This window comes from Weissella sp. LMG 11983, from assembly GCF_025908495.1.
In the GTDB taxonomy this organism is placed as follows: Bacteria; Bacillota; Bacilli; order Lactobacillales; family Lactobacillaceae; genus Weissella; species Weissella fermenti.
In genome coordinates this window covers 227,892-343,234 of the sequence record NZ_JAOZFD010000001.1, presented here as the reverse complement: position 1 = coordinate 343,234, position 115,343 = coordinate 227,892, and the positions used below count along the sequence as shown (strand labels likewise).

At 44.9% G+C, this 115,343-nt stretch carries 109 protein-coding genes, 5 tRNA genes and 4 pseudogenes (1 of these 118 only partly in view); 96 read left to right on the top strand and 22 right to left on the bottom strand.

Features of this window, described 5'->3' with window-relative positions; all coding sequences use genetic code 11:
• Positions 1 to 89 precede the first annotated feature (89 nt).
• The 35 genes and pseudogenes from OIT45_RS01835 to OIT45_RS01665 all read left to right on the top strand — a co-directional run bounded on the left by OIT45_RS01835 (position 90) and on the right by OIT45_RS01665 (position 35,897).
• Positions 90 to 752, top strand: a complete 663-nt coding sequence (locus tag OIT45_RS01835; protein ID WP_135797448.1) for a histidine phosphatase family protein — start codon at positions 90 to 92, stop codon at positions 750 to 752.
• 20 nt (positions 753 to 772) lie between these two features.
• Positions 773 to 1,441, top strand: a complete 669-nt coding sequence (locus OIT45_RS01830) for a tetratricopeptide repeat protein (protein ID WP_199404116.1) — start codon at positions 773 to 775, stop codon at positions 1,439 to 1,441.
• Entirely contained in the window at positions 1,422 to 3,959 is a 2,538-nt protein-coding gene (locus OIT45_RS01825) for an ATP-dependent RecD-like DNA helicase (protein WP_199404117.1), read from the top strand. Before OIT45_RS01830 ends, OIT45_RS01825 begins: the two co-directional genes overlap by 20 nt.
• Before the next feature lie 113 nt (positions 3,960 to 4,072).
• Positions 4,073 to 4,795, top strand: coding sequence for a YebC/PmpR family DNA-binding transcriptional regulator (locus OIT45_RS01820; protein ID WP_199404118.1), 723 nt, complete (start codon positions 4,073 to 4,075; stop codon positions 4,793 to 4,795).
• A gap of 272 nt (positions 4,796 to 5,067) precedes the next feature.
• Positions 5,068 to 6,522: an NCS2 family permease gene (locus OIT45_RS01815; RefSeq protein ID WP_135797451.1), complete on the top strand. Its 1,455-nt coding sequence runs from the start codon at positions 5,068 to 5,070 to the stop codon at positions 6,520 to 6,522.
• Positions 6,523 to 6,661: 139 nt separating this feature from the next.
• A complete protein-coding gene (gene comGA / locus OIT45_RS01810; protein ID WP_199404119.1) occupies positions 6,662 to 7,558 on the top strand; it encodes a competence type IV pilus ATPase ComGA in 897 nt (298 codons plus the stop codon).
• Positions 7,548 to 8,546 (top strand): type II secretion system F family protein, encoded by a 999-nt coding sequence (locus tag OIT45_RS01805; protein ID WP_199404120.1) that lies wholly within the window; start codon positions 7,548 to 7,550, stop codon positions 8,544 to 8,546. Before comGA ends, OIT45_RS01805 begins: the two co-directional genes overlap by 11 nt.
• Positions 8,540 to 8,854, top strand: coding sequence for a competence type IV pilus major pilin ComGC (locus tag OIT45_RS01800; RefSeq protein ID WP_199404121.1), 315 nt, complete (start codon positions 8,540 to 8,542; stop codon positions 8,852 to 8,854). Before OIT45_RS01805 ends, OIT45_RS01800 begins: the two co-directional genes overlap by 7 nt.
• Positions 8,838 to 9,233, top strand: coding sequence for a type II secretion system protein (locus OIT45_RS01795; RefSeq protein ID WP_161690344.1), 396 nt, complete (start codon positions 8,838 to 8,840; stop codon positions 9,231 to 9,233). The genes OIT45_RS01800 and OIT45_RS01795 overlap by 17 nt, the downstream gene beginning before the upstream one ends.
• Entirely contained in the window at positions 9,220 to 9,417 is a 198-nt protein-coding gene (locus OIT45_RS01790) for a hypothetical protein (RefSeq protein WP_199404122.1), read from the top strand. The genes OIT45_RS01795 and OIT45_RS01790 overlap by 14 nt, the downstream gene beginning before the upstream one ends.
• Positions 9,390 to 9,830 (top strand): type II secretion system protein, encoded by a 441-nt coding sequence (locus OIT45_RS01785; RefSeq protein ID WP_135797457.1) that lies wholly within the window; start codon positions 9,390 to 9,392, stop codon positions 9,828 to 9,830. Before OIT45_RS01790 ends, OIT45_RS01785 begins: the two co-directional genes overlap by 28 nt.
• Positions 9,811 to 10,116: a hypothetical protein gene (locus OIT45_RS01780; RefSeq protein ID WP_199404123.1), complete on the top strand. Its 306-nt coding sequence runs from the start codon at positions 9,811 to 9,813 to the stop codon at positions 10,114 to 10,116. Before OIT45_RS01785 ends, OIT45_RS01780 begins: the two co-directional genes overlap by 20 nt.
• A 62-nt stretch (positions 10,117 to 10,178) precedes the next feature.
• Entirely contained in the window at positions 10,179 to 11,186 is a 1,008-nt protein-coding gene (locus OIT45_RS01775; RefSeq protein WP_199404124.1) for a class I SAM-dependent methyltransferase, read from the top strand.
• A 112-nt stretch (positions 11,187 to 11,298) separates the two neighbouring features.
• The gene (locus OIT45_RS01770) at positions 11,299 to 12,489 is read left to right on the top strand and encodes an acetate/propionate family kinase (RefSeq protein WP_199404125.1); all 1,191 of its coding nucleotides are present in this window, start codon (positions 11,299 to 11,301) and stop codon (positions 12,487 to 12,489) included.
• A 267-nt stretch (positions 12,490 to 12,756) separates the two neighbouring features.
• On the top strand, positions 12,757 to 13,821 hold the full coding sequence (locus tag OIT45_RS01765) for a DUF916 and DUF3324 domain-containing protein (RefSeq protein ID WP_199404126.1): 1,065 nt from the start codon (positions 12,757 to 12,759) through the stop codon (positions 13,819 to 13,821).
• Positions 13,808 to 14,662, top strand: coding sequence for a hypothetical protein (locus tag OIT45_RS01760; protein WP_199404127.1), 855 nt, complete (start codon positions 13,808 to 13,810; stop codon positions 14,660 to 14,662). The genes OIT45_RS01765 and OIT45_RS01760 overlap by 14 nt, the downstream gene beginning before the upstream one ends.
• Entirely contained in the window at positions 14,643 to 15,116 is a 474-nt protein-coding gene (locus OIT45_RS01755; RefSeq protein WP_264339791.1) for a hypothetical protein, read from the top strand. The genes OIT45_RS01760 and OIT45_RS01755 overlap by 20 nt, the downstream gene beginning before the upstream one ends.
• A gap of 174 nt (positions 15,117 to 15,290) precedes the next feature.
• Complete coding sequence (locus tag OIT45_RS01750; RefSeq protein WP_264339790.1) at positions 15,291 to 15,971, top strand: hypothetical protein; 681 nt, start codon at positions 15,291 to 15,293, stop codon at positions 15,969 to 15,971.
• Positions 15,972 to 16,061: 90 nt separating this feature from the next.
• Positions 16,062 to 16,820 carry a WxL domain-containing protein gene (locus tag OIT45_RS01745; RefSeq protein ID WP_199404129.1) on the top strand — a complete coding sequence of 253 codons (759 nt, stop codon included), beginning with the start codon at positions 16,062 to 16,064 and terminating at the stop codon, positions 16,818 to 16,820.
• A 26-nt stretch (positions 16,821 to 16,846) separates the two neighbouring features.
• The gene (locus tag OIT45_RS01740; protein ID WP_199404130.1) at positions 16,847 to 17,659 is read left to right on the top strand and encodes a WxL domain-containing protein; all 813 of its coding nucleotides are present in this window, start codon (positions 16,847 to 16,849) and stop codon (positions 17,657 to 17,659) included.
• A gap of 259 nt (positions 17,660 to 17,918) precedes the next feature.
• The gene (locus OIT45_RS01735; protein WP_199404131.1) at positions 17,919 to 18,989 is read left to right on the top strand and encodes a DUF916 and DUF3324 domain-containing protein; all 1,071 of its coding nucleotides are present in this window, start codon (positions 17,919 to 17,921) and stop codon (positions 18,987 to 18,989) included.
• Positions 18,970 to 21,006, top strand: coding sequence for a mucin-binding protein (locus OIT45_RS01730; RefSeq protein WP_199404132.1), 2,037 nt, complete (start codon positions 18,970 to 18,972; stop codon positions 21,004 to 21,006). Before OIT45_RS01735 ends, OIT45_RS01730 begins: the two co-directional genes overlap by 20 nt.
• A 102-nt stretch (positions 21,007 to 21,108) precedes the next feature.
• On the top strand, positions 21,109 to 21,834 hold the full coding sequence (locus OIT45_RS01725; protein WP_199404133.1) for a WxL domain-containing protein: 726 nt from the start codon (positions 21,109 to 21,111) through the stop codon (positions 21,832 to 21,834).
• Positions 21,835 to 21,965: 131 nt separating this feature from the next.
• A complete protein-coding gene (locus OIT45_RS01720) occupies positions 21,966 to 23,459 on the top strand; it encodes a helix-turn-helix domain-containing protein (RefSeq protein WP_199404134.1) in 1,494 nt (497 codons plus the stop codon).
• A 166-nt stretch (positions 23,460 to 23,625) separates the two neighbouring features.
• Positions 23,626 to 26,046 (top strand): primosomal protein N', encoded by a 2,421-nt coding sequence (gene priA, locus OIT45_RS01715; RefSeq protein WP_199404143.1) that lies wholly within the window; start codon positions 23,626 to 23,628, stop codon positions 26,044 to 26,046.
• 55 nt (positions 26,047 to 26,101) lie between these two features.
• Positions 26,102 to 27,065 (top strand): annotated as a pseudogene (gene fmt, locus OIT45_RS01710) (methionyl-tRNA formyltransferase).
• A complete protein-coding gene (gene rsmB / locus OIT45_RS01705; protein WP_264330208.1) occupies positions 27,049 to 28,425 on the top strand; it encodes a 16S rRNA (cytosine(967)-C(5))-methyltransferase RsmB in 1,377 nt (458 codons plus the stop codon). Before fmt ends, rsmB begins: the two are co-directional and overlap by 17 nt.
• A 35-nt stretch (positions 28,426 to 28,460) precedes the next feature.
• Positions 28,461 to 29,201, top strand: a complete 741-nt coding sequence (locus OIT45_RS01700; RefSeq protein ID WP_135797472.1) for a Stp1/IreP family PP2C-type Ser/Thr phosphatase — start codon at positions 28,461 to 28,463, stop codon at positions 29,199 to 29,201.
• 1 nt (position 29,202) lies between these two features.
• Positions 29,203 to 31,053, top strand: coding sequence for a Stk1 family PASTA domain-containing Ser/Thr kinase (pknB, locus tag OIT45_RS01695; RefSeq protein WP_199404136.1), 1,851 nt, complete (start codon positions 29,203 to 29,205; stop codon positions 31,051 to 31,053).
• Positions 31,054 to 31,076: 23 nt separating this feature from the next.
• On the top strand, positions 31,077 to 31,991 hold the full coding sequence (gene rsgA / locus OIT45_RS01690; RefSeq protein ID WP_003609115.1) for a ribosome small subunit-dependent GTPase A: 915 nt from the start codon (positions 31,077 to 31,079) through the stop codon (positions 31,989 to 31,991).
• A 21-nt stretch (positions 31,992 to 32,012) separates the two neighbouring features.
• The gene (gene rpe, locus OIT45_RS01685; protein WP_199404137.1) at positions 32,013 to 32,672 is read left to right on the top strand and encodes a ribulose-phosphate 3-epimerase; all 660 of its coding nucleotides are present in this window, start codon (positions 32,013 to 32,015) and stop codon (positions 32,670 to 32,672) included.
• On the top strand, positions 32,672 to 33,337 hold the full coding sequence (locus OIT45_RS01680; protein ID WP_199404138.1) for a thiamine diphosphokinase: 666 nt from the start codon (positions 32,672 to 32,674) through the stop codon (positions 33,335 to 33,337). The genes rpe and OIT45_RS01680 overlap by 1 nt, the downstream gene beginning before the upstream one ends.
• Positions 33,338 to 33,478: 141 nt before the next feature.
• Positions 33,479 to 33,679 carry a 50S ribosomal protein L28 gene (rpmB, locus tag OIT45_RS01675; RefSeq protein WP_003609111.1) on the top strand — a complete coding sequence of 67 codons (201 nt, stop codon included), beginning with the start codon at positions 33,479 to 33,481 and terminating at the stop codon, positions 33,677 to 33,679.
• Between the two features lie 139 nt (positions 33,680 to 33,818).
• Positions 33,819 to 34,181, top strand: coding sequence for an Asp23/Gls24 family envelope stress response protein (locus tag OIT45_RS01670; RefSeq protein WP_003609109.1), 363 nt, complete (start codon positions 33,819 to 33,821; stop codon positions 34,179 to 34,181).
• Between the two features lie 27 nt (positions 34,182 to 34,208).
• Positions 34,209 to 35,897, top strand: coding sequence for a DAK2 domain-containing protein (locus OIT45_RS01665; protein WP_264339789.1), 1,689 nt, complete (start codon positions 34,209 to 34,211; stop codon positions 35,895 to 35,897).
• Positions 35,898 to 36,279: 382 nt separating this feature from the next.
• Here the strand turns inward: OIT45_RS01665 and OIT45_RS01660 are convergent, their stop codons facing one another.
• Positions 36,280 to 38,052: an oleate hydratase gene (locus OIT45_RS01660; RefSeq protein WP_264339788.1), complete on the bottom strand. Its 1,773-nt coding sequence runs from the start codon at positions 38,050 to 38,052 to the stop codon at positions 36,280 to 36,282.
• Positions 38,053 to 38,150: 98 nt separating this feature from the next.
• Between OIT45_RS01660 and OIT45_RS01655 the strand changes: the two genes are divergently transcribed.
• The 17 genes and pseudogenes from OIT45_RS01655 (at position 38,151) to OIT45_RS01575 (ending at position 53,293) form a co-directional block, all read left to right on the top strand.
• On the top strand, positions 38,151 to 38,288 hold the full coding sequence (locus tag OIT45_RS01655) for a hypothetical protein (protein WP_199404141.1): 138 nt from the start codon (positions 38,151 to 38,153) through the stop codon (positions 38,286 to 38,288).
• Positions 38,289 to 38,329: 41 nt separating this feature from the next.
• Positions 38,330 to 40,366: pseudogene (gene recG / locus OIT45_RS01650) on the top strand (ATP-dependent DNA helicase RecG).
• A 101-nt stretch (positions 40,367 to 40,467) separates the two neighbouring features.
• The gene (plsX, locus tag OIT45_RS01645) at positions 40,468 to 41,526 is read left to right on the top strand and encodes a phosphate acyltransferase PlsX (RefSeq protein WP_003609094.1); all 1,059 of its coding nucleotides are present in this window, start codon (positions 40,468 to 40,470) and stop codon (positions 41,524 to 41,526) included.
• A gap of 44 nt (positions 41,527 to 41,570) precedes the next feature.
• A complete protein-coding gene (acpP, locus tag OIT45_RS01640; protein ID WP_264339787.1) occupies positions 41,571 to 41,810 on the top strand; it encodes an acyl carrier protein in 240 nt (79 codons plus the stop codon).
• Between the two features lie 88 nt (positions 41,811 to 41,898).
• Complete coding sequence (locus OIT45_RS01635) at positions 41,899 to 42,384, top strand: helix-turn-helix domain-containing protein (RefSeq protein WP_264329904.1); 486 nt, start codon at positions 41,899 to 41,901, stop codon at positions 42,382 to 42,384.
• A gap of 8 nt (positions 42,385 to 42,392) precedes the next feature.
• Positions 42,393 to 43,253 carry an IS3 family transposase gene (locus tag OIT45_RS01630; RefSeq protein WP_264329905.1) on the top strand — a complete coding sequence of 287 codons (861 nt, stop codon included), beginning with the start codon at positions 42,393 to 42,395 and terminating at the stop codon, positions 43,251 to 43,253.
• Positions 43,254 to 43,379: 126 nt separating this feature from the next.
• Entirely contained in the window at positions 43,380 to 44,078 is a 699-nt protein-coding gene (gene rnc / locus OIT45_RS01625) for a ribonuclease III (RefSeq protein WP_199404942.1), read from the top strand.
• Between the two features lie 9 nt (positions 44,079 to 44,087).
• Positions 44,088 to 47,645: a chromosome segregation protein SMC gene (gene smc / locus OIT45_RS01620; RefSeq protein ID WP_199404941.1), complete on the top strand. Its 3,558-nt coding sequence runs from the start codon at positions 44,088 to 44,090 to the stop codon at positions 47,643 to 47,645.
• Positions 47,646 to 47,659: 14 nt separating this feature from the next.
• Entirely contained in the window at positions 47,660 to 48,883 is a 1,224-nt protein-coding gene (gene ftsY, locus OIT45_RS01615; protein ID WP_199404940.1) for a signal recognition particle-docking protein FtsY, read from the top strand.
• A complete protein-coding gene (locus tag OIT45_RS01610; RefSeq protein WP_135797482.1) occupies positions 48,883 to 49,224 on the top strand; it encodes a putative DNA-binding protein in 342 nt (113 codons plus the stop codon). The genes ftsY and OIT45_RS01610 overlap by 1 nt, the downstream gene beginning before the upstream one ends.
• A gap of 3 nt (positions 49,225 to 49,227) precedes the next feature.
• Positions 49,228 to 50,691: a signal recognition particle protein gene (gene ffh / locus OIT45_RS01605; protein WP_135797483.1), complete on the top strand. Its 1,464-nt coding sequence runs from the start codon at positions 49,228 to 49,230 to the stop codon at positions 50,689 to 50,691.
• Between the two features lie 2 nt (positions 50,692 to 50,693).
• Positions 50,694 to 50,831 carry a hypothetical protein gene (locus OIT45_RS01600; protein WP_003609076.1) on the top strand — a complete coding sequence of 46 codons (138 nt, stop codon included), beginning with the start codon at positions 50,694 to 50,696 and terminating at the stop codon, positions 50,829 to 50,831.
• A gap of 354 nt (positions 50,832 to 51,185) precedes the next feature.
• The gene (locus OIT45_RS01595; protein ID WP_135797486.1) at positions 51,186 to 51,395 is read left to right on the top strand and encodes a hypothetical protein; all 210 of its coding nucleotides are present in this window, start codon (positions 51,186 to 51,188) and stop codon (positions 51,393 to 51,395) included.
• A 51-nt stretch (positions 51,396 to 51,446) separates the two neighbouring features.
• Positions 51,447 to 51,962, top strand: a complete 516-nt coding sequence (locus OIT45_RS01590; RefSeq protein ID WP_199404939.1) for a hypothetical protein — start codon at positions 51,447 to 51,449, stop codon at positions 51,960 to 51,962.
• A 202-nt stretch (positions 51,963 to 52,164) separates the two neighbouring features.
• A complete protein-coding gene (rpsP, locus tag OIT45_RS01585; protein WP_264340012.1) occupies positions 52,165 to 52,434 on the top strand; it encodes a 30S ribosomal protein S16 in 270 nt (89 codons plus the stop codon).
• A gap of 248 nt (positions 52,435 to 52,682) precedes the next feature.
• Positions 52,683 to 52,955: a HipA family kinase gene (locus OIT45_RS01580; protein WP_264339786.1), complete on the top strand. Its 273-nt coding sequence runs from the start codon at positions 52,683 to 52,685 to the stop codon at positions 52,953 to 52,955.
• 41 nt (positions 52,956 to 52,996) lie between these two features.
• Positions 52,997 to 53,293, top strand: a complete 297-nt coding sequence (locus tag OIT45_RS01575) for a transposase (RefSeq protein WP_264330211.1) — start codon at positions 52,997 to 52,999, stop codon at positions 53,291 to 53,293.
• Between the two features lie 205 nt (positions 53,294 to 53,498).
• Here OIT45_RS01575 and OIT45_RS01570 read toward each other — a convergent pair whose 3' ends face one another.
• From OIT45_RS01570 to OIT45_RS12610, 7 genes and pseudogenes are all read right to left on the bottom strand, one after another.
• Positions 53,499 to 54,413, bottom strand: a complete 915-nt coding sequence (locus OIT45_RS01570; RefSeq protein WP_264339785.1) for an IS3 family transposase — start codon at positions 54,411 to 54,413, stop codon at positions 53,499 to 53,501.
• A gap of 234 nt (positions 54,414 to 54,647) precedes the next feature.
• Positions 54,648 to 55,406, bottom strand: a complete 759-nt coding sequence (locus OIT45_RS01565; protein WP_199405047.1) for a DUF6977 family protein — start codon at positions 55,404 to 55,406, stop codon at positions 54,648 to 54,650.
• A 270-nt stretch (positions 55,407 to 55,676) separates the two neighbouring features.
• Entirely contained in the window at positions 55,677 to 56,474 is a 798-nt protein-coding gene (locus OIT45_RS01560; protein ID WP_199405046.1) for a DUF3037 domain-containing protein, read from the bottom strand.
• Positions 56,475 to 56,478: 4 nt separating this feature from the next.
• On the bottom strand, positions 56,479 to 57,024 hold the full coding sequence (locus OIT45_RS01555; protein WP_319606978.1) for a HipA family kinase: 546 nt from the start codon (positions 57,022 to 57,024) through the stop codon (positions 56,479 to 56,481).
• A gap of 11 nt (positions 57,025 to 57,035) precedes the next feature.
• Complete coding sequence (locus OIT45_RS01550) at positions 57,036 to 57,896, bottom strand: IS3 family transposase (protein ID WP_264329911.1); 861 nt, start codon at positions 57,894 to 57,896, stop codon at positions 57,036 to 57,038.
• Between the two features lie 8 nt (positions 57,897 to 57,904).
• The gene (locus OIT45_RS01545) at positions 57,905 to 58,042 is read right to left on the bottom strand and encodes a hypothetical protein (RefSeq protein WP_003610940.1); all 138 of its coding nucleotides are present in this window, start codon (positions 58,040 to 58,042) and stop codon (positions 57,905 to 57,907) included.
• Positions 58,043 to 58,060: 18 nt separating this feature from the next.
• A pseudogene (locus tag OIT45_RS12610) lies at positions 58,061 to 58,195 on the bottom strand (helix-turn-helix domain-containing protein); the annotation flags it as partial.
• Between the two features lie 80 nt (positions 58,196 to 58,275).
• Between OIT45_RS12610 and OIT45_RS01540 the strand changes: the two are divergent.
• The 3 genes from OIT45_RS01540 to OIT45_RS01530 all read left to right on the top strand — a co-directional run bounded on the left by OIT45_RS01540 (position 58,276) and on the right by OIT45_RS01530 (position 59,964).
• Entirely contained in the window at positions 58,276 to 58,536 is a 261-nt protein-coding gene (locus tag OIT45_RS01540; RefSeq protein WP_199404344.1) for a transposase, read from the top strand.
• A gap of 2 nt (positions 58,537 to 58,538) precedes the next feature.
• Positions 58,539 to 59,366 (top strand): IS3 family transposase, encoded by an 828-nt coding sequence (locus tag OIT45_RS01535; RefSeq protein WP_264329899.1) that lies wholly within the window; start codon positions 58,539 to 58,541, stop codon positions 59,364 to 59,366.
• A gap of 391 nt (positions 59,367 to 59,757) precedes the next feature.
• Entirely contained in the window at positions 59,758 to 59,964 is a 207-nt protein-coding gene (locus OIT45_RS01530; RefSeq protein ID WP_242458288.1) for a hypothetical protein, read from the top strand.
• 174 nt (positions 59,965 to 60,138) lie between these two features.
• On the opposite strand, the gene OIT45_RS01525 is transcribed toward OIT45_RS01530, so the two are convergent.
• Complete coding sequence (locus OIT45_RS01525) at positions 60,139 to 60,807, bottom strand: histidine phosphatase family protein (RefSeq protein WP_199404639.1); 669 nt, start codon at positions 60,805 to 60,807, stop codon at positions 60,139 to 60,141.
• A gap of 162 nt (positions 60,808 to 60,969) precedes the next feature.
• Between OIT45_RS01525 and rimM the strand changes: the two genes are divergently transcribed.
• From rimM to OIT45_RS01485, 8 genes are all read left to right on the top strand, one after another.
• Complete coding sequence (rimM, locus tag OIT45_RS01520) at positions 60,970 to 61,473, top strand: ribosome maturation factor RimM (RefSeq protein WP_003609063.1); 504 nt, start codon at positions 60,970 to 60,972, stop codon at positions 61,471 to 61,473.
• Positions 61,474 to 61,475: 2 nt separating this feature from the next.
• Positions 61,476 to 62,213 carry a tRNA (guanosine(37)-N1)-methyltransferase TrmD gene (gene trmD, locus OIT45_RS01515; RefSeq protein ID WP_264339784.1) on the top strand — a complete coding sequence of 246 codons (738 nt, stop codon included), beginning with the start codon at positions 61,476 to 61,478 and terminating at the stop codon, positions 62,211 to 62,213.
• Between the two features lie 124 nt (positions 62,214 to 62,337).
• Entirely contained in the window at positions 62,338 to 62,694 is a 357-nt protein-coding gene (rplS, locus tag OIT45_RS01510) for a 50S ribosomal protein L19 (protein WP_003609058.1), read from the top strand.
• Positions 62,695 to 62,900: 206 nt separating this feature from the next.
• The gene (locus OIT45_RS01505) at positions 62,901 to 64,187 is read left to right on the top strand and encodes a dicarboxylate/amino acid:cation symporter (protein WP_199404641.1); all 1,287 of its coding nucleotides are present in this window, start codon (positions 62,901 to 62,903) and stop codon (positions 64,185 to 64,187) included.
• Positions 64,188 to 64,341: 154 nt separating this feature from the next.
• Positions 64,342 to 65,298, top strand: coding sequence for a YitT family protein (locus tag OIT45_RS01500; RefSeq protein ID WP_199404642.1), 957 nt, complete (start codon positions 64,342 to 64,344; stop codon positions 65,296 to 65,298).
• A 20-nt stretch (positions 65,299 to 65,318) separates the two neighbouring features.
• Positions 65,319 to 65,504: a 2-hydroxymuconate tautomerase gene (locus OIT45_RS01495; protein WP_135797494.1), complete on the top strand. Its 186-nt coding sequence runs from the start codon at positions 65,319 to 65,321 to the stop codon at positions 65,502 to 65,504.
• Between the two features lie 93 nt (positions 65,505 to 65,597).
• On the top strand, positions 65,598 to 67,103 hold the full coding sequence (gene glpK, locus OIT45_RS01490) for a glycerol kinase GlpK (protein ID WP_199404643.1): 1,506 nt from the start codon (positions 65,598 to 65,600) through the stop codon (positions 67,101 to 67,103).
• Between the two features lie 437 nt (positions 67,104 to 67,540).
• Complete coding sequence (locus OIT45_RS01485; RefSeq protein WP_199404644.1) at positions 67,541 to 68,878, top strand: C40 family peptidase; 1,338 nt, start codon at positions 67,541 to 67,543, stop codon at positions 68,876 to 68,878.
• An 87-nt stretch (positions 68,879 to 68,965) separates the two neighbouring features.
• On the opposite strand, the gene OIT45_RS01480 is transcribed toward OIT45_RS01485, so the two are convergent.
• Both OIT45_RS01480 and mscL read right to left on the bottom strand, forming a co-directional pair.
• A complete protein-coding gene (locus OIT45_RS01480; protein ID WP_135797497.1) occupies positions 68,966 to 69,610 on the bottom strand; it encodes a deoxynucleoside kinase in 645 nt (214 codons plus the stop codon).
• A 217-nt stretch (positions 69,611 to 69,827) separates the two neighbouring features.
• Complete coding sequence (mscL, locus tag OIT45_RS01475; RefSeq protein ID WP_003609043.1) at positions 69,828 to 70,223, bottom strand: large conductance mechanosensitive channel protein MscL; 396 nt, start codon at positions 70,221 to 70,223, stop codon at positions 69,828 to 69,830.
• Between the two features lie 175 nt (positions 70,224 to 70,398).
• On the opposite strand from mscL, the gene OIT45_RS01470 reads away from it, so the two are divergent.
• The 7 genes from OIT45_RS01470 (at position 70,399) to OIT45_RS01440 (ending at position 73,974) form a co-directional block, all read left to right on the top strand.
• The gene (locus tag OIT45_RS01470; RefSeq protein ID WP_135797498.1) at positions 70,399 to 71,226 is read left to right on the top strand and encodes a Cof-type HAD-IIB family hydrolase; all 828 of its coding nucleotides are present in this window, start codon (positions 70,399 to 70,401) and stop codon (positions 71,224 to 71,226) included.
• A 13-nt stretch (positions 71,227 to 71,239) separates the two neighbouring features.
• On the top strand, positions 71,240 to 71,452 hold the full coding sequence (locus OIT45_RS01465) for a hypothetical protein (protein WP_135797499.1): 213 nt from the start codon (positions 71,240 to 71,242) through the stop codon (positions 71,450 to 71,452).
• Entirely contained in the window at positions 71,445 to 72,173 is a 729-nt protein-coding gene (locus tag OIT45_RS01460) for a CPBP family intramembrane glutamic endopeptidase (protein WP_199404645.1), read from the top strand. Before OIT45_RS01465 ends, OIT45_RS01460 begins: the two co-directional genes overlap by 8 nt.
• Positions 72,174 to 72,321: 148 nt before the next feature.
• On the top strand, positions 72,322 to 72,741 hold the full coding sequence (locus OIT45_RS01455) for a hypothetical protein (RefSeq protein ID WP_199404646.1): 420 nt from the start codon (positions 72,322 to 72,324) through the stop codon (positions 72,739 to 72,741).
• Between the two features lie 91 nt (positions 72,742 to 72,832).
• The gene (locus tag OIT45_RS01450) at positions 72,833 to 73,240 is read left to right on the top strand and encodes an iron-sulfur cluster biosynthesis family protein (RefSeq protein ID WP_071707099.1); all 408 of its coding nucleotides are present in this window, start codon (positions 72,833 to 72,835) and stop codon (positions 73,238 to 73,240) included.
• A gap of 85 nt (positions 73,241 to 73,325) precedes the next feature.
• Positions 73,326 to 73,838 carry an antibiotic biosynthesis monooxygenase gene (locus OIT45_RS01445; protein ID WP_135797502.1) on the top strand — a complete coding sequence of 171 codons (513 nt, stop codon included), beginning with the start codon at positions 73,326 to 73,328 and terminating at the stop codon, positions 73,836 to 73,838.
• A gap of 52 nt (positions 73,839 to 73,890) precedes the next feature.
• Positions 73,891 to 73,974 (top strand) — tRNA-Leu (locus tag OIT45_RS01440).
• Positions 73,975 to 74,021: 47 nt separating this feature from the next.
• On the opposite strand, the gene OIT45_RS01435 is transcribed toward OIT45_RS01440, so the two are convergent.
• A complete protein-coding gene (locus tag OIT45_RS01435) occupies positions 74,022 to 74,588 on the bottom strand; it encodes a hypothetical protein (protein ID WP_199404647.1) in 567 nt (188 codons plus the stop codon).
• 151 nt (positions 74,589 to 74,739) lie between these two features.
• Here OIT45_RS01435 and OIT45_RS01430 point away from each other — a divergent pair, with 151 nt between their 5' ends.
• The 16 genes from OIT45_RS01430 to pepF all read left to right on the top strand — a co-directional run bounded on the left by OIT45_RS01430 (position 74,740) and on the right by pepF (position 89,158).
• Positions 74,740 to 75,198, top strand: coding sequence for a phosphate-starvation-inducible PsiE family protein (locus tag OIT45_RS01430; RefSeq protein ID WP_199404648.1), 459 nt, complete (start codon positions 74,740 to 74,742; stop codon positions 75,196 to 75,198).
• Positions 75,199 to 75,282: 84 nt separating this feature from the next.
• Positions 75,283 to 76,065 (top strand): 5-bromo-4-chloroindolyl phosphate hydrolysis family protein, encoded by a 783-nt coding sequence (locus tag OIT45_RS01425; protein ID WP_135797543.1) that lies wholly within the window; start codon positions 75,283 to 75,285, stop codon positions 76,063 to 76,065.
• Positions 76,062 to 77,102, top strand: coding sequence for a toxic anion resistance protein (locus OIT45_RS01420; RefSeq protein ID WP_264339783.1), 1,041 nt, complete (start codon positions 76,062 to 76,064; stop codon positions 77,100 to 77,102). Before OIT45_RS01425 ends, OIT45_RS01420 begins: the two co-directional genes overlap by 4 nt.
• Positions 77,042 to 77,170: a toxic anion resistance protein gene (locus OIT45_RS01415; protein ID WP_264339782.1), complete on the top strand. Its 129-nt coding sequence runs from the start codon at positions 77,042 to 77,044 to the stop codon at positions 77,168 to 77,170. Before OIT45_RS01420 ends, OIT45_RS01415 begins: the two co-directional genes overlap by 61 nt.
• 335 nt (positions 77,171 to 77,505) lie before the next feature.
• A complete protein-coding gene (gene spxA, locus OIT45_RS01410; RefSeq protein ID WP_003610170.1) occupies positions 77,506 to 77,904 on the top strand; it encodes a transcriptional regulator SpxA in 399 nt (132 codons plus the stop codon).
• Positions 77,905 to 78,067: 163 nt separating this feature from the next.
• Positions 78,068 to 78,811 (top strand): adaptor protein MecA, encoded by a 744-nt coding sequence (locus OIT45_RS01405; RefSeq protein WP_264339781.1) that lies wholly within the window; start codon positions 78,068 to 78,070, stop codon positions 78,809 to 78,811.
• Between the two features lie 673 nt (positions 78,812 to 79,484).
• Positions 79,485 to 80,942, top strand: a complete 1,458-nt coding sequence (locus OIT45_RS01400; RefSeq protein ID WP_199404650.1) for a 6-phospho-beta-glucosidase — start codon at positions 79,485 to 79,487, stop codon at positions 80,940 to 80,942.
• Between the two features lie 48 nt (positions 80,943 to 80,990).
• Complete coding sequence (locus OIT45_RS01395) at positions 80,991 to 81,308, top strand: PTS sugar transporter subunit IIB (protein WP_003610163.1); 318 nt, start codon at positions 80,991 to 80,993, stop codon at positions 81,306 to 81,308.
• An 83-nt stretch (positions 81,309 to 81,391) separates the two neighbouring features.
• Positions 81,392 to 81,718, top strand: a complete 327-nt coding sequence (locus tag OIT45_RS01390) for a PTS lactose/cellobiose transporter subunit IIA (RefSeq protein ID WP_003610161.1) — start codon at positions 81,392 to 81,394, stop codon at positions 81,716 to 81,718.
• Positions 81,718 to 83,169: a 6-phospho-beta-glucosidase gene (locus OIT45_RS01385; RefSeq protein ID WP_199404651.1), complete on the top strand. Its 1,452-nt coding sequence runs from the start codon at positions 81,718 to 81,720 to the stop codon at positions 83,167 to 83,169. Before OIT45_RS01390 ends, OIT45_RS01385 begins: the two co-directional genes overlap by 1 nt.
• Before the next feature lie 74 nt (positions 83,170 to 83,243).
• Positions 83,244 to 84,605, top strand: a complete 1,362-nt coding sequence (locus tag OIT45_RS01380) for a PTS sugar transporter subunit IIC (RefSeq protein ID WP_199404652.1) — start codon at positions 83,244 to 83,246, stop codon at positions 84,603 to 84,605.
• A gap of 119 nt (positions 84,606 to 84,724) precedes the next feature.
• The gene (locus OIT45_RS01375) at positions 84,725 to 84,850 is read left to right on the top strand and encodes a hypothetical protein (RefSeq protein ID WP_264330217.1); all 126 of its coding nucleotides are present in this window, start codon (positions 84,725 to 84,727) and stop codon (positions 84,848 to 84,850) included.
• Between the two features lie 60 nt (positions 84,851 to 84,910).
• Positions 84,911 to 85,171: a transposase gene (locus OIT45_RS01370; protein ID WP_264329950.1), complete on the top strand. Its 261-nt coding sequence runs from the start codon at positions 84,911 to 84,913 to the stop codon at positions 85,169 to 85,171.
• A gap of 2 nt (positions 85,172 to 85,173) precedes the next feature.
• Entirely contained in the window at positions 85,174 to 86,001 is an 828-nt protein-coding gene (locus OIT45_RS01365) for an IS3 family transposase (RefSeq protein ID WP_264330218.1), read from the top strand.
• A 319-nt stretch (positions 86,002 to 86,320) separates the two neighbouring features.
• Positions 86,321 to 87,214: a competence protein CoiA gene (locus tag OIT45_RS01360; protein ID WP_264330258.1), complete on the top strand. Its 894-nt coding sequence runs from the start codon at positions 86,321 to 86,323 to the stop codon at positions 87,212 to 87,214.
• A 135-nt stretch (positions 87,215 to 87,349) separates the two neighbouring features.
• A complete protein-coding gene (gene pepF / locus OIT45_RS01355) occupies positions 87,350 to 89,158 on the top strand; it encodes an oligoendopeptidase F (protein WP_199404997.1) in 1,809 nt (602 codons plus the stop codon).
• 59 nt (positions 89,159 to 89,217) lie between these two features.
• Here pepF and OIT45_RS01350 read toward each other — a convergent pair whose 3' ends face one another.
• Positions 89,218 to 89,937, bottom strand: coding sequence for an MIP/aquaporin family protein (locus OIT45_RS01350; protein ID WP_135797551.1), 720 nt, complete (start codon positions 89,935 to 89,937; stop codon positions 89,218 to 89,220).
• A 310-nt stretch (positions 89,938 to 90,247) separates the two neighbouring features.
• Here OIT45_RS01350 and OIT45_RS01345 point away from each other — a divergent pair, with 310 nt between their 5' ends.
• Complete coding sequence (locus OIT45_RS01345) at positions 90,248 to 90,637, top strand: DUF948 domain-containing protein (protein WP_199404998.1); 390 nt, start codon at positions 90,248 to 90,250, stop codon at positions 90,635 to 90,637.
• A gap of 28 nt (positions 90,638 to 90,665) precedes the next feature.
• Positions 90,666 to 91,223, top strand: a complete 558-nt coding sequence (locus tag OIT45_RS01340; protein ID WP_264339780.1) for a hypothetical protein — start codon at positions 90,666 to 90,668, stop codon at positions 91,221 to 91,223.
• Between the two features lie 122 nt (positions 91,224 to 91,345).
• Here the strand turns inward: OIT45_RS01340 and OIT45_RS01335 are convergent, their stop codons facing one another.
• The 3 genes from OIT45_RS01335 to ccpA all read right to left on the bottom strand — a co-directional run bounded on the left by OIT45_RS01335 (position 91,346) and on the right by ccpA (position 93,788).
• Entirely contained in the window at positions 91,346 to 92,206 is an 861-nt protein-coding gene (locus OIT45_RS01335; RefSeq protein WP_264329911.1) for an IS3 family transposase, read from the bottom strand.
• An 8-nt stretch (positions 92,207 to 92,214) separates the two neighbouring features.
• Positions 92,215 to 92,700, bottom strand: coding sequence for a helix-turn-helix domain-containing protein (locus tag OIT45_RS01330; RefSeq protein ID WP_264330220.1), 486 nt, complete (start codon positions 92,698 to 92,700; stop codon positions 92,215 to 92,217).
• 83 nt (positions 92,701 to 92,783) lie between these two features.
• Complete coding sequence (gene ccpA / locus OIT45_RS01325) at positions 92,784 to 93,788, bottom strand: catabolite control protein A (protein WP_135797553.1); 1,005 nt, start codon at positions 93,786 to 93,788, stop codon at positions 92,784 to 92,786.
• A 244-nt stretch (positions 93,789 to 94,032) separates the two neighbouring features.
• Between ccpA and OIT45_RS12605 the strand changes: the two are divergent.
• Positions 94,033 to 94,376, top strand: a pseudogene (locus OIT45_RS12605) (aminopeptidase P family N-terminal domain-containing protein); the annotation flags it as partial.
• Complete coding sequence (locus tag OIT45_RS01320; RefSeq protein WP_413743295.1) at positions 94,353 to 95,132, top strand: M24 family metallopeptidase; 780 nt, start codon at positions 94,353 to 94,355, stop codon at positions 95,130 to 95,132. The pseudogene OIT45_RS12605 and the gene OIT45_RS01320, both read left to right, overlap by 24 nt.
• 47 nt (positions 95,133 to 95,179) lie before the next feature.
• Here OIT45_RS01320 and OIT45_RS01315 read toward each other — a convergent pair whose 3' ends face one another.
• Together OIT45_RS01315 and OIT45_RS01310 are read right to left on the bottom strand one after the other, a co-directional pair.
• Positions 95,180 to 95,575, bottom strand: coding sequence for a hypothetical protein (locus tag OIT45_RS01315; protein ID WP_199404177.1), 396 nt, complete (start codon positions 95,573 to 95,575; stop codon positions 95,180 to 95,182).
• Positions 95,576 to 95,619: 44 nt separating this feature from the next.
• A complete protein-coding gene (locus OIT45_RS01310; protein ID WP_199404176.1) occupies positions 95,620 to 95,970 on the bottom strand; it encodes a hypothetical protein in 351 nt (116 codons plus the stop codon).
• A 194-nt stretch (positions 95,971 to 96,164) separates the two neighbouring features.
• On the opposite strand from OIT45_RS01310, the gene OIT45_RS01305 reads away from it, so the two are divergent.
• From OIT45_RS01305 to OIT45_RS01290, 4 genes are all read left to right on the top strand, one after another.
• Positions 96,165 to 97,352: an MFS transporter gene (locus OIT45_RS01305; protein ID WP_199404175.1), complete on the top strand. Its 1,188-nt coding sequence runs from the start codon at positions 96,165 to 96,167 to the stop codon at positions 97,350 to 97,352.
• A gap of 261 nt (positions 97,353 to 97,613) precedes the next feature.
• Positions 97,614 to 99,155: a hypothetical protein gene (locus tag OIT45_RS01300; protein WP_199404174.1), complete on the top strand. Its 1,542-nt coding sequence runs from the start codon at positions 97,614 to 97,616 to the stop codon at positions 99,153 to 99,155.
• A 196-nt stretch (positions 99,156 to 99,351) separates the two neighbouring features.
• A complete protein-coding gene (locus OIT45_RS01295) occupies positions 99,352 to 101,895 on the top strand; it encodes a hypothetical protein (RefSeq protein ID WP_264339779.1) in 2,544 nt (847 codons plus the stop codon).
• Positions 101,852 to 108,994: a MucBP domain-containing protein gene (locus tag OIT45_RS01290; RefSeq protein WP_264339778.1), complete on the top strand. Its 7,143-nt coding sequence runs from the start codon at positions 101,852 to 101,854 to the stop codon at positions 108,992 to 108,994. The genes OIT45_RS01295 and OIT45_RS01290 overlap by 44 nt, the downstream gene beginning before the upstream one ends.
• Before the next feature lie 3,020 nt (positions 108,995 to 112,014).
• On the opposite strand, the gene OIT45_RS01285 is transcribed toward OIT45_RS01290, so the two are convergent.
• The 4 genes from OIT45_RS01285 to OIT45_RS01270 all read right to left on the bottom strand — a co-directional run bounded on the left by OIT45_RS01285 (position 112,015) and on the right by OIT45_RS01270 (position 112,484).
• Positions 112,015 to 112,103: transfer RNA gene (locus OIT45_RS01285), tRNA-Ser, on the bottom strand.
• A 96-nt stretch (positions 112,104 to 112,199) separates the two neighbouring features.
• Positions 112,200 to 112,271 (bottom strand) — tRNA-Glu (locus OIT45_RS01280).
• 34 nt (positions 112,272 to 112,305) lie between these two features.
• Positions 112,306 to 112,377, bottom strand: a tRNA-Glu gene (locus OIT45_RS01275).
• 35 nt (positions 112,378 to 112,412) lie between these two features.
• Positions 112,413 to 112,484 (bottom strand) — tRNA-Glu (locus OIT45_RS01270).
• A 174-nt stretch (positions 112,485 to 112,658) separates the two neighbouring features.
• Here OIT45_RS01270 and OIT45_RS01265 point away from each other — a divergent pair.
• A complete protein-coding gene (locus tag OIT45_RS01265; RefSeq protein ID WP_199404172.1) occupies positions 112,659 to 114,146 on the top strand; it encodes a helix-turn-helix domain-containing protein in 1,488 nt (495 codons plus the stop codon).
• Between the two features lie 202 nt (positions 114,147 to 114,348).
• On the top strand, positions 114,349 to 115,343 hold the 5' portion of the coding sequence (locus OIT45_RS01260; RefSeq protein WP_264339777.1) for a hypothetical protein. 508 nt of this gene lie beyond the right edge of the window; only the first 995 of its 1,503 coding nucleotides appear in the window; its start codon is at positions 114,349 to 114,351; its stop codon lies beyond the right edge, outside the window.

The window sequence follows — 115,343 nt, the reverse complement described above, 5'->3', positions numbered from 1 at the left end:
CTAAAGAAGGGGCCAAGCACTCCGGCCGTCAGGACGGACACTCACCACTACATAAATACATAACCAATCAAAGAGAAGGAGACCAACGCATGACGAAGCTATACTTCATCCGCCACGGTAAAACAGAATGGAACGCAGAAGGCCGTTTTCAAGGAGCGGGTGGTGATTCACCATTGTTGCCTGAATCATACGACCAAATTAAGATGCTCGGCAACCACTTGAAGGATATTGAATTTGCACACGCCTTTTCAAGTCCGATCAAGCGTGCCCGCATCACAGCCGAAGAAACGTTGGCAATGCTTAACAAGCGCCCTGAATTGACGTTTATGGACGGCTTGAAGGAGTTTTCATTCGGTGTTTGGGAAGGCATGAGCTTCGGTGAAGTGCAAGAGGGTTGGTATGACATGTACGATGCTTCTCGTAACCACCCAGAGAAGTTCGATGCAAGTCAAGTTGAAGGAGCTGAGTCATTCGAAAGTGTTCAAAAGCGTTTCCGTGAGGCGGTTGAAGAAGCTGTCGCAACATATGGCGGTGAAGATGTGAATTTGGTCTTCTTTAGCCACGGCGCTGCGTTGACGACGGGAATGGGTGGTCTAACTGGCATTCCATTGGCTGATTTACGTGCACGAGGTGGCTTGGGTAACACAAGTACATCTATCCTAGAAACGCATGATGGTCACACGTTTACGGAAATTTCACGAAATGATACAAGTTATTTGGGCGTCGCAAGTGATGCCTCAAATACAATTTAAAGAGAAGAAGGATTTTTAAGATGACGCAACCAGAAAATGCAGCACAAGCAGATATCGCTCGCTTGGTAAGTGAGATTAACGCTAACCCAGACAACTGGCAAGCCTATGCAGACTTGGTGGCTGTTTTGGTTGCCACGGAAAATCTTGTGGAAGCTGAAGAATTGGCTTTGAAGAGTTTGGGATTGTTCCAAGCTAACGATGAAGCCTTGCAAAATTTACTTTACGCGGCTGGAAATGTTTACTACGTTGCCGGTGACTACGCGCGTGCGAATGAGTTTTTCGCTAAGATTACTGATTTGGATATTTTGCATGATGCAACGGTTATGCAAGCCCAAGCATGGTATGCACAAAATCAATTCCAAAAGGCATTGGTATTTGCGTTGACGGCAGTAGAGCAACAACCAGAAGACGTTGCCGCCCAAGTGCTACTGGGTAACATTTGGCTTGGTTTGCAAAACATGGATAAGGCAACGGCTGCATTTAATGACGCTATCCATGTGGACCCAATGAGTTTTGATGCTAATTTCGGTCGTGGGATTATCGCAATCGTTGATGGTGACCGTGAAAATCAATGGTCAGCTACGGCTGAAATGATTGATATGGAACGATATCGCGCTCAAGCCCAACGATTGGATGAAATCGTACAACTACTATCAGGGAGTCGTGTAGATGAGTCAGAGTCAAACTAGTTTGTTCGATGGCCCAGCGGCATCGGATGAAACGCCGACTGTCACTGGGCAAGTGAAGAATATTCTGTTTGCTGCCCAAGATTCTTTTTATAAAGTCATGATTATCGAAGTAGCCGAACAAAACTTCGATTATGATGATACTGAATTAACGGTGACTGGTAGTTTTGGTGATATACAAATTGGGGCTAGTTATGAGTTTAAGGGTCGGTTAACGACGCACGCACGTTATGGGGTCCAGTTCGCGGCTCAAAACTATCAACGTCAGGCGGCAAGTACAACGTCTGGTTTGGTTGCTTATTTATCAGGTGACCAATTTCCAGGGGTTGGAAAGGCGACAGCCACGAAAATTGTTGACGACCTTGGGATTGAAGCGATTGATAAGATCTTGGAATCGCCAGACATCTTGATTGAAACCGGTATTTCAACCAAATTGCAAGAAGTCATCGTGAAGCAGTTGCAACAATCGGACGGTATGGAACGCGCTATCATCGCGCTTAACGATTACGGTTTTGGCTCAGCCCTTGCAACTGTGATTTACCAAAAGTATCAGCAGCAAACTTTACAGATTTTAAAAACAAACCCTTATCAAATGGTCATCGATATTGAGGGCGTTTCATTTGCTCGTATCGATCGATTAGCAGCCCAGCAGGGAATTGATGCGTTAGATGCACGTCGCATTCAAGCGGGTGTTATTTCCGCAATCAACCAGGCAACATTTGAGTCTGGTGATACCTTTATGCAAGTTGAAGCGTTGCTACAAACCACGCAACAAATTCTTGAACGTTCTCAAAATGCACGCATTGATCCAGCGCTGATTAAGCGAGCGCTATTAACTTTGACGTCAGATGGTATCGTGATTGCTGACGGGCAGAACTTGTACATTAAGGCGTTGTTTGAGGCTGAACGTGAAATCGCGCAACGCATGGTGCGCTTAAGCAAAACGAAGAATAGTGAATACAAGCGCGCTGATGTTGTTAAACAACTGGCTGAAGTTGAGGAAGAGAATCCATTTCCGTATGACGATGTGCAGCGTGATGCGATGATTGCGGCTTTGATGAGTAATCTCTTTATCCTGACGGGTGGACCCGGTACAGGAAAGACGACCATTATTAATGGTGTTGTGGCGACCTTGAAAAAGTTGTTGCAAGACGAAGGAATGAAGTGGGATGAAATTAGTGAGAGTATTCGTTTAGCGGCGCCAACTGGTCGTGCAGCCAAGCGACTTTCTGAATCTACCGGTATGCCGGCTTCGACAATTCACCGTTTGCTAGGCATCACTGGTCGTGAGAACACGGACGACATTGATATTGAGGAACTAAGCGGTCGTCTGCTGGTGATTGATGAGATGTCGATGGTGGATACGCAACTATTCGATTTATTGTTACGTGCGATTCCAAATGGCATGCAAGTTATTTTGGTTGGCGATAAGGATCAGTTGCCTTCTGTCGGTCCTGGTCGTGTTTTCTACGACTTGTTGGCTAGTGGACTGTTGAATTATCGTGAGTTGGAAACGATTCACCGTCAAGGTAAGGGATCAACAATTATTGAGCTGGCGAGCTCAGTGAAGAGTGGTGTCTTGCCAGTGAACTTTACCGAGCGCCAGCCTGACCGATCATTTTTCCCAGCGCAAACAAATCAAGTGCCACGAATGGTTGAACAGATTGCCACGAGTTGGAAGGAACGCGGGAATTCGGTTGCTGATATGCAAATTCTAGCGCCAATGTATCGCACGCCAGCTGGTGTACACAATCTAAATGCCGTGGCACAAGAAATCTTCAATCCAATGACGGCCAAGAAGCGTGAAATTCATATGAAGCTGGGCGAGTTGGAATTTAACTTCCGCGTTGGTGACAAGGTTATGCAGACGGCTAATGATCCGGAGCATAATGTGTTTAATGGTGACATTGGTTATATCACGTCAATTATGCTGGCGAAGGACAAAAGCAACGAAGATAACACGGACAACATCACAGTGGCGTTTGATACCGGCGAGGTTGAATACACCCGCCAGAATTGGAATCAGTTGACGTTAGCGTACGCAACGACGATTCACAAGGCGCAAGGTGCTGAGTATAAGTTGGTTATCATGCCACTCGTGAATGCGTTTAGTCGTATGCTACAACGTAATTTGCTATATACCGGGTTAACACGTGCTAGTGAATCGTTGGTCCTGATTGGCGATGTGAGCGCTTATCAACGCGCAGCCGAAACTGAGGGTGTTAATCGACACACGACGTTGCAAGAACGACTACAACAAGCACAAGATGGACAGTTGCCAGATGTGCCGGACGATGACAAATCATTGGCAGCCGTAAATGCGATTAATCAAAAACCAGTAGCAGTTGTACCGTTAGATGAAGAAAATGCGACCATCGATGACGCACCAGTGGTTGATGAAATCGTGCAAGCAGTCGCAGAAGATGATGACGATTTGCTAACGATTGCGAAGATTATGGACGAATCCATCGACCCAAATGTGGGGATGGCAGACATGACGCCATACGACTTCATGCCTTAATAAGGATGTAACGGTAGCGCGTCACTAACATTGTGCTATAATCTACTAGTCAAGCACTAGTGAATTGTGCTAAAATTAAGCGATAAATTTTCGAATGAAAAGGGGTTTCTGAAATGTCAGGACACAGTAAGTGGCATAACATTCAAGGACGTAAGAACGCCCAAGACGCAAAGCGTGGTAAGATCTTCCAAAAGCTTGCCCGCGATTTGTACACGGCAGCTAAGGCTGGCGGTGTAGATCCAGACTCAAACGCTTCATTGCGTTTGGTTATCGACAAGGCTAAGGCAGCTAACATGCCTAAGGATAACATCCAACGTGCCTTGGATAAGGCTTCTGGTGCCGGTGGCGCTAACTACCAAGAGTTGACGTACGAAGGTTACGGACCAGCTGGTGTAGCCGTTTTGGTTCAAGCTTTGACTGATAACATCAACCGTACGGCTGCTTCAGTTCGTTCAACGTTTAAGCACTTCGGTGGTGAATTGGGAACGACTGGATCAGTTTCATTCCAATTCGACCGTAAGGGTTACATTGAAATCGAGCGTACTGAAGACAACGATATCGATGAAGATCAATTGTTTGAGGACATGTTGGAGGCTGGTGCCGAAGATATGAAGACTTACGATGACCAATTCGAAATCTACACGGACCCTAAGTCATTCCCAGAAGTACGTGATGCTTTGGAAGCAAAGGGTTACACTTTGGTCAACGACGAAGTTACGATGGTTGCACAAAACCCAATGGCAGTGCCTGAGGATAAGCAAGCATCATTGGTTAGCTTGGTTGATGAACTTGAAGAAAACGATGACGTACAAGCTGTCTTCACGACTGCTGAGTAATCATCTCATGAAAAACCGACCAATTATTGGTCGGTTTTTTTGTAGGCGCAAAAGTTGACGATGTGAACAAAAAGCGATAAAGTAGTAAACAATTATTAATAACTTGAGTCGTTAACGTGTTTCGCCACAGACTCGGAACAAAACGTGCCTGGTATAGCTATATGCCTGACACGGTTAACGACGCCGAGAGTAGTTACTTTTGGCGTCGTTTTCTTTTCCTGTATCATTTGGCGAACCGTAATGATACGGGATTTTTTTTAGGAGAGATAAGCATGTTAGAACGCTTTTTTAAGCTGTCAGAGAACAATACGACAGTTCGAACAGAAGTGATTGCCGGTATTACAACATTCGTTGCGATGGCGTACATCATTTTCTTGAATCCGTCAGTATTGTCTATGACGGGAATGCCAAGTCAAGGAGTTTTCTTGGCAACTATTTTGACGGCCGTTGTGGGAACCCTTATCACGGGACTTTTTGCTAACTTGCCATATGCCTTGGCACCATCAATTGGTATGCAAGCCATGTTCACGTACACGATTGTTTTCGGACTCGGGTACACGTGGAAGCAAGCATTGGGAATGGTGTTCTTGGTCGGCTTGGTTGACGTGATTATCACGTTGACGAAGGTTCGATCAATGATTGTTAAGGCTATTCCTGATCAATTGAAGCACGCTATTGCGGCTGGTATCGGTTTGTTTATCGCCTACATTGGGTTGAAGAACGCAGGATTCTTGAACTTCTTGGTCGATCCACAAAACATCATGACATTGAACAATAAGCCATTTACTGAAGGTGGTGGTGCTAAGGTTATTGAGAGCATTACAGCGAATGGTGGGACGACGCCATCAATCTCAACGTTCTCAGAGCCAGCAGTATTGTTGGGCTTGATTGGTTTGATTATTTTGGTATTGTTGGTTGTCGCTAACGTACCAGGTGCCTTCTTGCTTTCTGTTTTGATTACGACCGTTATTGGTATCCCAATGGGTGTGACAAACACGCACATTGATGCTATGGCGTCATTCTCATCAACATTCCACGACTTTGGTTCAATCTTCGGCCAAGCCCTTGGACCTGATGGATTGTGGTCAATGTTCACGTCACCAAAGCACGTTCTGATTGTCGTTTTGACGGTCTTCTCAATGGGATTGTCAGGTTTGTTTGATGCCATCGGAACATTTATTGGAACTGGTATGACGACTGGTATCTTCTCTGAAGCTGACCAAAAGGAGTTCTACGAAGGTAAGGGCTTCAAGTCAAAGATGGATCGTGGTTTGGTTGCTGATACGTTTGCAACGATGTTTGCGGGTATCTTTGGAACATCAAACACGACGACATTTATTGAAGCGTCAGCCGGAATCAAGGCTGGTGGACGTACTGGTTTGACATCAGTCGTCATTTCAATTGGTTTCTTGCTTGCTATTATTGCAGCGCCATTGGTTAATGTGATTCCATCTGCTGCAACGGCACCAATTTTGGTTGTGGTTGGTATTATGATGATGAATGAGTTTAAGTTGATTACATGGGATGATATTGAAATTGCCATTCCGGCATTCTTCACATCAGCCTTCATGGCCTTCTCATACTCAATCTCATACGGTATTGCTGCCGGATTTATTTTCTACGTTTTGATCAAGAGTGTGAAGCGTAAGTTCAACCAAATTAGCCCAATTTTGTGGGTTGTCACTATTCTGTTCTTGCTTAACTTCATTTCGTTGGCAATTAATTAATAAACAATATTTAACGCGTGATGCCTTGTGTATCACGCGTTTTTTGTTTTCATCGAATTTATGAAATAAAACAAGTCGGAAAATAATTGGAAAAATGGGTCGTTTTTCACTCTTTCTTTTCGAAGGAGGTGAATGAGACATGAGCGTTCAAAAACAATTTGCTTCGTTGGTACAAACTGCTGCTCAGGTACGCGCTAGTGACTTATACGTTATGCCGGGTGAAGATGGCTATCGAGTGTTTTGTTACACGGCAACCGGTATTCAACCATTAGCATCTCTAACCTTGGCTAATGGTGAAGCTTTGATTCGCCACATTAAATTCGAAGCCCGGATGGATATTAGTGAAACACGACGTCCGCAGCTTGGTCGATGGCGTTATTTGCTGGACCAAGAACAATTGTATTTACGAATATCTAGTGTGGGCGATTTTTTGAATCGGGAATCTATTGTTGTGCGGTTGATTTTTGCTGTTGATGACCAGCATATTCAGTTAACGTCCCAAAGTGATGTAGTCGCCGTTGGTGAGGCAATGACGAGTGGTGCTGGTCTGATTTTGTTGGCCGGCCAGATGGGGTCAGGAAAAACAACGACGCTCCATTATTTAGCCTATCGATATTTGACTGAGAAAATGGTGCTGACGATTGAGGATCCAGTTGAAGTGGTGCAACCAAACTTTTTGCAATTGCAGGTGAACAAGGCAGCTCAGATGGATTATCCGGATTTGTTGAAGCTGGCCTTACGCCATCATCCGGATGTGATGATTATTGGTGAAATCCGAGACGCCCAAACGGCGCAAATTGTGGTTGAAGCAGCTCTGAGTGGCCATTTAGTTATCAGTACGATTCATGCGATGTCGCATCTGGGCATTTGGCATCGATTACGTGATTTTGGTGTACCAACCGGGACGTTGCGCCAAGTGTTAGCCGGGCTGGTTTATCAAAAGTTGGTTTTGACTGACGAAGGAGTTGCCGCCGACTTAGCGGTATTAACGGGTGATGTATTGCAAGAAAGGGTGGCTGAGTGGCATGCAGAATAAGCGGTGGCCTAAATCAGCCCAGGTTGATTTTTTTGAGACGCTGGCACAATTGATTGCTGTTGGGTATGACTTGGAAAAGGCACTGGTATCACTGCAATCCTTGTTGCCTAAGTTGCGTCAGGATTTGCAAGTTATCGTCGGCGGTTTGCGAGAAGGCCGCCATTTTTATCGGTTAATTACCCCCTACGTTCGGTCGGAAATTCGTCGTGAACTAGCTTTTGCGGTAGTACACGGTAATTTGATGGACATATTAGCTGAAATCGGCAGCCGTGAACGCCGCCGGATGCAACAAATTCAAAAGTTACGCCAACTATTGTTGTATCCGGTTATGCTATTCGGTTTGTTGGCTGTGATATTTGCAGTTTTTATTCAGTTCCTTTTGCCGGAGTTTACGAATATGGGGATGGCGTTGCCGACGTTTCCTGGACTGCCAGTTGTGATATTTGCAATGACGTTTGTGCTAATTGTCGTAGGTGTTGCGGGCTTATCCTGGTGGCGGCGCCATTCTTGGCTGCAGAGATTAGTTGCGATTAGGCGTTTGCCCTTAATTGGTCCGGTCATGCGTTTGAGTTTGGATTACCAAATTTCATTACAGTTGGGATTGCTGTTGACGAGTGGTGTGAGCTTTTCGGTAATCGTGAAGCGCTTTGCAAGTTTAGATGAAGGTGGCGTTCTGAAAGATGTCAGTCGGCTGGCCGAAAAGTCACTCACGGCTGGAGAAAGCATTGCTGAATTTGTCAGGAAAGTACCACTGTTGCCTCGTGAGAGCGAACTGCTATTTTCAAAAGGCAAGCAGCAGCATGAAATCGGTCAAGAGTTTCAACTACTGGCTGAGCGGAAATTTGAATTATTAGAACGGCAAATTAGTCGTTATTTATTGATTATTCAGCCATTATGTTTTGGCGTAATCGGCTTAGTTGTCGTCGGCTTATATTTATTGATGTTAATGCCGATGTATCAAAATATGGGGGAATTAATGACATGGTAAAGCAAAGCAAGCGTAAAGGGTTTACATTGATCGAAGTTGTCACGACTGTTTTTATCATTGGTCTGTTGGTATTGATAGTCTTACCAAATGTTAACCATGTGCGTGCATTCGCGGAACGTAAGCAACAAACAGCGTTGGTACAAACTGTCCAAACACAAGTTGACTTATATCGTAATGAAAACGGCAGTGCGCCAGCAAGCTTGAAGGATTTAGCGGATAAGGAATATTTATCTGAGGGTCAATTGGCACAAGTTGATAAGGCCGCCATTACATTGAAGGGAGATCGAGTTGTTGCTGGTAAGAAGTAGACCCGCATTTACTTTAATCGAAAGTATTGTTGTGTTGGGAATTATCAGTGCATTAGTAACCGGCTTTTCAGTATTGAAAAGGCCTGAAACACAGACCTGGTCAAAATTTGAACGTGAATTCAGCGAAGCATTCATGCTTGCTCGGCAAAAGCAGGTTGGCTTAAATGAGACGTTCTACATCAAAGTGCGAGAGAACTATATAGATGTTGATGGCCAAGTTGTCCGGACACCAACAAATTGGATTGGTGGTAGAAAGACGGTTCGCTGCCAAGTTTTCACGATGGCACCGGGGAGCTTTTCGTTTTATAACAAAGAAACGATGCGTCGACGGAACGTGGTCTTTCAACTAGGAGGTGGCACTTTTCATGTTCAGACTTAAGGGAACGTTACTGTCAGAAGCGCTCGTATCGTTACTGCTGGTGACGATGACAACTTGGTTAATCGTGACAACTATGCAGTACTTCAACAGCCTACAGACTAAGGAAGAAGCCCAAATGAAAGCGGCACGACGACAATACTATGAGGAACAGCGCCGATGGCTCGACGACACGGATTCACCATAGCTGAAACGCTTGTGGCGTTACTTGTGTTCAGTTTGGTATTAAGTATATTAAGCTTAGTAGCGACAAATTTAACGCGTTACTATCAGAGTAGTCAAAATCAGCAACGTGAAGCGCAAGTCGCCCGGGCGATTATGTCGTTGGAAGTGCCAGACACGAGGCTGACGCTAACAGAATGTTTCAAACGTCAATTGGTTCTGTACAGTAAAACGAGGGATACCAAATATTATTTGGACGTCAGGCATAAGGCGCTTGGCCTGTATACGCGTCAAGGTGGCAACATGAAGTACATCAATCAGGTCAAACGGGTTAATTTTGTGCAACTGTCCAGGCAACGTGTGCAAGCGATGATTGAATTTGAAGAAGGAACTACCGTGACACAGGAGATAACGTTTTATGAAGGAGCGGCGGGGTAGTTTATTAGCCCACACGTTGATGATGATGCTACTTTTCTTGAGTGGGTTTACGGTTTGGGTGATGGGACAAACTCGGCAACAGCAAGCACGTCATTTGGTGATTATGAATTGGACGAGGCGGCAAGAAGCGTTGCGTTTCTTGATGGAAAACCCGGAAGCCCCTGTAGAGCCACAAAATACGATAAACTATCCAGCGGTGATTGAACGAGATGATTGCAAAGAAGTGGTGCTGGTGGCCGAAAATCATCGGGTTGTGATGCCAAGATATCGTCCTGTAAAGCCCTAGAATTGTTGAGAAACAGCTAAAACCTGCTACACTGTTATTTAGTATAAAAAAGAGGTGAGCGCATGTTTGAGACAATCGAAAACGCAGTAAAGCATTTACAGGCAGCACAAAAGGAAATTGCTGATGCCTTGGATATGGCATCAATTGAAGCTTTGGTTGTGATGATTGAAGTGATGTTGAACCAAGAGGATGAAGAGTGGGCAACGTTGTCAGAAGAACGACGCACGGCGATTGTGGCGATGATTGATGATGCAGCATTTGATAGCATGACAGTAGAATTGAAGCGCCAAGTGTTGCAATTGCTTTTGGTTGCGACGATGCGTGAAGATGGTTTGCAAGCGAACTATCAAGTGACACCAGATGCGATCGGTATGTGGGTTGGTTTCTTGGCTGAGCAATTTACGGCGAAGAACGCGGCAACAAAGCTACTTGATTTGACGGTTGGAACTGGAAACTTGTTGGCAACAGTGCAACAAGTCCTTGTCCAACAAGGGAATGCGTTGACAATTAATGGTGTCGAAAATGACGATACGATGTTGACCGTTGCCAGCGGTATGGCAGCTTTGCTTGGCTTTGACTGGCAACTAACATTGGCTGACGCGGTGGCAAGTGAGCTACCAACTAATCAAGATGTTGTTGTGGCCGACTTACCAGTCGGTTACTATCCAGCTGAAGTGCCAAGTCACTTTGCGACGACGGCTGAGGATGGCTTGACTTATGTTCACCATTTGTTGATTGAACAAGCCGTTAATGCTTTGCGCCCCGGTGGATTGGCAGCCATCATTGTGCCAGCAAATCTATTTGAGACCGAACAAGCACAATCATTGCTGAAGTACTTGCAATCAGAAAACGTGTACTTCCAAGCTTTGTTGCAATTCCCAGACAAGTTGTTTGCGAACAAGGCGGCTGCAAAGGCGATCCTTGTTTTGCAACGTGCGGGTGGGGATGCTATCCAAGCAACGCCAGTTATGTTGGCAAAGACACCTGAATTGGCTAACGTTGCAGAGAACAAAGATTTCGTGACAGAGATGACTGCGTGGATGACTGCGAACCACATGCTACATGCGTAGTCGTACGACTGACACACGTCCGAAATAGTTGACAAGATATTCATAAGAAATTGTGATATACTAATCTGCAGATATTGAACAATTCCGTTTGGAAAAGAGGAGACAAGTACACATGGCTAAGACTATGGCGATTAATGCCGGTTCATCATCATTGAAGTTTCAATTGATTGAGATGCCAGCAGAAAAGGTAATTGCAAAGGGACAAGTTGAACGAATTGGTTTGAGCGATTCAATTTTCACGTTGAAGTTCAACGGTGAGAAGTTTGAGTTGATTCAAGACATCGACAACCACGAGGCTGCCATTAACTTGCTATTGGAACAACTTAAGGAACACGAAGTCATTGCTGACTTGAACGAAATCACAGGTGTTGGACACCGTGTCGTTGCCGGTGGTGAGTGGTTTAACCACTCAGTTATCGTTGATGACGAAGTGTTGAACAAGATTGATCGTTTGGCTGCTTATGCACCATTGCACAACCCAGCCAACGCTATGGGAATCCGTGTATTCCAAAAGTTGTTGCCAAACGCCACGTCAGTAGCTGTATTTGACACTGCATTCCACCAAACGATGCCACGTAAGAACTACTTGTACGCATTGCCATACGAGTACTACACGAAGTATGGTGCACGTAAGTACGGTGCTCACGGAACATCACACCGTTACGTTGCAGCTCGCACTGCCGAAATCTTGGGTAAGCCATTGGAAGACTTGAAGATTGTGACATTGCACTTGGGTGCTGGTGCCTCAATTACGGCTATCAAGGATGGTAAGTCATTGGATACGTCAATGGGATTCACGCCATTGGCTGGTGTTATGATGGCTACGCGTTCAGGTGATGTTGATCCTTCATTGGTTTACTACATCCAAGAGCGCGAAGGTTTGACTAACGACGAAATGCTTAACATCTTGAACAAGAAGTCAGGTTTGTTGGGTGTGTCAACGTTGTCAGCTGACATGCGTGACTTGAAGGCTGTTCGTGATACTAACGAGCACGCTGAATTGGCTATCCAAATGTTCGTTGACCGTGTTGTTCGCTACATCGGTCAATACTACATGGAGCTTGAAGGACTTGATGCTATCGTCTTTACGGCTGGTATCGGTGAAAATGCCGATGACTTGCGTTCAGAAATCATCAAGCGCTTGAACTTCATGGGTATCAAGATGAACGAAGAGCAAAACAAGCAACGAGATGACGAGATGATTATCTCAACGGACGACTCTTCAGTTAAGGTTTTGAAGGTCGCAACCGACGAAGAAATCATGATTGCTCGCGACGTTGAAACGTTGAAGAACGAACAATAATAAGAATGTAAAAGGTGAGTCTGACATTTGTGTCGGACTCACCTTTTTGCATGCACTAAAAATCAAACGGCATAGCGTGCTCTAATGAGGATGCTATGCCGTTTTTGTTTACTCCGTGAAAAGGATATTAAAAATATTGGTGATTGTATTTTTAGATAAATTAAAAAGAGTTAAAAGGCGTTATTCACAACGCCCTTTAAAGCGGTTATGAACAGAGAATACAATCCACTTGTTATTGTATGAGGAAGGAAACAGGAGGATGTCAGAATGAAAAGAAAACTACAACTTGCATTAGCAGTCGCGCTAGCTATTGGTGTCAGCCAAGTCGGTACGACGGCTTTTGCAGACAATAGTGCCCTTGGAGTCGATCCAATTTTTCCAGAGAGTCAAATTGATCCTAAGACAGGTTACTATGATTTGAACGTGCAGCCTGGTCAACAACAAGATTTGCAAATGACTTTGATGAACGGTGGCTCAAAACCACTACGTGTTCACATCAGTGCTAATCCTGCTTCGACCAATGATAACGGGGTTATTGAATACGGCAAGAATAAGATTAAGGTTGATTCTTCGTTAAAAGCTAATGTCGGCAAGATGATTACGCTTCCCAAAGAAGTAACTATTCCAGCTAATTCAACAACAACAGTTACCGCTAAGTTGGCGGTCCAACCCGAACACTTTGATGGTATTGCTGTTGGTGGTCTTTCATTTGTAACAGATCCAGATAAGGGGCAGCAAAAAGCGACTGGTGTACAAATTCGTAACCGTTATGCCTATAACATTGGTGTTGTGTTGCATGAGTCACCTGATACAGTAAAACCAAACTTGCACATTCACCAAGTGCGTGCGGCGTTGGTTAACTATCACACAGCCGTCTTGGCAAGGTTGCAAAATGATAAGCCTTCATTTATCACTGGCATGAATTCACATGCAATTGTTTACAACGCTAAGACACATAAGCGTATCTTGACTGAAGACAAAAAAGATCAAAAGGTAGCACCAAATTCACACTTTGACTACACGATGATGTTCGCAGATGGTCAAAAATTAGCGCCAGGTAAATATGTGGCTGACATTAATTTGAAGGCTAATGAAGGTCACTGGCACTTTAAGCAAAGCTTTGATGTCTCAGGACAAAAGGCACACGCCATTAATAAGCAAAACGTAACGGTTAGTCATTTTGCTTGGTGGCAAACACTTCTACTCTTGTTGGCATTCTTGTTATTAGTATTGTTGATTACCTACTTAGTACGACGTAATCGAAAGCAAGCCGCTGAACTACGCCGTCTAAAGAATGGTGTACGTGAGGTGAGTGATAATGAAAAAAATTAAGACATTAAGTTCGATTAGTTTGGTTACGACGTTATTAGGATTAGGCATGCCGTTGTTAAATCCTATTTCTACAATTAATGCGAATGAGATGGGGGAAATGCAAATGGGCGCTCCGATTGATCTAGATGTTCCAACACCGAACGTTGAAGATTTCAATAATGAGAACGCTACTGCAAAAACAAATAATACGATGAGCATTCAGGCATGGCCAACGCCAACTTATAACAGTACAGACCATAGTTGGCACTTTTTGAATGGAGAGGGTTCAGTATATGGTTCTGCATCGGCTGCATTTAAACGTGCGATAAGTACAAAAGAAAACTTTACTATTGAAGCAGATTCGTTCATAACTTCTGATTCACAGTGGAAATACTCTACAGACACTATTGGCATAGTACTGTCAACAGCGTCATCAGATAAATTAGCTGAGTCTCAAACTGACGGTCAAAAAAGTAAAGCTGGATATGCAAATCCTGATGTGGCATGGCAAACTATGATTGGTTCGCAACCATTTGTTGATTGGACAGACAATTGGTTGTTAAAGAAATCATCCCACCGAGAATTCATACGTCGAACCATTAAGGGAGCACAAAGGCAGCTAGATGGGAAAGATTTTGGTCAAGATCCCAGCACAGCCGGACCGCTTGATTCAACTTACTCTGTAACCTATGATGCTGGTACACGAGAACTGACGTACAAGACGAAGCGAGGTGCACAGGCAACTGATACATTGCCAGATGGTATTAATGAATTATATGTGGGATTTTTGTCTGATATTCAAGGATCTGGTGAGCACGATGTCACAAGAATGCAGTTAAAAAATGTCAGCATCTTATGTTAAAACGCACACGACTGTTCATTTTGTGAATAAAGATGATTCCACTAAATCCCTTGGTAAGGATACAACAATTAATGGAATTGTTGGTCAAGATTTATCAATTTCAGGAAACGCTGTGAATGCTAATGGTTATTATTGGACGGCACCAAATATTAAACACGCAACGTTAAGTGATGGGCCAGAAGATAAAGCAGCCCGTACGATATTGACTAAGCCGTTGGTGACTATGCCTAAGGATAGTAAAGATGATACTCCCAATGTAATCAATGTAGTATACAGCCGGCCTGTGGGGACTTTGCCATATGAAATTGTTGACGATGATGATCCGCACTCAGCAGTAAATTCTAAAGGCACCATTCCCTTAAAAGTTAATAGTCGTTACGATTACACGCTGTCATCTATTGTAAATGATGTAGATATTCCAGATGGTACTTATCCCGTTTCGTTAAAGAATTAGACGGGTATAGTAACGGAAAATTCAGATAATCAAGTTACGAATGACGCGGTAATTATACACGTTAAGCATAGTCTACAAAAGGTAACAACAGAGTTTACGCGTAATATCCACTTCGTTGGACCAAATGGAATGAAAGGGTTACCCCAGGACGTTAGTCAAAATCCGGAAATTACAATGCATAAAGACGCGGTTGATGGCCATATAGTGGATGCCCAGGGTGGATTTAATCCAGTTAATGTTCCTAATTTGGAAGCAAATGGGTATGGCATTATCAGCGTCAAAGATTTAGCGGGACATGATTTAGGAGACCATCTTTCTAATAATGTATTTACATGGGATGACGTTGTTAAAGATAGCCGGGCAGACGTAACTGTTACGGTCACCTATGGCAAGGTTACGAAAGTGATTGCGCCAGATTTTGATTTTGGAAAAATCCAAATGGGAAGTCCCGAATTCTATGGTGAAAAGCCAAAAAATGTTGAAAAAATAACTGGAGATTTAAGAGTCATAAACAGTGTAAATCCAGATGCAAAGTGGTACCTGAAAGCTAAAATTGAGAACGACTTTATGCCAGGAACACCATCTATTACTTTGTACAATGCAGATCAAGTAAAACAATATACAAGAACAATTGATAGTCAGAGTAAAGATATTTATAACTCCACGGACTGGAACAATGCACCTGATCAGCCTGGCGTATGGGTTTTGATTCAAGGGGGAATGGAAGCTCATATGCCCGAAATTGCTCAGTTAAACACCTCTAATTTGCAAAAAGCTAATTTAGATTTTAGTAAGAATGAGCAAGAATTCCACGGAACAATTACTTGGCAGCTAGATACGGTACCAGTGTCATGAATGATTTTTCAGCATCGGGGCGCCATGCTCCACCGAAGAAGAACGTGACGCATTATGTAGTTAATATATAAGAGGAAGAAGGTCATTCTAATGAAGAAGACAGTATTTTTGGCCACTACCGCCGTTTTAGGTGGATTGTTGGCATCGACAGTTGCATTTGCGGATACACCTGCAAATCAATCAACATATTCTGACGCAACTACTGGAAAGAGTACGGCGAATGTTACGCTGACAAAGCCTGACAAGAATCCAGTGCAACCCAATGTGCCAGGTAAGCCAGATAACCCTTCTGATGGAAACCCGGGAAATACCAACACGGCTGATTTAATGTTGAAATATGTTTCACACTTTGATTTTGGATCTAAAGAATTGTCTGCGCAATCTTCAAAGGCGCCTGTGAAAACAATTGGTTTGGTTGACGCGAACGGGAAAGCAACCAATGAAAAGACTGTTCCATATGCAAAAGTATCTGATACGCGTGGAACTGCTGAAGGTTGGCAATTGAAGGTAAAGCAAGATGCAGAATTCCAGAATGCAGCTAAAACAAACAAGATTAATGGTGCACAAATTAATATTGCTACCGTAACACCAGTAGATGGTACAGGGGTTACAACGACTGATGTCCAAGGAAAGTCACAAACTATTGATCAAACTACAGGTGATGCGATTATCATGTCAACAACTGGCGCTCACCACTTTGGTGAGTATTCAGCCATGTTCGGTAACCCTACTGAAACAGGTGACACAACAGATGGTGTTCAATTGCTAATCCCTGGTAACTCAGCTTTGGCTGATGATTATTCAACTACATTGACGTGGACGCTTGAGTCTGTCCCTGCTAAAAATTAATTTATAGATATTGAGGTATATTTAAAATGAAGAAGACAGTATTTTTGACCACAACAGCCGTATTGGCTAGCTTGATGGCTTCATCAGTTGCACTTGCTGCGCAATATCCTGCAAAGCAAGGTGATCCGGATGCCTCAACTGCACAAACGAAGGCAACGGTAACATTTGTTGCCCCTAAGGAAAACCCAGATAAGCCAGTAGCCCCTGGAACTGACCCAGACAATCCAAACCCTGTGACACCTAATCAACCTGATAATCCGGGAAACACGTCAAAGGCAGACTTGAAATTGGTTTGGGCACCGGATCTTGATTTTGGATCAAAGAACGAAATTAAGTCTATGACGCAAGTATTGGACGCAAAAAAGATTCCAATGAGTGATACAAACTACGGGCCTGCTTATGTTCAAGTTTCAGACGAAGGTGGTAAGGCTGAAGGTTGGAATGTAACTGTTAAGCAAGATGATGAGTTCAAGACATCAGATAATGATGTTTTGACGGGCGCATTTTTGACCTTCGCTAACCCGGCTGTTTCAATGTCTACCACTAAGGGAGGCAACGCTAAGTTTGACGGTGTTAAGGGATATGGAATTACTAAGTTGTTAACTACTGGAGACAGCTTAGTAATGGATGCTGCCAAGGGCACCATGCCTGGTAACTACTTTGCCACTTTCAATGGTAAGGATGATTCAACAATGAAGGACGATGTTCCAACGTACGATGGTGTTAAGTTGACTGTTCCTGGTGGTTCTGCATTGGCCAAGCAATACAACACGACACTAACTTGGACATTAAATAATGTTCCAGCAACGCAAACACCAGCAACGCCAGCTGCTAAGTAATTTAACGCTAATATAAGTGAAACCGATATTTCACACCTAACACAAGAAACGACCAACCTCGCAAATCGCGAGGTTGGTCGTTTTTTATATTTTAAATCCGACAAATCGGAAAAACGCGCAACGACTTTCGCGGATATTTTTTGATTACTCAAAAAAATAATCTTCTTATCACGTCGTATCTACTCCATTCTAAGACAGTTATTCCGAACAATGCTGGCTTTGCTAAACTTCTATGTGTAAGGAAGAGGAGGAAAGAGACATGAAGAGAAAGCTACAAATTGCATTAGCGACTGCGTTGACATTCGGCATGAGTCAAGTTGCAACAACTGCCTTTGCTGATAATAGTGCCCTCGGCGTTGATCCAATTTTCCCAGCATCACAAATTGATACAAAGACTGGTTATTACGACTTGAAGGTCGAACCGGGACAAGAACAAAACCTAGAGATGACATTGATGAATGACGGTGATAAGCCAATGCTTGTTCACATGAGTGCTAATCCGGCATCCACTAATGATAATGGGGTCATCGAATATGGTAAGAACAAGATTAAAGTAGACGAATCAATGACAGCCAACGTCGGTAGCATGATTACCGTACCAAAGAGTGTGACCATTCCAGCACACGGTACCATCAAAGTAAGCGCCAAGTTGTTGGTTCAAAGCCAACGGTTTAACGGTATCGCAGTGGGGGGTATCTCATTTGTGACCGACCCAGAAGCCGGTAAAACACAAAATAGTGGGGTGCAAATTCGCAATCGTTACGCCTACGACATGGGTGTTGTGCTACACGAATCAGACGACGCGGTAACACCAAACTTGCGTATGCATCAGGTTCAGCCAGCAACGGTGAACTATCACACGGCTATCTTGGCCCGCCTGCAAAACGATCAACCGGCATTCATCACTGACATGAAGTCGCATGCGGTGGTTTACACGGCTAAGGATCACAAGCAAGTGCTATCTGGGGATAAAAAGAATCAAAAGGTCGCACCTAATAGTCACTTCGACTACACGATGATGATGGCGGACGGACAAAAATTGCAGCCAGGTAAGTATGTGGCCGATATCGACTTAACGGCTAAGCAAGGTCACTGGCATTTCAAACAAACGTTTGTTGTGGCAGCTGATCAAGCCCGCGCTATGAACCAACGTAATGTCACAATCAGCCACTGGGCATGTTGGCAAATCGCTTTGATGATTTTGGCAGTCATTCTCTTGATTTTGCTAATCATCTTCTTAGTACGACGCGATCGCAAGCGCACAGCTGAGTTGCGCCGATTGCAAATGAGCGTTAGTGAGGTAACCAACAATGAGGGTAATCAAAACTAATAACTTAATAAAGCCACTGATTGTGCTGATCGGCGTTGCGGCAACTTTGAGTATGTCGGTGGAAATGGCATTCGCGGATGACAAAACCTTGCAGCCTGGCTCACATATCACTGCAGGCAATACGACACCTGATGCCTCACAATTTGACGGTGACCACTCAGTTACAAACACAGCGAAGGGAACGAACTTCGGTATCAACCCCTTTCCAAAGCCCTACTATAATACGAAAGATAAGCGTTGGACGTTCATCAACGCGGAATCGTCAATTAGTGGTGCTGGATCAGCGGCATTCGAGCGCCCGCTGAGTTTAAAAAGCAACTTTGACATTGAGACAACCGCAAAAATGACGTCAGATGGTGAAAAGAATTGGTGGGGGATGACCACAACTTGGCCAAATGAAAAGTTCTCAACGGGATTCGTCGGCCTTGTGCTATCGACTGCGAAGGCCAGCGAGTTCTCACAATCACAAAAAATCGGTGATTACAAAATGGGTGACATGTGGGGCATGGGGAGTCGTGCTGGTTACGCCCTAGAAAATGTTGCTTGGCAGTTAGCGCTAGGAACGCAAGCTCGAGCTGATAATCGTGGTACGCAAGACATTTTGCGACAAAGCGTGTCAGGTGCGACAAACCCGTTGGGTGATGTACGACGTGAAAATGGCGCGGTAAATAGTACGTATACGGCACATTATGATGCACAGTTAAGACGACTAAGTGTTACGACAGATAAAGGGTTATCAAAAACCGTTGCGATTCCCAATGACATTAATCGTCTTTACGTTGGTCAAATCGCGACGATTAACGGCAATGCATTCGGTGATCGCATTTCGGTTACGCTCTCTGAAATTTCAGGAACGTACGATACAACAACGACGACAGTACATTTTGTCGACAAAGATGGTAATCAACTTGCTGACGATGCGCAAATTGACAGCATCATCGGTGCAAAGATTTCGGTCTCTGGAAACGGTGAAGAAAATTGGGTTGCACCAAGCATCCCCCACGCCACCCTAGCTGGCACAGCTACCGACCGCACCATCACAACAACTGAAGACACCTCAAAAAATGTCATCACAGTTCGTTATGATGCGGTATCTGGTAAGTTACCTGTCCAACTGGTCGATGATACCGACCCTAACAACAAGTTGGCCGATGCGACGATGCCGGTAGTGATTGGGCAAGACTTCAACTACGCAATCACAGATTTAAAGAACCTAGTGCCGGCAAACACGCACATCGTCCACTTGGAAAATAACGTTGGGACCGTTACGGCAGACGATCAAAATAATGTGACGAACCAACCGGTCATCATTCACGTGGCCCATGATACAAGTGACGAACAAGTAACGTACAAGCGCACGGTTCACTATCAAGGATTGCCAGCTGCACAGTTACCAAAGGATAACGTGCAAAGCATTCAACTCACACGAACAACTGATAAATACACAGGTCAGGTGAAGTTGGAAACGCCGGCTGCTTGGCAAGACGTGAAGACGCCGGAAGTTAAAGGATATACACCAGATGTGACAACGGTTCATTGGGACAGCATTGATCAAAACGCTGCTGAAACGTTGGACAAAACAGTCACTTACAAGGGCATGTTCAAAGTATTTGCGCCAGACGAGATGGATTTTGGCACGATTACAGTTGGCGATAAGTATTACCAAAGAAACGCCACGAAGCATGCCAAGAGCGTGCACGGCAGCCTATATGTTGCCCACACAGATGCAACCATGGCCAACCGCAACTGGCGACTAACTGCCAAGTTGGATCAAGATTTCATGGTCGGCAAGCCAACATTGGAGCTAGCAGGTGGACAATTCACAATCAACAGTGAGTACGAAACAGAAATTGCCAATCAGTCAAACGAATCGACCGATGGCATTACTGAAACAACGATTAATGATGCTAACCCGGGCATGGTTGGACTGCGATTTGAAAAGCCAGCGCAACAAGCTCAAGCGGGAAAAGATTATCACGGCACAATTACTTGGACATTAGGAACGGTACCGGAATAAATGACAATTTGGCTGAAAGCGGGTTACCATGCCCCGCCAAGCAAGACATGGTAATGAGAAAAATTTTGGGATTTTTGATATTTAAGGAAAGAGGGAACTATCATGAAGAAGACTGTATTTTTGGCAACGACGGCAATTTTGGGAACGTTGATGGCATCATCAACTGCATTTGCAGCAACGTACACGGACAACACGGCAAAGACTGATGCCAAGGTTGCCTTCCAAGCACCTAAGGAAAACCCAGACAAGCCAGTAACGCCTGGTACGGATCCAGAAAACCCAGACACACCTGACCAACCAGGTAACAACGGAAACGATTCAAAGGCCTTATTGAAGTTGGTTTGGGCAACGGACTTTGACTTTGATTCACACACGATCAGCTCAAAGCAAGAATCATACGCTGCTAAGCAATTGGCAACTAAGAATGGCAAGTTCATTCCAGCTTATACTGAAGTTTCAGACAAGCGTGCCGTCCAAACTGGTTGGAACTTGTCAGTTAAGCAAGACAGCGATTTCACCGGAACTAAGGGTTCAACTTTGAAGGGAGCCCAACTGAAGCTTGCTGACCCTGCTGTGTCTGAATTGGCAAACGGTGATACTTCAACGATTACCCACCAAGCCAACACATTGTCTGATCAAAACAGCACGGTTATGGATGCTAAGCAAGGCACGATGCCTGGTAACTACTTCGCATCATTCCAAGGAACGGCTAACACAACGAATCACACTGATGATGGTGTATCCTTGACGGTCCCAGCCAACGCTGCTTTGGCTGACACGTACACAACAACTTTGACTTGGACGTTGAGCAACGCACCTGAAGCTTAAGCACAAATATGAATAGTACAAAAAGACCTGATATTACTGAATTAGGTCTTTTTTCAATCTTTCTTCACGAGGTTATATGACGCCGTGTGCTACTATTTCAAGTAAATTAGCGCAAGTAGGGGAGTTTCGTGATGGAATGGTTATTGGGAAAACGCGAATATAAGAAGTTACAACTGTTCCGCTTTTTATACCAAAGCAGTGGCAGTTTTATGACGTTAGCAGAAATTGAGACCCGTTTTGGGTGGTCAAAGTACATGACCGAAACGTTAGTCACGGAACTGATTGCGGATGAAAAAGAAAACCATATTCCTCGTCACATCCAACTGGTGTACGATGCCGATACACGCATCATTCATTGGTTGCCTGGCTACAGCGTGAGTCTAGTCAGAATGGAGCGTAAGTACACGCTAGAGTCGCATGCTTTCCAACTATTGATTGCGACGTTAAAGGATCGGCCGTTTTCATTAAATGAGATTGCCAAAAAATCGGGTGTGAATTTAAATCATTTGAACGAAGACAAGCACGAATTAAATAAACGTCTGGGTGCGAGTGGGGTTCGTCTAAATTCAGCGAATCGACTTGAAGGAAATGAAACCGTGTTGCGCATCATGTATGAGCGGTTAATTTTCGGTGCGACGGATACAGTCGATGATTTGGGAAATTATTTCGACGAAGAAACCATGCAATGCGTCCAACGAATTATCGGTTACTATGAGTTTTCACAAAATAAAAAACTCTCAGTCCGGCGCAAATACATTATGGCGATTACCGTTGCGGTTTGGGTCGCACGTATGGGCGTTGCCTGTTTCATCCCCCGCGACAATGACTTTGATGTCCTAGTTGATACGCCCGATTTTAATCCACAAATGGCAGCGGTGTATGACAAAGTAAAGCAAATGGCGGAAAGGTTTACCAACATCACGCCTGGCCATTTAAACCGGGAAATCCGATACGGCATGACCGCATTGATTAGTAATGGTTTTTTGCAGACAAGCTTGGTAGCAAATGCGGACCGTCACTATTTCCGTTTCTACAACGGCATTATCGACATCATCAAGCAGCAGTATTTGCGTCAGTTTAGAACGCTGATGCCGGCGGACACAGAGGATGATATTAAGACTAATCTTGACCGAGCAATGATTGCGGTTTATTTCTTATACAAAATTGATTATCGCGGGCATGACGATCAGATGCCACGACATTCCTTGCTACCAGAGTATGAGCTTTTTACTGAACAAGTGTTTGATGGGATACGAGAACATTTTGGGGTTGAAAGTCATGAGATACGTTCACGATTATTTGCGATGTTTTACAATGTCTTTTTGCATGCCATCAGTCGTGATGTGATGATTCCGAAGATGACGATTATGCTTGAATTTGATAATCCGGGATTACAACAAGAAATTGAGTCATTGCTACGCCGTCGATATGAGTTGAACATTGATTATATTGAGGATCCAACGATTGCAGACGCTGTGTTGGCCGACCATTTGATGCCACTGGCACCGAACAAGCGTTTATTTATTTGGCAAATGCCACCATCATTTGCTGAATTAGATGTGTTCATGCATGAAGCGGTGAAACTAACGATGACAAGATTTAAAAATCAACGTGACTCAGAATAAAAATTGGCTAAGACAGTGATGTCTTGGCCTTTTTAATTGGTGTAAAACCAAAGGAAATATAAAGCGTATCGGGCGTCATTAGGGGGATTTGCCTAAGTTTGGTAAAATAGAGTGAGCAAATTTTAGACTTATTGAATATAGAGACCAGATGAAAGGAAAATATTACATGTATGCACAAGTGATTGTCGATGTACCGGCAATGCAGACTAATCAGCCCTATACCTATCGGATTCCGGCTGAGTTGGCAGATATTGTCGTTGATGGTATGCGCGTTGTCGTACCATTTGGCCGTGGGAATCGTTTGATTCAGGGATTCGTCGTCGGCATCATTAACGAAGCTGAAGACTCTGACAAGTTGAAAGACATTGATAGCGTTGTGGAACTAACGCCGGTGCTGAATGATGAGCTCTTGCAACTTGGCGGCTGGCTAGCGGAAACGAATTTTTCATTCCGCATTAGTGTTTTGCAAACAATGTTACCTAACGTGATGCGCGCCAAGTATTCGAAGACGTTACAACTGGTTGACCCGGATGCGATTACGGATGATGCAGCCGTTGCGTTGCTATTTGCGGATCGTTCTGAAATTCCGTTTGACGAACATGAAATTGAACCAGCGCTATTGCCTAAATTGCAGCGTTTACAACGACAAGGTGTTTTGCAAGTTGGGTACGTCGTGGACAACCGTGCCACTGCTAAAACCGTGTTGGCGATGAAGCCAACCCAAGACGCTGACTTTTACGATAATGAACGTCGTCAGTTACGTAAGACGGCGGTTAAGCAAGCGCGCTTGTTGACCTTTTTGATGACGGCGCCACGTGACTTTATGCCAATTAAGACTGTTATTGATGAACAACATCTTGATTATCCAACGATTAAAAAAGCTGAGGAACAGGGCTGGATTACGCGTGCCGAAATTGAAGAATATCGATTGCCACGTTTGAGCAGCCCAGTAGCTGCAACGGAAGCTTTGACGTTAAACCCAGAGCAAGAAGTTGCTTATGATGCCATTACGGCTAGCTTGAATAAAGCTGAGAATCAGACCTTTTTGCTAGAAGGTATTACCGGTTCAGGAAAAACCGAGGTGTACTTGCAAAGCATTGCCCATACGTTGGCCAATGGTAAAACAGCCTTGATGTTGGTGCCAGAAATTACGTTGACGCCACAAATGGTGCGCCGTGTGAAGGGACGTTTTGGCGACAATGTGGCGGTGATGCACTCAGGTTTGTCAGATGGCGAACGTTATGATGAGTGGCGTCGTGTCGAGCGTCATGAAGTGCAGGTAGTGGTGGGTGCACGCTCAGCTATTTTTGCACCATTAGAAAACATAGGCCTAATCGTCATCGATGAAGAGCACGAAGCAACTTATAAGCAAGAAGAGAATCCACGTTATCACGCCCGCGATGTTGCGCTGTGGCGTGCCGAGTATCACAATGCAACGGTTGTATTGGGGTCAGCGACACCGTCATTGGAAAGTCGCGCCCGTGCGCAACGCGGTGTCTACACATTGCTAACGTTGACGGAGCGTGCGTTGCACAATCCGTTGCCAAAGGCGGAAGTTGTGGACATGCGTGAAGCAATGAAGGCGGGTGGGGATGATATTTTCTCACCACAATTATTGACGCAACTCCGCGACCGCATGGACAAGCAGGAACAAAGTGTCCTGATGTTGAATCGACGTGGCTATGCCAACTTCATGATGTGTCGTAACTGTGGTTATACGCCACGTTGTGTGAACTGTGATTTGGCTTTGACGGTGCACAAGGACACAGGCCGTTTGGAATGCCACTACTGCGGCTACAGCGAACCAATTCCAACGACTTGTGCCAACTGTGGTTCTGACCGTATCCGTCCTTATGGTACGGGTACGCAAAAGGTTGAAGAAGAGTTGCAACGCATTATGCCTGATGCACGCATTATCCGTATGGACGTCGATACTACGCGTCGTAAGGGTGCCACTGACAAGATGTTGAATGATTTTGGTGAGAAGAAGGCGGATATCCTATTGGGTACCCAAATGATCGCCAAAGGTCTGGATTTTCCAGATGTCACGTTGGTTGGTGTGCTAAACGCTGACACCACACTTGGGTTGCCGGATTATCGCGCTTCTGAACGTACTTTCCAACTACTTACTCAAGTGGCTGGTCGTGCAGGGCGTGCTGATAAGGAAGGTGAAGTGGTGATCCAAACCTTTAACCCTGATCACTATGCCATTCAGTTGGCCAAGACGCAGGACTATGAGTCATTCTACAAACAAGAAATGAATCTACGTCATACTTGGCAGTACGCACCGTACTTCTACACGGTGCAAATTAAGATTGCCCATGAACGTCAAGATGAGGCGGCCAAGGTTGCCTATCAGACAGCGAACTGGCTCAAGCGCCATTTGGCGTCTGACTCAGTTTTGCTTGGTCCTTCGACCGGTGCAATCGCACGTTTGAAGAATAAGTACTACTACCGTATGGTGATTAAGTTTAAGCATGATGATGGGTTAGAAGAAGCGTTAACGGAACTTGTTTCGGCCGGACAACGACTACAAAAACAAGGTGTCACCTTAACGATTGACCGTGACCCTGTGAACTTCATTTAGAACATAAAAGAGGCGCTTTTATGCGCCTCATACATATAAAAAGGAGACTGGCAACATGACAACTAAGATTGTATTTATGGGAACCCCAAACTTTTCTGTGCCAATTTTGAATGCATTGATTGCAAATGATGACTACGAGGTTGCGGCTGTAATGACGCAACCAGATCGTCCAGTTGGTCGTAAGCGTGTAATGACGCCAACGCCAGTAAAGGAAGCCGCCGTTGCCGCAGGCATTAAGGTCTTGCAACCTGAAAAGCTTTCTGGTTCGGAGGAAATGGCAGAAGTCATTGCGATGCAACCAGATTTGTTGATTACGGCAGCTTATGGTCAATTCTTGCCAACCAAGTTGTTGGAAGCAGCACAAATTGCTGCGATTAACGTTCACGCATCATTGCTACCAAAGTATCGTGGTGGCGCACCTATTCACTACGCTGTGCTTAACGGCGATGCTGAGACAGGTGTCTCAATCATGTACATGGTGAAGAAGATGGACGCCGGTGATGTGATTTCACGTGCGACGTTGCCTATCTTGGATGACGATAACACAGGAACATTGTTTGATAAGTTGAGCCTATTGGGACGGGACTTGTTGCTGGAAACGTTGCCTAAGTTGATTGCCGGAGATGTACAACCTGAGCCTCAAGCCGAAGAAGACGTGACGTTCTCACCAAACATTTCACCAGAACAGGAAATTTTGGATTTCAGCCGCTCAGCACGTGAGATTTCACAACCATGTGCGTGGCTTGTACCCATTCCCAATCGCCCACACCACGATTAACGGCGTACGCACGAAGATTTAGCGTACCCACTTGGTTGACGAAACAACAACGGCACCAGCCGGAACGGTTGTTAAGAAGGGCAAGCATGATTTGTGGCTAGCTGCTGGCGATGGCAACATCATTGCAATTGATGAGTTGCAACCAGCTGGTAAGCCGAAGATGGACGTAACGGCGTACTTAAATGGACACGCTAAGTTCGAAGAAGGAGACATGGTGATTACCGATGAGCAAGGGAAGTAGTAACAAAGTTGCCGAATGGGAGCTGCACAATGCACGTGCCATGGCCATTCGAACACTTGAGAAGATTCGTAATGGTGCCTATTCAAATTTGCAGTTGAACAATACGGTTAAGCAAGCTGAATTGGATGAACGTGATGTTCACTTGATGACAACGATGGTTTACGGTGTTATTCAACGTCGCATGACTTTGGAGTACTGGTTGAAGCCATTCGTGAAGAAGCCAGAAAAGTTGGACCCATGGGTTCGCGAGTTGTTGTACGTGTCTTTGTTCCAAATGAAGTTCTTGGACAAGGTGCCAAATCACGCAATCTTTGATGAAGCAATTAATATTGCGAAGCGTCGTGGCCACGATGGGGTGCGTAAGTTTGTCACAGGTGTGCTTCACGCGATTGACCGTGAAGGTGTGCGCTCATTTGACGAAATTACCGACAAGGTTGAACGTTTGTCTGTTGAAGCATCATTACCAACTTGGTTGATTAACCAATTGACAGAAGAGTTGGGCTGGGAGAAGGCGTCACGTATTGCGATGGCAATCAACGATGCACCTGCGCAATCAGCGCGTGTAAACTTGGCGGTCACGACAGTTGCCGATGCAACGAAGATTCTGGAAGAAGAAGGCTTTACGGTGACACCATCAAAGGTAACACCAGATGCTTTGCTTCTAGCTGGTGGTCACGTTGCTAGTTCACAAGCTTTCAAGGATGGGTTGGTTACGTTGCAAGACGAATTTGCCATGTTGATGGCACCTAGTTTGGACATCCAACCCGATGATCAAGTTTTGGATGCAGCGGCTGCGCCTGGTGGTAAGACGACGCAAATTGCGACTTATTTGAATGCCGCTGAGGGTGGTCACGTCGAAGCGCTTGATATCCACGATCACAAGGTTGGGTTGATTAACCAAAACGCAGAACGTTTGCACGTGGCTGATCGTATCAATGCTCGTACGTTGGATGCCCGTAAGGTTGATGAAGCATTTACAGACGGTCAATTCGACCGTATTTTGGTTGACGCACCTTGTTCAGGCTTTGGCCTATTGCGTCGTAAGCCTGAAATTCGATACGATAAGAGTATTGAAGATAGCTTGAGCTTGCAAAAGATTCAATTGGGTATCTTGGAAGCGGCTGCACCTAAGCTAAAGGCTGGTGGACGTATGGTTTACGGTACTTGCACGATTTTGCGTTCAGAAAACGAAGATGTCGTTGATATGTTCTTGGCTGAGCACCCAGATTTCGAATTGGTACCAACGTACACAGCTTACGATTTGGATGCTCGTGACGATCGTGGTATGGTCCACATGTTCCCAGATGATTTTGAATCTGACGGTTTCTTCATTGCAACGTTGCAAAAGAAGCAAGCCTAATCAACAAGTAACCGCTGAAAGGAAGGCTTATTTTTATGAAAATTGCGTATGCGTCCGATACTGGTCGTGTTCGTGCCGACAATCAGGATTACGTGGGCGTCTTTATCAATGAAGCTGGTGCACAGCTGGCAATCGTTGCTGATGGCGTTGGAGGCGAGAACGGTGGGGATGTTGCTGCGACCATGGCGGTTTCGCACATTGGTAATGAGTGGCAACAAACTGACATTCATGATATTGTCGCGGCTCGTAACTGGCTACAAAGCCAGGCGGCCCAAGAAAATGAAACAATTTTAACGACGTCCAATCGTTACCGAACGTTGCGTGGTATGGCAACGACTTTGGTGATTGCCGTCATATTGGTAGACCAATTAGTGATTGCTAATTTGGGTGACTCACGTGCTTATCTCATTCGAGACGGTCAATTGCGTCAACTCACGGTTGATCATAATTTGGCAAGTGAATTGGTTCGTCGCGGTGCGATTACTGAGGACGAGGCAGTTAAGCACCCTGGTCGCCACGTGATTACCCGCCAATTAGGGGTCACTGAAGAGGCAGAACCGGATGTGTTTGAATTTGCAACTCGCCCAGGCGATATGTTGGTTTTAACAACTGACGGGATGCCTAAGCACGTGTCGGATGAGGAAATCTTGGCGAAGATTAACGACGCACCGACAATCACTGACGCAGTTGCTGAATTGATCAGTGCAACGAATGAAGCTGGTGGATCAGACAATGTCACAGTCTTGATCGGCCGACAAGAAAGTGAGGCACGCTAACATGGAAATGAATCAAATGATTGGCGGACGTTACCGAATTGTCGAACCATTAGGCGAAGGTGGGATGGCGAACGTTTATCGCGCCCATGACATTATTCTTGATCGTGATGTGTCAATTAAATTAATGCGGCTTGATATGCGCGATAACGAGGCGGTACGTCGTCGGTTTGAAAATGAAATTTCAGCGACAACGGCTTTGGTGCATTCAAACATTATTCAAGTGTACGATTACGGTGAAGATGGTGGTTCACAATATTTGGTAACCGAATATGTTGAAGGAATGGATTTGAAGCGCTACATCGCTGAACGCCAACCAATTCCGGTGACTCGTGTCATTGAAATTATGAGCGACATCTTGTCAGGTGTTGCTGAAGCGCATAAAAACGGCATTGTGCACCGTGACCTAAAGCCACAAAATATCTTGATTGACCTAAATGGACAAGCGAAGATTACCGACTTTGGGATTGCCCGTGCACAGACGTCATTCGGTATGACGCAGACGAATACAGCAATTGGTTCAGTGCACTACATGGCGCCTGAACAGGTAAAGGGTGATATTGCGACTGTTCGAAGCGACATTTATTCGCTTGGAATTATGTTGTATGAAATGCTAACAGGACATGTACCGTTTGACGGTGAAACAGCTGTTGCGGTCGCTGTTAAGCACACCCAAGAGCCAATGCCGTCAATCCGTGATTTCGACCCACGTATGCCACAGGCCCTTGAAAACGTTATTCTCAAGGCGACGGCTAAGAATCCACTTAGTCGTTATGCATCTGCAACTGAGATGGCTAGTGATTTGGCGACAGCGTTATCACCTAATCGCGTGGATGAGGCGCGCTGGGTTGATCCAAATGAAGATGCCGCCGATGGGGCAACAAAGGTTGTGCCATTAGCGCAAATCCAAGATATGGCAGCTAAGCGACCAAAGGCAACTGCTGAAACCGATGATCAATTGACTGCCAAGGCGGCGGCACTGCCTGAAACAACAGGCACGCCAAAAACGAAGCGTTCACCATGGCGTTTCGTGTGGCTCGTGCTTGGCTTCGTCGTGGCAATGGTCGTCGGTCTAGCAATTTACGGCGCAATGCAACCAAGTAAGGTGCACGTGCCTAATTTGCGCGGCTTAACCCAAGCTGCTGCCAAGCAAACCCTTGAGGACAATAACTTGAAGCTCGGTGATGTGACGACAACCAACTCGTCAACCATTGCTCGGGGTAAGGTGGTACGCTCAACGCCTTCAGCTGATAAGACGGTAGAAGCTGGTAAGAAGGTAGATTTGGTCGTGTCCAAGGGGGTTGCTAAGGTTCGCTTTGGTGATTACGTCAACGAGAAGTACACGACGGTTGCTGAAAATCTAAAGAATAAGGGCTATACAGTTGAGCAAACTGAGGTCGCTGATGATACGATTCCAGCCGGTTACATCGTATCGCAAAATATCGATGCCGAAGATAAGGTTGTGCCATCAAAGACAACTGTCAAATTCAAGGTATCAACTGGGGTAAGCCGTTACACTGTTCCCGACTTTAGCGGTAAGACGCGTGGAACGGTTGATGCGTGGGCTCATGAAAACGGCATCAGTGTCACATATAACGAGATTTATTCAGACAGTATGAGTAAGGATCAAATTGTGGCCCAATCTATCACCCCAGGAACGAAGATTACATCTAATGAAATGCTGTTGATTTACATTTCGAAGGGACAGAACCCTGATGCTGTGTCATCAAGTTCGTCATCGTCTTCATCTAGTTCATCATCATCGTCTTCATCAAGCTCGTCATCTTCATCAAGTAGTAGTTCGAGTTCATCAAGCGCATCAAGCTCGGCAAATGAATCTGCTACTCGTCAATAAGCGTAGATAATATAGGAGAGTAAATGGCAAACTATCATGGACAAATTCAATTAGCGTTGGCAGGTTTTTATGACGTGTTAACTGATGACGGAGAACTATTCCGTACACGAGCACGTGGTAATTTCCGTAAACGTGACATGAAGCCTTTAGTTGGTGACTGGGTAACTTTTAGTGCCGATAGTCAGTCTGAAGGATATATTTTGGATATTGATGAGCGTGATAACAGTTTGGTACGCCCACCAGTCGCTAATGTTGATCAAGCGATTGTTGTGACGGCAGTTAAGATGCCCGATTGGTCAAGTAATTTGCTTGATCGTCAACTGGTCGCACTTGAAGAAAAAGATATTGAACCGGTTATTTATTTCACTAAGACCGACTTGCTTAATGAACAAGAAATGGCTGAAATGGTGACGGTTGCTGATGGTTATCGCCAAGCTGGTTATCAAGTGATTTTGCCAGAAAAGGCCTTTGACGAGCCAAGCTTGACGGCTGTTAAAGACATGCTGAGCGATAAGTTGTCAGTTGTTATGGGACAAACTGGTGCTGGTAAGAGCACGTTGCTTAACCACATTGCACCGGAATTGGACCTAGCAACAGGTGAAGTTTCACAAGCGTTGAGTCGTGGACGTCACACGACCCGTCAGGTTGGCTTGATTAAGCTGTTTGGTGGTTTTGTGGCTGATACGCCAGGATTTTCAGCATTTGAAGTGTTCGACATGGAAGCACGTGATTTGACACGTTACTTCCGCGAATTTAATGAATTATCACCGAACTGCCGTTTCCGAGGATGTGTTCACTTGAACGAACCTGGTTGCGCAGTGAAGGAAGCATTGGCGGCTGGTCAAATCATGCAATCACGTTACGACAACTACAAGTTGTTTTACGATTTGATTGAGGGTCGCCGCCCGGTTTATAATAAACACGATAAGAAGCACTAGAAAAATACGAGGTTTTTTGAGATGACGATTAAGGTAGCACCATCAATTTTGTCTGCAGATTACATTAATTTGCAAAAGGACATCGAGTTGATTGAATCTGCTGGGGCAGAATTTGTTCACATCGATGTTATGGATGGTATGTTTGTACCATCAATTTCTTACGGTCCAGCGTGGGTTAAGGCTTTGCGTCCTGTAACCGACATGGTCTTGGATGTTCACTTGATGGTTGAGCAACCAGAACGCTACATTAACGTTTTTGCTGAAGCTGGTTCAGATATTATCGGTGTGCACTACGAAGCAACGCCACACATTCACCGAGCTTTGCAACAAATCAAGAACCACGGTATCAAGGCTGAAGTTGTTATCAACCCTGGTACGTCAGTGGCTGCTATCGAGCCTGTTTTGCACATGGTTGACCAAGTTTTGGTGATGACGGTTAACCCTGGTTTCGGTGGACAAAAGTTCTTGCCTGAGACGTTGGAGAAGATTGCCCGTTTGGCTGAAATCAAGCGTGAAAAGGGTTATGACTACGACATCGAAATCGATGGTGGTGCCAACGACGAAACGACTAAGTTGGCCTACGAAGCTGGGGCAACTGTTGCCGTTGCTGGTTCATACGTCTTTGACAAGGTTGACCCAGCAGCTAAGATTGCCCGTTTGAAGGAAGTGACGTCAGACTAATGGAACGCTTGCGCTTACTAGTCGGTGGCCCAATCTCGGAATGGCCGGATGAACTCGCACAGGGAACGTTAGCCGGTCCATGGGCGGCTGCTGATCGTGGCGCACATCGTTTGTTAGCCTTAGGTCATGTACCCGTGCTGACGGTTGGCGATTTTGACTCGATGACACCGAGCGAACGTGAACAAACGTTGGCGCAGCTGCCTCGGGTTGTGAGCGCCAAGCCGGAAAAGGACGAGACGGACACGGAATTGCTACTAGATATTGTTGAACGAGAGCTAGCCCCTGACCTGATTGAAATATATGGGGCAACGGGTGGCCGTCTCGATCAGTTACTGTCTAATATCTGGATTTTTACGCAGCCACGTTTTCAACAATTGGCAACGAAAGTCGTTTTGATTGATCGGACAAATCGCGTGTCGTTCTATTTACCTGGCACACACACGATTACGCACACACCGGGTATGAAATATTTGGGATTTATGCCACTAACGCCAGTTACAGGCTTGACTTTAATTGATGAAAAGTACAAACTAACTAACTGGCAAGGTAATCCATTCTCGTTCTCATCGAATGAATTTGACGGCGACGTTAATCATTTTTCGTTTGAGTCGGGGATGGTTGCGGTCATTGAAAGTCGGGACTTGACTGGTCAAACAGGCGATTAATTCGCAATTCCGACACAGTTTAATCGTGTAAAGTAAAAATACTTTACACAAAACCCTTGCACATCGAGTAAGGGTTTGATATTATTATTCAAGTAAATAAAAGCACTGAATTAAAAGAGCTTAAGATTGGAGGATAAACATATGGCAGTTGATGCAGTCAACGGAAAGCGTACTCGCTTCGGTAACCAACGTTCACACGCCCTTAACTCAAGCCGTCGTAGCTGGAAGCCAAACTTGCAAAAGGTGACGGTTAAGATTAACGGTTCAGCACCTAAGAAGGTGTACTTGTCAGCTCGTACTTTGAAGGCTGGTTTGAAGAACGGTTCAATTGAGCGTGTTTAATAGATAAAGCTACCGTTTACGGTGGCTTTTTTCTTTATACACGGTATTTGTTCAGGGTATAACGAAATTGGCTATAAGGACCTATTTCTACGCTACGATATGGTAGAATAGATATAGTTTTATACGGAGGTCATACAAGATGGCAGTTAAGATTCAAACAACGCAAGGTGCAATTGAAATCGAAAACGAGGTCATTGCGACAATCGTTGGGGGCGCAGCTACTGACAACTATGGTGTTGTTGGTATGGCCAGCCAAAACCCACTACGCGATGGTGTTAACCAAATTTTGAATGGCGACAACTTTTCAAAGGGTGTCGTTGTTCGTCAACAAGATAACGGCGTTGTTGTCGACGTCCACATCATTGTTGGGTACGGTATGAAAATTTCTGAAATTTCAAAGAGCGTCCAAGCTCGTGTAAAAAACGATTTGAATGTCATGCTTGGTATTGTTGCTAGCGAAGTTAATGTAACGGTACAAGGCGTGCGCATGCTAGGAGACTAAAAACCTAGTTATAAGGAGTTGAGAAAAGTGGAAGTTGTAACGACTATTACCAACGTTGAATTTGGTAAGATGATCAACGCGGCAGCGGATGCGCTGAAGAATAACGCGGAAAAAATTAATAAATTGAATGTGTTCCCAGTCCCAGATGGTGACACAGGAACAAACATGACGTTGTCAATGGCAAGTGGTGCTGAGTACGAACGTAACGAAACGGACACGCACTTGGGAGCCTTGGCACAAGCAACGTCAAAGGGCTTGCTAATGGGAGCTCGTGGTAACTCAGGTGTTATCTTGTCACAAATCTTCCGTGGATTTGCGGCTAAGATTGCCGACAAGGAGACGTTGTCAGCTCGTGATTTGGCTGACGCCTTGATGGGTGGTGCTGAGACGGCTTATAAGGCTGTTATGAAGCCAACTGAAGGAACAATCCTAACAGTTATCCGCGAAGCCGCTGCTGCAGCTAACCGTGCGGCAAAGGAGTCAGATGACGCAGTTGTTGTCATGAAGGAAACTTTGGACGCTGCTGAAAAGGCTTTGGCATCTACGCCTGACTTGTTGCCTGTTTTGAAGGAAGTCGGTGTTGTTGACTCAGGTGGTCAAGGACTTGTTATCGTTTTGGAAGCTTTCTACGCCGTTTTGTCAGGTGAAGAAATCACGACTGAAATTGATAACGCTGCTTTGGACGCGATGGTGATGTCTTTGCACAACGCCGGTGTTCAAGGTGACTTGAACCCTGAAGATATCCAATTCGGATACTGCACGGAAATCATGGTTGATATTGCAAAGGGAACGACTTACGATCAAGAATTTGATTACGACAAGTTCTACGAGCACTTGGCAGCCATGGGTGACTCATTGTTGGTTATCAACGATGATGAAGTTGTAAAGGTGCACGTGCACACTGAAGACCCAGGTGAAGTTATCAACTGGGGAACACACTTCGGTTCATTGCGTAAGGTTAAGGTTGATAACATGCGTGATCAACAAGCTGAAGCTGCTGCTGCGGCTGAAGCCCAAAAGGAAGCTGAGGCAAAGGCTGAAGCTGAAAAGCCTGCAGTTGATTTGGCAGTTATTACGACGGCTACTGGTGAGGGAATCAAGGAATTGTTTGCTTCATCAGGTGCAACGATTGTCATTGATGCTGAGCAAGCACCATCTACACAAGACTTGGTGAATGCCGTTAAGGAAAGTGGCGCTAAGGAAGCGTTGATTTTGCCTAACGACAGTAACATCTTCATGGCCGCTGACCAAGCAGTTGAAATTGCTGACGTACCAGTTAAGGTTGTGCGTACGCGTACAATCCAACAAGGTTTGACGGCGCTTGTTTTGGGTTACAACCCTGAAGGAACGCTCGAAGACAACGCTGAAGCAATGACTGCTGCTTTGGGTGATGTGAAGTCTGGTGCCGTAACGACGTCTGTCCGCGACACGACGTTGAACGGTTTGGAGATTCACTCAGGTGACGCAATTGGTTTGTTTGACGGCGAAATCGTCGTATCAGTACCAAATGCTGATATCCACCAAGCTGCAGTTGAATTGCTAGGTAAGATGATTGACGAGGATTTAGAACTTGTGACGGTATACTACGGTCAAGAGTCATCTGAAGACGATGCTAACAAGCTTGAAGAAGCTGGTTTGGCAATCGACGAAGATTTGGAATTCGAGATTCACGATGGTGGCCAGCCATTGTACCCAATCTTGATGTCAGTCGAGTAAAAGACTAAATACGAAAGCGCCAACACGCTCGGGATTCCGAATGTGTTGGCGCTTTTTTGCATAGCATTTAGTGTGATGTTAGTGTCGACGCGTTGCGTCGAGACCTGGGCCTGGGGAATTTCTCCGACAAAGATTTTCTGCGGGACACGCCCAACCGCGAGCACTGCCCGTGGCTCCCTTGCCGGTCGCATGCACCAAACTGGAAACTTGGTATTTTGGTGCATAGACGGGCAGCGGTCGGGTCGGGCTTCTCTGTCCCACAGAAAATCGCTCCGAAATTCCCCAGGCCCAGGTCAGCAGTCAAGTTGTTCTTGTCTATCTTCGAGTTACATCCACGGTTCAATGAATAGGGAAAACTACTTCTTACAAGTTTAACCCCGGATTAAAGGAGATGTTGCTCAGCTAACAACTCTTCAATCCAAGTGCCTTTGATTTTCTTGTTAAGAGCAAGTTTAACGAGCTTTGGCATGTGTAGGTCCATCTCGTCGAGCTTCTTCTTATCTGACATGTAGTAGAAAGCTTTTAGTAATTCGCGAATGTCGAATACTGAACCGTAGACCTCGGGAACTGCACGATCAACGTCCATTAATGTATAAACGGCTTCCATGGCCGTGCGAATTGAGTATTCGGTCGTAAAGACGGTGTCACGACTAGGTGATTCAGCGAAGTTACCAATGAAAGCCAAATTTTCTAAATCGTTAGGCACAACGGCCGGGCGATCGCCGGCCTCACGTGGCATGAAGTATGACGTGATGAATGGCATGTACACCGGAACCGTATTGACGTTTTCTTGCTTAGCCAGTTCTTTGATTTTGACTTCGGGCACGCCAAGGTGGTAGAGCAATTCTTGTGTGATTTCCTCACCAGTTGCTTCCACAATTGTCTTATCAACATAGTTTCCCTTGGTATCAGAGTACAAACCGTAAATCCAAACCACCGTCTCATTTTCTTTTTGGGTCTTGAAATGAGGTTGGCGGTGAATCGTGAAACTCATCATCCAATTTGAATCAGTGATGGTGATGATGCCACCAGTGTTAACCTTGTGATCGTGGAGACTGCGGTTTGTGAGCCGTTCAATGTAAGGTTCGATTTCAGGCACCTTGATAGTTGCTGTTGCTGAAACAAACCAGCTACGGTCCGGCAGGTTCTCGCAAAAGACTTCAGGATGACCAAATTCATCAGACTGGGCAGCGAGTTTTTGCCACAAGCGCCAGCTACCACCGAGTGCCTTTGAAACCGGTGCTGCTTGATGGTGTGAACCGTAAGTTGAACTCTCAGTGATTGAACCGTTCGTGACAAAGACCAAATCGTCAGCTGTTAACGGAATTGTTTTCTCCGTGCCATCAATTGTCACCGAAAGCTCTTTAGCAGTCTTTTTATCTGCTTGTACATCAACAATGACATTTGTGACTTGGGCGTTGTAGATGAAGTTTACGCCATGTGACTCCAGGTACTTGATGATTGGCAAAACCATGGAATCATACTGGTTGTACTTGTTGAATTTCAACGCAGTGAAGTCAGGTAGCCCATCAATATGGTGAATGAAGCGCATCGCGTAACGACGCATTTCGACCGCCGAGTGCCATTTTTCGAAGGCGAACATAGTTGCCCAGTAACTCCAAAAATTACTCTCGAAAAAATCAGGCGTGAAGAAATCTTCAAGCGTTTGACGCCCCAACTTTGATTTAGGCGTCATGACAAGCTTTACGAGTTCCATTGCTTTGTCATCAAGTTCGTACTTACCGTCGGTTGGCACGCGTTGACCGCGCTTGTAAATGAGACGTGTGTTAGATGAGTTGGGATCATCTTGGTCTAGCCAATAAAACTCATCTAAGTATGAGGCACCTTCGATTTCCAAAGACGGAATCGAACGATACATGTCCCACATCGTTTCGAAGTGATTTTCCATTTCACGACCACCACGAATTACAAAGCCGACGTTCGGACGGTTGTCACCATCGAGTGAACCACCGGGGATGGAGAGTTCTTCGTAGATGTGAATTTGATTGCCAGGCACTTGAGCATCACGAACCAAAAAGACCGCTGCAGCTAGACCAGCCAAGCCACCACCGACAATGTGAGCGGACTTCGTATCAGCATCAGCCGGCTTACGTGGTCGCGCGAATGCTTCATAGTTACCATTTGAATATCGCATATATATCCTCCATAAATTTCACTGTGCATACAATGGGTTGTATGCAGTCAGTGTACGTAAACGTCATAACGTTTCCATAACTTATCGGGGAAAGTTGTATGAAGCAAGCTGTGCTGGCTTTCAAAGCTATTTATGGGCAAGTTGGAAACAGCCTCACCTTGATTTTAAAGTTCGTTGTGTTGTTTGCAGAAATTCTGACCATGCAAAGTCTAAACCCGATATTCAGTAAAACCTAATTTTGCGGTATAATGTTACATCAGAAAGGAAGGTGTTAAGCATGGCTAGTTTATTAGATTTAGTTGATGAGCTTGATGGTGTTGGTCCAAAGCGTGTGCAAGCGCTGAATAAATTGGGCATCTTCACAATCGATGACTTACTCGGCTACTATCCAATGCGCTATAACGACTTAGCGATGAAAACGCCTGCCGAAACGCAAGATGGCGAAAAAGTAACGTTTAAAGGCGTTGTGACATCGCCGCCCGTGGTTAACCGCTTCGGGTATAAGAAGACACGTACAAGCTTCCGTTTGACGGTTGAACATGACACAATCATGGTGTCGTTTTTCAATCAACCATGGATTGGTAAAAATCTTGAAATCGGCCAAGAAGTTGCGGTGCATGGCACGTATGACAAAACGCGTCAAAGTCTATCTGGCATTAAATTAATGTCACGTAATGGTGATGATGAAATGGAAGCTGTTTATCCATCATCAAAGGAAATCAAGGCCAAGACAATTAAAGATTTGATTATCCAAGCTTTGGGCAAGTATGGCGAATTATTACGCACAGACATCGTGCCAAGTAATTTGCGCACCCGGTATAAGCTCATGAATCATCATGACACGGTGTTTGGTATGCATGCGCCAACTGATGGTCAGGTTGCGACTGAAGCACGTCGCAGTGCGTCATTTGAAGAGTTTTTTGTCTTTCAAATGCGCCTGCAAGTAATCAAGTCGATGGACCGCGATAACCGTGGCCGCGCGATTGCATTTAATAATGATGAGCTAAAGGCGTTTATTGCGACGTTGCCATTTGAACTAACGGATGCTCAAAAGCGTGTGGTGAATGAAATTGTGCGTGATATGAAGCGTCCAATTCACATGAATCGTTTGCTACAGGGAGATGTTGGTTCTGGTAAAACGGTCGTGGCGGCCTTGGCCATGTATGCAGCGATTACTGCCGGGATGCAAGCGACCTTGATGGCACCGACTGAAATTTTGGCGCAACAACATGCGAAAACAATTGGCAACTTTTTCGATCCTGAAAAGGTCCGCGTTGAACTGCTAACAGGGTCAACTAAGGCTGCTGCTCGTCGCCAAATTTTGGAAGATTTGGAAAATGGCGATATCGACATTTTGATCGGAACCCACGCTTTGATTTAACCGGACATCGCGTTTAGAAATCTTGGCTTGGCGGTTATCGATGAGCAGCACCGTTTCGGTGTACAACAACGTGCAACGTTACGTGAAATCGGCATGAATCCCGATATTCTGGCAATGACAGCGACGCCAATTCCACGAACGCTGGCGATTACAGCGTATGGTGAGATGGACGTTTCTATCATTGACCAATTACCAGCCGGTCGTAAGCAAATTAAGACGTACTGGCTACGTAGTAATGAAATGGAGAAAACCATTGCGTTTATTAAGTCACAGCTGCAAGAAGGGGCCCAGGCTTATGTTGTCACGCCGTTGATTGAAGAGTCGGAAACGTTGGATGTGCAAAATGCTGAAGCGGTGTATGCTGAATTGTCTGAGTACTTTTCACCAACGTATAAGGTTGGCTTGTTGCACGGCCGTTTATCAAATCAAGAAAAAGAAGATGTGATGGCCGCCTTTAAGGCGAATGAGTTCCAAGTGTTGGTTTCAACTACGGTTATCGAAGTCGGTGTTGACGTACCGAATTCAACGGTTATGCTGATTTTGGATGCTGACCGATTTGGATTGTCGCAGCTACACCAACTGCGCGGGCGCGTTGGACGAGGCAGCCGTCAGTCATACACATTCCTAATTAGTGATCCGAAAACCCAATACGGGATTGATCGCATGGAAGCGATGGTGGGAACAACTGATGGTTTCGTGCTCGCCCAAAAGGATTTGGAACTTCGTGGAGCTGGTGATATTCTTGGTAATCGTCAATCTGGCGTGCCTGAATTCCGTGTCGGTGATCCCGTTGCGGATTTGGCGATGATGACCGTTGCACAAGAGGAAGCGATTGAGATTGTTTCTAAGCCTGATTGGGATAAAGATCCGGAATTGGCCCCGTTGGCTGACATGCTGTCAGAAACAATGGCGCGATATCGTAATTTTGATTAAAAAAGATACGCCTTTTACTTTTACCCACTCCTAAAAGTGTGTTAGATTTGTTCTAGCATTTATTTTAGTAATTATTTTTTGAATTCGAGAGGGATTTAATGATGTTTAAGATTGCCATTGACGCAATGGGTGGTGATAACGCCCCTGAAGCAATCGTTGCTGGTGTTGAACTAGCGCGTGACCAAATGCCAGACACAGAGTTTTTGTTGTTTGGTCAATTGGATAAGGTAAAGCCTTTCGTTAAGAACGAAGAGCGTTTGACGTTGGTCCAGGCTGATGAAGTTATTGCTATGGCTGATGAGCCAGTTAAGTCAATCCGTCGTAAGAAGCAAAGTTCATTGGTTTTGGCTGCGCAAGCCGTTAAGAATGGTGATGCTGATGCTGTCTTCTCAGCTGGTAACACTGGTGCTTTGTTGGCAGCCGGTATCTTTATCGTTGGTCGTATCAAGGGAATTGATCGTCCAGCTTTGATGACGGCTTTGCCAGCCTTTGATGGTCCTCACGATGCCTTCGTGATGATGGACATGGGTGCTAATGCTGAAAACCGTCCAGCTCACTTGTACCAATATGGTGTGTTGGGTTCATTCTATGCCCACGAAATTTTGGGTTACGACCAACCCCGTGTTGGTTTGTTGAACAACGGAACTGAAGAAGACAAGGGTGACCAAGTCCACAAGGAAGCTCACCAATTGTTGCGTTATGGCTCAGACAAGAATTTGTTGAACTTCGTTGGAAACGTTGAGGCACGTGACGTTTTGCAAGGACCTGCTGATGTTGTGATTGCTGATGGTTTCTCAGGAAACGCAACTTTGAAGTCAATCGAAGGTACAGCATTGTCAATGTTGAAGTTGATCAAGGATACCATCATGAACGGTAGCTTGAAGACGAAGATGGCTGGTGCCATGTTGAAGCCAGCGTTGAAGGGTATCCAATCACGTTTGGACTACTCACAACACGGTGGTGCCGTTGTTATCGGTGTTAACGCACCCGTTGTTAAGACGCACGGTTCAGCTGGTCCTGATGCCGTTGCCAACACGATGAAGCAAATCCACACGATGTTGGAAGCTGATTTGGTTGGTAAGGTACAGCAATTCGTTGCTGACCATAAGGAAGATTTGTCTGCTCGTCCAGAGAATGAAGTGGACGGTTCGGCCGAATAGCGTTACACTAATTAACGTTAAATATGCGAATAGGAAACGGAATAATGGAACGACAAGAAATCATGGATAAGGTTATCGAATTGGTTGCGGACCACTTTGAGTTGGACCCAGCTAAGGTAACCGGTGAATTGAACTTTTTGACTGATATTGATGCTGATTTAATTGACTTTGTTGAATTGGTTTTGGAGATGGAAGACGAATTTGGTGCAGAAATCTCTGACGAAGACGCTGAAAAGTTGATTACGATCAACGATACTGTTGATTACATCGCAGCACGCGTTTAATATTTGTAAACTAAAGGCAAGGACACTTCGAGTGTTCATTGAACTGAACCCCGTAAGTTGGAGTAAATCTAACTTACGGGGTTTTGTTATGTTTTCAAAGGAAGTACAACTTGAAGCAGTTAGTATGTATCTGAAAGGCGTGCCACCTAAGCAGATACGGAAGAAGTTTGGAATCAAAGGTGACGCCACCATTCTTAATTGGCTAACCAACATTAAGATGCTTGGGATCGAAGGTCTTAATAATCCAAGTCGAAGCAAGACAAACTATTCATACTCCTTTAAAATCAAGGTTATAAGATGGCGATTAGAACATCACGCTTCTCTACCTGTAGCAGCGAAGAAGTTCCGTATACGGACTCCTGCTCAAATTTGGCAGTGGGAACGCGCGTTGGAATCCGGTCGTCTAAAACCTGATAAACGAAGGCGGAACCAAACCATGAATAAGCAAGAACACGACAAGATTAAGAAGCTTGAAGAAGAGAACGAACTACTTCGCATCAAGGTGGCCTATCTGGAAAAACTAGAGGCCTTAGCACAGGAAAAGAAAAAATTACAAACCAAGACAAAGCGGTAGTAATCACTGTGCTAAGGCAAGAATTGAAGTGCAAATTAAAGTTGCTTCTTCAAGTAGCTGAGATGTCTAGCAGTAGTTATCACGATTCGTGCAAGCGTGCGTACAAGGAGTATCCACGTGAGTTGATCGATGCGATTACATCAATTCGTGACGATAACCCCGACTACGGTTATCGTCGTGTCACACAAGAACTTAGTAATCGTGGCTTCAATACCAACCATAAGGTTGTGCTGAAAATCATGAAGATCAATGGGCTTCTCTGTACTGCTTTCAAACGTTTAACACGGAAGTACAATTCTTACGCTGGCACTGTTGGTCACATATCACCAAATCGTGTTAACCGTCGGTTCACAACGGACCGTCCATATCAGAAGGTTCTCACTGACGTCACGGAAGTTCGCTGGGGATCAGGCACAATGGCAGAACGTGCTTATTTCACTGCATATATCGACGTTTATAGTGGTGAAATTCTCACTTGGAATATCGATTTAAATCCAACCGTCGAGTTTGTCACACAGCCGTTAGATGAGCTGCTAGAAAACAGACCAGAGTTGAATTATCGAATGACAATTCACTCTGACCAAGGTTTCCAGTATCAAAATTATGAGTATGTATCACGGTTAAAGACTAACCGTGTGTTCCAAAGCATGAGTCGCAAAGCGACATGCCTAGATAACGCAATGGCTGAGAGTATCTTCCACATCTTGAAGGTAGGAACGGTACATAACAACCACTATCAAAGCTATGACGAATTAAAGTCCGCCATAACTAACTATGTCTATTACTACAACAACAAGCGGATAAAAACAAAACTGGCCGGAAAAACTCCGGTTCAATACCGAAATCTTTCCGACCAGTTATCTGCTTAAACTTCACTCCAATTTTTGGGGTTCAGTTCACCTTGCCTTTTTTCAATCTTGTGACACAACAAAAAACGTCGTTATACCAACGGTTTCTCTGGTATAATTGACTAGTATATCTAGAAAGGACGGCTTATGTTTAAACAACTTCAAGCAGAATTAGCTCTTGCCCATAATATCCATTTTAATGACGTGTCATTATTGGAGGAGGCACTAACACAAGCAAACTATATTAACGAACATCCAAATTACACTGGTCGCGATTACCAACGCCTAGAATTCCTTGGGGATGCGGTTATGCAACAATCAACGGCGGTGTACTTGTTCAAGCGTTATCCAGATTGGGATGAAGGTCGATTGACAGAGTTGCGAATTTCTATGGTCCAAACTCGCGCTTTTGCAGCTTTGTCACGTGAGTTGCATCTTGATCAATATGTCCAACTGGGACGTGGTGAAGAACTGTCCGGCGCACGAAACCGTGATTCATTGCTCGAAGATTTGTGGGAAGCATTTATTGGCGCCTTGTACCTGGACCAGGGTCAAGAGGTTGTCATGAACTTTCTTGGTGAAATTATGTTCACGAAGATTGATGAAGGGTTCTACGATCAATTCGTCGATTACAAGTCTAAGTTGCAAGAACACTTGCAACGTCATGGTAGCGTAAAGATTGCTTACACAAAGATATCTGAACGCCCAGTTGAGAACAATGAACAAATCTTTACGGTTGAGGTATCGGTCAACGAGCAAGCGTTGGCGACTGGAGAGGGAAAGTCAACGAAGGAAGCCGAAAAGGCAGCCGCTCGTGCAGCTTATCAAACTTTGACGAAGAACTAGGGAATCGGTATGAAATTAAAAACATTGGAGATTGGTGGATTTAAATCATTTGCCGATCGTACCAAGATTGAATTTATGCCAGGAATCACAGGGGTTGTTGGACCGAATGGTTCTGGTAAATCAAACATCATCGAATCGATTCGCTGGGTTATGGGTGAACAATCTGCCAAAGGATTGCGTGGTGACAAAATGTCTGACGTCATCTTTGGCGGAACGGCACAACGCGCGCCACTTAACCGTGCGGAAGTGTCGATTACATTCGACAACACCGACCATTATTTGAATTCAGAATATTCTGAAATTCGAATTACCCGTACGCTCTACCGAAATGGTGATTCACGTTACCAAATTAACGGTACGACAGTACGTTTGAAGGATATCCATGAGTTGTTCATGGATTCTGGATTGGGACGCGAAAGTTTCTCAATCATTTCGCAGGGCCGTGTGGAGAGCATTTTTAGTGCTAAGCCTGAAGACCGACGAACGATTATTGAAGATGTCGCAGGTGTTTATAAGTACAAGCAAAACAAGGACAAGGCTGAAAAAGAACTGACTGGCGTCCAAGAAAATTTGAATCGTGTCCAAGATATTTTGTATGAATTGGAAGGACGCGTTGAGCCATTGGCTGAGCAATCAGCGAAGGCGCAAGATTATCTTGAAACCAAGAAGCAATTTGATAAGTTGGACCAATCACGATTGGTATTGGAACTAACTGATTGGTACAATGAGCAAACTGAAATCGCCCGTGAGTTGGCTGGGGCTGAACAAGCTAGTGATGAACAAGCAAAAGTTGTGAAGCAACAGACGGACTCGTTGACGGCGATGAAGGATGAGCGCACACAAGCAGAAACAGCCCGCCAAGAAGCGCAAGACAAGTTGCTGGCGTTGACGACTGCGGTTGAGCAATTGAGCGGTGAGCAAAAGTTGCAAGCTGAGCGTTCAGCAAATCGTTCAAATGCGACACGTGAATTAAAGGCACAAATTGCACAGGTTGAATCGCGTTTGGCTGATTTGAAGGTCACGGAAGCAACACGTCAAAAGAAGGTGGCTAGTCAAAAAGAAACCGCAGACGAATTACGTTTGCAGATTACTGAATTGACAGCCTCACATCCACGCCAACAAGAAGCGGCGGTTAGTGAGGAAATCGAGCAAGTTCGTGCGAACTTGGTTGATGCGATGCAGGCGTTGACGACGGCGAAGAATCAGCAGTCATACTTGGCGCAAGAACATGAACGTAATGATGCTGAATCGGCACGTTTGCAACAACGTAGTACGTTGCTAGATGAACAAATTGCAACTGCAACAGCTAACGTGACGGATGCTCAAGCCGAGGTTGACGAAGCAACGGCTGTTTTGGCAGATGCCCAAGCTGAGTTCGTTCGCTTGCAAAACGCTGGTAAGGATCTTGAAGCGAAAAGTCAGGCGCAACGCCAGGAATGGTTTAGCAAGATGGAAGAGGATCAACGATTGTCAACGCGTTTGCAATCGTTGAGTCGCTTGTCAGAAAACTATGATGGCTATTTCCAAGGTGTGCGTAACTTGATGAAGGCCAAGGATAATTTCCGAGGCATTCATGGGGTTTTGGCTGAATTGATTTCAGTTGAAGCACCTCACCAAACGGCGATTGAAACAGCCCTTGGTGGTGCGTTGCAAAACGTGGTTGTGACTGGTGAACAAGTTGGTAAGCAAGCTATCCGCTACTTGACGGAACATCGTTTAGGGCGTGTCACATTCTTGCCATTGTCAACGATTCGTTCACGTGAATTGCAACAGGGACAAGTTGAGACTGCACAAAACCAACCTGGTTTTATCGGCATTGCGGCTGACTTGGTGAAGACGGATGTCACATATAACACGGTTGTGAAAAACTTGTTGGGTACGACGGTGATTGCTAAGTCGATGGACGAGGCAGTGCCGATGGCTCGCGCATTGCAACAACGTGTCCGCATTGTAACTCTTGATGGTCAAGTGATGAACGCCGGTGGATCAATGACTGGTGGGGCAAATCGTAACCAAGGTAACGGATTGCTTTCACAACAAAACGAAGTGGAAACACTGACGGCGCAAGTTGCGACGTTGCATGATGAAACGGCGGTTTTGGAACGCCAGGTTCGTGAAATTGATGCGGAGTTGCAAAATGTAACGACGGCATTTAACGAGCAACAAGCTAAGGTGCTAACGGCTAATGAACGTGCCCAACAAGCAACAGCTAAGTTACAAGTTGCTGAAGAACGTTTGGCCCAAGTGCAAAAAGAGAAGACAGCCTTGAGTTATGAGTTTAATGTTTCAAACTCAGGCACGGCTGATCACGAAACAATGGTTGCTGAGAATGCGTCTGAAGTTACTGACTTAACGGACAAGCAAGCTAAGTTGCAAGCGCAATTAACTGAATTGACCGATGAACGTACGGAATTGTTAGCCCGCATTTCAGATGCTGATACTGAGTTGACGGAATTGCGTGCTGAGCTGGCAACAGCCCAAGCAAATGTGCAAGCCGCCCAAGTGCGTCACGAAGATATTGTTGAACAAATTGAAGCCGAACAAGCCCGTTTGAACAATTATCAACAACAAATGACTGATTTAACGTCTGATCAAAGCGACGTGCAACAACGTTTGTCAGCTGAATTGGCAACGGCCAACACTGACAAGGAAGCAACCACTAATTTGTTGGCTGAATTGACGGACAAGCTGGCTGATTTGAATGAACGTATCAATGTGGCCGAGGGGATGCTTGTCCAAGCACAAGAAGCCCAAACTGATGCCATGTCAACGCTAAGTAAGTTGAGCGGGCGTCAAGGAGAGTTGCGTGCTGCGATTCAAAATGGCGAGCGTGCACTGGAAGAAACGTATGACACGTCATTTGAGTTTGCGAAGGCTGAAATGTCTGATATGCCAATTGACAGCATTCGAACACAATTGAAGTTGTTGAAACAAGGCTTGGCTGAAATCGGAAACGTTAACTTGAACGCAATTGAAGAGTATGCTGAAGTTAAGGAGCGTTATGACTTCTTGACGCAACAACAAACTGATTTGATTGACGCCCAAGATAACCTCCGCCAAACGATGTCAGAGATGGATGAAGAAGTTGAAACGCGCTTCAAGGAAACGTTTGATGCAATTGCAGCGCACTTCTCAGAAATCTTCGTTAAGATGTTTGGTGGTGGTCAAGCAAAGCTCGAACTCACTGACCCAGAACACCTGTTATCCACAGGGGTTGATATTAAGGCTCAGCCACCTGGCAAGAAATTCCAGCAAATGAGTCTTTTGTCTGGTGGTGAGAAGGCGCTAACGGCGATTAGCTTGCTGTTTGCAATTCTTGAAGTTCGTCCTGTACCGTTTGCGGTTTTGGATGAAACGGAAGCCGCGCTTGATGAAGCCAACGTTGACCGTTTTGCACATTATTTGCATGAAGTTAATGATCGTACCCAATTTATTGTGATTACTCACCGTAAGGGTACGATGACGAATGCCGATGTGCTATACGGTGTTACTATGCAAGAACCAGGTGTCTCAACGATGGTATCGGTTAACTTGCAAGAGCTAGACAATACGCTAGCAGAAAATTAATGGGGAAATGAACAATGGGATTGTTTGATTTTTTTAAGAAAAAGCCTGAAACCCCAACTGTCAAAGTTGAAGTGTTGTACCCAAGCACATGGGAAAATGGAGAAGCACCAGCTGAGCCAACAACACTAGCGGCTGAAGTGTTGCAACCAACTGCCGATCAAGCGGTTGAGATTGTGTTGCCTACACATGAGGAGGTCGCACCTGTTGTGGCTGAACCAGAAGCTGAAACGGAAACAGTTGAACCGGTTGTAGAACCAGAGGTTGTTTCTGAGGCTGAAGCGCCAGTTACTGAAGTGACTTCGGAAACTAACTTGGATGAGGGCTTGACGAAGACACGTAAGACTTGGTCGGAGCGTTGGAATGCCTTTATGGCCAACTTCCGTTCAGTTGACGAGGATTTCTTCGAAGATTTGGAAGAAACGTTGATTGGGGCTGACGTCGGTGCCGCAACAGCGTTGCAATTGACGGATGAGTTGCGCGATGAAGTTAAGTTGAAGAACGCCAAGAGCAAGGCCGATATTTCACGTGTCATCGTTGATAAGTTGGTTGATCATTATCGTTCACAAGGTGTTAATGAAGATGCATCAATGCACTTCGCTCCTGAAGGCCCAACGGTTATTTTGTTCGTTGGTGTTAACGGGGTTGGTAAGACGACGACGATTGGTAAGATGTCTGCTCGTTATAAGGCTGAAGGCAAGAAGGTATTGTTAGCAGCTGCGGATACATTCCGTGCTGGTGCCACACAACAATTGCAAGCCTGGGGTGAGCGTAATGATATCCCAGTTGTCGCTGGTGAGCCAAATGCTGATCCGGCCTCAGTTGTGTACGACGGTGTGAAGACAGCTATTGAGACAAACGCTGATGTGTTGTTTGTTGATACGGCTGGTCGTTTGCAAAATAACGTGAACTTGATGCAAGAGTTGGCTAAGATGAAGCGCATTATCACGCGTGAGTTGCCAAATGAGCCACAAGAAGTTTTGTTGGCTTTGGATGCGACAACAGGTCAAAACGCTTTGCAACAAGCACGCTTGTTCAAGGATTCAACTGATGTGACGGGAATCGTTTTGACGAAGCTTGATGGTACTGCCAAGGGTGGTATTATCCTGCCAATTCGAAACGAGCTACACTTGCCGGTTAAGTGGGTTGGACTTGGTGAACAAGTTGGTGACTTGCAACCGTTTGACGCCGATGACTTTGCCAAGAGTTTGTTTGGTAGTTTGTTGGAGGATGAGAAGTAATGGAGCTAGAAAAGAACACGCGCTTGAATGCCTTGTTTGATTTCTATCAACCATTGCTGACGTCTAAGCAAAACGACTATTTGCAGTTGTACTACGCTGATGATTATTCGCTAGGTGAGATTGCTGAAGAATTTGAGGTCTCACGCCAAGCCGTGTATGATAATCTAAAGCGCAGCACACAATTGCTGGAAGATTATGAAACCAAGCTACACTTGTTTGCCGATTATCTTCAGCGCCAAGCTGCGGCCGAGCAATTAAACGACTATATTCAAGAAAAGTATCCCAATGATGCTGAGCTAACTCATTTAGCTGAGCGTTTGGTGACATTAGAAGAGGAGTAAACCATGGCCTTTGAAGGTTTGACGGAGCGATTGCAAAATGCCTTGAGCGGATTGCGTCGCAAGGGAAAGGTGACAGATGCGGACTTGCGCGAGACAATGCGCGAGATTCGTCTAGCATTGTTGGAAGCCGACGTTAACTTCACGGTTGTTAAGGACTTTGTTCGTAACGTTCGTGAAAAAGCGGCTGGTGCTAAGGTGTTGGATGGGTTAAATCCTGCCCAACAAATTGTGTCAATTGTTAATGATGAATTGACTGCCATGATGGGTGAGTCAGATGTGCCATTGAACGTATCTGACAAGATTCCAACGGTTATCATGATGGTTGGTTTGCAAGGAGCTGGTAAGACGACTACGGCCGGAAAGCTAGCTTTGAAGTTGAAGAACGAGAAGAACGCACGTCCATTGATGATTGCAGCCGACGTTTACCGTCCCGCTGCCATTGATCAATTGAAGACGTTGGGTGAGCAAATTGATGTGCCTGTTTTTGAAATGGGAACAGACGCTGATCCACGTGAAATCGTGCGCCAAGGTTTGGCCAAGGCGGCTGAATTGAAGTCAGATTACGTCTTCATTGACGCGGCTGGTCGTTTGCAAATCGACGAAGCGTTGATGCAAGAGTTGGCTGACGTTAAGGAAATCGCTAACCCAGATGAAATCTTGTTGGTTGTCGATGCCATGACTGGACAAAACGCAGTGGAAACGGCTGAAGGCTTTAACGAGCGCTTAGACGTTACTGGTGTTGTTTTGACCAAGTTGGATGGTGATACACGTGGTGGAGCGGCTTTGTCAATTCGTGCCGTTACGGGTAAGCCAATCAAGTTCGTCGGTCAAGGTGAGAAGATGGCTGATTTGGATGTCTTCTATCCAGATCGTATGGCCAGCCGTATCCTTGGTATGGGTGACTTGTTGACGTTGATTGAAAAGGCCCAAAAGGACTTTGACGAAAAGCAAGCAGCCGAGACAATGGAAAAGATGAAGTCAAACACGTTTGACTTTAACGACTTCATTGCCCAAATGGATCAAGTGCAAAACATGGGACCAATCGAAGACTTGTTGAAGATGATTCCAGGTATGGCTAATAATCCAGCTTTGGCCAACGTAAAGGTTGACCCTAAGGATATGGCGCACATTAAGGCCATTGTGATGTCAATGACACCTGCTGAGCGTGAGAACCCAGATTTGTTGAACCCATCACGTCGTCGTCGTTTGGCGGCTGGTGCTGGGCGTCCAGTTGTTGAAGTTAACCGTTTGATTAAGCAATTCAATGAAATGAAGAAGATGATGAGCGGTATGATGAACGGTAACATGGCCGGCATGGAACAAATGATGGGTGCCATGGGTGGCGGCATGCCAGGAATGCCAGGTGGAATGCCTGGTATGGGCGGTGGCCTAAAGGGCAAGATGGCAAACATGGCGATGAAGCAAATGGCTCGTCGTATTCAAAAGAATAAGAAGAAGCGTCGTTAATTATGGGTCGTTATTTACTAGATGATAAGACGAAAGCCATGAACGTAAAGTACCAATCTGAAAAGAAGGGTGCCGTTTCAAAGGCTGATAAGGTAGCTATGTTGCGTGAGCAAATGCTAGCTAAGAAGAATAAGAAGTAATCAATTAGGTCGGAGATTATATCTCTGGCCTTTTTTGTCGGCGTTTTGTTCAGAAAATCGTTACAGTTTCATCCTGAAAATATCGCACCTATCAGCGATACTATAAACATCGATCACCCGCTAGCGACGAAATAAACTCATGCGCATGGGTTTGTTTCACTTATTGTGATCACAATTTGCAAAAGGCTCAATTGTCGCGACGGTGATAATCGGGTCTTTTATTTTTTGAAAACGTTTTCAAAAATTCATAAATTAAGTGATTTACATTAACGCTTTAGAAAAGCAATCGTCGTTATCTAGTTGTAAACTAACTGTAATAAATAAAGTTAGGACATATCTAGGGGGAATACGATTATGGAAACACGTGTCACACATGCTCGGCGCACGCGAACGATTGCTACGGCGCTAGTATTGGTGTTTGGTTTGTTGCTATTTGCTGGTGTTGTAACAGCGTTGGAAACAACAGCTATTGCTGCACAACAAAGTAGTGATTTGGTTACATCTGAAGTATTAACGACAATGTCGACCTCAGAAGTAACGGCTGAACAAGTTATTGCAAAATAAGCTAGATAGGCTCAGGCGACTGAGCTTATTTTTTTGAAATGGTACGTGCGTATGAAACAAAAGATACAATTGAAGGAAGCAAGCAGGTGGTTTAGCATGGGGCTGCTTTTGGGGATGGTAGGCGTTGGACTGACAATTGGCGGGTTAGAAATTAAAGAGCGCCGTGCGGAGGCACAACGAGTAACTGTCACCCATGATGAAAAAAAGGCTTTGCCGATTAAAATTGGTTCCGCGCAACCGCTAAAATTAGCCGATACACCAGTTAAAGTTGATCCAAATGTTCAACATTTGACGATGGAACAACGTATCGCCTTGATGATGTTATCTGCTGGGGTAACCGTGGGTGATGATACGAAGCTATATGCATCGCCCCAGGGGAATGGTGAGACTTGGCTGCTTGACGGCGACGGCAATAAACTCATCACCTTAAAATTTATTGACGGAACAAAACGATCGGTAACGTTTATGGATGGTCGAACGGTGGATGTCGATCTGAATCAAGCGTACACGTCGTTGCATGCGACGCAAGCTTATCGTGATTTAACTGATAATATTATCGTTGAATAGCTGAAAGTGGTTGTTTTCTATTTAAATTTTTCACAGAGTGCGCTAAAATATTAACCTATTGCAAGTGAAGTAGCGCCTCGAGACCGCCAAAACGTTGATTTTTGAAGAAATTTCAACGTGTAAAGGAAAAACACTTTACAGGCACTCGAGAAACTGTTATTATAATTCTTGTAGAAAAACAACTGGAGGAAAATAAACATGGCTGTTAAGATTTCGTTTGAAGCGCATGGGTTCAAAGAAGCGCCCATTCTACCGTGTGGTAGTTGCTGACTCACGTTCACCACGTGATGGTCGATTCATCGAAACTGTTGGTACGTACAACCCATTGGTTGAGCCTGCCGAAGTTAAGTTGAACGAAGAATTGGTATTGTCATGGTTGAACAACGGTGCTCAACCATCAGATACTGTTAAGAACTTGTTGTCTAACGCAGGCATCATGAAGAAGTTCCACGAAGCTAAGTTCTCAAAGTAATTTGAGTGCTGTCAGACCGGCGTTTACGCCAGTTATGGGGACTGATGGGACCAACAATTTGAAACCTTCAGTTCGCTTGGAACTTTTTGAGCTAGTCTTTCTTGGACTAGCTCTTTTTTAAAATATAATCATAAAAGTAATGCTTATTATGAGATGCTTTTGCTTTTCGTCGCTTTTGGTAAGCTCATTAGCACTTTAAATGCGTGAAATATGGTAGTATGGGGTATATTTGTATACGAGGATGGGACATGAAACGGGTTATCAAATTTTACGAAATAATGAGGGTTGGGATGACACGCCCCGTTCGAGTCGAAGCTGAAGATCATAAACAGTATGTAATGAAATATATTCATGACGATTATGATGGTAAGTTTTTGTTTAACGAACTTGTTGCGGGTCGTCTTGCTAAGTTGTTGGGGTTGCCTATACCTGATTTCGATGTAGGTCTCCTACCTACATCGTTAGTAGAAGAAACCACGGAGTTAAAAGATGTTAACGCAGTCCGTGGCGCCGTGAACTGAACCCCATGAGTTGGAGCAAATCTAACTCATGGGGTTTTTGTATGTTTTCAAAAGAAATTCAAATAGAAGCAGTTTCTCTGTACCTCAAAGGTGTACCGACTGTTGAAATACGCAAGAAATTCGGAATTAAGGGATCATCAACGCTTGGAATCTGGGTGGACTCCATAAAACGTGACGGAGTATATGGAATTAAAGATTCCCATAGAAAGCAGACAAGTTATCCGTATTCCGGCTCTGATGTCAAGACTCCGGACCTCTTTTTAGAGCCCGCTAGGGCTCGTACCACGAAAATTTTTCAAAATGACCTGATTTCGTACAGATTTTGGGTCATTTTTTAATGGGGTCCGGGGTTTTGCCCCTGTGCCTGCCGGAGGCTATGGAGTTACGGTGGTCTAGTTTGGATTTTGTTGAATTTCACAAGTCTGAGGGTATAGCAAATAAGCACTTGTCAGAGTGATTTTTGGACTTCACAAAGTCAGTGCTTGTAAACGCCGGTGTATAGGCAAATTTGTATAATCGCGTTTATGTCATCTAGAAATTGGTCTAGGCGGCATCACGGAGTGATATACGATTGTTGTTATACCAGTTGACGTACCATCCAACAGCGGCTTGCACATCAGCGATACTCTCGAAATCCTGTTGGTAGATCAGCTCCCTCTTGAGTAACGAGTGAAAACTTTCGATGCGGGCATTATCGTAAGGGTGCCCTTTACGGGAGTAAGAGTGCCTAATACCTATGGACTCCAGTGTATTTTCAAACAATTCGCTGGTATACTGGCTTCCCATATCGCTATGCACATACAGTGGTTTTTCACCTCGTCTTAGCGCCTTAACGATTACTGAGGTTGCTAGTTGAGCTGTCATCGTATCTGCAATTCGATACGACAGCACCTTACGGTCTTCCGGATCATATGCACTAGCCATGTAAACCCATGTCTTATCGGTCAACTGGATATACGTAATGTCAGTTGTAATTACGCCACTTAGGTCATCCAGATTGATAATGAGATTTGGCATCTGATCTTTGTCATTGACTGTTGTAGGCTTGTTATATCGCTTTTGCATACGCGATTTCAAGCCAGCTTCACTCATCAATTGCCATACAAAGCGGTCGCTGATTGCTAGTTTGAATAAGTCGCGCATGGTTTTAGCAATTCGTCGATAACCATAAATGCCTTTATTGGCTGTGTAAATTGATTCGACGGCAATTCTCAATTTGTTGTGTTGTATTTCTTGTGCGCTCGGCTCCCAATGGATCCAGTCAGAGTAAGTGGACATTGGAATTTTCAAAGCACTCAGAACGCGTGTGATGCGGTGCCCCTGTACCAAATTTTTGTGGATAATTGGAATTGAATTGGCTGAAGGACCGTATTCCTTGGATAATTCATCGGGCCGACGGCCCGCTTTAACCATCTCCACGATGGACTTTTTAAAGTCCTCTTCATAACCTGTAACCATAAATAAAAATACTCCTATGATGATATTTTACCAAACTAGAAAAACTAGTCCGGAATCTCATCATAAGAGCAAACTTAATTTTTTCTTTTTCTAGTTTTCCTCTCGGTACCAATCCTATTGCCCGAATTGAGGCTAAATTTTCGGTAGGTGTAAAATGTACTAAGTTCTGTATTCCACGTTCATAAAAAAATTTTTTTATTTGATCTCTATTTACCATTTTCGTTCCATTTATTATTAAAACAAGCTCTGTTGTTTTTGTTGATAGTGCTTAAATTTATCGTGTTCCGCTTCCAAAATCGATCCATATAGTTGAGGCATCAATAAAGGATTATTAACAAAAAATAGTATTTCGGAATTAGTTATTCCTGCACGACGCAAACTCACAAATATAGCAGCTGATCTAGCTTGAGTATTAAAAGGCCCCTTAACTTTGTCGTATGCAATTTTCTGGTTAAATTCAATATCCGTAAAAGTATCATATTCAAGAAGTTGTTCAGACAAATCTTGATTTTGAACTAGTGCTTTTAAGTAAAGTGAATCATAAAACATAGATTTAGGTTCTAAAGGCCATTCTTTCCCAGCATATTCGAATCCGGTTAAAGCGGACTTTTCCATCCTAATTCTTCTTTTAGCTTCCACCGGAGACAAATTTAATATTCCTTGAACCTTCTCTTTATTATTTCCAAATTGCTTACTAGATTGAAACGCGTTCTCAATCACAATTCCATCCACCGTTAAATTAAACGCACTAAGTTTTGTAGCAAAATCAAAATTGTCAGATTTTGTTGATATTTCTAAAACTTTTTTACTTGGGTAGATTTCATTAACCGCACTTCGTAACGAAATTGATGATTTTTGTTTTTGTTTCCAGTTTAATCCCATATACCAAACAAAATCGATTACCTCCTCACCATAAGGCAAATTTTTATTCAATTGCCAATTATCCACCGAAAAAAAAACTACTCGTCTTCCTTTCGCTTCATTATTACCCATCTACAGCACTCTTCCTTTCTATGCTTGCGTTTATGATTTATACAGTTTAGCAGTTTTATTTTTATTAAAAGCATCGTCCCGCCCAAAAGTGCTTCTATAATGAATTAATCACAAAGAGGCCATCTTTTATGAACTTGAAAAATGATTTCTCAAGTTTATAAATAAAACATTTCTCCTATATTACACGTTCCTTAAAGTCCGTCATACATTTTTGGTGATTCATGATGACTACAACGAAAAACGAGGCACATTGTGCCTCGTTTTTCGTTGCTAAGCTATTGTCTCTGAAAAATTAGACAACCCCATAACTGTAATTTGTACATGTACAGACTGTTCTATTTCATTTAGATACTGTTTAAGTTGTTCAAAATCCACCTGATATTCTTCTTCATGTACCGTAACAACATTAATTTTTTCAATTTGAAAGTTTTTAACTGCAGTCTGAATATCAAAGACAATACCTTTCAAATAATTCTTCAAAGATGTTTCTCTCGCATAGTCAAATGTAATAGTTTTCGTGGGTATGCCATCTACTTCAAAATCGAACACTTCATCATTGTTAAAAGCCCCCCTAGCTGTCGACCTTTCTCTCTTAAGTCCAGCCGCTTTAACCTGTTTGCTTAACAAAGACTTAGCACGTTGTGGGGTAATTCTAGATGCAGGCGCTTTATCGTAGTATAGATATAAATCCACAATCTCGTCCACATCATTTTTCAAATCAGCATTTTCAGATTCAACAGTATTTACGGAATCAAATCTAAACTCATTAGCAAACGATTGAGTTCGTAATGTCAAGAAATCAGGATCGGAAATTCTGTCCATTAAAAACCTGTTATTATCCAGAGACCCCTCATCAAAGGTGAATTCATATTCCAAAGAATCCATTACCATTGCAAAATAATCTTTATCGTACTCATCATCAAAAGTGCTAACTCTTCTCGAATTCTTAATCTTAAAGAACTGCGCCAATTTCAAATCTGGAACATGAATGGCCACACCAACAATTATATTTTCAGCTCGAACCAGGTTAGGTGTGTAACGTAGCACACTGTATTTAATTTGTGTCATCGCATTATACCTTTCCTTTCCAATCCAAACCTGTTTTCAACACATTTTCTAAATCTTCCGCATGCTCATATTGAAAAACCAGAAACTCTTCCATCGCTGCTAGATCATCATCAGATATCCCCCAATCATCAGGTATATCTTTCAATACATCTAACACATCTTCTCTATCTAAGCTTTTCCAACGTGCCGCAATTGAATAAAATGGCGCTGAAACACCAATTTTGTCCAGCAAAATTTTATACAAACTACCTTCAAACTCCGGTAACAAAGGTTGAGGAACAATTTCATCCTGTTTCAACGAAATAGCATTCCAAAGTTGTCCAATGCGAAATACGTGTGTATGGTCCAAAATCATAAGCTTCTTTGTATTTTCGTCAACAAACCAATTCCCCGTATTTTCACCACGATCGGAATTATTTACCAATTGATCAAAAAAGAAAATCTTTGCAAAGTCGCTATTATTTCGAACACGCTCTAGCATTTTCCCATTAATAAGGGTAATACCTCTACGATATTCAGATAAGAAAACGGTGAACTGAACCCCAAAAATTGGAGTGAAGTTTAAGCGGCTAACTGGTCGGAAAGATTTCGGTATTGAACCGGAGTTCTTCCGGCCAGTTTTGTTTTTATCCGCTTATTGTTGTAGTAATAGACATAGTTAGTTATGGCGGACTTTAATTCGTCATAACTTTGATAGTGGTTGTTATGTACCGTTCCTACCTTCAAGATGTGGAAGATACTCTCAGCCATTGCGTTATCTAGGCATGTCGCTTTGCGACTCATGCTTTGGAACACACGGTTAGTCTTTAGCCGTGATACATACTCATAATTTTGATATTGGAAACCTTGGTCAGAGTGAATTGTCATTCGATAATTCAATTCTGGCCTATTTTGTAGAAGCTCATCTAATGGCTTTGTGACGAACTCGACAGTTGGATGAATATCGATATTCCAAGTGAGAATCTCACCACTATAAACATCAATATAGGCGGTGAAATAAGCACGTTCAGCCATCGTGCCTGATCCCCAACGGACTTCAGTGACGTCGGTGAGAACCTTCTGATATGGTCGATCCGTTGTGAACCGACGGTTTACACGATTCGGTGAGATATGTCCGACAGTGCCGGCGTAAGAATTGTACTTCCGTGTCAGACGGTTGAAAGCAGTACAGAGAAGCCCGTTCATCTTCATAATTTTCAGCACAACCTTATGGTTGGTGTTGAAGCCACGATTACGAAGCTCTTGTGTGACACGACGGTAACCGTAGTCCGGGTTGTCATCACGAATTGATATAATCTCATCAATTAACTCACGTGGATACTCCTTGTACGCACGCTTGCACGCGTCATGATAACTACTGCTAGACATCTCGGCTACTTGAAGAAGCAGCTTCAACTTGCACTTCAACTCTTGCCTTAGCACAGTGATTACTACCGCTTTGTCTTGGTTTGTAATTTCTTCTTTTCCTGAGCTAAGGCCTCGAGTTTTTCCAAGTAGGCTACCTTAATTCGAAGTAGTTCATTCTCTTCTTCGAGCTTCTTGATCTTGTCGTGTTCTTGCTTATTCATAGTTCGTTTCCGCCTTCGTTTATCAGGTTTTAGCCGACCAGACTCCAACGCACGTTCCCACTGCCAAATCAACGAAGGGCTAGTCACCCTGAACTTTCTCGCTGCTACAGGATAAGACGCGTGATGTGTAAGTCGCCAATTAATTACCTTGATTTTAAAGGATGCTCTTATGATGAGATTCCGGACTAGTTTTTCTAGTTTGGTAAAATATCATCATAGGAGTATTTTTATTTATGGTTACACGTTATGAAGAGGACTTTAAAAAGTCCATCGTGGAGATGGTTAAAGCGGGCCGTCGGCCCGATGAATTATCCAAGGAATACGGTCCTTCAGCCGATTCAATTCGGAATTGGGTCAAAAAATATGCGCCTGTAGAAGTGAATGGCGAATCAATATCAGCTGATGAATTGAAGAAGTTGCGTAAGGAAAACGCAATTTTGAAAGAAGAGCTCGAAATTTTAAAACGTGCGGCGGTGTTGCTGGCAAAACATTAGTTTTGCGCGGTAGAAGTGTTGTTTTACCAATTATCCACAAAAATTTGGTACAGGGGCACCGCATCACACGCGTTCTGAGTGCTTTGAAAATTCCAATGTCCACTTACTCTGACTGGATCCATTGGGAGCCGAGCGCACAAGAAATACAACACAACAAATTGAGAATTGCCGTCGAATCAATTTACACAGCCAATAAAGGCATTTATGGTTATCGACGAATTGCTAAAACCATGCGCGACTTATTCAAACTAGCAATCAGCGACCGCTTTGTATGGCAATTGATGAGTGAAGCTGGCTTGAAATCGCGTATGCAAAAGCGATATAACAAGCCTACAACAGTCAATGACAAAGATCAGATGCCAAATCTCATTATCAATCTGGATGACCTAAGTGGCGTAATTACAACTGACATTACGTATATCCAGTTGACCGATAAGACATGGGTTTACATGGCTAGTGCATATGATCCGGAAGACCGTAAGGTGCTGTCGTATCGAATCGCAGATACGATGACAGCTCAACTAGCAACCTCAGTAATCGTTAAGGCGCTAAGACGAGGTGAAAAACCACTGTATGTGCATAGCGATATGGGAAGCCAGTATACCAGCGAATTATTTGAAAATACACTGGAGTCCATAGGTATTAGGCACTCTTACTCCCGTAAAGGGCACCCTTACGATAATGCCCGCATCGAAAGTTTTCACTCGTTACTCAAGAGGGAGCTGATCTACCAACAGGATTTCGAGAGTATCGCTGATGTGCAAGCCGCTGTTGGATGGTACGTCAACTGGTATAACAACAATCGTATATCACTCCGTGATGCCGCCTAGACCAATTTCTAGATGATATAAACGCGATTATACAAATTTGCCTATACACCGGCGTTTACAAGCACTGACTTTGTGAAGTCCAAAAATCACTCTGACCAGTGCTTATTTGCTATACCCTCAGACTTGTGAAATTCAACAAAATCCAAACTAGACCACCGTAACTCCATAGCCTCCGGCAGGCACAGGGGCAAAACCCCTGGACCCCATTAAAAAATGACCCAAAATCTGTACGAAATCAGGTCATTTTGAAAAATTTTCGTGGTACGAGCCCTAGCGGGCTCTAAAAAGAGGTCCGGAGTCTTGACATCAGAGCCCACCATCAATTGACGAGCAAACGCAAAAGTCAATTGATGACATCATCAAGGCTGGTCAAGACAACAAGAAGGCTGAATTGGAAGCCAAGACGAAGGAAACGCAAGCTAAGGCCGATGCCGACGCTAAGATTACAGCAGCGAACGCCGAAGCTGAAGCAAACAACAAGATAAACGCGTCAATTAACGACCAAACGATTGCTTACATGGAGGCGCAAGCTCGCTTGAAGCACGGTTGGGTCACGGTTCAAACGAATGATGCCATGGTTGATGCAACAGGTAACTAACGATGGGATTCTTTATTTTTAGAATTATTTTAGCGATTGCTATTATTGCAGCATCATATATGGGGTACAAGGCCTATGAAGCATACAAGCATGATCAAAACCCAAAAGATAAGCACCATCATGAGGATGATATATAGTAAAAACCCGATGCATTTTGCGGCATCGGGTTTTTGTTTACCATTCAGTTGTCGTGTCATTAAACGTATCAATGTGAAGTCCGTCTTCGTCAAGTTGCCAAGTGGTAACCGAACCGTTTTCGGGCTCAACGCCTTTGTATTCAGACCCGGCGAAACGGTTGGTCAGGTTAATCAACAAAATACCGTGAACTACCAGCAAGATGTTATCGCCATCTTTGTGAGTTTGTAGTAGGGTATCAAGACCGTTATTAATTCGCGTCCAAAACATGTTGGCATCTTCAGCATCGCCAGCTGGGTCAGCCTCACGGAAAGCATTCATTAGTTCGCTGCTGTCCATGCTTTGAATCAAATCACCGTAAGTTGTATCAGCAGGCAAACCAAGTACGTTAGCTAACTCATGGCCAGCTTCAACGCCAGATAGTCCGTCAAAAGAACCGAAGAATTGTTCACGGAAATCAGGTAGTTCAACCAAATCCTGGCTGTCACCAGTTAGATTGGCATCCATCACATAACGAGCGGTTTGTGCCGCACGGGCTAGGTCTGAAGAGTAGACGCCATCAAAGTGAACGTGACGCAGACGCTCGCCAGCAGCCTGTCCATCTGCAATCCCTTTTTCCGTTAGCGGTGCGTTGGTCCAGCCTTGCATACGACGATACTTGTTTAGATAAGTTTGGCCGTGACGAACCATATAGACATTAATACTCATAAAATTATCCCCCGTTTGTATGCCTCTAGTTTAGCAAATATGACAGGATTATTCTTGTTTAGTTGGGACAAAAATTAAGGTATACTAGAAGTTAGCAAATTAACCGAAAACTTTACTGTAATGAGTAAAGATGAAACTAACAGTAAGAGGAAGACTGATATTATGGCTTTGTACAAAGTAGGAACAATCGTTAATACACACGGTATCCGTGGTGAAGTCCGTGTGATTGCAACGACTGACTTTCCGGAAGAACGTTTCCAAAAGGGTAGCAAGCTAATCATCGATGGCAAGACACCAGTTGAAGTTGAGATTGCAACGGTTCGTAACCACAAGCAATTTGTCTTGTTGTCATTCAAGGATTTGCAAAACATTAACTTGGTTGAGCAATACAAGACGCACGACTTGATGGTGCCTGAAGAAGCACTTCAAGATTTGGCAGATGATGAATATTACTACCACGAAATCGTTGGTTTGGATGTCGTGGATAACGCAACCGGTAAGACGCTTGGTAAGGTAGCTGAAATCATGGAGTTGCCAGCCAACGACGTATGGGTCGTGAAGGCCAAGGGACAAGATGATATTTTCTTGCCATACATTGAAAACGTTGTGACTGAAATTGATCTTGATGCAGGTGTTGCTAAGGTCAACATGCTTGAGGAAATTTAATCATGCGCATTGATGTTTTAAGTTTATTCCCAAATATGTTTACGCCGATGCGTGAATCAATTATCGGTAAGACGATTGAGCGTGGCTTGGTGGACTTCAAAGTGACGGACTTCCGTGACTTTACGGACAACAAGCACAACAAGGTTGATGACGAAATTTATGGTGGTGGTCAAGGTATGTTGTTGATGCCACAGCCTATTTTCGACGCGATGGATGCCATTGAATCAGAGGCTGGTTCACGTGGCCGTGTTATTTTGATGGACCCAGCTGGTAAGACATTCAACCAAGAAATGGCTGAAGAACTTTCTAAGGAAGACCACTTAACCTTTATCGCTGGTCACTACGAAGGGTACGATGAACGTATTCGTGATTTGGTGACTGACGAAATTTCACTTGGTGACTTTGTGTTAACCGGTGGTGAACTTGGTGCGATGGTGGTCATCGATGCGACAGTTCGCTTGTTGGATGAAGCGTTGGGTGATCAAATGTCAGCCGTTGATGATTTATTCTCAACTGGCTTGCTTGAGTATCCGCAATACACACGTCCTGCCGATTTCCGTGGCATGAAGGTGCCTGATGTGTTGATGTCAGGTCACCACGCTAATATTGCAAAGTGGAAGAAGAAGGAGGCCTTGCGCCGCACGTACCTTCGTCGCCCAGATTTGCTTGAAAATTACGACTTTACGAAGGAAGAGCGCCAATTGCTCAACGAAGTAAAGGACGAAGAAGCGAATAAGTAGGATTAAGACTTGTTAAAGGACACCAGAGATGATATTATTATTTCTGGTGTTTTATTCACCAAAAAATAAACCCGATAATCCGCTGGCCAGGTGGTGAAATGATTGTCGACTAGGAGATTTGATTATGCGTCAAAACGCTTTGCTAGAAAAGTTGGTTGCTGATCAATTGCGTACGGACATTCCTGAGTTCCGTGCCGGTGATTCAGTTCGTGTCCACGCTCGAATCGTTGAAGGTTCACGTGAGCGTGTGCAAATGTTCGAAGGTGTTGTTATCAAGCGTAAGGGTACTGGCATCCAAGCTACGTACACTGTTCGTAAGATTTCTAACGGTGTTGGTGTGGAGCGTACGTTCCCATTGCACTCACCACGTGTTGACAAGATCGAAGTGACTCGTCACGGTCGTGTACGTCGCGCTAAGTTGTACTACTTGCGTGCATTGCACGGTAAGGCTGCTCGTATCCGCGAAGCACGCCGTGCCTAATGACATTACGTCATTAAGCAATAAGAAAGCTGATTCCGTTTGGAATCAGCTTTTTTTGTTGCGCTTATGGATATTTAATTAGTAAAACGTTTAATGATAAAAATATAATTTTATTAGGGTTAATTTCATAATTTGTTATGAAAAAGGCGTGAAATAGTGTAAACTATAACGAGTGATATTTTCTATAAGGATTGGGTTTTCATATAATGAGCGAGCAAAAAACAAAGAAGCAAAAGCGAAGCATTGGGCTTGGCTGGCGCATTTTGTTAGGGCTGGTTGTCGGAATTATTTTGGGCGTTATTTTCTACCAAAATAAGACGGCGATTACGGCCATGCAAAACATCGGATCAATGTTTATTGGATTGATTCAAATGATTGTGTTGCCAATTGTTTTGTCTAGTTTGACAGCTGGTATTGCCAAGATGGGTGATATGCACAAGCTAGGTCGTATTGGTGGTAAGACAATTATCTACTTCGAAGTATTGTCAACGTTGGCAATTGTCATTGGTTTGCTGGCTGGAAATATTTTCCAACCAGGTGCCCATGTTGATATCCACAATTTGCAAGCATCAAACATCAGTTCATACTTGAGTTCCGCTAAGGAAGCTGGAGAACACGGTGTTTGGGCGACGTTGATGGATATTATTCCAACGAACTTCTTTGGCTCATTGGCTGAAGACAAGATGTTGCAAGTTATCTTCTTCGCTGTATTCTTTGGTCTGGGTACGGCGGCCATCGGTCCTAAGGGTCAAATTATTATTGATTTCTTGGACGCTGTTGCCGAGGTTATGTTTAAGGTGACAAACTGGGTCATGCAAGTTGCGCCAATTGGTGTTGGTGCCTTGATTGGGGCAACGGTTGCCCAAATGGGTGTTAGCTCATTGGGGTCACTCGGGTTCTTTATCTTCATCGCCTACATCACGATGATTTTCTTCATTTTGGTTGTTTTGGGTGGTGTCTTGCACTTCTTCGGTGTCAACATTTGGACATTGATCAAGGTGTTGAAGGAAGAAATCATTCTGGCGTTCACGACTGCCTCTTCAGAAGCGACTTTGCCACGTATTGTGTCAAAGATGGAGAAGTTTGGGGTTAGCCAAGGTGTTGTCTCATTCGTTGTGCCAACTGGCTATACGTTTAACTTGGATGGATCAGCCATCTACCAAGCGTTGGGTGCATTGTTTATGGCCCAAGCATATGGTATTCACTTGTCTGTTCAACACCAATTGACATTATTGGTCGTGTTGATGATTACCTCAAAGGGCATGGCAGGTGTGCCAGGAGCATCATTCGTGGTGTTGTTGGCAACTGTTTCAACGATTGGGGTGCCAGTACAAGGTTTGGCCTTTATTGCCGGTATTGATCGTTTGGTCGACATGGGTCGTACAGTGGTTAACGTTGTTGGTAACTCAGCTGCCTCAATCGTTATTTCAAAGTCAGAAAAGGATTTTGATGAAGAAAAGAGCTTGCGATATGTCGCAGCAATGAACGACTAAAAGTGATGACGGAACCTTGCAGATGCAAGGTTCCGTTTTTGCGATTTTGAAGTGTTTCAATATGTTGTCAAACCTGACATCTAGTGTGGTCTAACCGTGAAAACTGTGTGATAATATAGGGACGATTAAAAAACGACGTAAGGAGGCGGCACTTGTGAACATTGCACGTGTACGTGAGTATGGACTAAAGGCAATTGTCTTCGTAACAGCATCGGTTTTGGTTGCTATTTCGATGAATAATTTCTTTATCCCAAATAATATCTTCTCCGGCGGATTTAACGGAGTTGCACAGCTGCTGAGTTTGTTCTTCAAAGCAGTATTTGGTATCCACGTTGAAGTTGGAGCCATTATCATGGCCGTTAATATCCCGTTAGCCATTGCTGGTTGGATTTACGCTGGACGAGAATTTACGATTCTATCATTTTTGAATAACTTCTTTGCGTCGTTCATGCAAATTATGTTGCCAAAGCAAACGCTGGTTGCACATGAGCCGATTTTGGCTGGTTTGTTTGGGGGGCTGCTACTAGGGGTGGCGATCGGTATCACATTTAAGTTGGGATTCTCAACCGGTGGTATGGATATTGTGGCGATGATTGTTCAAAAGACGACAGGAAAGTCAATTGGGTTCATCAACCTGTTTATTAACGGGTTTGTTGTTGTCATCGCGGGTTCATTTATTGGCTGGCAAAACGCGATGTACACGATTATTGGTATCTATGCGACGTCGGTTGCGGTTGATTCAATTCACACACGTCACCAAAAGTTGACGGCATTCATTGTCACGAAGCGTTCTGACGAAGTGGTCAAAGCGCTACAAGAAGATTTGATTCGTGGTATTACGATTTTGCCTTCAGTGGGGGCTTACACACGTGAACCAAAAACAACGTTGATGATGGTTTTGTCACGTTATGAATTAACTGAGATGGAGCGTTTAACGAAGTCGGTTGATCCAGATGCCTTTATCAATATTGTTAATACCGTCAACGTTTCAAACAACTTCTGGAACGAGGATTTGCAAAGTCAAATTCGCCGTGAGCGACTAGCGGCACAAGCACAAATTACCGGGGCATTGAATTTGGATGCTGAGGCTGATAAGCTAATGAATAAGTAGAAAAGAAAGAGGACATAATAATGCCATTTGTACACGTAGAATTGGTTGAAGGTCGTTCAGACGAACAATTGAAGGCTATGATGGCTGACATCACTGCAGCTGTCGAAAAGAACACTGGGGCACCACGCGAGGCCATTAAGGTAATCGTTAACGAAATGCGCGCTGACCGTTTCATGGACGGCGGTACTTTGCGTTCTGAAAAGTAATTGCGTACAATAAGAGAGGTGGTTTTAAAAACCATCTCTCTTTTTTTACGCAGCGGGGATGCGTAAGTAATAAACGAATTATTAGGAGCTTTTATGGCTGATCAATTTATCATGGCCCTTGATCAAGGGACCACAAGTACGCGTGCCATTTTGTTTGACGAAACAGGTACGGCCATTGCAACGGCACAAAAAGAGTTGCCACAAATCTTTAAGCAACCAGGTTGGGTCGAACATGATGCAATGACTATCTGGGATGACGCTCGTCAAGTAATGGCCGAAGTTGTCATTAAGGCTAACATTCCGCCTTATAAGGTTGCTGGAATTGGTGTGACGAATCAACGTGAAACAACGGTGATTTGGGACCGTTTGACGGGTGAGCCAATTGCACCAGCTGTTGTTTGGCAGTCAAAGCAGAGTGACGCGATTGCTGAACAACTTAAGGCGGATGGATTGACGGACTGGGTCTACGAGAAGACTGGTCTTTGGATTGATGCGTACTTCTCTGCAACGAAGATTATGTGGTTGCTTGATAATGTACCAGGTGCTCGTGAGCGTGCAGAACGTGGCGAATTGTTATTTGGTACGATTGATAGCTGGCTATTGTATAAGTTGACGAATGGTGCGGTCCACGCAACGGATTACTCAAACGCATCACGTACAATGTTATTCAACATTCATACGTTGTCATGGGATCAAGACTTGTTGGACAAGTTCAATATTCCAGCAAGTATGTTGCCTGACGTCAAGGATTCATCTGGTGTATTCGGATACACGGCAGATTATGCTTTCTTTGGTATTCAAGTACCAGTTGCCGGAATTGCCGGTGACCAACAGGCCGCTTTATTTGGACACAAGGCGTTTAAAGCAGGTGATGTTAAGAATACTTTTGGGACGGGTTCATTCATTGTGATGAATACTGGGGATGATATTGCGACATCAAAGAATGGGTTGTTGACGACGATTGGGTATGGATTGGATGGTAAGGTAACGTACGCCTTGGAAGGATCAGTCTTTATTGCTGGGGCCGCTATTCAATGGCTTCGCGATGGCTTGGAATTGATTAAGAGCGCCAAGGAGACGGCTGACTTGGCCGAGGTAGCTCGCGAACAACATCCTGAACCAATTTACCTTGTGCCGGCTTTCAGTGGCCTAGGTGCGCCATATTGGGACCAAAACGTCCGTGGCGCGATGTTTGGTTTGACGCGTGCAACGACAAAGGGAGATGTTGTTCGTGCGACGCTGGAGTCGTTGGCCTACCAAACGCGTGATGTGCTAGATGCTATGCAAACTGATACTGGTTTGACCGTTGGTAGTTTGGTAATTGATGGTGGGGCGGCAGCAAATAACTACCTACAACAATTCCAAGCAGATTTGATTAACGTACCGGTTCGTCGTCCAAAGCAGCTTGAAACGACGGCCCTTGGTGCTGCATATCTTGCGGGCTTAGGCGTTGGTTACTGGGAATCAATGGATGCACTACCAGAACAAGCAGCAACCGAGATGAAAGAACCGCTAACAGAACGCCAAACTGAAATGGTGACTGCTTACGCGGGATGGCAACGAGCAGTCAAAGCCGCACGTATGTTCCCTTTGAACTAAACTAAATGCAACGTAAACTTGATAAGTTTGTAAATAAATAATTTCAAAGTATATATACGTTGCAATACAAATGAAATAATGAAAATGACGATTAGGACAATCTGCCTGTGACACAGGTGGTGTTCAAATCGTCATTTTTATTTGTATTAGTGCGGGTTTGCCTGTGACACATTTTGATCGGTGACGGTTATCTTAAATTTTACTAAAACATAGATTTTGTATTTGACATGCTAAAGTGTGAATTTTTGCATCCGAACATAAGTTCCCCACATTTTGATGGGAAAATAGGGTATTATAGAGTAGTCGAGATATTATTTAAAACTTTCTTAACATTTTTTTGTAGACAAGAGTATATAAGGCAGAGTGGTAATGTCGGAGGCCTTGACCTCAGACGTGACCAACAGCTGCTGTGATAAATCCTGAGAGGAGTAGTTCATATGGGACAAGTATCAACTAAAGCAATCGTTGCTGGTGTGGCAGGCGCTCTGGGTGTTGTTGCAACAACGCAAGTGCCAATGGTACAAGCAGCGGTTGATCAATTAGCGAACATCGCAACTGATTCAGAGCACGTTGCGACGACACATGAAGCATCAACAGTGGTGGACAATGATGATAAGCAAGTGACGACGAAGTCAGATGTTGTTCGTGACAAGGTATTGGCAACAGCGCCAAAGATTTCTTTGCGTGCAGTTGCCAACGTGGCACCGGTGGCGCCAGCAACTGACAAAGTGGGAGATGTCGAGTTGCTAGCTAATTCGGAGGCTGAAGCACCATCATCAGCGACGGCAGTTTACACGCCAGCCGAGTCTTCAGCTGCGACAAGTGCAGCGGTGACACCAGCTGAGCAAGCCGTTGTGTCAGAAGCTGAGGCAACGACAGAGAAGCCCGCTGATACAATCACGTATACGATTAAGGATGGCGACACGCTTGGCCAATTGGCCGCCCAATATGGTGTTTCAGTAGCAGATATTCAAGCTTTGAACCCTGATGTTGATGTGACAATGTTGCAAATTGGGCAAACTGTCTACATTCCATCAACCGGTACTGTGAGTGCCGCACCAGCCTCTGTTGCTGCATCAGAGGCACCATCTGTTGCTAGCGTAGCGCCGTCAGAAGCGCCAACTGTCGCTGAGTCATCAGTCGTTTCTCAAACGTCAGTTGCCTCAGAAGCCCCAGCGGTTTCAGAAGCCTCAGTCGCACCAGTTGAGTCATCAGTTGTAAGTGAAGCCCCCGTCATTGCCTCAGAGGCGCCGGTTGAAACACCAGCGACATCTGTCGCAACTACAGAGACGTCGGTTGCACCATCAGAAGCAGCGTCGGTTACATCAGAAGCACCAGCTTCTGATTATGTGAACGCACCAGCAACGGTTCAAGGTGGTTTGACGGCATCACAACGCACGGCAATTGTTAACGCCGCGTTGAAGTACGCTGGGCAAGATATTCCGTACGTATGGGGTGGAAAGACACCGGCCGGATTTGATTGCTCAGGTTTGGCGGCTTGGGTATTCAATGATGCGGGACTAAACCTGCCATCATACACAGTATCAGAAGAAGCATACGTTTCAACGACTGATGTGAAGACACCAGCTGACGTCATGGCCACTGCACAACCAGGAGATTTGTTGTTCTGGGGTGATCACGGTTCTTCATGGCACGTGGCGATTTATATCGGTAATGGTCAATATGTTGCCGCACCGGCGCCTGGTTATAACGTCCGTGTTGAAAACGTGACGGCTGGATTCATGCCTGCCTTTGTTGGTTCATATAACGTTTAAATTTAAAAACACAGATGAGTATTAAGCATCTGTGTTTTTTTGTGCACCAAAAAAGCCGTTAGCGCAGCGCTAACGGCTTTTCAATCGTTACTTAACAGTTGCATCAAGTTCAGCCAAACGGGCGTCAATCGTCGCTAGGACTGCTTGACGGTTGGCCTCGTCCTCAAGGTCAAATTGTTGCAAGTCGATCTTAATCTTTGGTGAAGCGTCATATTCTTCATACCACTTTTGGTATGCGCTCCACATCTTGAAGTAGTAGCTACGCAATTCGTCGTTGTCTTCGAATTGCTCGTAGTCACGACCACGCTTCTTAATACGGTACAAAATCGTGTCAAAGTCAGCATCGGCGAAAACCATCAAGTCAGGGCGACCCTTTTGCATCGTTTGAATTTCAGCCATCATGTTGTTCAACAACGTCATGTAAACATCAAGTTCGGCGTCTGAAATGTTACCTTCGCGGTGGTTCTCTTGTGTGAAGAGGGCGTCTTCATAAATTGAACGATCAAGGACATTGTTGTCGTCGGTCAAGGCCTTCTTAATCATCGCAAATCGCTTGTTCAAGAAGTAAATTTGCAATAGGAAACCGTATTGCTTTGGATCAGCGTAGTATAGGGGCAAAACCGGGTTTTCGCCAACTGGCTCGAAGAATGCTTGCGTCCCCAAATGCTTTGCAATCAAATCAGTCAATGTCGTCTTACCAACACCAATCATACCTGCCGTGATAATCACCATGGTAGTCCTTCTTCCTTCAGAATTTTGTTTCAAGAATCGTCAACTACAGCATAAGCTGCGTTGAATAACTGATAACTATCTTAGCCAAAATATGAATTTAATTCAACGTCTTGACAAATAAAAAAAGAATGCCAAGGCGGGACGAATCCCACCACTTAGGCATTCTTTGGAAAGTGAACAAAATATGTCTATTTTGTGTCGAAGATATCGTTCGGATTTAGTCCTTCTTTGCGGCCAAAGCATCACGGATTTCTTGCAAAACACCAAGCTCCGTTTCGATGGTTGCTTCTTCCTCTTCTTCAACTTCCTTAGACGTCAATGCTTGTGCCTTACGGATAGCCTTCAAAATCAAGAAGACGGCAAAACTAGTCAACAAGAACGTAATCAATGTTGAGATGAAAGCACCAATCTTGATGTCGGCAGATCCCACATGCCAAACAATGGCAGAAAATGAGATTGAACCCGTCACAATACCAACAAGTGGCATAATCAAATCATCAACAACTGACTTAACAACAGTTTGGAAAGCGGCACCCATGATGAAGGCGACAGCTAGGTCCATAACGTTTCCACGCATAATAAAGTCGCGGAACTCATTAATAAAATTACGCATCTGAATACTCTCCTATATTCCTTTTGTTACCTTGATTATAACTGTTTCGGAAATGTGACAGCAAGCAATAGCATTTGAAAAACAAAGTAAAAATCAGATAATTATTCACGAATTCGCAATAAGCGTTTGCCTTTATTTGTTACAATAGGGGGTAAAGACACGGGGGATAATATAGATGGTATATAAAATGTTAGTTTCAGACTTAGATGAGACGTTGTTGAATGATGATGGTACCGTCCATGAAGCCAATTTGGCAGCAATCAAGCAAGCTGTGGCGGCTGGATTTAAGTTTGTGCCCAACACGGGTCGTTCATTCAAATCAGTCCAAGAATTACTCAAGACATTGGGACTTTACGACCAAGCCGGACAATATGTTATCTCTTACAACGGGGCGGCAATTGTTGAAAATAAGGACAATCAAGTCTTATTGACGCGTGGCATGGATCTTGCACTTGCTGAAAAGATTTTCAAGGCTGGCTTGGTGAATGAGACAGTCGATGTCCACGTTTACACGGTAGATACATTGTTCATTTACAACATCTCACCAACTGATAAGCAATACATGGCTGAGCGTGGTGTGCCGTACGAATTGATGGCAACGGATGACCTGTCATTCTTGGCGAACGAACAACCTGTGATGAAGGTGATTTTTGAGCACCCAGATGAGGCTGTGCGCGAGCAAATTCGTGATGCAGTGCTAGCGGCTGTTGGTGCTGACCAAGTTGAAGCCACTTTCTCATCATCACGTTATGTTGAATTCAACAAGAAGGGTGTTGATAAGGGATCGGCATCGTTGTTGTTGGGTGAGAAGCTAGGTATTGCTCGTGATGAAATTATCGCCGCTGGTGACAACAATAATGATTTGAAGATGCTGACAGCAGTTGGACTAGGTGTCAGTGTTGCGAATGGTATTCCAGCAATCAAGGAAGCCGCTGATGTTGTGACGACAAAGACGAACAACGAGGGTGCGATTGCTGAAATTCTTGAAAAATACGTACTGTAAGGATAGGTAAATAATGGGATTAGCGTTGCAGATTGGAACAAGCATAATTACGGTGCTACTTTTTGTCGGGCTGGCAGCAGTCGCGAAAATAATGGCGTGGCCCCTCTGGGTGTCGATCCCAGTATTCTTGCTCCTGTTCGTCTTAATGACAGTTGTGATGTCATGGTTGACGGTAACGTTGCGATTAAAGGCGGAAAAAAAGGAGGAAGAGGCGAATAATGACTAAAACACATAACTGGATTGGTGACATCATCACGGGCTTGATTTGGATTGTCGTGGGTATCTTGTTGGACTTCGCGATTCAGGTTGCAGGGATGTACAGTGCACGTAGTATGGCGAGTTTGCTGCACGTTTCGCCTAATAGTGCTGGACCAATCATGACGATGGTGCTGTTCTTGGCGGTGTTTACTACAATCGTTGTAGTAGTCGTCGGTTACGGCGTTCGACAACGTTCACCGAAGCTAGGCCTGCACAAATTCAATGCGCATAAAGCGAATTGGATTTGGCGTGGCTATCTGATGATTATTGGTGCAGGAATACTGACGGTATTCTTACAATATATTTTTGCTGGTGGTTTCCAAACGGCAACGAATCAACAGGCACTTGAAAAAATGGCCAGCACAGGTGGCACGAATTTGGTGTTTGTCATTTTGTTGGCGGTAGTTGTGGCACCTCTCGTAGAGGAATTAATCTTCCGTGGTATCGTTCTGAACTACTTCTTTAAGGACGGACCTTGGTGGTTAAACGTGGTAATTTCAGGCGTGTTGTTCGGTTATTTCCACGTCTTCCAGGATTTCCAAATCTTTGCCCTCATTCAATATTCATTGATGGGAATTGCGTTAGCAGTGGTTTATAAGAAGACAAAACAGATTCAGTATTCGATGATGACGCACATGCTTAATAATGCGATTGCATCATTGTCATTAATCTCGATGGCGTTTCATTAATCGTTACACCGTGTGTTTCGAAAATGCAACATAAAAGGTGTCATGGAAGCTCCCTTAATCAGTGCATATCCGCTTGTTTTTCGATAAACTAATACTTGTAATTAGTAAGTATGCGAATATAAATAAGCACGGAAAGAGGATTTGGCACATGGCATTCATGGTTAACTTGAAGGAAGTTTACATCGACCCAGCAGACGTTGAGGCTTACTTGACGGAAATCGCTAACCTTTGGCAAGGTGAAGAAGACAACTACGAGAACGAAGCTGTAACGTCACAAATCATGGACTTTGTTTACAACAAGGACACGGATGACGCGCACTTTACGTTTAATAAGGCTGACAACGAGTTGGTTATGCGTAAGGGTAAGGACTTTTACCAATTGATTCGCCAAATTCGTACGAAGGTTGATTCAGAAGTGCCTGCCGATGTTACGCCATTGGTCGCACAAACAATCAACCAAAACGTTCAACAAAACTTGCGTATGCGTATGCAAATGCAATCTGGACCTTTTGCTCAAACGACGTCACGCGGTTACATCGCCCGTCAAGAAGCTGAAGGCAACAACTAATAGAAGAGGGACCGGCAGCTTTGTCGGTCCTTTTTTTGACCAATAAACCTGAAATTATTCTAAGATTAAATCAAAAGATGAGGTGATGAAGATGTATATTGAACTTGATGACTATGCAACGAACCGTGTGATGAACAATTTTGATCCGGAGACTCAAGTGATTTTGTTTGCGGTTGAAGACGGGATTAGCCCATACAATGACCCGCTAGATGTCACAATGGAAACAAGCTTTACAATCAATATCGTTAACAAGGATGTGCCATACCAACGCTGGTTTGATATGCCTTTGGAAACGAGCTTGGGTACCTGGTACATCAAGAGTACGTCAAAGTCTTTGCTGGCTGAAAACATGCAACTTCGGAAGAAGAACAACTTTGGTGGCTTGGCACTTGATTCAAATGAACAAGGTCGTTTGGTTGAAAGTGTGGCAGTTAAGGATGCAACTGGCGTTGATATTGCCGCATACGATGCTAATCAAAACGGACCAGAATATAAGTAAAGCGGATAGTTTTGACGGGTATTTTTGATATAAATTGGTTATAATGTTTTTAATCTAATTGGGGAATAATGTGGAGGAAAACATAATGACTGAATACTTACATGTCGCCTTTGGTTCAAAGGCAGTGTTGCAAAATGTGCGTAACGAACACTTGGATCACAAGTTGTTGATGATGGTTGATGACGAAGATAAGTCTCGCTATCAGCTGCTTGAAAAGACAACGAATAAGAAGTCAATTTTCGCAATGCCAACGACGTATGAAATCCTTGCTAGTCGTGGTGAAACGAGTGACATTCGTGGTTGGATGAATTTTACGTTCATCACATTAAATGACGCAGAGCGTGATAACTTCATTCGCCGTTATAATGCGTATGAAGAGGGGATGGATGAGCACGGTTTCATTAGCTCATTCTTGTTGCAACGTAACGATAATCAACATCAACTTGTGATGCTATCGACGTGGAATATGAAGTCTGACTGGGAGCTATGGCACGCCAAGAACGACTTCCCACTTCGTCAATATGAGAGTTCAAACAGTTTGTATGGTTTGATGCGTAAGCAATACAGCTTCGCGGCGTTCTCAAAGCAAAATATGTAAATAATCTATTCAATAACAGGATAATTTGATATAGTTATACTGTTATTGATATGCCGCCGTGGCGGAACTGGCAGACGCGCACCGTTCAGGTCGGTGTGAGAGCAATCTCGTGCAGGTTCGATTCCTGTCGGCGGCATACAAAAAGGATGATTCTCATACTTGAGAATCATCCTTTTTTGTTAATTAGTTGAGGCCTTCAGCGTGCTTGCTGGTTAACTTGAAATTACCTGATGCGCTTTTCGCAAAAGTAAGCGTCACAGATTTCGTGTTCTTATCATTATGCCAAGTTGCCACGCGCGTCGTTGGCGATGTATCGGTGTCATCTTTTTGTTCGTTTGGTTTGCCGAGCATGTCGCGAATGTCTTGATAAGTGTCACCGCCACGACCGGTTTTGCTATCGCCAACCGTTAGATTATCAAAGTCGATGCGCGTCCAATCAAATCCATCAGCCTGTTTATCGTTAATGTGTACAGACAAATGCTTGCTTTCGTGGCTGATTGAATTGCCATAATAGTTTTGGTTAATGCTGACCAATCCGATGCCTAATAGGCTCAGTAATGCCGTAATAATAGGCAATGTCTTATCGCCGTGCCGATCGAGCCAAAGGACGAATAATGCGGATGCAAATGCGATAATATCGATAACTAAGCCAACATGGTTGATAACTGGAATCCACGATAGCAATATGCCAATGAATGCAAGCGTTAATGCGGCTATTTTTGCTTTAAAGTAAGGTTGTTTCCCCGTCATAAAAATGAAGTCTCCTTTTCTATCTACAATAGCGTAGTTGTCGATTGATTACCGACGTGTTTTTTTCGTGCTAATCAGGAACTGGCGACTAATCAAAGTTTGTTTCAAGTCGTTTGTCTGATATGATTAAGAAAAGAAGCGAGGGTGGGCTATGAATCGTAAAATAATTGAAAAAGGGTACGCCATCATCCTTGACTTAGCGATGTTGGTGTTAGGTATTGTGATGATTGGGTTCTTTTTGAAGGAGCTCTGGGAATTAGTCACGATGCTGATGCATGTCGATTTGGCCACAGATTTCTTCGGTGTGGCAGAACGCATCTTGGAGACATTCTTGTTCTTCGAGTTTGTGGTGTTAACACGTGAGTACTTTATCCAAGATCGGATTTCTTTGCAGAACTTTATGTATATTGGGATTACGGCGTTGCTCCGAAATCTCTTGGTTTACCATGCCGATACGATTGGCATTTTGATTCAAGCAGCAGCGATTGCGATTTTGATTCTAGTGTTAGTTGTCTACCGCTGGTCGCGTCGTTATTTGGCAGATTTAGCACATCGTGAGGAGCGTGAAGAGATGGTGTTTGCTGAAGAGCATCCCGACGCAACGAAGTAGGTCTATGACCTACTTTTTTTGTCATGACAAGAGTTGTCGATTGCACGTATAATAGGATAAGGTGCTTTCGAGAGGATGAGAAAAATGCTGGATTTAGATAAAATTCCAAAAAAGACTTTAAGAAGAAGCAAGTGGATAACGGTTCTGATACTGTTCTTGGCGATTGGGTTTACGCCAACTTATCTAGACAGTATTTCGAACGTGTTAGTCTTCGCGTTCTTGGTAAGCATGGTTACTAAGCCGGCCTTTGTGTTTCGTTGGCTACTACCACTAATGCTAATTGGTGTTGTTTGGGCCATTCCGGGAATTGGCTGGCCAGTACAACTTGTGCTATCAGGTGTTGTTTTGGGTGCCCGTCAAGTCGTGTTTATGCCAATGAAACAAACAAAGGAACGAATTACGTCAGCCAAGCAAAAGCTAACAATCAATACTGATAACTTGTCGAAGCGTGACGTCAGTGTATTTAAAGCAACGTTCAATCGAACGTTAGCCAGTGTCGATCACGTGGAAGAATTGTTGCAGTTAACAACGGGATTGCGTAAAATTGCGGTTGAAACTGATGTGATGCGGTTTGCACGCGGCATTCTGAAAGAATTAGCTGACGATCCGACGCAATTAACGGAAGCAGATGAGTTTGTGTATACCCATTTGCCAAACATGGAACAAATTCTGGTCACGTATCAAGAAATTGCGAACCATGAAATGATTGACGAGTCGGACAAAGCACACTTGAAAGCGGCGCGTGAAGTGTTGCGCCAACTTGCTGACCAAATTCAACAAGACTACCGTTTAATCACACGAGATGACTTAAATTCACTTCGCGATCAAATCGATGTGGCGAAGCGAACGATGGGGGATAAAAAATGACAGAAGAAGTAATGACAAAAGAGACGGTGGCAACACCGGAGTTAACGGATACGTTGACTTCTGAGGAGAAATCAAAGGCCTTGCAATTGGCCCAAACATTGGACGTTGCAACAAGTGATTCAGTGTTAACTTATGGTGCGGATGCACAAAAGAATCTATCAGCCTTCTCACAAGGGGTACTGGATAAGGTTCAAAATCAAGACGTGGGACCAATTGGTGACTCACTCACTGAGTTGATGAATACATTGAATCAAGCCAGTCCAGATGATTTGCGTCCTGAAAAGCAAGGATTCTTTGCTCGTATCTTTAACCGTGTCCAAAAGTCAGTCTATGAGATGACGGCTAAGTACCAACGGATTGGTGCCCAAGTTGATAATGTGGCTGCCCGTTTGGATCGCCACAAGGATTCATTGTTGGCTGATAACAAGATGTTGGATGGCTTGTTCCAAGAAAATCTTGATTTCTTTAACCAATTGAATGTTTATATTGGTGGTGCGGAGATGAAGTTGAGCGATGTGCGACAACGTGAATTGCCAGCTGCTCAAGAAAAGGCACGCCAAACGAACAACCAACTTGATGTTCAAAAGGTGCAAGATTTAGTGCAATTTGAGCAACGTTTGGAAAAGCGTAACAATGATTTGAAGTTGACCCGCCAAATTGCGTTGCAACAGGCACCACAAATTCGATTAATCCAATCAACGAATCAAGTATTGGCAGAAAAGATTCAAGCGTCTGTTTCGACGGCTATTCCATTGTGGAAGAATCAAGTTGCAATTGCTTTGACGTTGTTGAAGCAAAAGAATGCGGTTATTGCACAACGCGCGGTGGCGGATACGACCAACGAATTGTTGCGTGCCAATGCTGATATGCTCCACCAAAGTGCGGTTGAAACGGCAAAGGAGAACGAGCGTGGTGTTGTTGATATCGAAACACTCCAAGAAACGCAAAACAGCTTGATTGCAACAATTAAGAGACAATGCAAATTCAACGTGACGGCCGTGCTAAGCGTGCGGATGCTGAGCAGCAAATGCAAGTGATGGAGAATGAGTTGAAGGAAAAGTTGTTAGGGATGGCCGAAAACCAAGGTCGCAAAGACATTAATTAAAAAAATTTTTTCGCGGGCATTTTTATAAATGTCCGCGTTTTTTGTCATGATAAATTCACGTTTTCAGCTGAATTTCAGGCGTTAGGAAATATATACAAAAAGATTTGATAACTGTATTGTTTCGTGCATTAACCCCATTAAATCAATAGCGAACATGTAAACTCGGCCTTAATCGTTTTTTAATAAATTGTGGCCGTAAGCGCCGGTTTGACTGTCATATTTCTGTAATTTATTCGCAATTTTTCGTAAAAATGGGGGTTACATGTTCACATATTCGCGGTTATAATAGGAGCCATAGGTAGCAGTAACGCCGTAGAAGCCGGAAGGAGGCACATATGGTCACGTTATACACATCACCTAGTTGCACATCATGCCGCAAAGCGCGTGCATGGCTCGAAGAAAACGCCATTCCCTATACTGAGCGTAATGTCTTCAAGGAGCCATTGAGCCGAGATGAGATTAAGAACATCCTTCGCATGACGGAAGATGGCACTGAAGAAATCATCTCAACCCGATCAAAGCTATTTGCTGAATTGGATGTGAAGCTAGATGACTTGTCATTGAGTCAATTAATTGAAATGATTCAACAGCAACCTGCGCTATTGAAGCGCCCATTAATGATTGATGAAAAGCGTATGCAGGTTGGTTACAACGAAGATGAGATTCGTCGCTTCTTGCCACACGAGGTTCGCCAACAAGAACTTAAGCGAGCAACCCTTATGGTGGATTTGTAACATCCTAACCCATACATAGAAAATGAGGCTGCTGGATGTGGCCTCTTTTTTAGCCCAAATTGGTGGTTAAAACACTAATATATCGACTATTAATCAGTAACTTTGTTATAATGGCTTACAAAGATAAGTTCCCGAATAACGGGAAGGGAAGGGGTGCCCAATTATGGAAATGGAACGCATTAATGAGGATACAATTCGAGTTGTGGTGACGAACGACGACCTCGCAGAACGCAGTATCTCAGTGATCGATTTGCTGGGCAACCAGGAAGAAATTGAACGTTTCTTCTACAATATCTTGGAAGAAGTTGATGTTGAGCATGATTTTGAAAACAATGAGGCTGTCACTTTCCAAGTATTGCCAAACCGAAATGGCTTGGAGTTGTTTATTTCTAAGAACATTGGTGATAAGGCCATGATGGATGGGGTTATCAACTCAATGTTTGGAAATCGCGATGCGGGCGATGTAAACGATGATGTTTCAGACAGTTTGTTGGAGCAACTACTTGATAACGATGGTACAAGCGATCGTAAGCCAAAGGCTAACAGCCGTGCCCGTGCTGAAGAACAAGCTGCCAACCAAATGGTTAATGCAGCTCGTGAATTGGCACGTGACAAGCAAGGTCGTCGTCAAGTTATCTTGAAGTTCAACGACTTTGAAGCTATTATCCAATTCGCTAAGATGATGCAAGAAGAAGTCGGTGATTCAAAGGTTATCGAATACAACAAGGCATATTACCTTGAGTTGTCATTCGATGATTTAGTTTCACAAACTGGTCTGCAAGACATCACCGCGGTAGCACGTGAGTATGGTGAAGTAACGCCGGTAGCAGCCGAAGTGCTTGCAGAACACGGACGTACGATTTTCGCTGAAAACGCATTGACGCAAGTGTTGTCATACTTTAACTAGAATAAAGCCCAAAAGCACACAATCGATTTTTCGGTTGTGTGCTTTTTTGTCGTGCGCTGGGGGTGTGGCCTCTTAGCGGGTTTCCCGCTTAGAGACACGAGGAGGTATAGGTATACGCGCCATCGGCGTGGACTCCGCTCCCCACAGGTCATGGTCCACTTGGGTTAGCGAAAAGCCATGACCGGAGCGTGTCTCGACACGCGTAGGAAATCAGGCGGCTTCCTGTGAAGGCATAAGAGCCGCGTGAAAAGAAGGGGCAGGTCACTCCGGCCGTCAGGACGGACACTTACCACCAAATAAAACACCACAAACCAAAACCATTGACCATATACAAATCTTATAAATTAACGAAAAAGAATTACGTCAAAAAACTAGTTTGTTGCAAAAGTTTTACAAATTAAAAGGTGGTCAATGTATCAAATGATTATGTGCCCTATTTGGCAGAAAACGCTTTCATTGTTGCTGTTTTGGGATTGTTAATAAAAAAACTTACAACTTAATCACAGACTATAACCGTCAGAATTCATACTTTAGTCTTTTTGTTCGAAACTTTTACAAAATATATCTGTAATATAGTTGTTACAACGAAGCAGTAAATTGTGAATGTAAACGCTTACATAAATTTATTTGCGACGTTGGGTTTTCACTTTATGTAACCGACTAGGGGGATATTATGGGACTAAAGTTGAATGATGATTTCTTGTGGGGTGGCGCAATTGCTGCCCACCAAGCCGAGGGTGCTTGGAACGTTGGTGGTAAGGGTGTCTCAATTGCAGACATCTTGACTGCCGGCGCTCACGAGAAGCCACGTGAAATCACAGATGGTGTGATCGAGGGATTGAATTATCCTAACCATCACGGTATCTACTTCTATGATACTTACAAGGCGGACTTGGCTTTGATGGCCGAGATGGGCTTTAAGGCATTCCGTACTTCGATTGCTTGGACGCGTATTTTCCCAAATGGTGATGACGCAGCGCCAAACGAAGAAGGATTGCAATTCTACGATGATATGTTTGATGAAATGAATCGTCTTGGAATTGAGCCAGTTATCACATTGAACCACTTTGAGATGCCATATCACTTGGTAACGGAATACGGTGGTTGGTCTGATCGTCGTTTGATTGATTTCTTCGTAAAGTATGCCGAGACAGTTTTCACTCGCTATAAGGACAAGGTGAAGTACTGGATGACGCACAACGAAATTTCAAATCAAGCTAACTTGACTGACGAAACGATGGGCGAATTCATGATCTGGACGAATTCAGGTTTGAAGTTCCCAGAAGGTACGCCAGCCGAAGAAAAGTTGGCAGCGATGGTTCAAGCCGGTCACTACGAATTGGTAGCCAGTGCTAAGGCTGTTCAAATCGGACATGCAATCAATCCTGATTTCGTAATCGGCGGTATGTTGAACGTTGCACCGTTGTACCCAGCCTCATCAAAGCCAGCTGATATGTTGGCGGTACAAAAGGCCCGTCAAGCACGTGACTGGTTCTCAGATGTTCACGTTCGTGGTGAGTATCCAGCCGAATTTGAAGCCTTTGCAAAGCGTACGGGGATGCGCCCTGATATCACTGAAGAAGATCGCGAAGCACTTCGCGCCGGAACGGTTGATTACTTGGCCATTTCTTACTACAACTCATTTGTGATTAAGGCGACATCAGATGACGATGCCGAATTCGATAACCTGCATGGTTACGAAATCGTGCCAAATCCTGAAGTACAAGTTTCAGATTGGGGTTGGGCAATTGACCCACAAGGTTTGCGTTACACGTTGAACGAATTAAACGACTTGTACCCAGGTTTGCCAATCATGATTGTCGAAAACGGCTTTGGGGCTTACGACGAAGTAGTTGATGGTAAGGTTCATGACCAATACCGTATTGATTACTTGAAGGCGCACGTTGCTGAAGTTGAAAAGGCAGTTGTGATGGATGGTATCCCAGTAATCGGTTACCTATCATGGGGACCAATTGACATTGTGTCAGCAGGTACTGGTGAAATGAGTAAGCGTTACGGTTACATTTATGTTGACTTGGATGACATGGGCGAAGGTTCGGGTGAGCGTTTGCGCAAGGATTCATTTGATTGGTATAAGCAAGTAATCGCCTCACATGGTGTGGACTTGTAATTTAATTCTAAAAAATTTTTATTAAAGGTATTTCTGGAGGAAATAATTATGGCAGACAAGACAATTATGTTGGCATGTGCGGCAGGAATGTCAACTTCAATGTTGGTTAAGCGTATGCAAGATGCAGCTAAGGCTGAAGGTAAGGACTACGAGATTTTTGCAAAGTCAACGTCAGATATTGACGCAGAATTGGCATCAGATCACAAGCCTGACGTATTGTTGCTTGGACCTCAAGTCGGTTACTTGAAGAACGATGTTAAGAAGAAGACTGACGAAGCTGGTATTCCAATGGATGTTATCAACATGATGGACTACGGCATGATGAAGGGTGACAAGGTTTTGGCAGCAGCCGAAGCAATGATGTAACACGATTTGAGCAGTAACAAATGACGGTTTGACTGACTGGTAGCGTAATGACCAGTCAGTCATTAGCATATGGGGGAATAATTATGGATGACGCACGTATGGAAGTCGTAATGGGCTTGATCATGCACGGTGGAAACGCTAAGGGACAAGCATACCAAGCAATTCAATTTGCGAAGGAACACAAGTACGACGAAGCGGAAGAAGCTTTGAAGGCAGCTAACGAAGAATTGAAGGCTGCCCACGACGTTCAAACTGACATGTTGACTAAGGAAGCACAAGGGGAGCACACCGAAGTTGACTTGTACATGGTTCACGGACAAGACCACTTGATGAACGCAATTACGTTCCGTGACATGGCTGTTGAGTTGATTGAATTGATGAAGCGCGTCGATGCTTTGGAGGGTAAGTAATGGTCAAAGGCTATAAAATGCCTGACGGGTTCCTGTGGGGAGCGGCTGTTGCGGCTCACCAACTAGAAGGTGCCTGGGATGTGGATGATAAAGGGGTGTCAATCGCGGACGTTATGCTGGCTGGTAAGCACGGTGTGGCACGTGAGGTGACGGATGAAGTATTGCCAGATGGTAACTATCCAAACCACCGCGGCATTGACTTCTACCACACGTACCCAGAAGACTTTAAGTTGATGAAGGAACTTGGGCTGAAGGCATTCCGTACGTCAATTGCTTGGACACGTATCTACCCAAATGGTGATGATGTGTTGCCTAGCGAAGAAGGATTGCGTTACTACGACAAGATGATTGATGCGATGATCGAAAATGATATCGTGCCTGTCTTGACGTTGAGTCACTTTGAAATGCCACTTCACTTGGTAACGGAGTACGGTGGTTTCCGTAACCGTCAAGTAATCGACTTCTTTGTGAAGTTTGCGGACACGGTTATTCGTCGTTATGGCGACCGTGTTAAGTACTGGATGACGTTTAACGAAATCAACAACCAAACATCATGGATGGATCCACACCCAATGTTGCAAAACTCAGGGTTGAAGGATTACAGCGAAGATGAAGCGCAAGAGTTGATGTATCAAGCATCACACTACGAATTGTTGGCATCAGCTTTGGTAACGAAGCGTGCCCACGAAATCGCCCGTGAAAAGGGTTGCGAGTTGTTGGTTGGGGACATGATTGCCATGAACCCAGTTTATCCAGCGTCATCCAAGCCAGAAGATATTTTGATGGCTGAGCGTGCGATGCAAACCCGTTATTTCTGGGGTGATGTGCACGCCAACGGTAAGTATCCAAACTGGTTGAAGAAGTTCTGGGCGCACAAGGGCTTCAAGATTGATATTACGCCGGAAGATGAAAAGATTTTGGCAGAGAATACAGTCGATTATGTTGCTTTCTCATACTACATGTCATGGACGGTTTCAGATACCGGTGATGAGTGGTTGGAATACGATGAAGAAGCAAACCACGGCGACAACCCATTCTTGCAAAAGTCAGATTGGGGTTGGCAAATCGACCCAGTTGGTGTCCGTTGGGCCATGAACTGGATGTGGGATCGTTGGCAAAAGCCAATGTTCATCGTTGAAAATGGTTTTGGTGCTTATGACAAGTTGGAAGAGAACGGCCAAGTCCACGACGACTACCGTATTGCCTACTTCCAAGGTCATATTGAATCAATGGAACGTGCTGTTGTCTTAGACGGTATTCCGTTGATTGGTTACTTGCCGTGGTCAGGAATTGATATCGTCTCAGCCTCAACGGGTGAAATGTTGAAGCGTTATGGCTTCATCTACGTTGATTTGGATGACATGGGTCAAGGATCAGGTAAGCGATACCGCAAGGATTCGTTCAAGTGGTATCAACAAGTGATTGCCTCAAATGGAGAGGATTTGGGGTAATCCTTAAAGAGGATTGGTGTTAACTATCGGTTTTAAAAATTTAACTATATTATTCATAGAATGAGGATAACAACATGAATACATTTATTAATGAAAAGTTGTTGCCGCCGGTAATGAAATTCGTTAACACGAAGGCGGTTACAGCGATTAAGAATGGTATGCTTTACCCAATTCCATTCATCGTTATTGGAGCTATTTTCTTGATTTTGGGACAATTCCCATATCAACCAATTGCGGATTACTTGGATAAGATTGGCCTAGGACCTATCTTCCTGCAAGCAAACAACGCATCATTTGGAATCATGGCTTTGTTTGCCGTATTCGGAATCGCCTACTCATGGGTTCGCGATGAAGGATACGAAGGTGTGTCAGCTGGTTTGTTGGCCGTTGTTGTCGACATCTTGTTGCAACCAGACACAATTAAGTCAGTAACGAACATTGCTGACCCTGACAAGACGTCAACTGCTTGGCAAGTTTCAGGTGTTATCTATAAGGCTTGGCTTGGTGGTAAGGGAATGATCGTTGCCATCATTGTTGGCTTGCTTGTTGGTTGGGGTTACTCATGGTTCATGAAGAAGGGCTTCACAATCAAGTTGCCAGAACAAGTGCCAGCTAACGTTGCAGCATCATTTACGGCTTTGTTGCCAGGTGCTGCTATCGTAACGATTGCAACTGCTGTATACGGAATCTTCAAGTTGGGATTCAACACGACTTTGGTAGAGTGGATTTACACGACGATCCAAACACCTTTGCAACACGCAACTGACGGACCTTTGGGTGTCGTAGTTGTTGCCTTCTTGCCAGTGTTCTTGTGGTTCTTCGGTGTCCACGGTGCAACCATCGTTGGTGGTATCATGACACCATTGCTATTGGCTAACAACGCTGACAACTTGGCTTTGTACAAGGCTGGAAAGTTGACGTTGGAGAACGGTGGTCACATCGTTACGCAAGCCTTCATGGACCAATTTATCACGGTTACTGGTTCAGGTATGACGATTGGTTTGGTTGTGTTCATGTTGGTACGCGCCAAGTCAGTTCAAATGAAGACGTTGGGTAAGTTGGAAATCGTTCCCGCTTTGTTCAACATTAACGAACCAATTTTGTTCGGTTTGCCATTGGTATTGAACCCATTGCTAGCCGTGCCATTTATCTTGACGCCGCTCATCTCAGGATTCGCTACTTACTTTGCAATTTACTTCGGTATCATCCCACCATTTAACGGAATGTATGTTCCTTGGACGACACCAGCCATTATTTCTGGTTTGATTGTCGGTGGATGGCAAGGTGCTTTGTGGCAAGCTTTGATGCTTGTGATGACTGGATTCACTTACTTGCCATTTGCTCGTAAGTACGACAAGGTCTTGCTTGCTGAGGAGCAAGGTGATGCTGAGCCATCAGCTGAAGATATTGAAAAGTTGGAAGAAGCAACTAACTAATCAATATGATTAAAGATTAAGACTTGTAGGTCAGATGACTTACAGGTCTTTTCTTTTTGAGAAAATAAATTGGAAAAAATGGGCAGTCGCGCCTCTTTATTATTAGGAGGACTGCACGAATGTTTATAGCAAAGAAACAAGGGTCGAACGAGCTTGTAAAAGCTGATGTGGCAGTAAAGACGGCTGTTTATGTTTGTCCCGGTTGCGGCGGCGAGGTACAGGTCAAACAAGGGATGCTCTTATGATGAGATTCCGGACTAGTTTTTCTAGTTTGGTAAAATATCATCATAGGAGTATTTTTATTTATGGTTACACGTTATGAAGAGGACTTTAAAAAGTCCATCGTGGAGATGGTTAAAGCGGGCCGTCGGCCCGATGAATTATCCAAGGAATACGGTCCTTCAGCCGATTTAATTCGGAATTGGGTCAAAAAATATGCGCCTGTAGAAGTGAATGGCGAATCAATATCAGCTGATGAATTGAAGAAGTTGCGTAAGGAAAACGCAATTTTGAAAGAAGAGCTCGAAATTTTAAAACGTGCGGCGGTGTTGCTGGCAAAACATTAGTTTTGCGCGGTAGAAGTGTTGTTTTACCAATTATCCACAAAAATTTGGTACAGGGGCACCGCATCACACGCGTTCTGAGTGCTTTGAAAATTCCAATGTCCACTTACTCTGACTGGATCCATTGGGAGCCGAGCGCACAAGAAATACAACACAACAAATTGAGAATTGCCGTCGAATCAATTTACACAGCCAATAAAGGCATTTATGGTTATCGACGAATTGCTAAAACCATGCGCGACTTATTCAAACTAGCAATCAGCGACCGCTTTGTATGGCAATTGATGAGTGAAGCTGGCTTGAAAGCGCGTATGCAAAAGCGATATAACAAGCCTACAACAGTCAATGACAAAGATCAGATGCCAAATCTCATTATCAATCTGGATGACCTAAGTGGCGTAATTACAACTGACATTACGTATATCCAGTTGACCGATAAGACATGGGTTTACATGGCTAGTGCATATGATCCGGAAGACCGTAAGGTGCTGTCGTATCGAATCGCAGATACGATGACAGCTCAACTAGCAACCTCAGTAATCGTTAAGGCGCTAAGACGAGGTGAAAAACCACTGTATGTGCATAGCGATATGGGAAGCCAGTATACCAGCGAATTGTTTGAAAATACACTGGAGTCCATAGGTATTAGGCACTCTTACTCCCGTAAAGGGCACCCTTACGATAATGCCCGCATCGAAAGTTTTCACTCGTTACTCAAGAGGGAGCTGATCTACCAACAGGATTTCGAGAGTATCGCTGATGTGCAAGCCGCTGTTGGATGGTACGTCAACTGGTATAACAACAATCGTATATCACTCCGTGATGCCGCCTAGACCAATTTCTAGATGATATAAACGCGATTATACAAATTTGCCTATACACCGGCGTTTACAAGCACTGACTTTGTGAAGTCCAAAAATCACTCTGACAAGTGCTTATTTGCTATACCCTCAGACTTGTGAAATTCAACAAAATCCAAACTAGACCACCGTAACTCCATAGCCTCCGGCAGGCACAGGGGCAAAACCCCTGGACCCCATTAAAAAATGACCCAAAATCTGTACGAAATCAGGTCATTTTGAAAAATTTTCGTGGTACGAGCCCTAGCGGGCTCTAAAAAGAGGTCCGGAGTCTTGACATCAGAGCCGGACAATTAAAACGCCTCATTTTTCACACGTGACTTTACGTGATTGCCAATCGTTGGCCGAAGGCGAGTCTAGTGAGCATTTATTAGGAAAATTACAGTTGGCTGACTTTTTCGAAAATCTTGGTGGCGTGGTTGAAATGGAAGTGTGGTTACCTGAGATTAAGCAACGGCCGGATTTGGTCGTGAGTTTCGATAATGTGAAAATTGCAGTTGAGTTTCAGTGTGCACCAATCACGGCACAACGTGTTTCGGAACGAACACGTGGATTTGAGACGTTAGGTATGGATGTCGTGTGGGCATTAGGCCCCACGTATCAACGGAAGAAACTGCAACAGGCGACTTGGGCGAAGTTTGCGCGTATGCGTGATGGCCGCTTACAAGTGGCATTTTGGCGGCCGAAAAAACAACGGGTTGAATGGCAGGAATGGTGGCGTCTTGATTGTCGTAATCGGGTGCGTGAGCAAGATGCTGGTGATCCGTATCGCCAACTTTTGAAATTGCAGCAACTAGTGACGCAGCGTTCCGAAGTTAGTCGGCGTTGGCAAAAACAGTTATATCGCCAAGGTCGGAGTCTAGTGGGTATGCCATGGATTTGTCATCGATTGCAGGCAATGCCAGGTGGCGCGCGGGCATCGCAGTGGGAACTATCATTGGGAGTGCTGTTGGCATTGGAAAAAGGTCCCAAAACTGTGGGACAGTTACAAGCGGTACTAATGAAGTGCGCATGGTTCAAGTTTGGTGCCACTGAAAAACCAGCCATCGTTGGTTTGTGGCTGAGTCGATTGATTGCCGAGTGGCAGGCAGAAGGCGTGATTACGCAAGACGACAACCGGGTATGGTTAAATCAAATGGCAGACTGGTATGCAGATTATCAGCATAAATTATCAGTATTGGATTAGTATCTCCGTTACCACGTGCAACTTCGGAACCCAAAGTGTAGAATAACAACTATAAAGTAGCGTGACCAAGTCGGCCTTATCAGGTGCGTCTTAGACCAACCGCTGCTGTGAAAAATTGAAATGAGGTTAGCTATTATGGCAAAAGAATTACCATTGCGCGAAGAGTTGCCTGAGTCAATGACTTGGGACCTATCAACAATCTTTGCCTCTGACGAAGCGTGGGAAGATGCCTTCGCAGATTTGGAAGACCGTCTTGAATCAGCGGAGTTCTTTGCAGCGAACGTGACGAATTCTGCAACGGACTTGTACAATGCGTTGCAATACGGCTTGGGCTTGATGCAAGATTTGGAAAAGTTGTATGTATATGCCTCAATGAAGTCTGACCAAGACACGGCTAACACGTTCTATCAAGGTTTGAACAACATGGCTGAGTCGTTGGCTGCCCGCGTGTCAGCTGCGATTGCTTTTTTTGACCCAGCCGTTTTGAGCTTGTCAGAAGAGGAATTGTCAGAGTTCTTTGTAGCTGAACCTAAGTTGCAAGCCTACAAGCACTACTTTGACAGCATTTTGACGCAACAAGGTCACGTTTTGCCAACTGAACAAGAGTCACTTTTGGCAGCTGCAGGTGATGTCTTTGGTGCATCGCAACGTACCTTCGGTGTGTTGGATAACGCAGATATTTCATTCGAAGCCGTTGAAAATGAAGACGGTGAAATGGAAACATTGTCTAATGGTGTTTACTCACGTTTGTTGGAATCAACGAAGCCCGAAATCCGTAAGAATGCGTTCCAAACATTCTACAAGTCATACATGGCTTTGGAGAATACATTTGCTTCATTGATTGGTAACCACGTAAAGGGTCAAAACTTCATGGCAGCTGCACACCATTATGACAATGCGCGTGAAGCAGCGTTGGCTGGTAACCACGTGCCTGAAGTGGTATATGATACGTTGGTTGCTGAGGTTAATAAGGCATTGCCATTGCTCCACCGCTATGTTGGCTTGCGTAAGAAGTTGTTGGGCTTGGACGAGCTACACTCATATGATCTTTACACACCAATTTTGGGTGAGCCAGATTATGATATTGACTATGAGTCAGCTAAGGCTGAGGCGTTGCAAGCCTTGGCACCATTGGGGGATGATTACCTTGATATTGTGAACAAGGCCTTTGATAGTCGCTGGATTGATGTGATTGAAAACAAGGGTAAGCGTTCTGGTGCTTATTCAGGTGGGTCATACGACACAAACCCATTCATTTTGTTGAACTGGGTCGACAATTTGAGTAACTTGAGCACGCTTGTTCACGAAATGGGCCACTCAGTGCACTCATACTACACGCGTCAAAACCAACCATATCACTATGGTGACTACCCAATTTTCTTGGCTGAAATTGCGTCAACGACGAATGAGAATTTGTTGACGGATTACTTGTTGAAGACGATTGATGACAAGAAGCTACGTGCATACATTTTGAATCAATACTTGGATGGCGTGAAGGGAACGGTCTTCCGTCAAACCCAATTTGCTGAATTTGAGCAATGGATGCACGTAACAGACGCCGAAGGAACACCTTTGACAGCTGATGTTTTGGACGAAGCGTATGGTGAAATGAACCGTCGTTACTATGGCCCAGAATTGACGTTTGATGAAGAGATTGCCCACGAATGGGAACGAATTCCACACTTCTACTACAATTTCTACGTCTTCCAATACGCAACTGGCTTTGCGGCTGCAACGGCCATGGCAGACAAGATTTTGACTGAAGGTGAGCCTGCGGTCGTGGCTTACAAGGAATACTTGCAAGCTGGTTCATCAGCATTCCCAATTGATGTAATGAAGAAGGCTGGTTTGGACATGACCAAGCCAGATTACCTCCGGGATACATTCAAGGTCTTCGAAGAACGTTTGAACGAGTTCGAAGCGCTAGTTAATGAATTGGCATAAGAAGTAAAAAAGACGCTGACTTCAAATTTATGAAGTCAGCGTCTTTTAATTAACTGTTCTTACTTAAACAATGTCCACCACAAAGTTGAGGCGAGGATACCACCGGCGATAGGTGCCAAAACGGCAACCCATGCGTACTCCCAGTGTGATGATCCCTTAAACTTCAATGGCAACAAGGCGTGAACCAAACGTGGACCAAAGTCACGCGCAGGGTTCAAACCAGGACCGGTTGCACCACCCAATGATGTAACCAGCGTTGCAACGAGGACACCCAATGCCAAACCGGCAATCCCCTTGTATTCAGCTGATGACGTAATTCCCAAAGCAGCGAAGACCAAAACGAATGTTCCAACAAATTCGTTGATGAATCCGTTGAAGCGTGAGTTAGCAGCGTCAGTCGTTGAGAATGGGGCGAAGACCGCGTCAACGTTTGTCGTCAAATCGAAGTATGGCTTGTAGGCAGCGACAACCAATAGTTGACCGAACATAGCACCCAAAATTTGGGCGATGATGTAAGGCAAAACTTCTGACCATGGGAAGTCACCAACAACAGCCAATGCCAACGTAAAGGCAGGGTTGATTTGAGCTGAGAAAGCACCGAAAGCCATAGCTGGGATGGCAACACCGGCTCCGTAACCAACGGCGATGTTCAACCAACCAGTTTCAGCTCCCTTTGTATTCTTCAACTCAGTATTGGCAACTGATCCGTTACCCAACAAAACCAAGAACGCTGTTCCGAAGAACTCGGCGAACAAACGTACGACTAATGAGTGGTCCATAATTCCTCCAAATGTGAAAATAATTTTTAACTGTTTAACCAGAACAAATGTTTGCACATTGCTGTGCACAAACGAACGCTTACCAATTTATCAAAAAAATCTGTGCAGTTCAATGTTTTTTAAGGGTTTTTAACTCGTTTGTAACGTTTTTATGCCGTATGTGATAGAGTCTATGAACAATATAAGAAACATTTTGATTAGAAGCCTAATCCATACACAATACAGCCGTATATCATTAAAATCAGTTTCATTGAAAGAAAGCGCTTAAACAGTTAGAATAGGACCTATAAAGGAACTTGGAGGAATAACTATGACAGCAGGTCAAATCGCATTGATTATCATTGCGGTGGCGGTAATGTTGTTGGTCTTGTTTATCGGGCTATTCTTGGTGCGATTGACACGAACTTTGGGGGTCATCACGCGTGATGTGGATATCATTGCACGTGAGGCAAACGACATTTTAGCTAACGCAAATACATTGTTGAATGATGTTAATGGCAAGGTAGCGACAATTGATCCGGCTTTCCAAGCAGTAGCAGATTTGGGGACGTCTGTGTCTGAGTTGAATGCGGCAACGCACAACTTGACGGGGAAGGTTAAGTCAACGGCTGCTTCACGTGGGGCCGGTGTTGCGTCAGCGTTTTCAGCGGTTAATGGATTCCGCAAGGCGCGTAAGGCACAATCATCAACGACAAAGTAATCATATATAAACCAGGAGGGTATTAACCATGTCTAAGGGAAAAGGATTTTTGGCAGGATTGTTGTTTAGTGGTGTAGCAGCTGCGGCTGGATATGCCTACTTCAAGAGCTTGTCACCAGCAGAACAAGAAAAGTTGAAGGCTAAGGTTGACGACATCGTTGTTGATGTTCGCGACAAGGCTGTTGATTACACATATGCAGCAACTGATGCGGTGGCATCAGTTCGTGATCGCGCTGACGATTTCGTTGCCGAGAAGGGCCTGGATGGCAAGGTTGCTGACTTGAAGGCGCAAGCTGATGAGAAGACGGCTGGCTTGCGTGCAAAGGCCGATGAGCTTAAGGCCCAAGCAGATGAAAAGACAGCAGGCTTGCGTGCGAAGGCTGATGATTTGAAGGCCCAAGCACAAGACTTGGCTGACCAAGCAAAGTCAAAGGCGAGCGAAGTGAAGGATCAAGTCCGTGCTAAGGTAGCACCTGAACTTGAAGATGAAATATTGATATTGTCTTGGATCCAACAGCGCCTTCATTGTCAGAGGCCTTTGAAGATTTGGAAGAACCAGTTGCGGTTGAAGAAGCAAAGCAAGTAACGGCTGAAGTTTTGGAACCCGAAGGTGGTTTGTCTGAAACAAACAAGAAGGGCTTGTCAGAAGAAGCTTAATCATATGAAAAAAGAGGAACGTGAACTGAACCCCAAAAATTGGAGTGAAGTTTAAGCGGCTAACTGGTCGGAAAGATTTCGGTATTGAACCGGAGTTCTTCCGGCCAGTTTTGTTTTTATCCGCTTATTGTTGTAGTAATAGACATAGTTAGTTATGGCGGACTTTAATTCGTCATAACTTTGATAGTGGTTGTTATGTACCGTTCCTACCTTCAAGATGTGGAAGATACTCTCAGCCATTGCGTTATCTAGGCATGTCGCTTTGCGACTCATGCTTTGGAACACACGGTTAGTCTTTAGCCGTGATACATACTCATAATTTTGATATTGGAAACCTTGGTCAGAGTGAATTGTCATTCGATAATTCAATTCTGGCCTATTTTGTAGAAGCTCATCTAATGGCTTTGTGACGAACTCGACAGTTGGATGAATATCGATATTCCAAGTGAGAATCTCACCACTATAAACATCAATATAGGCGGTGAAATAAGCACGTTCAGCCATCGTGCCTGATCCCCAACGGACTTCAGTGACGTCGGTGAGAACCTTCTGATATGGTCGATCCGTTGTGAACCGACGGTTTACACGATTCGGTGAGATATGTCCGACAGTGCCGGCGTAAGAATTGTACTTCCGTGTCAGACGGTTGAAAGCAGTACAGAGAAGCCCGTTCATCTTCATAATTTTCAGCACAACCTTATGGTTGGTGTTGAAGCCACGATTACGAAGCTCTTGTGTGACACGACGGTAACCGTAGTCCGGGTTGTCATCACGAATTGATATAATCTCATCAATTAACTCACGTGGATACTCCTTGTACGCACGCTTGCACGCGTCATGATAACTACTGCTAGACATCTCGGCTACTTGAAGAAGCAGCTTCAACTTGCACTTCAACTCTTGCCTTAGCACAGTGATTACTACCGCTTTGTCTTGGTTTGTAATTTCTTCTTTTCCTGAGCTAAGGCCTCGAGTTTTTCCAAGTAGGCTACCTTAATTCGAAGTAGTTCATTCTCTTCTTCGAGCTTCTTGATCTTGTCGTGTTCTTGCTTATTCATAGTTCGTTTCCGCCTTCGTTTATCAGGTTTTAGCCGACCAGACTCCAACGCACGTTCCCACTGCCAAATCAACGAAGGGCTAGTCACCCTGAACTTTTTCGCTGCTACAGGATAAGACGCGTGATGTGTAAGTCGCCAATTAATTACCTTGATTTTAAAGGAATACGGATAACTTGTCTGCTTTCTATGGGAATCTTTAATTCCATATACTCCGTCACGTTTTATGGAGTCCACCCAGATTCCAAGCGTTGATGATCCCTTAATTCCGAATTTCTTGCGTATTTCAACAGTCGGTACACCTTTGAGGTACAGAGAAACTGCTTCTATTTGAATTTCTTTTGAAAACATACAAAAACCCCATGAGTTAGATTTGCTCCAACTCATGGGGTTCAGTTCAACGACTGTTGAGTCGTTCCTCTTTTTTGTAGTCATTATTGCTTCGTTGAATCACGATCAACGTAACCGTGTGGCAAGATGATGTTCTTAACAGCCAATTCTTCACGGTTCATCAACTTCGTCAACATACGCATAGCAACGGCACCAAGGTCGTAGATGGGTTGCGTGATTGAAGACATTTGTGGACGCGTCATAACGGCCAACTTTGAGTTGTTGTTTGTAATCAACTCAAAGTCTTCGGGCATCTTAACACCAGCATCAGTCATTGCGTTCAACAAGCCGGCAGCCATTTCGTCGTTAACAACGACAGCGGCTGTTGCCTTGGCATCGCGAACCATTTCGGCCATTTGGTAACCTGATTGATAGTCATAATCACCTTGGATAACAAGTGATTCGTCGTAGTCGACCCCAGCGACAGCCAGAGCATTCATGTAACCCTTCAACTTGTACTCGCGGTTGATGCCGTGATCCAAACTTCCAGTTACAAAGGCAACCCGCTTGTGGCCGTTCTTCAACAACTTGGTCGTTGCTTCGCCGATGGCACTTGTGTAGTCAATGTTGACAGAAGGTTGAGCAGTCACGTCATCAACTGAACCGGCCAAGACAATTGGCACATCAGCCTTAGCGAATTCCTTGCGGATATCATCGTCAATCAAGTTACCCATGAAGATAATACCGTCAACTTGCTTACTCAATAGGTTTTCCAAAACTTGCAATTCCTTGGTATCAGATTCATCTGAGTTAGCCAAAATGATTTGGTAGTGGTACATGGCAGCAACGTCATCGATTCCACGGGCCAATTCGGCGAAGTAGTGGTCGGTCACGTCGGGAATTACGACACCGATTGTGGTCGTACGACGTGAGGCCAAACCACGAGCAACGGCGTTTGGTCGGTAACCAAGTCGTTCGATAACGGCTTCAACCTTTTCTTTCGTTTCTTGCTTAACGTTGGCATTGCCATTGACAACACGTGAAACGGTTGCCATTGAGACTTTCGCTTCGCGGGCCACGTCATAAATCGTGATGGTCTGCTTTTCCATGCTGATGCTCCTTTATAGTTCTCTCATACAGAATTTTTGTCGTTTTCATACCTTTTCAGTCGTTTACCGAGTTGCATATCTGCAACCGGTTACAAGGTTATTGTATCATGCTTTCATAAAATGTTTTCATGAGAACATTCAATATATCACAAGTTAATAGTTTAGCATAAATAATCGGTCTGTTGCGTCATTTTCTGAAAATGAGTGTACAATGATAGAAAAGTGAAACAAGAGGGGATTTCAGATGACTGAACAACTTACAAAAATCCAATCATGGTTGAATGACAATGAATTGGACGTCGCCTACTTCTCAGATTTTCATTCAATTGCCTATTTGACGGGCTTTGAATTGACCCAATCGAACGTGTTTTGGCGTTGGTTGTCTTTCCACAAGATGAGCCATTTATTTTTGCGCCAGCACTTGAAGTCGAGGCGGTTAAGGGTGCGGGTTGGACGCACCCGGTTTATGGTTACCAAGACCACGAGCAACCATACCAAATGATTGCCAACTATATTAAGCAACACACAACGCATGCGACAAATTGGGCCGTTGAAAAGGCCCAAATGACGTTGGACCGTGCTGCTTTGTTGCAAACTGCTGTACCAGAAGCTAAGTTTGTGGCTGATTTGTCCCCATTGATGACTGAAATGCACTTGATTAAGACACCGGACGAAATCGTTAAGATGCACAAGGCTGGTGATGATGCGGACCGTGCCTTTGAATTCGCCTTTGCTGCTTTGCAGGAAGGTGTATCAGAACTTCAAGTGATGGCCAAGTTGGAATATGACTTGAAGTCAATGGGGGTTGTGGGGATGTCATTTGAGACGTTGGTTCAATTCGGTGCGCACGCAGCCGAACCACACGGTGACACTGGTTCAACCTTGTTGAAGGCTGGCGATTTGGCTTTGTTTGACTTGGGAACGATTTACGAGGGCTATGTTTCAGACGCAACGCGTACGGTGGCCTACAAGTCAGTTTCTAATCACCAACGCGACGTGTATAACGTTGTCTTGGAAGCCCAATTGGCTGCCCAATCACAAGCAAAGCCTGGTATGACAGCTGGGGAGTTGGATGCGATTGCCCGTGATATTATCACCAAGGCTGGTTATGGCGAGTACTTCGTGCACCGTCTTGGCCACGGTATTGGCTCATCAGTCCACGAGTCGATTCAAATTGCGACTGGCAATGATTTGATTTTGCAACCAGGTATGGCCTTCTCGATTGAGCCAGGTATCTACATCCCTGGTGACTTGGGTATTCGTATTGAGGACTCAGTTGTCATGACGGAGACCGGTGCTGATTTATTCACGCACTCATCAAAGGAATTGCGTATTATTGATTAAACAAAATAGGATGGTATCTCGATTTTCTCAAGATACCATCCTATTTTTTAGTGCCAATTATTAATGATTGCTTCGGCGTTTTCTTCAGTGTCGGCAACTTCAGAACGTGTCTTTTCAGCCTTCAACAAAGGCAACAAAGCTTCTTGACGAGCGCTGTGCTTAATCACCCAAACCAAGAAAAGAGGTTGTTCGAACAGCCAAACGATGTGACGGGCTGAGTAGGTGGTCGTTTGACCAGTTACTGGGTTTGGCTTAACCGGTGCGACTAGTTCTGGTGTGACAGCTGCTAAAGCATCAGCCTCAGTATCGAATGTTTCCTCAATCTTCTTACGGAGATCCTTCTTGAATGCGTCGTACTTTACGCGGTTCTTTTGCTTGTTTGGGTAATCAACACCCCACAACTTTACGATGTCGAGGATGTCTGTCAAATTATACGTGGCCATGTATTTGCTCACTCTCTATTAATTAGTAAACTAAGCATACCACATTAGGCAGGGTCTAGTTTGATAATCATCTTATGAATCTTGTGACCAGTAGTGGCTAATTCAATTGTTGCATCGACATCTCCGTCAGGTGCAAAACTGTCGGAAAAATCACCATGGAAGGTGACGTGTGCTAGGACTTCATCGTTTAAAGGTTCGACGGAGTGAATACTTGTTTGGACGTTATGTGCAAAGAAGTATTGCTTAAAATAGCTTTGAATGTCAGGCAACCCGACACTGATTTGCTTTGAAGCAACATCAGAGACAATGGCGTCTGGCGCAAATAGGGAGACATAACTCCCGTCCAAATCATTCAGATAACTGATGACTTGGTACATAGGTGTAGATGCTGACATGAAGGTGCTTCTTTCTAATTAGACTATAACTCATTATCTGCTTATAAAATGTGGGCGTCAAACGGAATGACCACTAAAATTTGCCACTTCCAAAAAATAAGCGTAAAGTGGATAAGTCGTCTTTCTTAGGCGACACTTTTGTTAATGACAACAAAAGGGCACTTATTTGTTTAATTTTGAAAGTAGAGGTTTTTATGAATTCCGGAAAAACCAAGATCTTTAACCAGTCATTTCTTGAAATTGCGCTGATTAACTTCCTAGTTTTGATGACGTTTTACAGTTTGATTGTTGCCGTTGGGCCATATGCAGTCGATGTGCTCCATCTATCAACAGCAAGTAGTGGTTTGCTAGTTGGTATCGTGGTTATTGGCTCACTCGTTATGCGTATGATGTCTGGTGCGGTGCTCGCACGCTTTTCAACCAAGACGATGATGATGGTCGGCGCGTTTGTGCTGATTCCTAGTATGCTGGCTTATCATGTCGCAACGTCAATGATTTCATTATTGGTACTACGTTTTGTTCAAGGAATGATGATTGGGCTCATTGGGACGGTTACGAATACAGCAGTTGTGTTTGTTGTACCGGAAGAGCGTCGCAGTGAAGGAATTTCATATTTCTCATTGAGCACAGTTATTGCCACGGCAATGGGCCCATTCTTGGGATTGGCCTTAAGCAAGATTGGCTACGGTTTCTTGTTTAACATTGAAACTGTCATTGCTGTGTTAGCTTTTTTGGCAACGATTTTGATTCACAAACAAGCCGTTGATATTAAGGCTCACACGGTTAAAAAGGTTGAAACGGCTGATAAGCCAACAGGCCTTAAGAAGTTTTTAGAGCCTAAGGCAGTGCCGTTGGCAATCGCGCTATTCATTGCCACGTTGACGTATTCAGCCATCCAAAGTTACTTGAGTTTCTTTATGAAGGCGCAACATATGTCTTCCGTGACTGAGTACTTCTTCTTGATTTACGCGGCGGTGATTTTCATTAGCCGACCATTTACGGGCCGTTTGGCTGATGAAAAGAACGAAAACTACATCATCTACCCAGGCTTGATTTTGCTAGCGATCGGTTTTGTACTATTGAGTCATGTCACAAATGTTTGGGTATTCGTATTGGCTGCGATTTTCATCGGGGTTGGTTTTGGAAACTTCCAATCAGCCGCTCAAGCAACAATTGCGAAGATTGTGCCACCTGAGCGTATGTCATATGCAACGTCGACCTACTTCATTTTCTTTGATTTGGCTTTTGGTGTTGGACCTTACTTGCTTGGTTTGATTGAACCAAGCATTGGCTTTGTCGGATTGTATGAGTTGATGATTGCCTTTGCGATTATCGCCTTGGTTTGGTACTTCTTAGTGCACGGTCGCCACGTTAAGCGATAATCACTATTAAAACATTAGCGAAAACTTGAAAAATCTGCTACATTAGATAGAGATAAGATTCGAGTTTATAACGACAAAAAAGACGCACCACGCAGATCACTTCCGGTCTGTGTGGTGCGTCTTTTTGTGTGGTTTTGACGTTTTTGTGAATTAAGTGAACGTTTTGTGAATTTAAGGGTTGTCACGTGAATTAAGGAACTAATCGCCGTATTCTATTGTTACAAATTAGTTACGGAGCAATTTTTAGAAGAGGTGGGGACAATGGAAAAAGTGACTAGGTTATTTAGAGGGGCAATGTTAGCGACTGTAATCGTACCCTTTGCCGGTCTACTTACATTACCAACAACACAAAGTGTTTCAGCTGCAGATTATGGGGTAAAAATCTCAAATGGGGCGCAAGTACTATCAAACATTGACGGCACAGTAACGTTTGCAGGTGGGACTGTAAAACAAACCAAAACAGCAGATGGCCAAGTCAATCTCTATTTGAATGGCGTGACCTTGAATCAAAATGGCGATGGTACGTCGATTGCTTCAACTGGCAATCAACAAACACACCTTTACTTCGAAGGTGATAAGCCTTCAGTTGTAGAAGGTGCGTTGCAAGGAATCACCACAGTAACTGGAACGGCCAACTTGTTGGGTGGTTCTCGTGATGCATTGGCTGTCTACGCAGAAGACATGCCGGGCATGGCTAGTGTGATGCAACTTGAAGGTAATTTTGCTAAGCCAGTGACCTTGACACGCAAGGAGGGTAGCAAGACTGCACCAACTATCACGCTTGGAAAAGAAGATGGCACCCGTTTGAATCAATTGATTTTGGCGGGCAAGGCAACTGATAGCGCTATTGGTGGAAATGCCATCATTTATAATCCTGAACGCGTTTTGTCAGGCGATTTGGATAAAATTGTTGGGCCGACATCATGGCGTGTCGATTACGATCAAAACGATACAGACTGGAGCGATGCAGCAAATTACAGCACCCGCCCATTGTCTTTGAAGGGGCCAAATGGTGAAACGGCAACCCGAATTGAAGTTTCAAGTCTGCCGTTGTCATTTAAGGCAAACAATTTGGCTGTGGTGAATTCGACTAAGTTAGCAACTGATACGATTAACCCAACCGATTTGTACACCGCAGGTAATGGGCAACCGGTGACAGTATCACTTAGCCAAAACGGGACAGATTATACGAACTTTAACGGTGGCCAATTGGCCGCGGGTGAGTATGACGTGAAGGTTAGCCAACCAGCAAACGTTGATAAGGGTGTGTTTGGTAGTGAAGCGACTGGCCAATTGGTCGTACAAACGGCGTCAACACCAGCACCAAATAATGGTGGCGGAACTACGCCAACACCAACACCGGCGCCAAGTACACCGGTGACACCAACAGTTGTGGCACCGACTGCAACGCCGGTGACGCCAGTTGTACCGACGGTCGTGTTCGTATCAACACCGGCAGCAACCACAACGGCTACGCCAACAGCAACGCCAGCAAAGCAAGTACCGGCGGCCGCTAATGCAACGTTGCATCACGGATCAGTTAACGATCCGCTACACGGGCCATTGGAAGTGGACATGCCAGTGAAGTCAAAGACGACAGCTAAGGCACCAGCTAAGGCACCAGCTAAGGAAGCTAAGCATGAAAACGCTTTTCTAAAGCGGGCAGCGGGCTTGAGTACGCAAGCAGTAGTGGCTATTTGGTCAGTCGCTGTATTGGTATTTGTCGGATTGGTTTATCTTGGTATGCGTTGGGCTAAGCAAGCACAGGTTGTCGAAGTAGATAACGATTCAGAAGAGAAGTAAATAGATGAAAAAGCATGCTGATGACGGCATGCTTTTTTTGCCCGGTTAGTGATTTTAAGGCAAAAATCATTCTAAAAATGCCCACGCTTAACAACCGTAAACGTCCATCTGACCTGGTATTCTGGCACTGGAAAGGGAGAATATTACAAATTTGTGATGTTGTCTTGCTTAGAAAGTATTGTTTGGGGAAATAACAATGGAAAAAACAAAGGAAAAAAAGAAAAGGCTGGAAAATAGCAAGTTCTGGGTCGCGGCCGGACTGACCGCCGTTGCCGTCGGTGGCGTGACGACAGTCGAACCGCAATTCTGGGACTTTATTGATGATGCCATGCATCAGACCTACGCCGCCACGGTCAATTCAACAAAGACGATTGACCAGGTGACGGATGCAGATGCCGAAGATCCAAATTCTCAGCGAACGGTTACTTGGGGCGCAACCAAGGTTTGGGATAATAGTTTGGTAACTGGGTTGGGGGATTATAACGGTGCTACTTGGGCGGCAGATCGAAATTACAACAATAACCAACGCATTAATGATCCAGTGGGCGCTTATTACACTAAGTTGGTTGCAAACGGAAAAGCGACAGGTGGATATACCTATTTGAACCGTCAATTTGATGCAACAAAACCATTTACGATAGATGGGTACCTACATCCTGGTTTGGCTGGAAGTAATATTAATTTGGCACGGGATTATTCAGATTGGACGGGGTTGCTGTTGACGCCAACCGATCCTGAAAATATTGCATCATCGTATAACCTAAAGACAAATGGCGGAAGCGGACTGGGTATTCAAGGCGTCGCAAATGCCTTTGCGCTTGGAATTGATTTTAATCAAAATACCGGCTATAAAGACCCAGCCGGAGGACCATTTGGTGCGCTTCGTACGACTGATGCCAGCGGTAACCTGACTACACCGGGAACTAAGTTGTACACGTCAGGTTATGACTTGGCCCAATGGCGCAATACAGTCAAGTTCACGCTGAGCTGGAATCCAACTGGCGGTCCTAATGGTGGGCCGTCAATCGTAGCGACACTGGAAACGACGAACACATCAAATAGCACCAGCGCCCCTAAGACGTGGACAGTTGACACTGCGGCTGCTGGTGTCACATTGGCGGCGCCTAAAGCTCTGACGCTGGGATTGAATGCTATTAACGGAGATAATGCACAAGACCAATATGCATCAATTGACAATGTCTCAGGAACGTTTGCGACTGGAACAACAACTGTTAACTATGTTGATACAGCTGGCAAGACGATCAAGGACCCAACAACATTTATTGCGAATGTTAGTGAAACAGTCGGTATCACGAGTTTATCTTCAGGGGTTGATACTGCAGATTATGGTTTCCAAGCGCCAACAATTAAAGGCTATAACGTTAGTTCTGCAAGTAAGGTTGTGAAGGTTTCACAAGACGCAAGTAAAAACGTTATCACGATTACCTATGCCGAAAAGCCAACGCAACAGGCCAACATTCAAACGAACGCGCCGGCGCTTTGGAATGGGTCATCGACGATTGCTTCTTATACAACGAAGCAACAAGATATGCCACTGGGAAACTCGGGTAGCTTGGCGACGAGTATTACTGATGCTAGCTTGGCACGTTCGGGTTACAGCTACTATGTGACAGGTCCGAGTGGTTCAAGCTATACAACAATGGCATCAGCATCGGCAGCTGCTACAAACGTTTGGGACAGTACAGCGAATGCCGTCGGCTCAGCTGATGCGACACCACAAAATTGGACAGTTAACTACGTAGCCAACCCGCAACAAGCCAATTTATATGTGCAATATTTTGCACCATCAAGTGGCGCCTGGGTTTCTTCAGGAAGTAGTTCGTTATATGCATCAGCGGTTGGTTCCACAGGTGGCAGCATCTCATTTACCACAACTGATTCGCAGATTACTGCAGCATCTGGGTATCGTTATGTCATCTATGGACCGGATAATTCGTCTTATACGACGTTGAGCGCAGCACAGTCAGCATACAGTTTTGATAGTACGAATAACACGACAACTGATGCGTCAGCACAAAACTTTTGGTTGTATTACTATCCAGCGATGCAATTTACAAGTTTGGTAGTTGATGCAAATTCGCCGGTGAATGCCGCATCTGTTTTGGCTTCCTCATATGGATACACCAACACGGCGTTGGCATTGCCATACACCGATGCTTCACTGTCTGCGCAGGGTTACTCTTATGTTGTGAAAGGGCCAAATGGTTCAGAGTACAGCAATTTGTCAGCAGCGATGTCGGCCAACGCAATGTACGATGCGACAACTAATCCATCAAACACGGATAGTTCGGCACAAGTATTCACAGTCAGTTATGTGCCACAGTATCAAGCGGCGCAAATTCAATATGCCACTAATGGTCCAGTGAGTGCGGGGGCCGTTCTGGCTTCAACAGCTGGTACGACAAATAATGCGATTAGTTTTGCGGCATCAGATGGTGATTTGGCGCGCGTTGGTTACACGTACACAGTGACTTATCCAGGTGATAGTGTTTCATATGCGACGTTGTCAGCTGCCTTGGTCGCCCATGGTAAGTACGACGATACATCAAACGGTGGTGCGTCGGATGCTAGTGGCCAAGTGTTCACGGTTAATTACAAGACGAACCAGTATGCTGTCTTACAGACAACACCAACAGACACGTCAAGTCATTCAGTTTTGAGCTATTCAGCGGTCAGTGAAATCAGCAAATGGGCCAGCAAGCAGTGCTATCTCATTTAGTACCACGGACTCACAATTGGCTCGCAGTGGGTACACGTATTCAGTTGTTGTTAAAACAATTGATTCAGCGGGTTCAATTATCGGTAGCGTGCTGGCTTCTTATACGACATTGGCTTCAGCGTTAGCTGCGCAAAAGTATGACAATAATTCAAATGCAACCAACGCAACAGTCGATGCACAACGTCAATTGTTTGTGGTTGTTTATTCGCCACAAACGGCAACGGTGACGTATCACTATGTTGATGAAAATGGGACAAAAATTGTTGAACCGGTGACGGCATCAGGCGTTGTTGGGGCAACAATTGATGATCGTTCAATGGTCATCCCCGGTTACACCCTAATCGGACCTGACGCTTCGATTTCAGATGCAGATGGGGTTTATGATGCCAAGCGAACATCAACGGTAACGTACGTTTATCGTGCGAACCACCAAGAAGCTACGTTGTCGGTGGATAGTGCATCCCCAACGGCGGCAAATTCGGCTATTACGTCGGCAAGTGGCGTGACGAGTGGTAGTATTTCGTTCAACGTAACGGACGCGCAATTAGCAAAAACAGGGTACACCTACACGATTATCGGGCCAACTGGTAGTTCTTATGCTAATTTGACGGCTGCCTTGGCCTCTAATGCCTTGTATGACAACACGACAAATGGATCCGCTACGACTGATTCATCAGCCCAAGCCTTCCGCGTACTTTATAAGGCAAATGTGCAATCGGCCCAAATTACGGTCCAAGAAGGTTCACCAATTAGCGGTGGTGCTTCACTGGATGCCATTACCGGTGTCACGAGTGGTGCGATGTCCTTCAAGGTGAACGACACGACGTTGCCGGTATCTGGTTACACGTATCGTGTTGGGGTTGGCTATGACACGTCAAATATTACGTGGTATGCGACGTTGTCAGAGGCCCTATCCGCAAATGCCATCTTTGACAACACTGACAACACTGGTACAACGGATACGAAGGCGCAGTTCTTCTACGTCTCATATGCACCGATGAGTCAGGCGGCGACAGTCGCTGTGACCAGTGATTCGCCAATCAGTGCTGGTTCGACAGTACTATCAGCCGCTGGTTCGACTGGGTCAGCGATTTCGTTTGCATCGAATTCGTCTTATGCAACGCTGGATTCACAATTAGCTAAGTCAGGTTACACCTACACAGTGACGTATGGCAGTGATACGACGGCGTACACAACGTTGTCATCAGCGTTGGCTGCTCACAACAAGTACAACAGCAACAACACAACGTCAGGTACTAGCGATGCTAATCCGGACGTGTTTACGGTGAGCTATAAGGCGGATTCGCAAACAGCTATTTTGGCTGTGACGAGCAATTCACCAGTTGCATCTGGTTCGATTGCCGATTCAGCTTCCGGTGTTACAGCGGGCAGTTTGGCGTTCACGATGACCGATTCAGGTTTGGCTAAGCGCGGATATACGTACACGGTGACCGGGCCGGATGGCAGTGTTTACAGTAACTTGAGTGCTGCTGTGGCAGCTAATTCATTGTTTGATGACACAAATAATCCAGTTTCTGGTTCAAGTGACACGGCTATTCAAAGTTTCTTAGTGTCGTATAAGGCTGATTATCAGACAGCAGAAGTCGTTCTGGGTGAGTCGGGTCCTTATACGTCGGACTCAGTCTTTGCAACGACTTCAGGAGTAACGTCTGGTTCACTGTCATTTAACATTACGGATGCTGATTTGGTGCTTTCAGGTTATCACTATGTGGTTTGGGGCAAGTATGCAACAAGTTCATATGCAACTTTAAGTTCAGCGCTGGCAGCTGAAACGCACTTTGACAATACACCAAACGGTTCAGCAGCTTCAGATAGCCGGGCCCAACAATTCGTGGTTATCTACACGGCGGATTCACAAACGGCGAATATTGTTGTTGATACAACATCCCCAATTAGTGCGGGACAAACAGTGACGTCAGCGGCTGGTACGACTAGTGCAGCAATTGCGTTTGCTGATACGGCCGATAGTGATCTGTACGTGCAAGGTTATCACTACACGGTAATGGGACCAGATGGGTCGATTTACAGTGATTTGGCAACTGCCATCGCGGCAAATAGCTTGTATGACAACACCACTAACACGGGTGCAACAGATGCGAGCGCACAAAACTTCACAGTAACTTACACGGCCGACACCCAATGGGCGTCGTTGGCTGTGACGGATGATTCACCAATTCACGCCGGTTCAGTGATTGGATCGTTGTCTGGTAAGACGGCCACAAATATTCCGTTTGATGGGTCGGATGCAGCGTTGGCTGTATCAGGTTATACCTATCAAGTCCAAGGGCCAAACGGGGCGTGGTATGACACGCTAGCTGAAGCGCAAAGTGATAATACGACCTTTGATAACACGAGCAATGCCAGTGATTTAGATGCCGAGGCACAGATGTTCTTGGTAAGTTACACGGCGATGAGCCAAGCTGCAACAATTGTTGGGGCAGCGGATTCGCCAATTAGCGCTGGTATGGCGATTGAAAGTGCCGCCGGTGTCACAAGCGGTGCAATCAAATTCACAAACAACGACAGTACCTTGAGCCGTAGTGGATACAGCTATGTGGTCTACATGGGATCTGCCAGTGGTACAACGTATAGCACGTTGTCAGCAGCCATGGCCGCGAATAGTTTGTATAACGACACCAATACGACAGCTTCAGATGCTGATCCACAAGTATTTACCGTTTCTTATGTGGCCAACTATCAATCTGCTAACTTGGTGATTGGTGGGGCTACTGAAACTAGCAGTGGTGTGACGCTTGACTCGGCAGCTGGTGTGACGAGTGGCCGTGTATCATTTGCAACGACAGATTCAGCGTTGGCCTTAAGTGGTTATACGTACACGATTCAAACACCAAATGGGACAGTCTTTGACACATTGTCAGCTGCTGTCGCGGGATCACAAGGGTTGTACGACAATACAACGAATACCGGAACTTCAGACGCAACACCGCAGACCTTTACAGTTGTGTATGCTGCAATCACGCAAACGGCTGAAGTGGTTGTTGGTGAGACGAGTGATATTTACTCAGGTCAAGTGTTGGCAAAGGTGACTGGTGATACTGGCGCCGCTTTGGGGCTAACATTGACCGATGCTGATTTGGCTAACATGGAGATGACCCATGGCTATACCTACACGGTAACGGTCCAAAATGCGGATGGCACCATGGTTGTTGATGCAGATGGTAATCCAGTGCATTACGCAACATTGGCGGATGCGGTGGCTGCAAATAATTTCTTTGATGCGGTTAATACTGGCGTTAAGAAGTTTATCTTGAACCCCGTCGCTTCGTATCAAGAGAGTACGTTGACAGTGACGAGTGAATCACCAGTTTCGGCAGGTGTGGCTGTTGAAACGGCTAGTGGTGTGACCGATGGCAAGTTGAGTTTCGCGATGACTGATTCGAGTCTTGCGCTTTCGGGTTACACATACACAGTGACGGTCGTGAATGCGGACGGCACACGAGATACGTACAATACGTTGTCAGCAGCGGTGTCAGCCGTTTCAAGTTACGATAGTACGATTAACGGTAGTGGATCAACTGATTCAAGCGCACAAGCCTTTGAAGTCAGTTACAAGGCTGATTACCAATCAGCGAATGTGAACTTTGCGACAGCTGACGGTGATAAACCAATGCCATCAATTGCAATTGCTGGTGTCACAAGTGGTGCTTACACGTCAACTTACACGGCGGCTGATGGGTATTACTTTGTTACTTCAGGTCAACCAAGTGGGGTTAGTGTGGCTGCAGATGGTCGAACGGCAACATTGACGTTTAACTATGACGATACGACTAACCCAAGTGCGGCTGATAGTTCTGCCCAAACCTTTAACTTGATGTTGGCTGAAGCAAGTCAGTCAGGTGAGATTAGCTACTCATATTCAAACGCTGTTGGTTCACCAACGGTGCCAGATGCGGTTGCAATCGCTGGCGTGACGGGTGACACAAAGTCTGGCACGATTACAGCACCGGAAGGGTATTACATTGTCTCGGTGACGGGTGATCAATATTCAGTGGTTTACACGGATGAGACTCACCAAGAAGCAACGTACTCAGTGATTTTGGATGACTCTGACAATGGAAACGAGACATCTGATGGGACGCCACAAAACTTGCTTGTTGTGCTAGCACCGAATAACCAAACTGCGACGGTTACTGAGGTGATGCCAACGGGGTCAAGTAGTGTTGTCGATACACAAAATGACCGTACGGCTGATTCATACAGTTACACTTATACAGCGCCGGCAGGTTATTACATTGCCAGTGATGGCGTGACGGCTGCTTCGGGCGTAACGGTGGTGATTAGTGCGGATGGGACAACAGTGACGCTGACGGGTACCTACGATAACTCGAAGGATTTGGATGAAGCGGGTACAGATAGTGACGTTCAAAATACGGTTATTACCTTGACGCAAGCGACGCAACTGGCTGAATTTAAGGTGGTTGTACCATCGTGGGCGAAGACAGTTTCAGCTAAGATGAATACGATTGAAGGTAAAACGGGCGAAACGATTACGGCACCAACTGGCTATACGGATGATGACTTGGCTACAGCTGGTTATACTTACTCAGTTAAGGGGCCAGATGGCACGATTTATGACACAATGGCTGAAGCGTTGGCCGCTAATGCTATCTTTGATGATAGTAACAATGGATCAGGCAGCGATGTCGAGACCCAAACCTTTGAAGTCACATACACGGCTCAGAATCAAACGGTTAAGATTTTGCAACAGTATGTCGATGGGACGACAAATGGGCCAGCGTATCCACAATCGGATCCAACCTTGAATGGTAAGACTGATCAACAAGTCACCGGCACAATTACGGCGCCAACCGGTTACGAAATTGTGGATATCACTGAAGTTGATGGCGTGACGTGGGAAATTGCGGCTGATAATTTGTCAGCAACCTACACGATTACGTATGACACGATTACTGAAGAAGCGCCAGCGACCCGGGCAATGCTTCGGGCAGCAACCGACGGGACGGTTAGTCAAGAATCAGTGGTCACGTATGGTCCGTTGGATCAAACAGTCAATGTGACTTTTAAGGATGAAGTTGGACGCATATTGACGTCTGATACTGGAAAGACTGGACACGCGCTAGAAGGTAAGACCAACGAAACAGTTGATTATGATGATGCATCGTTGGCGGCCGATAAGGTCATCGATGGCTATACCATTACTTCGGACACAACGGATACGGCAACTGATTACGATGACGACGCAGCGGTAGATCAGGATGTCACCTTGGTTTACCGTGATACGCAAGCCCCAGCTGTGACGACCACTAAGACAGAACTTGTTTCTTCGAAGGATGGGTTGCCAGCTGATGAAGCAGCCTTCTTGTCAGCGGTTGGGTATGCGACGACGGATAACCAACAATACGGCGACTCAACGGTTTCGACCGATTACGATTCTGTTATGAATGATGTGAAGGCTGACGGCAAGGCTCGTGAAGTGACGATTACGGTTAAGGATGCGACTGGTAATACAACCACAAAGACGGTGATGTTGACGGTGGTTGATACGGCACCGGTCTCACAAGAAACAGATGTCCAAACGGCACAGAAAAACTTGGATGATTTGGTGAGCGATCCGAATGCCAGTGATGCGGATGTTGCAACTGCTAAGGATGCACTTGAACAAGCTATCCAGGATGCAAAAACGCAACGTGATGATGCGAAGGATGCAGCGCAAACTGCATTGACGTCTAATGAAACCCAAGCAGTTGCGGATGATCCGGGTGTTGTCGAGGCGCAACAAGCTTTGCAAGATGCGATTGATAATGCCGATGCTGATAAGGGGACAACGGAAGCGATTACTGATGCGACGGCGGCCCTTGAAAATGCGGTCGCGCGTGCTGAAGCTGGTTCAGTTGATACCGCACCGGTTTCTCAAGAAGATGCAGTCAAGCAAGCGCAGTCTGCTTTGGATGATGTGTTGGATAATCCTGATGCAACAACTGATGAGGTGGATGCGGCTAAGCAAGTCCTTGAAGACGCAGTCGCACAGGCTAAGTCTGATCGTGCGGATGCGAATGCAACGGCTAATGATACTAAGACACAAGTGGCTGATAGCCAAGATGATGCTGTTAAGCAAGCAGTGGCTGATTTGACCGCCGTGCAGGATGCGGCGGCAAATGATGACGCGACAACGGCTGATATTGAGCAAGCGGTTCAAAAGGTCGTTGACGCCGTGAATGATGCGGCCCAAACTGCGTTGGATCAAGATGCGTCACCAGTTCAAAATGAATCAACGGTTAGCCGGGCTAAGGATAACCTGCAGGACGTCTTGGACAATTCAGATAGCACGCCACAAGAAATTGTTGATGCGACGAATGCGTATAACGAGGCTGTTGCTGATGCGAAGAGTGATCGTGATGATGCGACGTCTGCTGCGGAAGACCAAATTGCGACAACAAATAATTCTAATCAAGTGAACGATGCTTCGGTTATTGATGCGAAGAACAAGTTGCAAGATTTGTTGGATAAGGCGGCGACTGGGGATGCCGATGCCTTGACGGCTGATATTGAACAGGCGACCCAAGATTTGGCTGACGCGGTGGCAGCAGCTGGTGGTGCCCAAGAGGTGGCACGTGCGGCCGCTGATGAGGCGTTGACCAAGACTGCCCCAGTAACTTACGAACCAAACGTTCAAACTAAGATTGATGCATTGAATGATCTGTTAGCTGACCCAACATCAACCGCAGATCAAATTAATGATGCAACAGCGGCGCTTACGTCGGCTGTCAACACTGCAACCACGCAGCGTACGTCAGCTAACGATGATGCGGCCACAGCTATTTCACAGGCACAAAGTTCAAATCAGTCTGAAGAACCAGCTGTTCAGGCAGCTGAAAAAGCGTTGCAAAATCTGGTTGATCAGGCAAAGACTAACACAGCAGATGCGTTGACAGATGATATTCGTGATGCGATTAAGAATTGCAGGATGCAATCAGTCAAGCCGCGTCTGATCAGGAGGATGCGCGTGATGCTGCTCAAGATGCAATTACAGCTGCATCGCCGGTATCGAATGAAGCAGCGACAAAGGCAGCTTTGGATAATTTACAAGATGTGTTAGCTAATGAAAATGCGACGACAGCTGAAATTCAAGCCGCAACGCAAGCGGTAACGGCCGCAACTAAGACTGACAAGGCTGACCGTGATGCGATGAATACAAAGGCTGATGATGCGGTGACGGCAGCGCAAACGGGTAATCAAGCGACCGAGCCTGGTGTGATTGATGCGATTAAGACTTTGCAAGATCTACAGGCAAAGGCGGCAACTGATGATGCCGATGCCTTGACGGCCGATATCGAGCAAGCAATTTCGGATTTGGCGACTGCGCAAGAAACGGCGGCAGGTAACCAAGAAGATGCGCGTGATGCTGCTAAGGCGGCGATTGCTGAAACCGAACCAGTATCATATGAAGATACGGTTGCGACGGCTCGGAAGGCGTTGGACAAGTTGTTAGCTGACCCGGCATCTTCGACGCAAGATATTCAGAATGCAACCAAGGCTTTGACTGACGCAACGACGGCTGAGAAGGATAAGCGTGATGCGATTAATGACGAAGCGGATAGTTATATCACTGATGTGCAAAATTCTGCTCAAGCTAGTGAGCCAACGGTTGTAAGTGCGTTGAACGCGTTGCAAGAAATGCAGGCAGAAGCAGCGACTGATTCATCAGCAGCCTTGACGGCTGATATTGCAGAGAAATTGGCTGAATTGAAAACGGCAGTTAACCAGGCGGCAACAGCCCAAGATGCGGCCAAGGAAAAGGCGGCTGAGGCACTCAATGATTTGCAACCGGTATCAAATGAACCAGGTGTTGAAACGGCAAAGTCTGCGCTTGAAAAGGTGTTGGCAAACGAGACTGCAACAGCTCAGGAGATTACGGACGCAACACAAAAGCTGTTGAATGAAACGGCGGATGCCAAGGCGGACCGTGCTTCGGCAGAGACGGATGCGCAAAATACAATTACCAAGGCGATGAACAGTGAACAAAGTGAAGAGCCGGCCGTGCAAGATGCGATTGATTATTTGAATCAAGTGATGGCAGACGCCGCAAACGATTCACCAAATGCACTAACATCTGATATCGATGCTGCTCGTAAGGCACTTGATAATGCGTTGGCAGCAGCTCAAGCAGCTCAAGAGCAAGCTCGTAAGGATGCATCATCGGCAATTGCACAAGCGAGTCCGGTATCGCACGAGTTGGCAACGGCTCAGGCAATTAATTCGTTGAATGCGGTTCTTGCCAATCCAGATGCAACAGCATCGGAAATTACAGCAGCTACCGCAGCTCTTAATACGGCGACAACAGCTGATAAGGGGGACCGTGATGATGCGAATGCAGCCGGAACTCAAGCGATTGCGGATGCTCAAGGTTCTGATCAAGTGAACGAACCAGCGGTGAAATCGGCTTTGCAAGATTTGCAGTTAGTCATGTCGACGGCCACAACGGATACAGCGGACGCCTTATCACAAGATATCTTGGATGCTATCCAAAAATTGTCTGATGCGCGTGATGCGGCAGCTGCCAAACAAGACACTGCCCGGCAAGATGCGGCAGATGCGCTGGCCAAAACGGCACCACTTTCAAATGAAAAGCCAGTTGCTGATGCAGTGCGGGAGTTGAAGGATTTGTTGGCTAACCCAACATCCACGGCAGCTCAGATAGCAGATGCAACCCAAGCAGTGAAGAATGCAGTGAGTGAGGCACAACCAGACCGTGATGCTGCTAACACGGCAGCTGATGATGCGATTACGCAAGTGCCGAGTGATTTGGCAGATGAGCCGTCAGTTAGCGCTGCGGTCGCTAATTTGAAGAAGATTCAGCAACAGGCAGCAGCTGATAATCCAAATAGTTTAACAGCTGATATTAAGGCAGCGACGAAGGCGTTAGCTGATGCGATTAAGGCAGCTGATGTTAATCGAAATGCAGCTCGTGATGCTGCCGATAGTTTGCTTGGTAAGACAGCGCCGTTGTCTCATGAGCCGGCAGTGTCTAAGGCCAAGGAGGCTTTGCAAAAGTTGCTGGATGATCCAAACGCTATCACGACGGCCATTGAGAATGCAACGGCTGCGTTGCAAGATGCGCTTCAGAAGGATGGAGCTAGTCGTCAGTCAACTAACGCCGCTGCGGATAAGCTCATTGCGGAAGCGAAGAACCCGGCGTTTGCCAATAATGAAGCAGTTGCGCAAGCGATGCAGCGTTTACAAGCGGTTCAAGCAGCAGCAGCCCAAGATAGTGCATCTGATTTAACGGCCGATATTGCGGCTGCCATGACGGCATTGCAAAACGCTATCCAGGATGCGAATAATGCTTTGGATGCATTACGTCAAGCTGCTTCGGATTTGATTGCGCAAGCTAAGCCAGTTTCACATGAGGCTGATGTAGCGCCAAAGGTAGCAGCCTTGCAAAAGCTGTTGGATGATCCATCAGCGACGACGGACCAAATCCAGCAAGCGATGGACGACTTGAAAAATGCGACAACAATCGCCAAGAGTGACCGTGAAGCGGCCAACCAATCAGCACAAGATGCAATTGCTTCGGCTAACCAGTCAGCGGTATCTGGTGATCCGGCCGTTCAAGAAGCGTTGGCAAAGTTGCAAGCGATTATGTTGGCAGCCTCGAATGACAGTGCAACTGACTTAACGGCCGATATTTTGAAGGCGATGCAAGCTTTGCAAGATGCGGTACAAGCAGCGGAAAATCGCGCTGCAGTTGTTCAAACGACAGTGCCACCGACATCAGTGCAAACGGCGCCGATGTCAGTCATGGCGCCAATGAGTGGGGTGCTTGCTTACACAGCAAGTCCAGCGACTACTCAGACGGATCGTTTGTTGGCTGGCAGCACGGTAACGCGTTCGGGCATTTTGCCTTATACGGGTTACCATGATGATTGGTACTTAATGGCTCTTGGAATCTTTATGTTCTCGGCGAACTTGTTGCTTGTGGCAGCGCGTCGGAAGAAAGATGAAGAAGGGGCATAGGGAATGAAAAAGAGGCTTGGGACGAAATTTTGTCTCAAGCCTCTTTTGGTGTGGCGGAAAAATAAAAAAGTAGCACGTTTTTCAACGTACTACTTCAATCAAAGGAGCCAACGGGATTTGAACCCGTGCGCCGGCTCAACACCGGTTCGGCGGATTTCGAGTCCGCTGCATTACCACTCTGCCATAGCTCCATAACAATATTTAATATTATAAACATGATTTTTGATTGTTTCAAGTTGAATAAATGAAACAAAAAAGACACCCAGTAAACTGGATGTCTATCAAGATAGCCCATCAGGGAGTCGAACCCTGGATGCCGGTGTGAAAAACCGGAGTCTTAACCGCTTGACCAATGGGCCATGAAGATGTTGAATGCCTAATCGACAAAGGCAATAGCTCATCAGGGAGTCGAACCCTGGATGCCGGTGTGAAAAACCGGAGTCTTAACCGCTTGACCAATGAGCCATGAAATTGTTTGATGATTACTTCGTTAAAAGTAATAGCCCATCAGGGAGTCGAACCCTGGATGCCGGTGTGAAAAACCGGAGTCTTAACCGCTTGACCAATGGGCCATGAAACTTTGTTAATTGCTTACCGCTCTTAACAACAGATAATAATATACCAGATGGATATTTATCATGCAACACCTAATTTTAAAAAAGTCGACTTTTCTTCAAAAAGTGTCTCCCCTTGCACTAAATTCGTGTGTTCCGTACACTAAAAACAACGATTGGGGGCATGTGGGGATGGATGAATTATCGTGGGTGTTAGAAAAGAAAGAACAAGATAAATTAACATTACTGAATTATTTGGCGACGCGATCAGATAGTTTTTTACCAATTAAGCGAATTATGACTTCGTTGGGGTGGTCGCGGTATCGCACGCTGTCGACGATTGCGATGCTCTTCGATGATTTAGTGACCTATTTTCCGAATGAACCGACGGCATACCGGTATGATGACAAGCAAAAAGCAGTTATCGTTGATCGAATGGTGTTGGTGGATGTCAAAACGGTGGCATTTGATTATCGGCAGAAATCAGTGGTTTGGCAATTGTTGGGGGTCATATTCACGGGAACGTTTGATTCCTATGAACAGTTTGCTGAAACGTATCACACGAGTGTGCCAGTTGCGCGGGCTGCCAAAAGTAAAATCGCCACGGCCTTAAAGAAAGCAGATATCAGATTGACGTTGCACAATGGGCTGGTTGGTAATGAAATAACAATCCGCATCTTTTTCTTTGGGCTGATGCGACAAGCTTACGGTAATCATGAGATTCCGTTCCCGCCTGAAATGCGTGAGCGAACGGAACAATCGGTCTTGGCGATTGCTAATTTGTTTAATATTCCATTACGTGAAACGACGAAGCAGGCGATGCGAATGCAATTTACGGTCTGGTATTACCGTTTAGTTAATGATCACCATCTGATACCGGAAGAGATTCCAGCATTGTTAACAGATTCGGCAAAATGGGACGATGAACATCAAGCGACGCGCGCGGGCTTGATTGAGTTGATGAGTTCATTTGTCACTCTGCCAGAAGTTGTGTTGGAACGTGAAGCTGAGTTCGCAATCGCCAGCTTATATTCAACTGGGTTTGCGACGAGTGTACCGCTATCGTTATTGACGGAAATGGCACAGAAAAAGTTAGCACGATTTAAAACGATTATGAAGTCAGAATACCACGCGTTATTTAACCGGGAACTTTCGGAACGTATTTTGAATCGCGTGACATCGCAACTGTCGGCGACAAATATGCGTACGGCTTACTTTAGTGTGTATGGGTACCGGCCAACACCTGATTTAGATGTTGCACGCCGTGATTTTCCGATTCATACGGCCTTTGTGTTGCAAGTGTTGCACCGTCTTGCTGAGAAAATGGGGTTTGACGAGGTCGTCTTGGTTAATTCATTATTTGAAGAATACTTAGATGCGATGATTCGCAATTTATCAAAACACTCAATCTTGCCGACAATCGTTGTGGTGATTGATATGACAAATTTGCCGGCCCTTGAGGAGTTGATTGAAGACCGACTGAAGCGTTCGCCAATGATTAACGTGATTTTAGCGCATGAGTTTCGTCCAGATGCCGATTTTTACATATCAGATGTTGAAATATCACAATTCGGGGTAACACCAGGCTTCATTTGGACGCGCTTTCCTGATGAAACCATGTTTGCACAATTTATCGAACAAGCTGTATTACTTACAAAAGATAGATTTGAAGGTCAGTGATTATGTCACTGGCCTTTTTAGTATTCATAGGGGCTTACAAAGAAAAAGTAGAATTTTTTGAAAAAAACAGAAAAAGACGACGTGGTGAAGTTTGTTGTCATCCGATAAAGTTAAGCCCGTAAACGATTCCTATTTGTTGGACGGGAGGAGTGAGATGAGAATTGGAAGACTGATATTCGGCGTTATGCTGGGTGTCATAAGTATGTGGTTTAGTCATGATTTGCACGCTGCTGAGCATCAAGTGGAAACGATGCGCGAATTTGAGCAAGCTTGGCATTTGGATGAACCGGATCAAACAATCCGGTTGGAAGCGGATATTGTTGACGACCTTGCGACGGGATTAGAGCCACGGACACAGGATGTCACATTAATAGGCGATGGGTATGAATTAGCTTTTGCGCCTGAACAGAACAAGCCACCGGTTAGCCTAACGAGTTTGGGGGAGATTAAGTTAGCTGGGGAACTGTGGTTGTCAGGTGCCGATGAGACACCTTTAATTAACGCACGGCGGGTCAAGGCATTGCCTGACAGTAATGTGTCCATGAGTCCTGGTTACCAGGGTCGCATGGTAGTGGCTGACGAGGTCATTATCAACGGTCAATTTGTCTTACACGGGTCACACGGTGACATGATTACCGCACCGAATATTCAAATTGCATCAGATGGATTTGTCGAAGCCTTTGGTCAAACGGGCGGCCACGTTTTTGCGACAGACAGTGGGGGACAGTTAAGTGTAGCTTCGGGGGCACACGTTTCTGTATCTGTTCTACAGCAAAGCGATGGCCCAATTGTCGGTCCAATTGACATGGGCTTTGAACAAGTCGTTATTCAAGATGGTGCACAAGTTGATATTGCGAGTATCCAGCCAGCTTTACTTTGGCAACACGCGGATGCTGCAATGGTGACGGTTGAATCGGGTGGTCGACTACAATTGACCGGGTTGCAACAACAAGCCGTCGTTTATAAAAATCAAAACGGTGTGAGCGGTGGCGGATTGCAGGTAAAAAAGGCAGGACGATTATCTGTCACAGGATCGAACACCACCGCTTTAATTGAATTTTGCCAGCCGACGGTGCTTAAAATCGTCGCACCAGCTGAATTGGCTTTCGTTAATACACAGGAGAGGGGACTTGTGTATCAACGAAATCGCGGCACATTCGAACTACAACAGCTTATCGCACACAGTACAACGACTAG

Coding starts and splice junctions, on each gene's coding strand:
- OIT45_RS01835 (WP_135797448.1), top strand. CDS start 90: ATGACGAAGCTATACTTCATCCGCCACGGTAAAACAGAATGGAACGCA.
- OIT45_RS01830 (WP_199404116.1), top strand. CDS start 773: ATGACGCAACCAGAAAATGCAGCACAAGCAGATATCGCTCGCTTGGTA.
- OIT45_RS01825 (WP_199404117.1), top strand. CDS start 1,422: ATGAGTCAGAGTCAAACTAGTTTGTTCGATGGCCCAGCGGCATCGGAT.
- OIT45_RS01820 (WP_199404118.1), top strand. CDS start 4,073: ATGTCAGGACACAGTAAGTGGCATAACATTCAAGGACGTAAGAACGCC.
- OIT45_RS01815 (WP_135797451.1), top strand. CDS start 5,068: ATGTTAGAACGCTTTTTTAAGCTGTCAGAGAACAATACGACAGTTCGA.
- comGA (WP_199404119.1), top strand. CDS start 6,662: ATGAGCGTTCAAAAACAATTTGCTTCGTTGGTACAAACTGCTGCTCAG.
- OIT45_RS01805 (WP_199404120.1), top strand. CDS start 7,548: ATGCAGAATAAGCGGTGGCCTAAATCAGCCCAGGTTGATTTTTTTGAG.
- OIT45_RS01800 (WP_199404121.1), top strand. CDS start 8,540: ATGGTAAAGCAAAGCAAGCGTAAAGGGTTTACATTGATCGAAGTTGTC.
- OIT45_RS01790 (WP_199404122.1), top strand. CDS start 9,220: ATGTTCAGACTTAAGGGAACGTTACTGTCAGAAGCGCTCGTATCGTTA.
- OIT45_RS01785 (WP_135797457.1), top strand. CDS start 9,390: ATGGCTCGACGACACGGATTCACCATAGCTGAAACGCTTGTGGCGTTA.
- OIT45_RS01780 (WP_199404123.1), top strand. CDS start 9,811: ATGAAGGAGCGGCGGGGTAGTTTATTAGCCCACACGTTGATGATGATG.
- OIT45_RS01775 (WP_199404124.1), top strand. CDS start 10,179: ATGTTTGAGACAATCGAAAACGCAGTAAAGCATTTACAGGCAGCACAA.
- OIT45_RS01770 (WP_199404125.1), top strand. CDS start 11,299: ATGGCTAAGACTATGGCGATTAATGCCGGTTCATCATCATTGAAGTTT.
- OIT45_RS01765 (WP_199404126.1), top strand. CDS start 12,757: ATGAAAAGAAAACTACAACTTGCATTAGCAGTCGCGCTAGCTATTGGT.
- OIT45_RS01760 (WP_199404127.1), top strand. CDS start 13,808: ATGAAAAAAATTAAGACATTAAGTTCGATTAGTTTGGTTACGACGTTA.
- OIT45_RS01755 (WP_264339791.1), top strand. CDS start 14,643: ATGTCAGCATCTTATGTTAAAACGCACACGACTGTTCATTTTGTGAAT.
- OIT45_RS01750 (WP_264339790.1), top strand. CDS start 15,291: ATGCATAAAGACGCGGTTGATGGCCATATAGTGGATGCCCAGGGTGGA.
- OIT45_RS01745 (WP_199404129.1), top strand. CDS start 16,062: ATGAAGAAGACAGTATTTTTGGCCACTACCGCCGTTTTAGGTGGATTG.
- OIT45_RS01740 (WP_199404130.1), top strand. CDS start 16,847: ATGAAGAAGACAGTATTTTTGACCACAACAGCCGTATTGGCTAGCTTG.
- OIT45_RS01735 (WP_199404131.1), top strand. CDS start 17,919: ATGAAGAGAAAGCTACAAATTGCATTAGCGACTGCGTTGACATTCGGC.
- OIT45_RS01730 (WP_199404132.1), top strand. CDS start 18,970: ATGAGGGTAATCAAAACTAATAACTTAATAAAGCCACTGATTGTGCTG.
- OIT45_RS01725 (WP_199404133.1), top strand. CDS start 21,109: ATGAAGAAGACTGTATTTTTGGCAACGACGGCAATTTTGGGAACGTTG.
- OIT45_RS01720 (WP_199404134.1), top strand. CDS start 21,966: ATGGAATGGTTATTGGGAAAACGCGAATATAAGAAGTTACAACTGTTC.
- priA (WP_199404143.1), top strand. CDS start 23,626: ATGTATGCACAAGTGATTGTCGATGTACCGGCAATGCAGACTAATCAG.
- rsmB (WP_264330208.1), top strand. CDS start 27,049: ATGAGCAAGGGAAGTAGTAACAAAGTTGCCGAATGGGAGCTGCACAAT.
- OIT45_RS01700 (WP_135797472.1), top strand. CDS start 28,461: ATGAAAATTGCGTATGCGTCCGATACTGGTCGTGTTCGTGCCGACAAT.
- pknB (WP_199404136.1), top strand. CDS start 29,203: ATGGAAATGAATCAAATGATTGGCGGACGTTACCGAATTGTCGAACCA.
- rsgA (WP_003609115.1), top strand. CDS start 31,077: ATGGCAAACTATCATGGACAAATTCAATTAGCGTTGGCAGGTTTTTAT.
- rpe (WP_199404137.1), top strand. CDS start 32,013: ATGACGATTAAGGTAGCACCATCAATTTTGTCTGCAGATTACATTAAT.
- OIT45_RS01680 (WP_199404138.1), top strand. CDS start 32,672: ATGGAACGCTTGCGCTTACTAGTCGGTGGCCCAATCTCGGAATGGCCG.
- rpmB (WP_003609111.1), top strand. CDS start 33,479: ATGGCAGTTGATGCAGTCAACGGAAAGCGTACTCGCTTCGGTAACCAA.
- OIT45_RS01670 (WP_003609109.1), top strand. CDS start 33,819: ATGGCAGTTAAGATTCAAACAACGCAAGGTGCAATTGAAATCGAAAAC.
- OIT45_RS01660 (WP_264339788.1), bottom strand. CDS start 38,052: ATGCGATATTCAAATGGTAACTATGAAGCATTCGCGCGACCACGTAAG.
- OIT45_RS01655 (WP_199404141.1), top strand. CDS start 38,151: ATGAAGCAAGCTGTGCTGGCTTTCAAAGCTATTTATGGGCAAGTTGGA.
- plsX (WP_003609094.1), top strand. CDS start 40,468: ATGTTTAAGATTGCCATTGACGCAATGGGTGGTGATAACGCCCCTGAA.
- acpP (WP_264339787.1), top strand. CDS start 41,571: ATGGAACGACAAGAAATCATGGATAAGGTTATCGAATTGGTTGCGGAC.
- OIT45_RS01635 (WP_264329904.1), top strand. CDS start 41,899: ATGTTTTCAAAGGAAGTACAACTTGAAGCAGTTAGTATGTATCTGAAA.
- rnc (WP_199404942.1), top strand. CDS start 43,380: ATGTTTAAACAACTTCAAGCAGAATTAGCTCTTGCCCATAATATCCAT.
- smc (WP_199404941.1), top strand. CDS start 44,088: ATGAAATTAAAAACATTGGAGATTGGTGGATTTAAATCATTTGCCGAT.
- ftsY (WP_199404940.1), top strand. CDS start 47,660: ATGGGATTGTTTGATTTTTTTAAGAAAAAGCCTGAAACCCCAACTGTC.
- OIT45_RS01610 (WP_135797482.1), top strand. CDS start 48,883: ATGGAGCTAGAAAAGAACACGCGCTTGAATGCCTTGTTTGATTTCTAT.
- ffh (WP_135797483.1), top strand. CDS start 49,228: ATGGCCTTTGAAGGTTTGACGGAGCGATTGCAAAATGCCTTGAGCGGA.
- OIT45_RS01600 (WP_003609076.1), top strand. CDS start 50,694: ATGGGTCGTTATTTACTAGATGATAAGACGAAAGCCATGAACGTAAAG.
- OIT45_RS01595 (WP_135797486.1), top strand. CDS start 51,186: ATGGAAACACGTGTCACACATGCTCGGCGCACGCGAACGATTGCTACG.
- OIT45_RS01590 (WP_199404939.1), top strand. CDS start 51,447: ATGAAACAAAAGATACAATTGAAGGAAGCAAGCAGGTGGTTTAGCATG.
- OIT45_RS01580 (WP_264339786.1), top strand. CDS start 52,683: ATGAAACGGGTTATCAAATTTTACGAAATAATGAGGGTTGGGATGACA.
- OIT45_RS01575 (WP_264330211.1), top strand. CDS start 52,997: ATGTTTTCAAAAGAAATTCAAATAGAAGCAGTTTCTCTGTACCTCAAA.
- OIT45_RS01570 (WP_264339785.1), bottom strand. CDS start 54,413: ATGGTTACAGGTTATGAAGAGGACTTTAAAAAGTCCATCGTGGAGATG.
- OIT45_RS01565 (WP_199405047.1), bottom strand. CDS start 55,406: ATGGGTAATAATGAAGCGAAAGGAAGACGAGTAGTTTTTTTTTCGGTG.
- OIT45_RS01560 (WP_199405046.1), bottom strand. CDS start 56,474: ATGACACAAATTAAATACAGTGTGCTACGTTACACACCTAACCTGGTT.
- OIT45_RS01545 (WP_003610940.1), bottom strand. CDS start 58,042: ATGAATAAGCAAGAACACGACAAGATCAAGAAGCTCGAAGAAGAGAAT.
- OIT45_RS01540 (WP_199404344.1), top strand. CDS start 58,276: ATGGTTACACGTTATGAAGAGGACTTTAAAAAGTCCATCGTGGAGATG.
- OIT45_RS01525 (WP_199404639.1), bottom strand. CDS start 60,807: ATGAGTATTAATGTCTATATGGTTCGTCACGGCCAAACTTATCTAAAC.
- rimM (WP_003609063.1), top strand. CDS start 60,970: ATGGCTTTGTACAAAGTAGGAACAATCGTTAATACACACGGTATCCGT.
- trmD (WP_264339784.1), top strand. CDS start 61,476: ATGCGCATTGATGTTTTAAGTTTATTCCCAAATATGTTTACGCCGATG.
- rplS (WP_003609058.1), top strand. CDS start 62,338: ATGCGTCAAAACGCTTTGCTAGAAAAGTTGGTTGCTGATCAATTGCGT.
- OIT45_RS01505 (WP_199404641.1), top strand. CDS start 62,901: ATGAGCGAGCAAAAAACAAAGAAGCAAAAGCGAAGCATTGGGCTTGGC.
- OIT45_RS01495 (WP_135797494.1), top strand. CDS start 65,319: ATGCCATTTGTACACGTAGAATTGGTTGAAGGTCGTTCAGACGAACAA.
- glpK (WP_199404643.1), top strand. CDS start 65,598: ATGGCTGATCAATTTATCATGGCCCTTGATCAAGGGACCACAAGTACG.
- OIT45_RS01485 (WP_199404644.1), top strand. CDS start 67,541: ATGGGACAAGTATCAACTAAAGCAATCGTTGCTGGTGTGGCAGGCGCT.
- OIT45_RS01480 (WP_135797497.1), bottom strand. CDS start 69,610: ATGGTGATTATCACGGCAGGTATGATTGGTGTTGGTAAGACGACATTG.
- mscL (WP_003609043.1), bottom strand. CDS start 70,223: ATGCGTAATTTTATTAATGAGTTCCGCGACTTTATTATGCGTGGAAAC.
- OIT45_RS01470 (WP_135797498.1), top strand. CDS start 70,399: ATGGTATATAAAATGTTAGTTTCAGACTTAGATGAGACGTTGTTGAAT.
- OIT45_RS01465 (WP_135797499.1), top strand. CDS start 71,240: ATGGGATTAGCGTTGCAGATTGGAACAAGCATAATTACGGTGCTACTT.
- OIT45_RS01460 (WP_199404645.1), top strand. CDS start 71,445: ATGACTAAAACACATAACTGGATTGGTGACATCATCACGGGCTTGATT.
- OIT45_RS01455 (WP_199404646.1), top strand. CDS start 72,322: ATGGCATTCATGGTTAACTTGAAGGAAGTTTACATCGACCCAGCAGAC.
- OIT45_RS01450 (WP_071707099.1), top strand. CDS start 72,833: ATGTATATTGAACTTGATGACTATGCAACGAACCGTGTGATGAACAAT.
- OIT45_RS01445 (WP_135797502.1), top strand. CDS start 73,326: ATGACTGAATACTTACATGTCGCCTTTGGTTCAAAGGCAGTGTTGCAA.
- OIT45_RS01435 (WP_199404647.1), bottom strand. CDS start 74,588: ATGACGGGGAAACAACCTTACTTTAAAGCAAAAATAGCCGCATTAACG.
- OIT45_RS01430 (WP_199404648.1), top strand. CDS start 74,740: ATGAATCGTAAAATAATTGAAAAAGGGTACGCCATCATCCTTGACTTA.
- OIT45_RS01425 (WP_135797543.1), top strand. CDS start 75,283: ATGCTGGATTTAGATAAAATTCCAAAAAAGACTTTAAGAAGAAGCAAG.
- OIT45_RS01420 (WP_264339783.1), top strand. CDS start 76,062: ATGACAGAAGAAGTAATGACAAAAGAGACGGTGGCAACACCGGAGTTA.
- OIT45_RS01415 (WP_264339782.1), top strand. CDS start 77,042: ATGCAAATTCAACGTGACGGCCGTGCTAAGCGTGCGGATGCTGAGCAG.
- spxA (WP_003610170.1), top strand. CDS start 77,506: ATGGTCACGTTATACACATCACCTAGTTGCACATCATGCCGCAAAGCG.
- OIT45_RS01405 (WP_264339781.1), top strand. CDS start 78,068: ATGGAAATGGAACGCATTAATGAGGATACAATTCGAGTTGTGGTGACG.
- OIT45_RS01400 (WP_199404650.1), top strand. CDS start 79,485: ATGGGACTAAAGTTGAATGATGATTTCTTGTGGGGTGGCGCAATTGCT.
- OIT45_RS01395 (WP_003610163.1), top strand. CDS start 80,991: ATGGCAGACAAGACAATTATGTTGGCATGTGCGGCAGGAATGTCAACT.
- OIT45_RS01390 (WP_003610161.1), top strand. CDS start 81,392: ATGGATGACGCACGTATGGAAGTCGTAATGGGCTTGATCATGCACGGT.
- OIT45_RS01385 (WP_199404651.1), top strand. CDS start 81,718: ATGGTCAAAGGCTATAAAATGCCTGACGGGTTCCTGTGGGGAGCGGCT.
- OIT45_RS01380 (WP_199404652.1), top strand. CDS start 83,244: ATGAATACATTTATTAATGAAAAGTTGTTGCCGCCGGTAATGAAATTC.
- OIT45_RS01375 (WP_264330217.1), top strand. CDS start 84,725: ATGTTTATAGCAAAGAAACAAGGGTCGAACGAGCTTGTAAAAGCTGAT.
- OIT45_RS01370 (WP_264329950.1), top strand. CDS start 84,911: ATGGTTACACGTTATGAAGAGGACTTTAAAAAGTCCATCGTGGAGATG.
- pepF (WP_199404997.1), top strand. CDS start 87,350: ATGGCAAAAGAATTACCATTGCGCGAAGAGTTGCCTGAGTCAATGACT.
- OIT45_RS01350 (WP_135797551.1), bottom strand. CDS start 89,937: ATGGACCACTCATTAGTCGTACGTTTGTTCGCCGAGTTCTTCGGAACA.
- OIT45_RS01345 (WP_199404998.1), top strand. CDS start 90,248: ATGACAGCAGGTCAAATCGCATTGATTATCATTGCGGTGGCGGTAATG.
- OIT45_RS01340 (WP_264339780.1), top strand. CDS start 90,666: ATGTCTAAGGGAAAAGGATTTTTGGCAGGATTGTTGTTTAGTGGTGTA.
- OIT45_RS01330 (WP_264330220.1), bottom strand. CDS start 92,700: ATGTTTTCAAAAGAAATTCAAATAGAAGCAGTTTCTCTGTACCTCAAA.
- ccpA (WP_135797553.1), bottom strand. CDS start 93,788: ATGGAAAAGCAGACCATCACGATTTATGACGTGGCCCGCGAAGCGAAA.
- OIT45_RS01320 (WP_413743295.1), top strand. CDS start 94,353: ATGACGTTGGACCGTGCTGCTTTGTTGCAAACTGCTGTACCAGAAGCT.
- OIT45_RS01315 (WP_199404177.1), bottom strand. CDS start 95,575: ATGGCCACGTATAATTTGACAGACATCCTCGACATCGTAAAGTTGTGG.
- OIT45_RS01310 (WP_199404176.1), bottom strand. CDS start 95,970: ATGTCAGCATCTACACCTATGTACCAAGTCATCAGTTATCTGAATGAT.
- OIT45_RS01305 (WP_199404175.1), top strand. CDS start 96,165: ATGAATTCCGGAAAAACCAAGATCTTTAACCAGTCATTTCTTGAAATT.
- OIT45_RS01300 (WP_199404174.1), top strand. CDS start 97,614: ATGGAAAAAGTGACTAGGTTATTTAGAGGGGCAATGTTAGCGACTGTA.
- OIT45_RS01295 (WP_264339779.1), top strand. CDS start 99,352: ATGGAAAAAACAAAGGAAAAAAAGAAAAGGCTGGAAAATAGCAAGTTC.
- OIT45_RS01265 (WP_199404172.1), top strand. CDS start 112,659: ATGGATGAATTATCGTGGGTGTTAGAAAAGAAAGAACAAGATAAATTA.